Below are 110,942 nucleotides of genomic sequence, written 5' to 3'. Positions count from 1 at the left end.
ACCACCGAGAACGCGATCATCGGCCCCGCGGTGGCGCGGGCGGCGGCGAGCGGCACCGCGATGGCGATGTTCTTCGGCACCAGCTCGCCGTAGATCATGGAGAGCGAGGTGGCCAGGACGAGGGCGAGCGCGAGCGCGATGCCTGCCGCGGCGGCCTCGGAGGCGCCGACCGCGGTGAAGAGCGGGTGCAGCAGCCGGGCCAGCACAGGCTCGGCGATGTAGCCGGTGATCAGCGTGGTGATGGTGATGCCGAGCTGGGCGCCGGAGAGCTGGAAGGACAGCGTGCGGTGCGCGTTGCGCACCATCCGGGAGCGGCGGTCGCCGGTGCGCGCGTGCGCCTCGACGGTGCTGCGCTCCAGCGCGGTGAGCGAGAACTCGGCGGCGACGAAGAGCGCGGTGCCCGCGGTCAGCGCGACGAAGCCGAGCAGGCTGAGCACGGTGAGCAGAATGCCGGGCACGGTCACCACCGCCCGGGGGCGGGGGCGAACGGGAAGCCGGGGATATCACCCGGCTCGGTAGAGGAGCCCTCCTGAGTGGCGCCCTCGGACGCGGGTGACAAGCGGATCCTTTCGGGAGCGGGTGGCGCGTTCTTCGGCGAACCGGCGCTCCGGCCGCGTCGCCGGAAACGGCCGGGGTTGGCATCGGCGCCGGACAGAGCGTGGCCGACGCGGGCCATGTTACCGGGCGCGCGACCTCGCGTCCGGCGCCGCCCCCGGCCGTGTCACCAGCCGCTCGGCAGCGGGCGGCCCTCCGCGAAACCGGCCGCCGACTGCACGCCGAGCACCGCGCGCTCGTGCAACTCGGCGAGCGAGCGGGCGCCCGCGTAGGTACAGGCGCTGCGCACGCCGGAGCAGATGTGGTCGATCAGGTCCTCGACGCCGGGGCGCTCGGGGTCGAGCCGCATCCGGGAGCTGGAGATGCCCTCCTCGAAGAGCCCCTTGCGGGCCCGGTCGAAGGCGCTGTCCGCGGCGGTGCGGGCGGCGACGGCGCGCTTGGAGGCCATGCCGAAGCTCTCCTTGTAGGCATTGCCGTCGCGGTCGACCCGCAGGTCGCCGGGGGATTCGTAGGTGCCGGCGAACCAGGAGCCGATCATCACGTTGGCGGCGCCCGCGGCCAGCGCCAGCGCGACGTCGCGCGGGTGCCGCACGCCGCCGTCGGCCCACACGTGCACGCCCGCCTCCCGTGCGGCGGCGGCGCACTCGGCCACCGCGGAGAACTGCGGGCGGCCGACGCCGGTCATCATCCGGGTGGTGCACATGGCGCCGGGGCCGACCCCGACCTTGACGATGTCGGCGCCGGCCGCGGCCAGATCCCTGGTCCCCTCGGCGGAGACCACATTGCCCGCCACCAGCGGCACCCCGAGGCCGAGATCGGCGACGGCGCGCAGGGTCTCCAGCATCTTGGCCTGGTGACCGTGCGCGGTGTCGATGACCAGCAGGTCGGCGCCGGCGTCGACCAGCGCTTTTGCCTTGGCCGCGACGTCGCCGTTGATGCCGACGGCGGCGGCTACCCGGAGCGCGCCGCGGGCGTCCACCGCGGGCTGGTAGATCCCGGCCCTGACCGCGCCGGTGCGGGTCAGGATGCCCGCGAGCGTGCCGTCCGGCGCGGTGAGCACGGCGAGCTCGGCGTGCGCGGCCTCCAGCGCGTCGAAGACGGCGCGCGGCGAGGTCTCGACCGGGGCCTGCACGAAATCGGTGGCGGCGACCTCGCGCAGCCGGGCGAAGCGGTCGACGTCGGCGCAGGCCGCCTCGGTGACGACGCCGACCGGGCGGCCGCCGTCCACCACCACGACGGCGCCGTGCGCGCGCTTGTGGATGAGCGCGATCGCCTCGGAGACCGAGTGGTCGGGGTCGAGGCTGACCGGGGTGTCGGCGGTGAGCGAGCGGCTCTTGACGAAGGCGATGGTGTCGGCGGCCGCGGTGAGCGGCAGATCCTGCGGCAGCACCACGATGCCGCCGCGGCGCGCGACCGTCTCGGCCATCCGGCGCCCGGCCACCGCGGTCATGTTCGCCACGACGAGCGGGATGGTGGTGCCCGAGCCGTCGGCCGTCGCGAGGTCGACGTCGAACCGGGACGCCACGTCGGTGTGGTTCGGGACCAGGAAGACGTCGTCGTAGGTCAGGTCGTAGGGCGGCTTCTGCCCGGGGAGGAACTGCACTCGTCCGATGCTACCGAGTTCAGGCCGGGTCCGGGACGGCCTGCGCCTGCGAGCGGGAGAGAATGAGCGTGGTCACCAGCATGACGACGACCGCGATCGCGCACACCCCGAGCGCGACGGGCCCCGCGCGCAGCCGCTCGCCGAGCACGGTGAGGCTGAAAACCACCGCGACCAGCGGTTCGGCAATGGTGAGGGCGGGCAGCGACGCCGCGAGCGGTCCCGCCTGGAAGGCGCGCTGCTGCAGGTAGACGCCGACCAGCCCGGCGGCGATCAGGGCGTAGAGCTGCCAGCTCGTGAGCAGGTGCGGGATGCCGTGGCGCAGCCCGGCCATGGTCGAATCGGTGAGTGCGACGGCGAAGCCGTAGAGCGAGCCCGCGGCGGTGCCGAGCAGCAGCGCGCGGGCCGCGGGGGTGGTGTCGGCGGCCAGCGCGGAGAGCACGGCGAGCGCGATGAGCGCCAGCAGGACGATGCTGGGGAGCACCCAGTGCCTGGTCGGGGCGATGTCGTCGGCGTCGGTCGGCTTGCCGATGATCAGGAAGCCGGCCAGTGCGATGGTGAGCGCGGCGGCCGCGACCATCGATCCGGTGTCGATCCGGCGGCGGTCAAGCCGGGCGGCCAGGGGGAGCGCGAAGATCAGGGCGCTCACCAGGATCGGCTGCACCAGGAGCACGGCGCCGAGGGTGAGCGCGACGACCTGGAGGGCGTAGCCGCCCGCGTCGCCGAAGGTGGCGGCCAGCCAGCGCGGGTTGCGCAGCAGGCTGGAGACCAGCGGCCGGCCCGCCGGGACGGCGGCGGCCGTGCGCTGCTGCGTCACCGCCGCCACCGCGAACAGCAGGGCGGCGAGGAGGGCGCAGGCGACGGCGGCCGCCGGATGTCCGGTCATCCGCTCAGTTTGCCCGGTGATTGCGGTCGGTCGCGCGGGTGTGCGGAGAACCGCCGCGGTGCCCGGACCTTTCCGGCGTGTCGGAAGGGTCCGGGCGTGTCGCTCAGCGGGCGTGCGGCGCGCACGCGCGTGCCACGCGGACGCCGAACGCTGGCGCCGGACGCCGGGCGCCGGGCGCCGAACGCGGGCGCCGGACGCTGGACGCGGGAGCCGAACGCGGGCGCCGGGCACCGGACGCGGGCGCCGGGCACCGGACGCGGGAGCCGGACGCCGGACGCGGGTCCCGCGCGCTGGACGCGGGTCCCGCGCGCTGGACGCGTGCCCCTGGCTGTGCGCCTACGGTGCGCCGACGCTCCGGCTGGCGCGGCGGCGGCCGCGGGGGGCGCCGTGGTCCGCCGCGCGCGGAGTCGAGCGGGCGTCGCCGCCGCGCGAGCCACCGGCGTGCGTGCGGGCGCCCGCGGACCGGCTGCCGCCGGAACGGGCGCCGGACTCGGCCTGCGCGGCGGGGCGCCTGCCCTGCCTGGCACCGCCCGTGCTCGGCCCGGCGGCCTGCTCGCCACCGGCGGCCCGCTCGCGGCGGGGTGCGCCGGAACGCTGGCCGCCCGCGGCCGCACCCTGCCGGGCGCCGCCACTGCCGGCACCGCGATTGCGCCGCCGCGGCGCCTTCGCGGGCTCGGCCGAGACCTGCTGCTGCGCGGGCGCTCCCGGCGTCGGCAGCGGAATGCCGCTCGGGGTGCGGGCATCGGTGATCCGGACCAGCGTCGCGTCGCCCGGCCGCACCGGAACCGGCTTCAGGTCGAGCCCGGCCTTGCGGGTCATGGCGAGCGTGTCGGAGCGCTCCTCCTCCATGGCGATCGTGACGACGACGCCCACCTCACCGGCGCGCGCGGTGCGCCCGGCGCGGTGCAGGTACGCCTTGTGCTCGATGGGCGGGTCGGCGTGCACGACGAGCGAGATGCCGTCCACGTGGATGCCGCGGGCCGCCAGATCGGTGGTGACCAGCACCGGGACCGACCCGTCGGCGAAGGCGGCCAGCGTGCGGACCCGGTTGTTCTGTGCCTTGCCACCGTGCAGCGCACCGGCGGCCACGCCGGAGGCGCGCAGCTGCTTGGCCAGCCGGTCGGCGCCGTGCTTGGTGCGCACGAAGAGGATGGTGAGCCCCTCGCGGGCGGCGATCTCGGCGAGCACCTGCCGCTTGTCCGCCTTGCTGGTGACCAGCAGGTGGTGCGACATGGTGGAGACGGCGGCCTCGGCGGGCGCGGTGGAGTGCGTGACCGGGTCGGTCAGGTAGCGCTGCACCAGCTTGTCCACGCCGCGGTCGAGCGTGGCGGAGAAGAGCAGCCGCTGCCCGTCCTTCGGGGTCTTGTCCAGCAGCTTGGTGACCTGCGGCAGGAAGCCGAGGTCGGCCATGTGGTCGGCCTCGTCCAGGGTGGTCACGGCGACGTCGGCGAGGCTGGCAGCGCCCTGGTTGATCAGGTCGGCGAGCCGGCCGGGGGTGGCGACCAGCAGGTCGACGCCGCGGGCGAGCCGGGCGGACTGCCGCCCGATCGGCGCGCCGCCGACCACGGAGGCGACCCGCAGCCCGAGGGCGCGCGCGGGCTCCTCCAGCGAACGCTCGATCTGCGCGGCCAGCTCCCGGGTGGGGGCGAGGACGAGGCCGCGCGGGCGGCCGGGCTTGGCGGGAGATCCGCTGAGCCGCACCAGCATCGGCAGCCCGAAGGCGAGGGTTTTGCCGGAGCCGGTCGGCCCGCGGCCGAGCACGTCCCGGCCGGCCAGCACATCCGGGATGGCGGCGGCCTGGATCGGGAACGGGGAGTCGAAACCCGCGCGCCGCAACGCCTGCACGAGCACGGCGGGGAGGCCGAGCTCGGCGAAGGTGGGCACGGCAGGGGAAACGGAGGTCACGAAGAACCTTTCACGAAAGAGCACGCGGCGGTGTCGTCGCGTGATGCGGGGGGTGCTGCTGCGCACCCCGTCGGGCCGGCGCGAGATATCGCGGAATGGTCCGCCCGCAGGGAATGCCGCCGCTCGGCGGCCCTGGCCCGGCTCGCTCGCGCATCCGGGCCGATCGCGGAAGTGCATCGCGGCCGGACCCGGCGACAGGCCGGAACCCCCAGGATAGGCGATCATGGTCGGAAAGCCGAACCGAGTGGTACGAGTCTCGTTCAGCTCCGGAAGAGCCGGCTCAGCTCCACCAGCCACGGCACCGCTACGGCCAGCGTGGGGACGACCAGGATCGCGGCCGAGCCGAGGTAGGCGGCGAGCGCGATCCGCGGATCGCCGCCCGGCCCAGCGAGCCGCTGGATCCGGATCAGCGTGGTGGGGCCGCCCGCGGCGAGCGCGCCCTGCGGCGCGGTGGATTTGGCGCAGGCCACCAGGGCCCTGGCCAGCGGGGTCGGGCCGGTGACCTTGACCGCGGAGTCGTCGGCGAGCAGCTCGATGAGCAGCTTCACCGAGCCGAGCGCGGCCTTGCTGCGCACCACTCGGGGGAACGCCTCGTGCACGGCGGTGAACGCCTCCAGCACCAGGTCGTGCCTGGCCCGCAGGTGCGAGCGCTCGTGGCTGACGATGGCGGTGATCTCCGGGTCGTCCAGGTTGGTGAGCGTGCCCTCGCTGAGCACCACTCGCTGCCGCAGCCCGGGCAGGCAGTAGGCGATGGGCTCGGTGGCGGCGAGTACCCGGATGTCGGCGGCCCTGCGGGTGTCGCCGCTCTGGTCGAGCAGGTCGACCAGCATGCGGTGCCTGGACCGTCTGCGCCGGGTGTGCACCCCCACCCGGACGATCGCGTAGATGAGCCGCGCCCCGACCAGCAGGGTGAGCGCGAAGACGGTGACGTAGGCGACCCACAGCGGGAACCCGAGCGCGTCGATCTCCCGGGTGGGGGAGGTGGTCGGCCTGCCGTCGGGCCCAGGAACGAGCAGCTCGCTCGCGATGGCGAGCCCGGAGCCGAAGGCGCTGAGCACCGCGGCGAGCGCGATCGCCTGCCAGAGCACGAGGGCGGCGCGCGGCGCGCGGTAGGGCCAGTGCGCCCGGCTGAGCAGGGCGGGGGCCGGTCCGGCGAGAAGCAAGGCGAGACCGGCGAAGACCGGCGCGGTTGCGTTCATCGACTCAGCTCACTGCGTTGTGGGACCAGGACGCTCACGGCATTGTGAGGCCGGTGTCGAGCCTACTGCGGCGGCGGCCCGCTGTCGTTCCCGGATTCCTGCTGCGGCGGGTCGACGGCCTCGAGCTTGGCGAGCGCCTCGCGCAGCGCGTCCGCTTCGTCCTTGCCGACCTGCTCGACGAAGTGCACGAGCGCGGCGGCGCGGCTGCCCGCGGCGTCGGCCTGCTGCAACGCGTCGACCATGAGGCTGGCCACGAGTTCGTCCCTGGTGTGCACCGGGGCGTACCGGTGCGCCCGGTCGTCCCGGCGCTGCACGACGAGGTTCTTCTTCGCCAGCCGCTGCAGCACCGTCATGACGGTGGTGTAGGCGAGCTCGCGGCGCGCGGCCAAGGCCTCGTGCACCTGCCGTACCGTCTGCGGTTCGTCGGCCGACCACAACTGGTCCATGACCGCTTTCTCGAGTTCACCCAGACCTGCCATCCCTCGATTCTAGGGACTCAACGACACGAAGGCGTACTACAGGGTGTCGTAACCAAGGAATAACTGGTGTGGGATCGATCACCCGGGGTACGCGTCGGTCTTCGCCGGGATGTCGGCGCCCGGCTTGCCGTGCACGTGCCTGGTGCCGATCGGCACCACGAGCGGCCGGCCGGACATCGGGTCGTCCAGCACCGTGGCCTCCAGCCGGAAGACCTCGCGCAGCAGCTCGGGGGTGACGATCTCGGCGGGGGCGCCCTGCGCCACGATCCGGCCCGCGGCCATCACCACCAGCCGATCGCTGTAGCGGATCGCGAGGTTCAGGTCGTGCAGCACCATGACCACGGTGCGGCCGAAGTCGTCGTGCAGCCGGTCCACCAGGTCGAGCACCTCGAGCGAGTGCGCGAGGTCGAGGTAGGTGGTCGGCTCGTCGAGCAGCAGGATGTCGGTGCCCTGGGCCAGCGCCATGGAGATCCAGGCGCGCTGGCGCTGGCCGCCGGAGAGCTCGTCGAGCGGGCGGTCGGCGAGGTCGGCGATGCCGGTCTGGGCGAGCGCGACGGCGACCGCGTCCTCGTCGCCTGCCGACCACTGCTGGATCCAGGACTGGTGCGGGTGCCGCCCGCGCGCCACCAGGTCGGCGACGGTGAGCCCCTCCGGGGCGATCGGGGTCTGCGGCAGCATGCCGACGATCCGCGCGACGTCCTTCGTGCGCATGGCCGAGATGGCCTTGCCGTCCAGCACCACCTGCCCGGCGCTCGGCCGCAGCAGCCGCCCCAGCGAGCGCAGCAGCGTCGACTTGCCGCAGCCGTTCGGCCCGATCACGGTGGTGACGACACCGGGCGCGATCTCCAGGCTCAGCCCGTCGACGATCACCCGATCGCCGTACCCGAGGGTGACCGCCTCGGCGGTGAGGTGGTGTTCAGCGCTGGTCATGAGACGGTGGCCTTCCGATTCATCCGCACGAGCAACAACAGCAGGAACGGCCCGCCCAGCGCCGCCGTCACGATGCCGACCGGCAGGTCGACCGGGACCAGGGTGCGGGCCACGATGTCCGAGCCGACCACCAGGATCGCGCCGGCCAGCGCCGAGGCGAGCACCGGCTCGCCGGGGGTGCGCAGCAGCCTGCGGGCCAGCTGCGGCGCGGCCAGCGCGACGAAGCCGATCGGCCCGGCGACGGCGGTGGCCATCGCCGCCGCCAGCACCGCGACGCCGATCAGCAGCGCCTGCTGCGCCTGGATCCGGACGCCGAGGCCGCGGGTGGTCTCGGCGTCCATCCGCAGCACCGCGAGGGTGCGCGCGGAGCCGGCGGCGACGACCAGCAGCACGCCGGTGACGATCGCGACCGGGACCAGCTTGCCGGTGTCGGTATTGCTCACCGAGCCGGTGAGCCAGAGCTGCGCCCGCGTCGCCACCTCCAGGTCGGCGCGGGTCAGCATGAAGCTGATCGCCGAGAGCAGGAAGGCATTGACGCCGATGCCGATGAGCACCAGCCGCAGCCCGGTGGCGCCGCGCTCGCCCGCGGCGCTGCGCCCCCAGGCGAGCAGGTAGATGGCGACGGCGGTGAGCAGCCCGCCCGCCAGCGCCGCCAGCGGCGTGCCGAGCGTGGCGAGCAGCCCGGTGGCGCCGCCGGTGCCGACCACGACCGCCACCGCCCCGAGCCCCGCACCCGAGGTGATGCCGAGGATGTCCGGGCTGGCCAGCGGGTTGTGCAGGATCGACTGGGAGAGCGCGCCCGCAAGCCCGAGCGCCGCGCCGACCACCACCGCGGTGAGCGCGCGCGGCAGCCGGGAGTCGAGAACGATGAAGCGCTGCGAGCGGGTGCCGCCCCCGGACAGCACGTCGAGCACCCGGCCCAGCGGCAGCGTGGTCTCGCCGACCGCGATGTCCAGGCAGAACAGCACCAGCAGCAGCACGCTCAGCGCCAAGACGGTGAGCAGCAGCGCGGGCCGGACGACCGTGGAGAAGCGCCTGGCACGCAGCGGCCTGCGCACCGCGCGCAGGTTCCGCTTCGCCAGCTTCGGGTCGTGCGGTGCGGAGATGCTCACAGGCTCACCAGCTTCCGGCGCCGGACCAGCAGGACGAAGAAGGGCGCGCCGACCGCCGCCAGCATCACGCCGACCTGGAGCTCGCCGGGCCGGGCCACCACCCGGCCCAGGATATCGGCGGTGAGCAGCACCAGCGCGCCGAGCAGCCCGGACCAGGGCAGCAGCAGCCGGTAGTCCGGCCCGGTGAAGACCCGCGCCAGATGCGGCACCACCAGGCCGAGGAAGGAGATCGGCCCGACCGCCGCGGTGGCCGCGCCGCAGAGCACCACCACCGCGGCGAAGCCGAGCGCGCGGTTGCGGGTGACGTCGACGCCGAGCCCGCGCGCGACGTCGTCGCCCAGGCTCAGCAGGTTCAGCCCCGGCGCGGCGATCGCGGCCAGCACCAGCCCGGCCAGCAGGAAGGGGGCGACCTGCCAGAAGACCTCGGCGTCCCGGCCCGCCACGGTGCCGACCACCCAGAAGCGGTAGGTGTCGAGCGCGGTGGCGTCCAGGAGGACCACGGCATTCGTCATGGCCTGCAGGAAGGCGGTCATGGCCGCCCCGGCCAGCACCAGGGTGAGCGGGCTCGCGCCGCCCGCCGAGGAGGCGGCGAAGACCGCGAGCCCGGCCAGCAGCGCACCCGCGAAGGCGAACCAGATGTACTGCTCCGGCGCGGTGAAGGCGAAGAGGTAGACGGCGAGCGCGGCCAGGAAGGCGGCGCCCGCGTTCAGTCCGAGCAGCCCGGCGTCGGCCAGCGGATTGCGGGTGTAGCCCTGCACCAGCGCGCCCGCGACGCCGAGCGCGCAGCCGGCGAAGAGCGCGAGCACCGTGCGCGGGAAGCGCAGCCCGCGCACGATCTCGGCCTCGGTGGAGCCCGCCGGGCAGCTGAACGGGCCGCCGGGGCAGGTGAGTGCGTCCCGGACCGCGCGATACACCGTGAGCGGGTCGAGGAAGCGGGTGCCGACCGCGATGCCTGCGACGGCGGCGACCGCGAGCAGGGCGAGCAGGACCAGGAGGCCGGTGCGGCGGCGCCGTGCGAGGGAGGGGAGTCCGGTCACGGCGAAAATTCTCTCCTGCTTCAACGGTGGTGCAAGTACCGACAAGTCTGGTAAGCCTAACCTATCTTTGAGATACGCCCAGTTTCCGGAGCCCGCTTGTCGCCGGGTTCGCGCCGAGGAGGTCCGATGACCGAGATCATGTCCGACCGCTGCCTGTCCGACGGTCTTCGGAGTGCGGGGCTGCGGCGCAGGGAGATCGGCTTCGAGCAGTGGACGCCCGGTAGCCCGCGGCGGCCGGAGCAGGCGTTCGCGCGGGTCGGGAACCGGCTGCGCGCACTGCAACCCGAACACCCGCGGGTCTACGCCGTCGCCGCCATGGCCGATCAGGGCAAGCGGCGGTGGTGGCGGCTGGCCGACGGGCTCCGGGAGGGGCGGATCGAGGTCATGTACCGGCGGCACGCCGCGGAGATGGTGAGCAGCGAGGTCGCGGCCGAGGTGGTGGCGACGGCGCTGATCCACGCGGTGGTGGGGCGGGTGACCGCGGCGCTGGTCGCCGATGAGCGGGCCTGGGATCCCGGGCTGGAGAACCTGTGGATCCACACCGACAACGACGGCGGGATCGACTGGGCCGGGCTCTCCGACACCACGATCCGGGTGCTGGACGGGGATCGGATCGCCCGGGAGTCCGGCGCGATCGCGCTGCCCTGCGAGGAGGCCATGTTCCTGTGGCTGGCGCATCGCTGCGAGCCCGCGCTGGAGCTGGTGCTGGATGCGCTGAGCACCTGCGCCGGGCTGACCCCGCGCCGGTTCTGGGCGCTGGTCGGCGAATCGATCGCGGGGGCGGCGACCTACGTCCCCGCGCTGGCCGGGACCGATCCCGCGCTCGGTGCTCGCCGCGGCCACGGTTTCCTGCACGCCCTCGAAGGTCGCGGCCTTCCGCTGCGCCGCAGCATCGGCTGCCTGGTGCGCTGACCGGCCGGAGCCGACTTCCCTCCCGTCCGGCCGGGTCACGGGTGTTCGTCGTGCGCGAGAGAAGGTCGTTCGATCGGTGGGCGCACGGGGAGCGTGCTACCGGATCGGCTTCTTGGCGCATTGTGCCACTAACGACAGAACCCGGTGACCCGACCCGGGCGACCTTCGCGCTCACCGAACTCGCCCCTCGAGGCCGAGCCCGGTCGCTACGGCGTCGCGCCCTTTCCGCCCGAGGGCTCGGCTCGAACCACGGGGTTTGACGCACTATGACACGTGAGACATAGTGGGCCATATCTCCCGGATGACCGGCAATCGGAGTCCTTCCGGGGCCGATCCCGATACCAGGAGCAGAGAACTCGTGAGCCGAAAGATTGTCCTGATCACCGGAGGCAGCGACGGCATCGGCGCCGCCGCGGCTCGCCACGCCGTCGGCCAGGGCCACCAGGTCGTGATCACCGGTCACCAAGCCGCCAAGGCGAAGGAGATCGGGGAGGAACTCGGCATCGATTATCACGTCGCGGACTATTCGGAACTCGACCAGGTCCGCGCACTCGGAGAGACGCTACTGTCCAGGTACCCGCGCATCGACGTGCTGGCCAACAACGCCGGTGGACTTATGGGCCCGCGCGAACTCACCGTCGACGGCAACGAGCGGACCTTCCAGGTCAACCACCTCGGTTCGTTCCTGCTCACCACGATCCTGCTGCCCACCCTGACCGCGAGCTCGGCGAAGGTGATCCAGACCGCGAGCGTCGGTGCGAAGGCGTTCGGCCATATCGACCTCGACGATCTGCAGAACGCTCGCAAGTACTCTCCGATGAAGGCGTACGGCAATTCCAAGCTCGCCAATATCCTGTTCACCCGCGAACTCGATCGCCGCTACCGCGCCGCCGGAATCTCCGCGGCCGCATTCCACCCCGGCAACGTGTCCAGCAGCTTCGGCAGCTACTCCAAGAGCCCCATCGGTTTCATCTACCGAGCCCTCAAGTGGTCGTTGATCTCTCCGGAAAAGGGAGCCGACACCCTCAACTGGCTCATCGCCGAAGAGCCCGGCGCCACCTGGGAACCCGGGCAGTACTACACCAAGCGCAAGCCCGCCGACACCAACCCCCAGGCCGACGACGCGCGACTCGCGAGCCAGCTGTGGGATCGCAGCGCGGAGCTGGTCTCCTGATACCGCGCGGTCTCGAGTCGGATCCGGGGCGGCACGTGCTCGCGTGCCGCCCCGTGCGGATGTCGATTCGAGAAGCGCAGTCGCTCAGATCAGCCGCTCGCTGAGTTCCCACAGGCGCAGCGCCGATTCGGGATCGACGGCATAACCGGCGACGTTGGTGTACGCGCCGGTCGGTTCGTCGCCGTCACCGATCGGGGTCGCGTCCGGCTCCACCGGCGCGATATCGTTGTCGGCCAGGTAGACACCGCCGATTCCGTCCAGTAGCGGGGTGGTGGCCGCGAAGATCTGCGTGGCGGCGCCCTGTGCGGGTGTCTTCAGGTCTCGGCTCGGATCGATGACGAGTTCGTCGTTCTCATCGACCATCTTCATCGCCCGCCGTTCGTCGAGAGTCATCGCGGAACCCAGCGATGTCGAGATGATGTGGCCCGGATGTACGGCGTACCCGCGGATACCGTCGCCGGACCACCTCCGATCGAGTTCGACGGCGAACAGCGCGATGGCTGTCTTGGACTGACCGTAGGCTGCTCGCTCGTCGTATTCGGTCTCGAAATGCGGGTCGTGCCACCGGATGTCGGACAGGTGATGTCCCCAGGCCGATACCCCGACCACGCGCGCACCCTCAGCGGCGAGCAGCGCGGGCAGCAACTCGTTGGTCAGCTGGAAGTGCCCCAGGTGATTGGTGGCGAACTGAGCCTCGTATCCGCGGGCGTCGCGAATGTGCTTCCCGCCGCCGATGCCGGCGTTGTTGATCAGCATGTGCAGGGGACGCCCGGAACGGCGATAGCGGTCGGCGAACCGCCGGACGGAGCCGGGGTCCATGAGGTCGAGAGCCCACGCCTTCACGCGGTCCAGGCCAGCATATGAGGACGAGGCCGCCGCGGGATCGCGGCACGCGACCACGACCTCGGCGCCCGCGAGGGCCAGGGCGCGGGTGGTTTCGAGCCCCAGCCCCTTGTGGCCGCCGGTGACGACGGCGGTGCGCCCGTTCAAGTCGATACCGGCCAGAACGTCGGCGGCGGTGGACGCCGCGCCGAAACCCGACCCGATCGGACGTTGTCTGTCGATGACGTTCATTGGCCCGCCTGAATGGTCTGTCTGCGTTCGTCGAAAGGCGTTACGGTCAACGGTGCGCCGGACTCTCCAGCGGAATCCAGACGCGGCGGCCGTCCGCGCGGCGAGTGACACGCCCACCGCGCCCGCCGGGGAAATGAGCACCCCAACCCACCGCGCCCGTGCGTTCCATCTCCTCGGCGACCGAGTGGCGAGCGCGAGTGGCTTCCCCGTGGTCCTCGTCCGCCTTGTCCGTCCAGCCGTCCTCGACCAGCAGCACCGGATGGTGCGCGGTGTCGCCCAGCAACAGCACGGGGCCGTCGTCGGTGTCGACATCGACGATGCAGTTGCCCGGGGTATGCCCGGGCAGGAGCCGCAGTGCGATCGCGTCCGCGATCTCGCACCGGTCGCCATCGTTGACGTTCAACAGGTCCGATACCGCTCGGACCGTGTTCTCGACCCCGGCCGTCGCCGGGCCGGAACCGCCGCCACCACCCAGGATCCAGTCGAGGTCCGCGCGGTGGCAATGGTGGGCGGCCGCGGGGAACAGGGGAACGCCCTGCGGCGCGACCCACCCGACGTGATCGCTGTGCAGGTGGGTCAGCACCACGTCCGTCACGTCTTCGGGCGCCAGGCCGAATCGGCTCAGCGATCCGAGCAGACGACCGGTGTGCAGGTTCCGCACCGGAGCATCGGACTGCTCGCCGAGATCGTCCGGGATGCCGGGGCCGAGGCCGGCGTCGACGATGATTCGACGCTGCCCGGTGCACAGGAGGAAGCCGCCGAGGGGCATCGCCCACCCGGTCTCGTCGAACCACGGCGGGGCAGCGGCCCACCCCGGCGCGGCCCCCGCCGGCGGTTCCAGTAACAGACTCGGCTCGATCGCGACCAGCGCGTCATCGAGGTAGTCGATTTTATCGATCGTCACGGATGTCCTCAGGATGGCCGGGTCGGGGTTCAGCTCGGCAGGCCGACGAGCTCGGCGCTGCGCTCCCACAGGGTGCGGGCCACCGCGGGGTCCCAGGCCTGAGAATTGGTCTTCGCGCCCTTGCGCTTGACGTAGTACTTGCCCGTCTCCCAGTCCGTGCGCGGCGTGGAGTCGATCAACCAGTTGAGCGTGTCGGCGCCCTTCTCCGAGGAGATGAGTGTGGGCCGGGCCAGTTTGTAGATGGCCGTGATCAACGCACTGCCGGTGCCGTTGCCGAAATTGCTGGCCACGTTGCCGGGATGGAATGCGGCGGCCGATATGCCCTGGTCGCGGTACCGCCGATCGAGTTCGGCGGTGAACAGGATGTTCTCCAGCTTCGAGGTGCCGTAGGCGGTCAGCGCCGTGTACCTGCGTTCGTTCTGCAGGTCGTCGAAGTTCACCTTGCCGACCCGCGCGCCGACGCTCGCGGTCTGGATGACCGAGGCGGAGCTCTCGATCAGAGTGGGCAGCAGGATATTGGTGAGCAGGAAACCGCCGAGGTGGTTGACCTGGAATGTCTTCTCGTAGCCGTCCGCGGTCACGATGCGATCCCCGAGGATCCCACCCGCGTTGTTGGCAAGAACATCGATTCTCGGATACGTGGCGCGCAGGGTCTCGCCGAGTGCGCGTACCTGGTCGAGTTCGGCGTAGTCGGCGATGTGGTGGTCGATGTCGAGTTCGGAGGCCACCGACCTGGTCTTGACCGGGTCGCGCCCCACGATCACCACCTGATGCCCCTGCGCGACCGCGTGCCGCGCCGCGGCGGCGCCGATGCCGTCGCTCCCGCCGGTGATCAACACGGTCTTGTTACCCATGATTCAGCTCCACATCGTCGTTTGGGCCGTGACTCACTGTGCCATGCATGGCACAGCATACCAAATATGGCATCGAGGGGCGCTGGAGCGTGCGGGCCGGATAATGCAAACCGCCGCGCATCGGCGTCGTACGCCACATCTGACGTAGTCCGAAGCCGGAAGGCTGCCACCGAAATACCCGTTCTCGGCGATTTATCCGGCCGCGGCGGGTCGGCGATCGATCAATGGCGAGCACGCCGGATCCCGAGGGCGCGCAGCTTCGCCGGGGGTGCGGGGCACCGGCTGGTGGTCGGCGAGCCGGAGCAGGTGGCAGCCGGGATCGCGGAGGGGTCGAGTTCGGTGCCGCTGAACGAAAAGGGGCGGCGGGCTCCGTCGAAACGGAACCCGCCGCACCGGGATCGGGGTCACCGCAGCCCTCGGGACTCACTCGATCCTTCTGCACTCGATCCGAGCGCTGTTATGACTATAGGGCAGGCTTACCTAAGTACGCAATCCCCCCGTCGAGAATAGGCCGGGCGTGGTGTAAACGTGGAGGTCATGAGCGCACCCGGATTCTCCCTGGCCGACCTGACCCCGGAATTCATGAACGAGGCCAGCAAGGGCTACTTCACCGACTTCATCGGGCTGCGCTTCACCGAGATCTCGCCGGACCGGGTGCGCGCCGAGTGGAGCGTCACGCCGAGCCTGCACCAGCCCGCCGGGATCCAGAACGGCGGCGTCTACTGCACCGTGGTGGAGACGCTGGCCAGCGTGGGCGGCGGGGTCTGGCTGGCCGAGCGCGGCACCGTCGTCGGGGTGAACAACAACACCGACTTCCTGCGCGCGGTGCGCGAGGGGCTGCTGCGCGGCGAGGCGACGCCGGTGCACCGGGGGCGGTCGCAGCAGCTGTGGGTGGTGGTGATCACCGACGAGCAGGAGCGGGTGGTGGCGCGCGGGCAGGTCAGGCTGCAGAACCTGGCGGGGTGATCCCGCGCGCGGCACCGTGTGCTGCCGCGGAGCAGCGCCGAGTTCCGGCCGGGCATTAGGCGTGGTCTCGTGTGAGAATGGCCGTTCGTTCATCCCGCGACCGGTCAGGAGTCACCATGCGCCTCTCGCCGCACGAGCAGGAGCGGCTGCTGCTGAGCTACGCGGCCGAGCTGGCCCGCCGCAGGCAGGCCCGCGGGTTGCGGCTCAACCACCCGGAGGCGATCGCGCTGATCACCGACCACGTGCTGGAGGGCGCCCGCGACGGCCGCACCGTCGCCGAGCTCATGACCTCCGGGCGCACCGTGCTCACCCGCGCCGACGTCATGGACGGCGTGCCGGAGATGATCCACGACGTCCAGGTGGAGGCCACCTTCCCGGACGGCACCAAGCTGGTCACCGTGCACCGGCCGATCGGATGAGCGGCGTGATTCCCGGCGAGTACCTCTGTGCCGACGGCGATATCGAGCTGAACGCGGGCGCGGTCCGCATCGAGCTCACCGTGCTGAACACCGGCGACCGCCCGGTGCAGGTCGGCAGCCACGTGCACTTCCCGCAGGCCAATGCCGCGCTGGAGTTCGACCGCGGCGCCGCGCACGGCCACCGCCTCGACATTCCGGCCGGCACCGCCGTGCGCTTCGAACCCGGGCTGCCGCAGGACGTCTCGCTGGTTCCGCTCGGCGGCACCCGCGAGGTGCACGGCATCAGCCTCGATCCCCCCGGACACCTGGACGGCCCCCGATGAGCGAACTGAGCCGTGAGCGCTACGCGCAGCTCTTCGGCCCCACCACCGGCGACCGCATCCGGCTCGCCGACACCGACCTGCTGATCGAGATCACCGACGACCTGAGCGGCGGCCCCGGCCGCGCCGGGGACGAGGCGGTCTTCGGCGGCGGCAAGGTGCTGCGCGAGTCCATGGGGCAGTCCCGCGCCACCCGCGCCGACGGGGCGCCGGACACCGTGATCACCGGGGTCGTCGTGGTCGACCACTGGGGGATCGTCAAGGCCGACGTGGGGATCAGGGACGGCCGGATCGTCGCGCTCGGCAAGGCGGGCAACCCCGACACCATGAGCGGCGTGCACCCCGACCTGGTGGTCGGGCCGAGCACCGAGATCATCGCGGGCAACGGTCGCATCCTCACCGCGGGCGCCATCGACTGCCACGTGCACCTCATCTGCCCGCAGCTGCTTCCCGAGGCGCTCGGCGGCGGCATCACCACGCTGATCGGCGGCGGCACCGGCCCGGCCGAGGGCAGCAAGGCCACCACCGTCACGCCCGGCGCCTGGCACCTGGCCCGGATGCTGGAGGCCACCGATTCCTGGCCGGTGAACGTGGTGCTGCTCGGCAAGGGCAATACCGTGAACCCCGAGGCCATGTGGGAGCAGCTGCGCGCCGGGGCGGCTGGCTTCAAGCTGCACGAGGACTGGGGCTCCACCCCGGCCGCCATCGATGCCTGCCTGCGCGTCGCCGATGCCTCCGGCGCCCAGGTCGCGCTGCACTCGGACACCCTGAACGAGGCCGGGTTCGTCGAGGACACGCTCGCCGCCATCGCCGGGCGCGGCATCCACGCCTACCACACCGAGGGCGCGGGCGGCGGGCACGCGCCGGACATCATCACCGTCGCCTCGCACCCCAACGTGCTGCCCAGCTCCACCAACCCCACCCGCCCGCACACCGTCAACACCCTGGACGAGCACCTGGACATGCTCATGGTGTGCCACCACCTGAGCCCGTCCATCCCGGAGGACCTGGCCTTTGCGGAGAGCCGGATCCGGCCCTCCACCATCGCCGCCGAGGACCTGCTGCACGATCTCGGCGCCATCTCCATGATCGGCAGCGATTCGCAGGCCATGGGGCGGATCGGCGAGGTGGTCATGCGCACCTGGCAGACCGCGCACGTCATGAAGCGGCGCCGCGGCGCGCTGCCCGGCGACGGGGCCGCCGACAACCTGCGGGTGCGGCGCTACATCGCCAAGTACACGATCTGCCCGGCCGTCGCGCACGGCCTGGATCACGAGATCGGCTCGGTCGAGGTGGGCAAGCTGGCCGACCTGGTGCTCTGGGAGCCCGCCTTCTTCGGGGTGCGGCCGCACGCCGTGCTCAAGGGCGGCGCCATCGCCTGGGCCGCCATGGGCGATGCCAATGCCTCCATCCCGACCCCGCAGCCGGTGCTGCCGCGCCCCATGTTCGGCGCCGCCCCTCCGGTCGCCGCCGCCACCTCGCTGCACTTCGTCAGCGAGCACGCCATCACGGCCGGGCTCGCCTCGAAGATCGACGTGCGGCGGCGGCTCGTCCCCACCGCCGACGTGCGGCGCCGCGGCAAGTCGGACATGCCGCTCAACGACGCCATGCCGCACATCGAGGTCGAGCCGGACACCTTCACCGTGCGGATCGACGGCGAGGTCTGGGCCGAGGAACCCGCCACCGAACTGCCCATGGCGCAGCGTTACTTCCTGTTCTGAGCCGCGGTGGCAGACTGAGCCCATGACGTCGTCGCAATGGGCCGAGGTGGACCGCTACATCGTGGACAACCTGGTGACGGACGAGGTGGGGGCGGCGGCGCTCGGCGCCAATGCCGACGCCGGGCTGCCCGCCATCGATGTGTCGCCGCCGCAGGCCAAGTTCCTGCACCTGCTCGCCCGGACCGCAGGGGCTCGGCGGGTGCTGGAGATCGGGACGCTCGGCGGGTACAGCACGCTGTGGCTGGCGCGGGCCGTCGGGCCGTCCGGGCGGGTGGTCACCTTCGAGTTCTCGCCGGAGCATGCCGCGGTGGCGCGGGAGAACCTGGCGCGGGCCGGGGTCGCCGATCGGGTCGATATCCGAGTCGGGGCGGCGCTGGACAATCTGCCCGGGTTGGCCGACGAGGACGCGGAGCCGTTCGACTTCGTCTTCATCGACGCCGACAAGGTGAACAACTCGAACTACGTGCTCTGGGCGCTGCGGTTGACCCGGCCGGGGTCGGCCATCGTGGTCGACAATGTGGTGCGCAACGGCGGGCTGGCCGACGAGCACTCCGACGATCCCGCCGTGCAGGCGGGGCGGGAGCTGGTCGAGCTGCTCGCCGCCGAGCCGTCGCTGGAGGCGACCATCGTGCAGACGGTGGGGGCGAAGGGGTGGGACGGGTTCGCGTACGCCGTCGTGAACGGGGGCTGATCAGGGGATCAGCACGACCTTGCCGGCGGTGCCGCGCGTCTCCAGTGCTTTGTGCGCCTGTGCCGCCTCGGCGAGCGGGAAGCGGTGGGTGACCGGCCTCCAGCGGTCTTCCCGCCAGGCGGCAAGGGCTCGGGTCTCCAGGACGCGGATGGCGCGTACGGGCGGAACTCCTGTCGTCGAACGGCTTCCGCCCCACCCTGCAACCTCGAGCGAGGTCGAGGTCAAGCCCGCGCGTGCAGTGCGGCGAAACCGTCGCAGAGCGCGTCCAGCCCGCTGCGCAGCACCAGGTCGTTGTCGAGGGCGCCGAGCCCGCGGCCCGCGAGATCGGTCAGCGCGTCCGGCATGTCGGCGACCGGCTCCCCGGTGAGCAGCGCGCGGAGCCGGTCGCGCGGCCCGTCCCGCTCCTCGGTCCGGCGCACCAGCAGCTCGCTGACCAGCGGCAAGGTGCAGCCGGAGATGTAGTTCCAGACCGCGAAGGCCATCCTGGTCGCCTCCGCGGTGTCCACCTCGAGTTCCCCGAACCCCTCCACCAGCCAGGCCAGGCAGCGCAGGCTGTACGGCCCGAAGCTGTAGCGCGGCATGGCGAAGGCCAGCAGCACCCACGGATGGCGCTGGTACAGATCGCGATCCACATCCGCGGCGATGTGCACTCGCTCCCGCCAGCTCCAGCGCGCACCCGCCGGGGGTGCGGGGTAGGGGTTGCGCCGCGACACCTCGTCGGTCATCGCGGCGAGCAGCTCGTCCTTGTTCGCCACGTGCCGGTACAGCGACATGGCACCGACGCCGAGCCGCTCGGCGATCCGCCGCATGGAGAGCGCGTCCAGCCCCTCGGTATCCGCGACGGTGATGGCGGTATCCACGATCGAGGCCCTGGACAACTTGGTTTCGGCCATGCGTACACTGTACCCGGAATGCGTACGGCGTACGCGCGGTTACATCGGCAGACGACGAGCACGAGGAGGCGAGCGGCGATGACGTCCGTGGACGATGCGGTAACGGCGACAGCGACCGGACCGGGGCCGCGCCGCGCCTGGCTCGGCATGGCGGTGCTGCTGCTGCCGGTGCTGCTGGTCTCGATGGACATCTCGGTCCTCTTCCTCGCCATGCCCACGCTCTCCGCCGACCTCGCGCCGTCGGCAGCCCAGCAGCTGTGGATCCTGGACATCTACGGCTTCCTGCTGGCCGGGCTGCTCATCACCATGGGCAACCTGGGCGACCGCATCGGCAGGCGGAACATCCTGCTGGCCGGGTCGGCCGTCTTCGGCATCGGCTCGGTGCTGGCCGCCTTCGCCACCGGCCCGGAGATGCTCATCGCGGCCCGCGCCCTCATGGGCGTCGGCGGCGCGACCCTGCTCCCCTCCAGCCTGGCGCTCATCTCCGCGCTCTTCCCCGACGCCAGGCGCCGCGGCATCGCCATCGGGGTCTGGACAGCGTTCTTCGCGGGCGGCTCCGCGGTGGGCCCCGTGGTCGGCGGCTTCCTGCTGCACCACTTCTGGTGGGGCTCGGTCTTCCTGGTCAACACCCCCGTGCTGCTGGTCCTGCTGGTGGCGGGGCCGTTCCTGCTGCCCGAGCACCGCGCTACCGAGCGCGGGCCGCTCGACCTGCGCAGCGTCGCGCTCTCCATCGGCGGCATCCTGCCGGTCGTGTACGGCGTGAAGCACGCCGCCGCCGAGGGTGTCGACGCCGAGGCCCTGGTCACCGTCATCATCGGCGCGATCCTGCTGGTCCTGTTCGTCCGCAGGCAGCGCCTCCTCGACGATCCCCTGCTCGACCTCCGCCTCTTCGCCAACAAGACCTTCTCGCTCGCCATCGGCGCCAGCCTCACCGGCATGATGTCGCTGGCCGCGCTGAGCTACCTCGCCAGCATCTACCTGCAATCCATCACCGGCCGCGACCCGCTCGCCGCCGCCTGGCTCGGCATCCCCATGGCCGTCGCCGTCTTCGTCTTCTCCATCGGTGGCTCCGGAATCGGCCGTGTGCTCGGCACCCGGGTGGCCTTCGTGCTGGCCCTGCTCGCCTCCGCGGTGGGCAATCTGATGCTGCTCGGCGTCGGCGTGGACGGCGGGGTCTGGTGGTACGTCGCCGGTTCCGCCCTGGCCGGCGTCGGCTACGGCATCGCCTTCACGCTGGTCTCCGACGTGTCGGTCTCCTCGGTCCCGCCCGAGCGCGCGGGTTCGGCCGCGGCCACCTCCGAAACCAGCTTCGAACTGGGGAATGCCTTGGGGCTGGCCTTGCTGGGCTCGCTCGCCACCGCCGTCTTCCGGTCGTCCAGCGGAACGTCGGGCACGCTCGGCGACGAACTCCGCGATGCCGGTTCGGACGCGAGCCGGGTAGCTGTGGTCCAGGACTCCTTCGTCACCGGCATGCACACCGCCACCACTGTCGGCGGTCTGCTCCTCGTGGTGATGGCGGCAGCCACCTGGTTCTTCGCCCCCCGCAAGCAGGTTGTCGCCCCGTAGTCGCCCCTACGCCCGGTCACTACCTGATGGACCACTCCGCTGTTCCGTCCAGGCGGGTGCCGTTGTCGAATCCGGATGTCAGCGAGTCCGGCCACTTGCCGTCCACCCACACGGAGTTGTCGGTCGCGGCCGTTTCGAGAGCGGCGAAGGTCGCGGCTTGGGCACTGAGCAGCGCGGTGAGCGCCGTGATCGCGGCGACGATCGAGGCCGAGTCGCTCGCGGCCTCGCCGGCGATCAGTGCCGCGCCCGCCCAGGAGAAGACACCCGAGGCGATGCCGCCGAGTCCCGTCGTGACGACGATCGTGGCCTTGACGAGGATGCCGAGCAGAGCGCCATAGAACACCAGCCCCGCCCCGGCGGACGCGATCAGAGCTGTAGCCGAATCCTTGGCGACGTCGCCGATGCGCTTGGCGGCCGCGTTGTGTGCGGTGGCCCTGGCTCGATAGGCGAACTGCGCGGAGCCCTGCCATTCCGCCGTCGACCGCAGAACATTGGGATCGACATTGCCGGCAACCTGCGACGCGGCGCCGCGTATGTCGAACCAGTCCTTGGCGCAGACTGCCATGTACACCGGTGCAGCGGCCCCTTCGAGCAGGTCGCGCACGGTGCGCAGGAGCCACTGACAGAATTCGTAGATCTTGTCTCCTGTCCAGCGAATAACATCTGCCATCGCGTCGGACACCCACCAATGACTCGTGCCGGTCCCGACGAAAGTCGGCACCGAGTTCATCGTGGATTCGAGTCCGTCGAGCTTGTTCTCGATCTGAGATATAATCTCTTCGAACTCTGCAATGCTGAAGTCCATTATCTTCCCCCGAATGTCACTGTCGACTACCAGATGTTGTTCAGCCGGTCGGCTTGCGTCCGCTCTTCCTCGTCGTAGATATCGGCAACCTTCCGCAGAATGAGGCCGGTTTCTGTGAAAGCCGCCGCACCCTCTCTGCACCTGGCCGATGCCGACTCCACGACCTTCGAGTGAGCCGACACAATGATCTGGAATATTCCGGCCTCGGTCCGGTTGAACTTCAGCTCGCCGATCGAATCGGATACCGAGGCGAGCGTATCGGACTCTCGTATCCACACTCCCGCCTCGTTGCGCAGGCTGTCGGTGGCCACTCGGATGTGGTCCGCGCTCGGACGTGGAGCCATGGTGAACGTGTCCCCCATCTATCGGGCATTGTTGTCGAGAAAAGCTATCGCCTCTGCTATGAGCCTGTTCGCGCGCTCGAGCGGGTTCGTGGCGTCTGTTCGTGCGGTGCTTTCCCTCGCTGCGGCACGTATTGCTTCGTTCACTGCCGCCGCGATCGTCCCGCCGCTCTGCCCGGCGGCCCACAGAGCGTCGATCGCGCAGTCCGCGAGGGCTCCGTGAGGAGTCAGGGTAACGCTGCCCCGGCCGTGGGCTTGCGCGCTGTCACCGACGATATCCTGGCCGACGGCCGGTGAATCGGAGATACTTCGAGCCAGATCCAAGATCGAGTTCCGCCATCGACCGCCAGCGGCGGCGGAGGTGTCCGCCGGGGCAAGTGTGCTGGCGATCGGCGTAGCCGGAAAGTCGTCCGGTGCGAGGCCACGCAACCGCGCCAGGATCTCCGTATGATTGTCAGTGCTGGAAGCTGCGGCGGCGCGTACCCGCGCGGCGTCGTTCGCTGCTTCGATGACTGCGTGCCGCAATTGCGATGGATCCAGGCGGGTCTGCCACCTGCTGTCGATGTAGATTTCGATGAATTCGGTATTCACGCCCAGGCTCACCGTGACCGATGTCGTCCGGTCGGAGCCGGTCACCGTCCGAGGCTCGGGTTCTGCCATCAGGTTCAGCAGTCGTCGGGTCTCTCGCATGTAGGCATGAAATCGCAGTGCGTCCGCGACCGTATCTCCGCCTGCTCCCGCTCCCGCAACGTCGTTCTCCGTGCTTCCGATATCTCGAGATTTGAAATCGGACACTGGCGTGTTATTCGACGGTGCCGTGTTGCGCATCGGCAGCGGCGCTCGCGAGGCCGAGTTCGATGCCGGTTCGAGCGGTGCTTCGTCCCAGAACTCGTCGGGATCGTCGTAATGGTTGAAGTAGCCGCCGTTCGTCATGAACTTCTCCCGTGGCGATCGCTTCGGCGCATGGCCTCGGTCAAATCGTGTACCCCCTGCACGCGAACGCCGCACCGCGGTCGGTCGGCGGTTCTCACCCTGGCCGATACCGATTACTGTGTCAACCGGTCGCCGGCATCACCGGCGAACGCGGCTGAGGGCGGCGGAGGCCACATCGGCGATCGCCTCTCGAACCCGGTCGATGGAGCCGGGGCCGGCGACGTAATCGATCCAGTACAGGTCCGCGCCGTCGCGAATGACGGCGGAGCCGGAGCCGATGTCGGCAGCGGTGTCTTCCTGGTAGGCGACGCAGGCCGGGCGGCCGAGGCTTTCGGTCTCGCGCAGCGGCCCGCTGGCCGTGGTCGCCTCGCACGCGGCCGCGAGGGCGCGGGAGGCGCGGTCGGCTCCCGAACGCCAAGCGAATCGGCCGTGCGCGAGGAGGCGCACGTGCAGCGATCCGGAGGCGGTGTTCGAGCGCGGGTCGGATCGGTAGTCGCAGGCCGCATCAGGGCCCGAGGAGTAGGTCGCCTCCGGGACGGGGAGGGCCGCGGGCACCCAACGCTCGAATACCGTGACGCCGATCGCCGCGCACAGGTCCGGTGGCGCTGCGGCGGGTTCATCGTCGTCGGCGACCGCATCGAGCACGGTCGGGACCAGCGCAGCTACCACGATGAGCAGGATCGCGACGATCGCGGCGAGAAGACGCCCTCGGGTCCCGAGTTTCGACGGCGACAAAGCTGACTCCTCCGGCTGTCCCCCGCAGTCTGATCGGGCGTCGTCTCCGCTGATCAAGCCTCCGGCCTTCGTGCCATCCTGCACCGTCGGCGGCGACTTCACCAAGTAGTGGTGGGTGCGGCCCGCGCGCGGCAAAGATCCAGCGCCCCTAGGATCAGAAAATGCTCTCGACCCTGCTCGCGCTCGCCGACTCCCGGCTGCCGATCGGCGGGCACGTGCACTCCGGCGGGGTCGAGGAGGCCGTTGCGTCCGGATTGCTCCGTGACGCGGGCACGGTCGAGCGGTACCTGGCCCGGCGCATTCGCACGACCGGCCTGGTCGCCGCCTCGCTGGCGGCCGCGGTCTGCGCCGGAACCCTGACCCCGGCGCGGGCCGAGCTGGAGGCCGACGCCAGGACGCCGTCACCCGCGGCCAGGGATGCGTCGCGAGCCCAGGGCCGCGGCCTGCTCCGGCTCGCGAGCAGACTGCGCCCCGGCCCGGTGTGGGCGGAACTGCCCCCGCGCCCACACCTGTCGACCGTCTTCGGCCTGGTCGGCCGCGAGTACGGCACCACGCCGCGCGAGATCGCGGATGTCGTCGTCTACACGACGCTGACCGGTGCCGCGACCGCCGCGCAGCGCCTGCTCGCGCTGGACCCCGCCGCCGTCGCGGCCACCACCTTCCGCCTCACGGAACTCTGCGACGCGACGGCCGAGGCAGCCGCGCAAGACCTGGCCGCACTCTCCGACCCCCTGCAGGACGTGCTCGCGGAACGTCATCCGCGCCGCGAAATGCCCCTGTTCGCCAGCTGAAAGGACCCCCGGAATGCCCCCGCACCTCATCGACGGTGAACCGCACGACCACACCCACGACCGCCCGAAGCGCGACCGCGTCCCCGGCGAGGCGCTGCGGGTGGGGATCGGCGGGCCGGTGGGGTCGGGGAAGACGGCGCTGGTGGCGGCGCTGTGCAGGCAGCTGAGGGACGAGCTGTCGCTGGCGGTGCTGACGAACGACATCTACACCACCGAGGACGCCGACTTCCTGCGCAGGCACGCGGTGCTGCCGGACGAGCGGATCAACGCGGTGCAGACCGGCGGCTGCCCGCACACCGCCATCCGCGACGACATCACCGCCAATCTCGACGCCATCGACGACCTGGTGGCCGCGAACCCGCCGCTGGATCTGATCCTGGTGGAGTCCGGTGGCGACAACCTCACCGCCACCTTCTCGTCCGGGCTGATCGACGTGCAGATCTTCGTGGTGGACGTCGCGGGCGGCGACAAGGTGCCGCGCAAGGGCGGGCCCGGCGTCACCTTCTCGGATCTGCTGGTGGTGAACAAGACCGACCTGGCCCCGCTGGTCGGCGCCGACCTCGGCGTCATGGAGCGGGACGCCGCCAAGGTGCGGGAGGGGCGGCCGACGGCGCTGATCTCGCTCACCGCGGATCCGGCGGCGACGCCGGTGCTGGCCTGGGTGCGCGAGCAGCTGCGCGCGGTGGCCGAGCGGGACGCCGCCGGGTCGGCGGCGCACTGACGTGCGGACCGTCCTGCGCGTGCTCGCCGCGCCGGGAGTGTCGCCGCGGATCGAGGCGGTGGGCGGGATCGCGGGGCGGCAGACCGGGCCGGACACGGTGCACCTCATCGGCACCGCCGCCACGCCGCTCGGCGGTGACCACCTGGAGCTGAGCGTCGAGGTGCTGCCCGGCGCGCGGCTGCTGCTGCGCTCGGTAGCGGCCATGATCGCGCTGCCGGCGCGCGGGACGCCCGATTCCAGCGCGCACTGGCGGCTCACGGTGGGCGCCGGGGCCGAGCTGGACCTGGATACCGAGCCGACCATCGTGGCGGGCGGTGCGCGGCACCGCGTGGTCACCGAGCTGCGGCTGGCCCCGGACGCCGTCGTGCGGGTCAGGGAGCGGGTGCGGATCGGCAGGGCCGGTGAGGACCACGGCCACTGGACCGGCGGTCTGATCGCGGATATCGAAGGCGCGGAATCGATTCCGCTGCTGCGGCACCGGCTGGAACTGGGGTCGGGGAGCGGCGCCGACGATGCGCTGAGCGCACCGCGCACGCTGGAGAGCGTCCTGCGCTACCCGGACGATCGCCCCGCCGAGACCATCGGGCTCACCGCCGCCCGGCTCCCGCTCGCGGCGGGCGGCAGCCTCTGGACCGAGGTCGGGAAGGTCCGGTCGAGCCGGACGGAAGAATCGCGTCCCGGCGCGGCAGCCGTGGCCGGCGCCTGAGCCGGGCGCGCAGCGCACCCGACGCCTGCGAGGCAGGCAGCCGCGCGCCATCCGCCACGACCATGCCCGAAACGCACGATGCGGCGGCGACCGGAACGAACCCGGCCCCCGCCGCGACGCGCGGTGCACCGAGAACTCCCGGCGCGCCGCCCAGAGCGACTACGCCGGAGCGGGCTCCCCGTACCCCGGCGTCCCGTACCCGATCCCCGCACCGACGGCGGCACCGATCGCCCCGCCGAGCGCGGCGGCGGGCACCGCGATGACGGCCCCGCCGATGGCCCCACCGAGAATCGGCCCGATGAGCAGCCCGATCGGCAGGAACGGCACCCCGGCCAGCAGTCCGGCACCCGCGCCGACCATCACCGAGGCCGAGGTGAGCGGCATCGACAGGTTGGTGGCGACGGTCGCCCCGATGGCGGCCGAGCTGAGCGTCTGCGCCGCCATCTTGTCCGACCGGCTCCGCTCCATCCCGACCGAGTCGTAGAACGTCGCCAGCTGCGCCTCCGCCTGCGCGGCCCCGTCGTTGATCGCGAAGACCTGGTCCGGCGCGAGGAAGCCGGGCGCGTCGACGATGATGTCGCCGATCCGGATCTTCCCCTCCGGCGGCGCGATCGGCGCCACCGCCTCGACCGGGATCGGGCCGTGCGGCGCCCCGGCGGGCGCCAGGTAGCCCTGGTCCGGCAGCGCCCGGTAGAGCGGCGCGTCCACCGGCGCCGCGAAGGGTACGGCGACCGGCGCGGCCCCGCCGGTCAGCTCGCGCAGCGGAGCGGGGAGCTCGGGCAGCGCGATCTGGGCGGGCTGCCCGGCGAAGAGCGCGGCCAGCGGATCGGCCGCGGTGCGCTGCTCGGGCTGGGTCACCGGGTCGGGCGTGCCGGGGTCGGCGTTCGCGGTTCCGGCGCCGACGAGCGCCACGACCAGCGGTAACGCGCCCAGCGCGACCATCGATCCGATCTTCTGCCGCTGTGCGTTGGGCGCCCGGTGCTTCCCCGGTTGTGCCCCCACGATGGCCATACGTCACCTTTCATCCGGCTGGAACGACAAGTCCCGACGTTCCTATTCGGATCCGGACGCGGCGTCGGATGGGTCACACAGCGGGGTGGCTGCTCTCCTGTTTTCCTGGGCGTTCGCCCCCGGCCGGCGCGGTGGCGGAGCCGTCCGCGATGTCCTCGGTGGTGGTGGATTCGGCGAGCGCCGCGTCCAGCGGGACCTGGCTGCCGACGTGGCCGTGGCGCTCGCCGGGCGGGGCGCCGAGCGCGGCGGCGAGCTCGTCCGCCTCCTCCTCGTCGGCGTTCACCGCCTCCAGCGCGAGCCGCGCCATCACCCACTGCTCGGTCGCGGCCATCTGCCCGCGGCTGCGGCCGGAGAAGGTGACGAACCACTGGATCACCGTGACGATCCGGCTGCGGTACCCGATCAGGTAGTAGAGGTGCAGCGCCAGCCAGGCCAGCCAGGCGATGAAGCCGCCGAACTCCAGCTTGCCGACCTGGCACACCGCGCTGAACCGCGAGACGGTGGCCATACTGCCCTTGTTGAGGTACTTGAAGGGCTTGCGCTCGGCGGGCTGCTGCCCGTTCAGCCCGGCCTTGATCTGCTTGGCGGCGTAGGTCGCGCCCTGGATGGCGCCCTGCGCCTGGCCCGGCACGTTCGGCACCGACATCAGGTCGCCGACCACGAAGACGTTCGGGTGGCCCTTGATGGTGAGGTCCGGCTCGACCACCACCCGGCCGGCCCGGTCGGTCTCGGTGCCGTCGGAGCGCTCGGCCAGCATCTTGCCGAGCGGGCTGGCCTGCACGCCCGCCGACCAGACCTTGCAGGACGATTCGATCCGGCGGACCGTGCCGTCCTTGTCCTTCACCGTGACGCCGTTCGCGTCGATATCGGTGACCATGGCGTTGAGCTGCACCTCGACGCCCATGTTCTCCAGCCGGCGGCGGGCCTTGTTGCCCAGCTTCTCGCCCATCGGGCCGAGCACCGCGCCCGCGCCCTCCAGCAGGATGACCCTGGCATCGCGCGGGTCGATGTTCTTGAAGGTGCCCTCCAGCGTGCGGTCGGCCAGCTCGGCGATCTGCCCGGCCAGCTCGACGCCGGTCGGGCCCGCGCCGACCACCACGAAGGTGAGCAGCCGGTCCCGCATCTCCTGCGAGGTGGCCAGTTCGGCGCTCTCGAAGGCGCCGAGGATGCGGCCGCGTAGCTCGAGCGCGTCGTCGATGGTCTTCATGCCGGGCGCGTAGGTGGCGAAGCGATCGTTGCCGAAGTATGACTGCTGCGCGCCGGTGGCGACGATCAGGCTGTCGAACGGGGTCCGGGTGGTCTGGTTGAGCAGCCGCGAGCTGACGGTGTTGTGCTCCAGGTCGATATCGGTGACATCGCCGAGCAGCACCTGCACGTTCTTCTGCTTGCGCAGCACCAGCCGGGTGGCCGGGGCGATCTCGCCGACCGAGAGGATACCGGTCGCCACCTGGTAGAGCAGCGGCTGGAAGAGGTGGGTCGAGGTCTTGGAGATCAGGGTGACGTCCACGTCGGCGCGCTTGAGGTGCTTGGTGCCGAACAGGCCGCCGAACCCGGATCCGATCACGACCACCCGGTGACGAGGGGTCTCCACGGGCTGAGTGCTCATCGTCGTGCTCCTCGGCAGACGGGGGCGCGTGCCCCGGTGTTGCGGACACGCCTACCGTAGTCCGCCGGTGCTGGGCCGTCACGGCGAGCGGCGGCGTGCCCGCGGAACGCCCGTGCCGCGGCACCGATCGGTGCCGCGGCACGGGTAGGTGCGCCGGGAGAGGCCGCGGACTTATCGTCCGGCGAGCAGGATCTTCGCGACCTCGGTGTCGGTGGCGGCGCCGTCGGTGTAACCGCCCTCCTCACCCATGGCGGTCATGATCGCCAGGGTGTAGCGCTCGCCCGGCCCGGCGAAGCCGACCGAGTTGACGACCCAGCCGCCCTGCTCGGCGGACCAGCCGTTCTTCAGGCCGGGGCGCATCCTGTCGCCCGCGCCCCAGACGCCCCAGTGCTGGTTGGAGTCGACCGAGCGCATCCGGTCGAACAGGTAGGCCCGGTCGTCCGGGTGCATCTGGGTGACGATGTTGTCCATCAGCCGATCGAGGTCGGCGGCGGTGCACTTCTGGAACGACCAGTCCGGGAAGAGCGCGGTCTCGGTGGGCTGCGGCACCAGGGTGCTCATGCCGTTGGCCCGGAAGGCGTTGTTGAAGGCCATCCGGTCGAGCCCGGCGTACTTGGTCCACAGCACGTCGGCGGCGTGGTCGTTGGAGGTGGCGAGCATCGACTCCAGCAGCCCGCGGTCCTCCGGCGGCAGCTGGATGGCGCCGACCCTGGCGCGGTTCAGCAGGTCGGCCGCGATGGCCAGCTTGATGGTGGAGGCGGTCCAGACCGACGCTTCGGCGTTCTCGTTGGCGTAGACGCCGCCGGTCACCCGGTCCCGCACCACGTACCCGGTGGTGCCGGGGCGTCCGGCCAGGTAGGCGTTGGCCTTGGCGATCCGGCTGCTCAGATCGGAGTCGAAACCGGCGAGGTTGGCCTGTTCCAGCATCGGGACGGCGGGCGCGGCATGCGCGGCGGAGAGGGAAACCGTACCGCTGGAGACGATGATCGCCGCGGCGGCGAGGGCACAGGCGGATGCGGCCACGCGGGGGACAGACCGGGTGGCGGCCAACTGATGACGCACGGTTGCCCACGATGGCACATCGTCGTCGCGAATGCACGTCCCGCTCCGGCTACCGGTCGGTATGTGCGCGTAACCCGTTGCGGCGCTGCGGTTTCAACGGAAGGCGGCGCGCAGTTCCTCGACGGTTCGCCCGTTCAGCCGGTAGCAGTGCTCGAAAGCCTCGCCGTGCCGATCCCGCGGCCACGCGTGCAGCACGACGCCGCGCCCGAAATGCCGTGAGTTCACCAACTCCCACCGCTCGCCGACGCGGCGGACGGTGAAGCCGCCTTTCGGAAGCAGGGGAACCACCAGCGCAACCATGAGCGCGAGACCAGCCTTTCGAGATACAAGCCCTGTGCATCCCCCCGGACGGTGCCGCTCCTCCCTCGACGCAGCACTGTGGCACAGGGGGCCACCCCGGCCGCGCGACACCTCGACCGACGCGCCGGATTGTGGTGCAGATCACGTGGTGTGGGTGGTTATGGGTGATCCCAGCGGGTCGCCGGGGCCACCGGCAACCGCCGGGCGTATAACCGTTGCGGAACGCACGATCGTCGAAGGGGTGGCATGCCGCTGCACATCCATCGTGCCGAGCGCGCCGACACCCTGGCGGACGCGCTGGCGCGGCAGCTGGCCACCCCGCCCGCCGACCCGTTCGCCGCCGAGGTGGTGGCGGTGCCCGCCAAGGGAATCGAGCGCTGGCTGACCCAGCGGCTGGCCGGGGTGCTCGGCACCTCGGGGCCGGGCGCCGCGGACGGGATCGCCGCCGCGGTGCGCTTTCCCTCGCCCGCCGCGCTGGTCGCGGAGTGCCTGGCGGCGGGGGACGACCCGTGGGAGCGGGACCGGGTGGTCTGGGCGCTGCTCCGGGTGCTCGACGGGGTGCTCGGCGAGCCCTGGGCCACCGTGCTGACCAGGCATCTCGGCGCGGAGGAGCGGGCAGGGCGGCGCTACGCCACCGCCGTCCGGCTGGCGGCGCTCTTCGAGAGTTACGCGGCGCAGCGGCCGGAGCTGATCCTGGCCTGGGCGGCGGGCGCGGATACCGACGGCGCCGGGCGCCCGCTCCCCGCCGACCTGGGCTGGCAGCCCGCGCTCTGGCGCGAGCTGCGCGCCGCCATCGGGGTGCCGGGGCCTGCCGAGCGGCTGGCCGACGCCTGCGCCCGGCTGCGCGCCGACCCGGCGAGCACCGCACTGCCGCAACGCCTCTCGCTCTTCGGCCCGACCCGCCTCCCCGCCGACCAGCGCGCCGTCCTCTCCGCCCTCGCCGCCCACCGCGACCTGCACCTCTGGCTCACCCACCCCAGCCCCGCGCTCTGGGACCGCCTCGCCACGCACCCACCCACCCTGCTCCGCAGCGCCGACACCACCGTCCGTCTCGTCCGCAACCCGCTGCTCGCCGGCCTCGGGCGCGACATCCGCGAACTCCAGCAGCGGCTGGCCGGCTGCGAAGCGGAGGTGATCGATGAGCACCACGAATCCGGAGCCATCGCCCCGCGAACCCTGCTCGCCACCCTCCAGCAGGCCGTCCGCGAGGACACCTGGCCCCCGGCCCCCGACCCGGCCCTCGCGGACGACGGCAGCGTCCGCATCCACCTCTGCCACGGCCGCCCCCGCCAGGTCGAGGTCCTCCGCGACGCACTGCTCACCCTCTTCGCCGCCGACCCCACCCTGGAACCGCGGGACGTCCTGGTCATGTGCCCGGACGTGGAGACCTTCGCCCCGCTGATCCGCGCCGCCTTCGGCTCCCGCGGCAGCGCCGACGCGCCGGACGAGCACGCGCACCCCGGCCACCGGCTCCGGGTCCGGCTCGCCGACCGCGGCCGCGCCGTCACCAACCCGCTGCTCACCGTGGTCGCCACCCTGCTCGAGCTGGCCGACGGCCGGGTCACGGTCACCCAGGTGCTCGACCTGGCGGCGGCCGAGACCGTCCGCCGCCGCTGCGGTTTCGACGACGACGAACTGGAGCGGCTGCGCGGCTGGGCCGCCGACTCCGGCGCCCGCTGGGGCATCGGGCAGCGCCAGCGCCAGGCCTACGGCCTCGCCGATTTTGCGCAGAACACACTGAACAGCGCGGTGGATCGGATCCTGCTCGGCGTCACCGCCGCCGAGACCGACGGCGACTGGCTGGATCTCGCGCTCCCGCTGGACGACGTCGACAGCAACGACGTCGACCTGGCCGGCCGCTTCGCCGAGTTCGTCGACCGCCTCGCCGTCTGCCTGCGCGAACTGCGCGGCCCGCGCCCGGCCCCGGAGTGGAGCGCGGTGCTGATCCGCGCGCTCGACCTGCTCTGCGACGTCCCCGAGCACCTGGCCTGGCAGCGCACCGAGGCGCGCACCGAGCTCGCCGCCGCCACCGAGCACGCGGGCGCGGTCGCGCTGCGGCTCGCGGATGTGGTGACGGTGCTCGCCGGACGGCTCGGCACCGCCCCGACCAGGGCCAACTTCCGCACCGGCGAGCTCACCGTCTGCACCCTGGTGCCCATGCGCTCGGTGCCGCACCGGGTGGTGGTGCTGCTCGGCCTGGACGACGAGGTCTTCCCGCGCGCGGGCGGCACCGACGGCGACGACGTGCTCGCCCGCGATCCGCAGGTGGGCGAGCGGGAGCCGCGCGGCGAGGACCGCCAGCTGCTGCTGGACGCGGTGCTCGCCGCGGGCGAGCGGCTGCTGGTCTGCTACACCGGTGCCGACCCGGTGACCGGCGCGCACCGCCCGCCCGCCGTCCCGGTCGCCGAGCTGCTCGACGCCCTGCGCGCGCACGCGGGCACGGACCGGTTCGTCGTCCGGCACCCGCTGCAGAACTTCGACCGCAGGAACTTCGCACCGGAGAACCCCTTCGGCTTCGACCCGGTCGCGCTGGCGGGTGCGCGGGCGGCCGCCGAGCCCCCGCGCCCGCGCCCGGCCTTCCTGGGCGAGCCGTTGCCCCGGCCGGAGCCCGGTGACGTCGAACTCGCCGACCTCGTCGCCTTCGTCGAGCACCCGGTGCGCGCCTTCCTCGGCCAGCGGCTCGGGCTGCGCGTCCCCGATCACGAGGAGGAGATCGACGACCGGCTCCCGGTGGAGCTGGACGGCCTCGCCAAGTGGGACCTCGGCGAGCGGCTGCTCGCCGCCCGGCTCACCGGCGCCGACCCGGAGACCCTGCGCGCCGCCGAGTGGCGCCGCGGCGGGCTGCCGCCCTTCGCCTTCGGCGCCGCCGTGCTCGACGAGGTGGAACGCACCGTCGAGACCCTGGTCCGCACCGCGCAGCCGCACTACGAGATCCCCGGCCGCGCGGTGGATATCGCGCTCGACCTGGGCAATGGCCGCAGGCTCACCGGCACCGTGCCGGAGGTGCACGGCGACCGGCTGGTGCGCACCACCTTCTCCCGGGTCGCGGCCAAGCACCGGATCGCGGCCTGGGTCGCGCTGCTCGCGCTCACCTGCACCGAGGACCGCTCCTGGCAGGCGCTCACCATCGGGCGCGGGAAATTCCGCATCCCGGCCTGGCGCAGTGAGCTCACCGCGCCGGAACCGCCCGCCGCGCTCGCCGCGCTGCGCACCCTGGTCGCCATGCGGGACGCCGGGCTCTGCGAGCCGCTCCCCGTCGCCCCCACCGCCACCGCCGCCTACGCGCAGAGCCGCATGCTCGGAAACCGCAGGGAGGACGCGGAATACGCGGCCCTGCAGGATTTCGACGGGGACTACGGCGACAACAGGGACCGGTACCTGCGGTACGTCTGGGGTGAGCAGGTCACCCTCGCGGCACTGCTCGCCACCCCCGCGCCGCAGGGCGGCGCGGGCGAGCCGACCCGCTTCGGTGCGCTGGCCAGGCGGCTCTGGGAACCGCTGCTCCGGGCCGAGCAGCAGGGGCGGCCGTGAGCGGGGCCGGAGCCGGGGCGCCCGGCGACGTCGCGACCGTCGCGCCTCCGGCCCCCGCGGCCTTCGACCCCGCGGGCCCGCTGCCCACCGGCACCACGGTGCTGGAGGCGAGCGCGGGCACCGGCAAGACGCACGCCATCGTCGGGCTCGCGGTGCGCTACGTCGCCGAGGCCGGGATCGCCGTCTCCGACCTGCTGCTCGTCACCTTCAGCCGGGCCGCAACCCAGGAGCTGCGCGAACGCACCCGGGAGCGTTTCGTCGCGGTCGCCGCCGCGCTGGCCGAGCCGGAGCGCGCGGCCGCGCACGACGACGAGCTGGTGCGCGCGCTCGCAGGCACCGAGCCCGCGCTGCGCAGGCAGCGGCTGCTCGCCGCGCTCGCCGAGTTCGACGCGGGCACCATCGCCACCACGCACAGCTTCTGCCAGCGCATGCTGGACGAACTCGGCCTGGCCGGGGACGACGATCCGGGCACCAGGCTGGTGGAGAACGTGGACGACGTGGTGCAGACCGTCGCCGACGACCTCTACCTCGCCCGCTACGCCCGCACCGAGCCGCCCTTCCCGCCGAAGGCCGCCCGCGCGCTGGCCCTTGCCGCGGTGCACGACCGGCACGCCACCCTCGCCCCCGACCAGGACGGCGAGGGTGGCGAGCGGGTCGCCTTCGCCACCGCCGTGCGCGCCGAGACCGAGCGCCGCAAGCGGCTGCTCGGCCTGCGCGACTTCGACGACCTGCTCGTGGTGCTGCACGACGTGCTCGCCGACCCGGTGCACGGCCCGGGTGCGCGGGCCAGGGTGCGCGAGCGCTTCCCGGTGGCGCTGGTGGACGAGTTCCAGGACACCGACCCGCTGCAGTGGGAGATCCTGCGGCTCGCCTTCCACGGCGCATCGACGCTGGTGCTGGTCGGCGACCCCAAGCAGGCCATCTACGCCTTCCGCGGCGCCGAGGTGCTCAGCTACCTGGACGCCGTCGCGGTCGCCGACGCCAGGCACGAGCTCACGCACAACCGGCGCAGCGACGCCGGGCTGCTGCGCGCGCTCGCGCACCTGCAGGGCGGCGCCGCGCTCGGCCATCCGGCGATCACCGTCGCCGGGGTCGAGCCGACCAGGGAGTGGAGCAGGCTCACCGGGCCGGACGAGCGGATCGTGCCGCTGCGGCTGCGCTGCCTGCCGCGCACCGGCGCCGGGCCGCTCGGCTCGTCGGGGTTCCCGCAGATCGGCCGGGTGCGCGAGCGGGCCGCGGCGGACCTGGCCGACGACGTGGTCGGGCTGCTGGAGTCCGGGGTCCGGCTGCGGGACCGGGCCGGGGCGCCGCGCGATCTCGGCCCCGGCGATATCGCGGTGCTGGTGCGCACCAGGTCGCAGCTCGAGGTGGTGCGCGCCGCGCTGGACCGGGTCGGGGTGGCGGCGGTACTGGCAGGCGGCACCAGCGTCTTCGGCACCCCGTCGGCCACGCACTGGCTCTGGGTGCTGCGCGCGCTGGAGCAGCCGCACCGCTCCGACCGGGTGCGGCTGGCCGCCTGCACCCCGCTGCTCGGGGTGGACGCCGCCGAACTCGACCGCGGCGGCGCCGAGCTCACCGGCCGGATCAGCACGCTGCTGCGCGAATCGGCGCGGCTCTTCGGCCGGGCCGGGTTCGCGGCGGTCTTCGAGCGGCTCGCCGCCGCGACCGAGCTGGCGCCCCGCCTGCTCGGGCTGCGCAACGGCGAGCGCGAGCTCACCGACCTGCGCCACCTCGCCCAGCTGCTGGACCAGGTGGCGCTCACCGACGGCCTCGGGCTCACCGCGCTCACCCGCTGGCTCGGCGACCGGGTGCGCGACCCGGCCTCCGGCAGCGTCGCCGACCGCAGCCGCAGGCTGGATCGTGACTCCGCCGCCGTGCAGATCGCCACCGTGCACGCCAGCAAGGGGCTGGAGTTCCCGATCGTCTACCTGCCCTTCGCCTGGGACAGCGCGCGCAACCCCAAGCCGGCCACCCAGCTCTACCACGACGGCCGGACCCGGGTGCTCGACGTCGGCGGCCCCGACATCCCCGGCGCCGCCGAGACCAGGCGCAGGGCCGAGGCCGAGGAGGCGGGGGAGGAGCTGCGGCTGCTCTACGTCGCGCTGACCCGCGCCATGTGCCAGGTCGTCGCCTGGTGGGCCCCGGCGTGGGGCACCGAGAGCGCCCCGCTGCACCGGATGACGCTCGGCCGCCCCGACCGCGGCCCCGAGGTGCCCGCCCGCGCCCCCGTCCCGGCCGACGCCGCCGCGCTGGCCGCGCTCACCGCGTGGGCCGCCCCCGCCGACGGCGCCATCGCGGTCTCCGCCCCGGACGGCGCCGCCCCCGCCGAGCCGCACCGCCTGCACGTCGAGCCGCAGACCGGCCCGCTGGCCGCCGCGACCTTCCGGCGCGCGCTCGACCACCAGTGGCGCCGCACCTCGTACTCCGCGCTCACCGCGGGGGCGCACGAGGCCGCTGCCGAGACCGAGCCGGAGAACGACCGCGCCCGCCCGGACGAGCCGGTCGGCATCCAGGTCCTCGACCCGGCGGAGCCGCCCGCCCCGGCCGCCCCGCCCTCGCTCATGAACGCGCTGCCCTACGGCGCCGAGTTCGGCACCCTGGTGCACGGCGTGCTCGAGCTGGTCGACACCGACGCCGCCGATCTCGCCGCCGAGGTGCGCGCCCGCTGCCGCGACGCCGTGCACGCCGCCGCCTCCGCCGCCGACCCCGAGGTGCTGGCGGCGGCGCTGCTCGCGGTGCTGCACACCCCGCTCGGGCTCGGCCGCACCCTGGCCGAGATCCCGTCCCCGGATCGGTTGAGCGAGCTGGACTTCGAGCTGCCGCTGGCAGGCGGCGAGCGCCCGGCGACCGCCGCCGCCTCGCTGCCCGCCATCGCCGCGCTGCTCGAGCGGCACCTCCCGGCCGACGACGCGCTGGCCGGATACCCCGCGCAGCTGGCGCACCTGGACGGCGGCGCGCTGCGCGGCTACCTGACCGGCAGCATCGACGCCGTGCTGCGGCTGCCCGGCCCGCGCTTCGTCGTCGTCGACTACAAGACCAACCGGCTCGGGCTCGGCGACCTCACCGTCGCGCACTACACCCCGGAGCGGATGGCCGCCGAGATGATCCGCTCGCACTACCCGCTGCAGGCCGTGCTCTACGCCGTCGCGCTACACCGCTTCCTGCGCTGGCGGCTGCCCGGGTACGACCCGGAGCGGCACCTCGGCGGGGTCAGGTACCTGTTCGTGCGCGGCATGATCGGGCCGGAGACCCCCGGCGGTGCGGGCATCTTCGCCTGGACGCCGCCCGCCGCGCTGGTCACCGAGCTCTCCGACCTGCTGGCGGGGCAGCGGTGACCGCCATCCAGATCGCGCAGCGCGGCACCGGGCTGCTCCGGCTCTTCAACGAGGCCGGGGTGCTGGCCGCCGCCGACGTGCACGTGGCCACCCGGCTGGCCCGGCTCGGCCGGGAGGACCGCGAGGAGGTGCTGCTCGCCGCCGCGCTCGCGGTGCGCGCGGTGCGCTCCGGCTCGGTCTGCCTGGAGCTGGACCGGATCGCGGAGATCGGCGTCGACGCCGACGAGACCCGCGAGCCCGCCCCCGGCCTCGACCCCGCCCGGCTGCCGTGGCCCGAGCCGGCGGCGCTGGTCGCCGCGCTGCGCTCCAGCCCGCTGGTCCGCGGCGGCGACGCCGGGCCACTGCGCCCGCTCTACCTGCTCGAGGGCGGCCCCGATGGCGGCCCGCTGCTCTACCTGGACCGGTATCACAAGCAGGAGCAGATCATCCGGCGCGTGCTCACCGAGCGCGCCGCGGGTCACCCTCCGGTCGACGCCGCGCTGGTGCGCCGGGAACTCGACCGCCTCTTCGGCGCCGGGATCGCGGGCACCACGGATCGGCAGCGGCTCGCCGCCGCGGTCGCCGCCACCCGCTGGACCACCGTGGTCGCGGGCGGGCCGGGCACCGGCAAGACGCACACCATCGCCCGCATCCTCGCCCTGCTGGTGGCGCAGCGCGCCGCGCGGCCCAAGCTGCCCGCGCTGCGGATCGCGCTGGCCGCGCCCACCGGCAAGGCGGCGGCCCGGCTGCAGGAGGCGGTGCGCGAGCAGGCCGCCGAGATCGGGCTCCCCGAGCTCACCGCCGCCACCCTGCACCGGCTGCTCGGCTGGCAGCGCGGGCGGGCCACCCGCTTCAAGCACCACGAGTTCAACCGGCTGCCCTACGACGTGATCGTGGTGGACGAGACCTCGATGGTCTCCTCCACGCTCATGAGCAGCCTGCTCGCCGCGCTGCGCCCGGACACCAGGCTGGTCCTGGTCGGCGACCCGGACCAGCTCGCCTCGGTGGACGCCGGGGCCGTCCTCGCCGACCTGGTCGCGGGGCCGATCCGCGGCGCCGGAAACCCGGTCCTCGCCGAGCTCACCGGCACCGCGATTCTCGCCGGGGGCCCCGGTGCCGCCGCGACAACCGCCGGGCCGGCGCCCGACCAGCCGCACTCGGCCGCGAACGCCACCGGCGCTGAGCACCCGGCGCCGGACGCCACCGGCGCTGAGCACCCGGCGCCGGACGCCACCGGCGCTGAGCACCCGGCCCCGGGTCCACCGGTCGCGGACGCGGCCGTGTCATCCACCGAGGCGCTCACCCCGCGCGAACTCGACCGCCTCGACGGCGGCATCGTCCGCCTCACCAGGGGCAGGCGCTTCGGCGGCACCATCGCCGAACTCGCGGTCGCGGTGCGCGCGGGCGACGCCGACCAGGCCCTCCGCCTCCTCACCTCCGGCGCCGACGACGTCGAGCTGCGCGCCCCCGACGACGTCGCCGCCGTCCGCGCCGACGTGGTCACCGCCGCCCGCGCCGTCACCGCCGCGGCCGTCGACGGCGACGCCGAGCTGGCCCTCGCCGCCCTGGAATCGCACCGTCTGCTCTGCGCGCACCGCCAGGGCCCGTTCGGCGTCGAGCGCTGGGACCGCCTCGCCGCCGAGTGGGCCGCCGCCGGCGGCGCGGGCGCCGACCCGCAGCAGAATCTCTGGTACCCCGGCCAGCCCCTGCTGGTCACCGCCAACGACCACGAGGCCAGGATCTACAACGGCGACACCGGCGTCATCGTCCGGCTGCCGGACGGCACCCTGCGCGCCGCGCTGCACCGCGGCAGCACCCCGTACCTGGTGCACCCGACCCGCTTCTCCGCGGTCGTCTCGGTCTTCGCCATGACCATCCACCGCAGCCAGGGCAGCCAGTACGGCACCGTCTCCGTGGTGCTCCCCGAACCCGAATCCACCCTGCTCACCAGGGAACTCCTCTACACCGCCATCACCAGGGCGCGCGGCCGCGTCCGGGTCATCGGCACCGAGGCCGCCATCCGGGCCGGCATCGACCGCCGCGTGCTCCGCGCCAGCGGCCTCTCCCGCCCCGGCTAATCGCGCAGCAGCCCGGGAATCGTCAGCGCGTACTCGATGTCGGAGCGGGTGCCGAGCGTGGTGAGCAGCACCCGGATCATGGTCAGCCGGGCCTCGTCCACCACGGCGGGCTCCGGCTCGGAGCCGGGCGCGGCGGCCGCGGAGACCCGGTAGACCACGTACTCGCAGTGGTGCAGCGCGGCATCGAGGTCCAGCGGGGCGGGCACCCGGCGGCCGAGCACGCGGAAGGTCTCCCTGATGATGCCGCGAATGTCCTCCAGCGCCTCCTCCCGATACGCCGAGACCGGCGAGCCCGGGTCGTGCAGCTCGGCGAAGAGCGGGCGCAGCATGGTGCCGTGGCCGCGCGCCCAGGCCAGGTAGGCGTCGATCAGCCGGATGCCGAGCTCGACGCCCTGCAGCGGCCCGGTGGCGGTGCCGAGCGCGCTGCGGATGCCGCCGACCAGGTCGCGGTTGGAGACGGTGAGCAGCGCGTGCAGCGGCTCGGCGGCGTTGGCGAAATAGCGGTAGAAGGTCGGGCGCGCCAGCCCGGCCTGGTCGATGATCTGCGCGACACTGAGCCCGCGCGAACCGGTGCGGGTGAACACGTCGGCGGTGGCCGCCACGATCCGGGCGCGCACCTCGTCGGCCTGCTCCCGGGTCTGCGGCGGGCGGCCGCGGCGGGCCGGGCGCTCGGTGTTGTGAGCGGTCACAGTTTTCGGCCATCGCCGCATGTGGCACGGGACGTGACGCTTGACACCGGGGGTCGCACGGCCATTACTCTAACATCGGTGTTCATTTTAATGAGCGCCCCTCGACCGTCACCCGAAGCACCAGGAAGAGCCGCCCCATGACGACAGCCGCCCTCCCCGCCGACCTGGTCAAGCCACTGCTGGAACGGGCGACCGCGGGCGGCGCGCCGTCGGTCGAGGTGTTCGCCCCCGCCACCGGCGCCAAGATCGCCGACCTGCCGCAGTCCGCCACCGAGGACATCGAGCGCGCCTTCGGCACCGCCAGGGTCGCGCAGGCGGCATGGGCCGCGCGGCCGGTGCGGGAGCGGGTGGCCGTGCTGCGCAGGCTGCACGACATCGTGCTCGCCGAGCAGGAGACCATTCTCGACATCGTGCAGACCGAGACCGGCAAGGCCCGCGCGCACGCCTTCGACGAGGTCGGCGATGTCGCGGTGAACGCCAGGTACTACGCCTCGGTGGCGAGCAAGCTGCTCGCCACCCGGCGCCCGCGCGGCGTACTGCCGGTGCTCACCCGGGTCGACGTCCGGCAGCGGCCCAAGGGCGTCGTCGCGGTGATCTCGCCGTGGAACTACCCGCTCGCGCTCGCCGTCTCGGACGCGCTGCCCGCGCTGGTCGCAGGCAATGCCGTGGTCGCGCGGCCGGACAACCAGACCGCGCTCACCGCGCTCTGGGCCATCGACGCCGCCGAGCGCGCCGGGCTCCCGCGTGGGCTGTGGCAGGCGGTGCTCGGCCGCGGCCGGGATATCGGCGGTGAGGTGATCGCCCGTGCCGACTACGTGGATTACACCGGCTCCAGCGCCACCGGCCGCACCATCGCGCAGCAGGCGGGCGAGCGGCTGATCGGCTACTCGCTGGAGCTCGGCGGCAAGAACCCGCTGCTGGTGCTGGCCGACGCCGACATCACGCGGGCCGCCAAGATCGCCATCCGCGCCTGCTTCGCCTCGGCGGGCCAGCTCTGCGAGTCCATGGAGCGGATCTACGTGCACGACAGCGTGTACGACAGCTTCGTCGCCGAGTTCACCGGGCACGTGAAGAACATCGAGCTCGGCGGCGCGCTCGACTACAGCGCGGGCATGGGCTCGCTCACCTTCCAGCGCCAGCTCGACACCGTCAAGCAGCATGTGGACGACGCCGTCGCCAAGGGCGCGACCGTGCTCGCGGGCGGCAAGCACCGCCCCGACCTGGGCCCCTACTTCTACGAGCCGACCGTGCTCGCCGACGTCACCGCGGAGATGACGGTCTACCGCGAGGAGACCTTCGGGCCGGTGGTCTCGGTCTACCGGGTGGCCTCCGACGACGCCGCGGTCGCCGCCGCCAACGACACCGCCTACGGCCTGAACGCCAGCGTCTGGACCAAGGACGCGGCCCGCGGCCGGGCCGTCGCGGCCCGGATCAACGCGGGTTCGGTGAACGTCAACGAGGGCTTCATCGCCGCGTGGGGCAGCTCGGACGCCCCCTCCGGCGGGCTCGGCATCTCCGGCACCGGCCGCAGGCACGGCCCCGAGGGGCTGCTCAAGTACCTGGACACCCAGACCATCGCGCAGCAGCGTGTGCTGCCGATCGCCCCGCTGCCCGGCATGTCCGAGGAGCTGTGGGCCAAGACCATGACGCTCTACTTCGGCGTCATGAAGACCCTGCGACAGAAGTGAGGAACGCAGCGATGAAGCTGGAATCGGTCGCCGGGCGTACGGTGCTGGTCACCGGCGCCGCCATGGGGCTCGGCAAGCTCTTCGCCACCACCGCGGTGCGCGAGCGCGCCGCGGCCGTGGTGCTCTGGGACATCAACGAGGCCGCGCTGAAGGAAACCGCGGCCGAGCTGACCGAGCTCGGCGGCACCGTGCACCACAACGTGGTCGACGTCTCCTCGCAGGAGGCGATCGCCGAGGCCGCGGCAGCGGTGCGCACCGAGGTCGGCGATATCGACATCCTGGTGAACAACGCCGGGATCGTGCGCGGCAACCAGTACTTCTGGGAGACCACGAACCGCGCCGACATCGAGAAGACCATGGCGATCAACTCGCTGGCGCCCATGTGGATCACGCTGGAGTTCCTGCCCGCCATGGTGGCGTCGAAGTCGCCCTCGCGGGTGCTGAACATCGCCTCCTCGGCCGGGCTGGTCTCCAACCCGCGGATGAGCGTCTACGCCGCCTCCAAGTGGGCGGCGCTGGGCTGGTCCGACTCGGTGCGGATCGAGCTGGAGCAGGCCGGGCACCAGCACGTGAAGGTCACCACGGTCTGCCCGACCTACATCGACACCGGCATGTTCGACGGCGCCAAGGGCTTCTGGTTCACCCCGATCCTCGAGCAGGACGAGGTGGTCGCGACGTCGTGGACCCAGATGAAGGCCGGGACGCCGCTGCTGGTGCTGCCCTGGACCTCTCGGTTCAACAAGGCGCTCTCCGGGCTGCTGCCGATCCGGGCCCGCGATTTCTTCCTGAGAACCGTCGGCGTGTACCGCTCGATGGATCACTTCACCGGGCGCAGGGAGAGCTGAGCGTCCCGATCAGCACGGTGGTGCCGTGCTCGCCGGATCCGGCGAGCCGGCCGGCCAGGTTGTTCGCTGCCAGCGCTTCGAGTGCCGAATCGGCCTGTGCGGCACTGGTTTCCATGAGGACGTGACCGCCGGGGGCGAGCCACTCCGCCGCGCCCGCCGCCACCGGGCGGAGGATGTCGAGCCCGTCGGCGCCGCCGTCGAGGGCGCGGCGCGGTTCGTGGTCGCGGGCCTCCGGCGGGAGGGTGGCGACGGCGTCGCTCGGCACGTACGGCACGTTCGCCAGCAGCACCTCGACCAGGCCGCGCAGCGCGCCAGGCAGCGCGTCGAACAGATCGCCCTCGTACACCGTCGCGCCACGCACCCCGGCGGACACCAGGTTGCGCCGCGCGCAGGCGACCGCGGCGGGGTCGATATCCGCCGCCACCAACGTCACCCCGACCTCCCGCGCGCAGGCCAGCCCGAGCGCGCCGGTGCCGCAGCACAGGTCGACCAGCACCGGCTCGCGCGAGTTCCCGGCGATCGGGGCGCCCTGCGCAGGTCGGGCGCCCGCCGCCCGCAGCAGCGGAAGCGCGGCGTCGACCAGCTCGGCGGTCCGCGCCCGCGGCACGAAGACCCCCGGCCCCACCCCCACCCGCAGCCCGCGGAACTCGGCCCACCCGAGAATCTGCTCCAGCGGCTCCCCGCCGACCCGCCGCGCCAGCAGCGCCTCCAGCTCGCCGCCCGCGGCGATGAGCAGCCGCGCCTCGTCCTCGGCGAAGACGCACCCCGCCGCCCGTAATCGAGCCACCACGCCCCCGGCATCGGCACGATCCGGGGCGGAGCGGGGGAGCGCGGACACCCAGTCATCCTGCGCGGTACGCGCGCCCGGCGTCCACCCCGGTCAGCGGCTGGCGGCCAGCCGGAAGGTACGGGTGGCGTCCAGGTAGATCCCACGCTGCCCGGCCCGGCTCGGCGGCGGCAGATTCGACACCAGCTGCTCCAGCGAGACCATCGCCCCGACCACCGCCGTCCCGGCGACGATGAAATCCGCCACCGCCCGGCGGATGTGGTTCGGCGAGGTCACCACGACGGCGCTGGTCAGCCCGGCATCGCGCAGCAGGTCGGTGCTGAAGAGCGCGTTCTGCACCGTCGAGCCTGCCCGGTTCTCCACGATGATCCGGCTCGCCGGAATCCCGCGCCCGATCAGGAAGCCCGCCATGGCATCGGCCTCCGCGACGCCGTTCTGCGGATTGCCGCCGGTGAGCACCACCCGGGAGAACGGCGCGGCCACCGCCTGCACCCAGGCCGCGTTCAGCCGGTGCACCAGCTCCGGGCGCAGCGCGCCGTCCGGCAGCAGGCCGTAGCCGAGCACGACGATGGCGGTCTGCGGCCCGATCAGCGCGGGCAGCGGATTGGGCAGCGTGCCGACGGCGGCGCCGATGGCGTCCATCACCCGGCGGGTGCCATGGGCGCGCGCCGGGTCCAGCCCGGCCAGCCTGCGCATGGCGTCGTCCACCGCGGGCCGGTCGCCCGCGTAGTGCGACCACAGCGCCTGCAGCGCGATCGCCTCCGCGTCGTCCGGCGCGGCGCCGATGAGCGCGCGCAGATCGGCGCGGCCCGCAGCGTCGTCACCGGCGGCGAAGTGCCGCTGCGCGGAGTTGTAGAGGTCGTCCGGATCGGGGCCGGCCACCGCGGGCGCGGCGACCGCTCCGGACAGGGCGAGCGCGGTCAGCACCGCGAGCAGAATTGTTCGGATTCGACGAGTCACCACAGGTCACACCTTTCGCGGACGGCGGCCAGCTGTGCTGTAGAGCAGCGCCCACGATACGACTGAGGCTGATGTTACGGGTGTGAACCCGCCGTAAGTCGGCGATCGGGGCCGGAAGGGCGACACCGCAGCGATGGGCCGACATCGCCCCGATAGGGTTGACGCGTGGAGACCGCATCGCTGACCGGCAAGGAAGCCGCCGCCGCCCTGAACGCCGAGACCACCGAGCGCGCCGCCGCGCTCGCCGCGCGCGGCCGGGCCCCGCGCCTCGCGCTGGTGGTGGCGAACGCCGACCCGGCCAGCGCCTGGTACGTGAACTCGCTGCGCAAGTCCGCCACCAACCGCGGCATCGAGTGCGACACCGTCGACCTCGGCGTCGACGCCGCGGCCGGCACCCTGCGCGCCGAACTCGCCGCCCGCACCGCCGACCCCGCCGTCGACGCCATCATGCTGCAGACCCCGCTGCCCGCCGGGGTCCGGCTGGAGGACGTCGCCGCCGCCATCGGCGCGGAGAAGGACGTGGACGGCGTCGCTCCGCTCTCGCTCGGCCTGCTCGCCGCCAACACCCCCGTCTTCGCCCCCGCCACCGCCGAGGCGGTCGTCGTCCTGCTGAAGCGGCACGGGATCGAGCTGACCGGGAAGCACGTCGCGGTGGTCGGCCGCTCCAACGTGGTCGGCAAGCCGCTGGCCCAGCTGCTGCTCGCGGAGAACGCCACCGTCACCGTCGCGCACTCGCGCACCGCCGACCTCGCCGCCGTCACCGCGACCGCCGACATCGTGGTCGCCGCCGCGGGCCGGGCCGGGCTGATCCGCGCCGAGCACGTACGCGAAGGCGCCGTCGTCATCGACGTCGGCACCAACGAGGGGCCGGACGGCAGCATCGTCGGCGACGTGGACACAGATTCCGTGCGCGGCCGCGCCGCCGGGCTCAGCCCCGTTCCCGGCGGCGTCGGCCCGGTCACCACCGCGCTCCTCATGCGCCACGTGGTCGAGGCCGCCGAGCGCGCCGCCGAGGGCTGAGCGTTCCCGGGCGCCACCGGTCAACGCCGACCGGGCGCCCCCGCTCACTCCGGAACGCGCTCCGACGCCCGCGGCCTTCCCCGCAACAACCGCATGACCGGCTCGACAACCCGCGCCGCCACCGGCCCGATAATCGCCATGAGCAGCACATAGGTGGTGGCGAGCGCGGTGAACGAGTCGGGCAGCGCGCCCGCCGCCACCGCGAGCCCGGCGATCACGATGGAGAACTCACCGCGCGCCACCAGCGCGACCCCGGCACGCGCCCGCCCCATCTCCCCGGCCCCGGCGCGTCCGGCCGCCCACCACCCGGTGACGATCTTGGTCGCCGTCGTCACCACCGCGAGCAGCAGCGCCCAGGCCAGCACCGGCGGAATGCTGCGCGGATCGGTGTTCAACCCGAAGAGCACGAAGAACATGGCGGCGAAGAGGTCGCGCAGCGGCTCCAGGATCTTGGTCGCGGTGTGCGCGGTGGAGTCCGAGATGGCGATCCCGAGCAGGAACGCCCCCACCGCCGCCGACACCTGCACCGCCGAGGCCAGCCCGGCCACCAGCAGCGCCGCGCCCAGCACCTTGAGCAGGAAGATCTCCCGATCATCGCTGGCCACCAGCGCGGAGACGTAGCGCCCGTAGCGCAGCGCCACCACCAGCACCACCGTCACCGCGGAGAGCGCGATCCCGAGCGTCCACAGCCCGGCGATCAGCCCGACCCCGGCCAGCACCGCGGTGAGCACCGGCAGGTACGCCGCCATGGCCAGATCCTCGAACACCAGGATCGACAGGATCGTCGGCGTCTCCCGGTTGCCGAGCCTGCCGAGATCGCCGAGCACTTTGGCCACGATCCCGGAGGAGGAGATGTAGGTGACGCCCGCCATGGCGATCGCCCCGACCGGCCCGAGCCCGAGCAGCAGCGCGACGATCACGCCCGGCGTCGCGTTCAGCGCCAGGTCGAGCAGCCCGGCGGGCCAGGATTTGCGCATCCCGGTGACCAGCTCGGCGGCGGTGTACTCCAGCCCGAGCAGCAGCAGGAGCAGGATGACGCCGATCTCACTGGCGAGGTGGATGAACTCGTCGACCTCGTGCAGCTGCACCAGCCCGCCGGAGCCGAACACCAGCCCGCCGAGTAGGTACAGCGGGATCGGCGACATCCCGATCCGCGCCGCCACCCTGCCGAGCACACCGAGACCGAAGAACACCGCTCCGAGCTGGATCAAGGCCAGCGCGGTCTCCTCGATAACCACCGGTCAGCCGTCCCACCCCGTATCGCGCCTCATTACCTGCACTTTACTCGAGTGGGTTGCGCCAAGATCGCCCGGCCCCGGAAATCAGTGGCGGGCGGCTGCTTTCAGGCCCCGAGCGCGCGCAGCGGGCCGTCGAGTTCACTCGCGTAGAAGTCGAGGAAGCCGTCCGGGTCGGGGCCCGCGTTCAGCAGCACCAGGTGGTCGAAGCCCGCGTCGGCGAAGGGCCTGGCCGCCTCGACGATGCGCTCCGGGTCGCTGCCGCAGGCGAAGTTCTCGGTGATGTCCGCCGGCCGGACGGTCTCGGTGGCGGCGGCGAAGTTCACCGGGTTGGGCAGCTCGCTCATGACCTTCCAGCCGGTCACCGCCCAGCGCGAGGTCTCCAGCGCTGCCCGCACGGCGGTGTCCTCGTCGGGCGCCCAGGCCAGCGGCACCTCGGCGTAGTGCGGACCGGAGCCGCCCGCGGCGGCGAAGGCGCTGACCAGTTCGGGGTCGGGATCGGTGGCGAAGAGGCCGTCGCCGAGCTCGCCGGCCAGCCGCGCCGCCTCCGGCCCGCCCGCCGCGACCACCAGCGGCGGCAGCTCGTCCGGCAGGTCGAAGATCCGCGCGTCGGAGAGCTGCAGGTACTTGCCCTCGTAGCTCCGGTACCCGCCCTGCCAGAGCAGCCGGATGATCTCCAGCGCCTCCCGGAACATGGCCTGCCGGATGTGCACCGGCGGGAACTCGCGGCCGACCACGTGCTCGTTCAGCCGCTCGCCGGAGCCGACGCCGAAGGTGAAGCGGCCGTCGCTGACCAGCGCCAGCGTCGCCGCCGCCTGCGCCACGATTGCCGGGTGGTAGCGCAGGATCGGGCAGGTGACCCCGGTGACCAGCCCGGCGCGCTCGGTGCGCGCGGCGATGGCGCCGAGCACCGTCCAGGCGAAGGGGGAGTGGCCCTGGTTGTCCAGCCACGGGTGGTAGTGGTCGCTGATCTCGACGAAGTCGAAACCGGCGCGCTCGGCCGCGACCGCCTGCCGGATCAGCTCCTTCGGTCCGTACGCCTCCGCGGCCAGCTTGTACCCGATCCGCATATCGCCTCCGCCCGCTCGGGCGGCCGGGCGAGCCCCGGCCGTCGAGCGCCGCGTACCCGGGCCGCGGCGGCGAAAACTACCAGTGCAGCTGCACCGGGTCGCCGATCCCGGCGTTCTCGTAGAACCAGGCGGCGTCGTCCGGGGCCAGGTTCACGCAGCCGTGGCTCACGTTCGCCGACCCCTGCGACTCCACCGACCACGGCGCCGAGTGCACGAAGACCCCGCCCCAGGTGAGCCGCTCCGCGTACTCGCCCTGGATGAGGTAGCCCTCCGGCGAGCTGAGCGGAATGCCGATGGTGCGCGAGTCGAAGGTCACCCGGCGGAACTTCTCCAGGATCGGGAAGGTGCCCGCCGGGGTCTCCCAGCCCGGCTTGCCGTACGAGGCGGGCATGGTGCGCACCGGGACGCCGCCGATGCTCACTGTGAAGGTGTGCGCCGAGATGTCACCGACCGCGCTGAACCCGGCATTGGTCTCGAACTCGGTGCGCCAGCCCGCCGCGAACACCTGCACCTTCGTGCGGGCGGGCAGGTACGCCTCGGGCAGCCAGGTCATCTCGGTGGCGCTGTTCCAGGTCACGTGGCCGGGCACCGCTTCCGGCGCGCGCACGGTCAGCGCCCGCTCGGCCGCCGCCCGGTCGGTCACCGGCGCCTCGTAGCGCACCGTGACCGGGGGATAGATCCCGACCGTTCGCCCGTCCGACGGGGTGATCGCGACGACCGCGGGGATATCCGGAGCGGCCGCGATACCGCCGAACGCGGCGCCGACGCCGGACACCGCCAGCGCGACCACCGCGGCGAGCAGGAAAAGAGGCCGACACGCGCTCCTCATGACAACCACCTTCGAACCGGGTGTGGTAAGTAGGTAGTAAGCCTAGGCCGTCATGATCATCGCGGTCCAGCCGAGCGCGCGCCCTGCTACCGGGGTAACCCGGTTGAGACACGGTCGGTTTCAGCCGCGAACCGCGCGTACGACCTCCGTGTGCAGGGCATCCGCCCGCGCGGTGATCTCCTCGATGCGGGCCAGCGCGGCGGCGAAGTCTGCCAGATCGTTATCCGCGACAGCGCCGCGCAGCGACACCAGGTTGATCTCGATGTTCAGCCGCGAGCTCGTGGCGGCGGCCCTGGCGGCGTCCGCGGCGGCGCCGATATCGGTGACCACGTTCGGATTGCCGATGGGGAGCAGGTCGGCCGCGAGCGCGAGCACCTCGTCGGCCGCGTCCACCACATCGGCGGGCACCCTGGCCGCGCCGATCAGCGCGTCGGTGATCGCTCGCTGCCTGGTCTCGGACTCCTTCGGCAGCTTGTAGGCGGCGCCCACCGCGGTGAAGGCGGCGGCATCGGCGTCGGCGAGCGCCAGCGCGCGCTCCCGCGCGGCGTCCGCGGCGGCGATGACCCGGTCGACCTCCGGGCGGTGCTCGGCATCCTTGGCCCTGGTGGTGTAGCGCGCGACCATGGCGACCAGCGCCGCGCCCTGCGCCGCGTGCAGCGCCGCCACCGCGCCGCCGCCGGGCGCGGGCACCTTGGCGCCCAGCTGCTCCAGGTACGCGCCGACGGTGAGGGCGCCGAAGCCGGCTTCGGTTGCTGCCTGCGGGCTCGGCGCGGATGACTGCGACACGGACGGCACCTTTCGTGGTCGGGAGCTGGCCGCTACACGCTATCCGGCCGCGCCGGCCGCACCGGTGCTCGGCCCGGCCGTAGCCGGGGATATGTTGACCCCATGCGGATCGGATTGGGGATCAACTACTCGGGTGGCTTCAAGGAGGTGGCCGCCGAGGTGGCCGACCTCGAGCGCGCCGGGCTGGACATCGTGTTCGTACCCGAGGCGTACTCCTTCGACGCGGTGAGCGCGCTCGGCTTCCTGGCCGCCCGCACCGAGCGGGTGCAGCTCGCCTCCGGCATCCTGCAGCTCTACACCCGCACCCCCAGCCTCACCGCCATGACCGCGGCCGGGCTCGACTTCGTCTCCGACGGCCGCTTCGTGCTCGGCCTCGGCGCCTCCGGCCCCCAGGTCATCGAGGGTTTCCACGGCGTGCCCTACGACGCGCCGATCGGGCGCACCAGGGAAACCATCGAGATCTGCCGCACGGTGTGGCGCCGCGAGCGGCTGGAGTACGACGGGAAGTACTACCGCATCCCGCTGCCCGCGGGCGAGGGCACCGGCTTCGGCAAGCCGCTCAAGCTCGTCAACCACCCCGTGCGCGAGCGCATCCCGGTGCTGCTCGCCGCGCTCGGTCCGAAGAACGTCGAGCTCGCCGCCGAGCTCGCCGAGGGCTGGCAGCCCGCCTTCTTCCTGCCGGAGCGGGCCAAGGACGTCTGGGGCGAGGCGCTCGACGCCGGCCGCGCCAAGCGCGACCCCGCGCTCGGCGACCTCGAGGTCTACGCGGGCCCCCCGCTCGCCATCGGCGAGAACGTGACCCCGCTGCTGGAGTTCGTGAAACCGCACCTCGCGCTCTACATCGGCGGCATGGGCGCGCGCGCCAAGAACTTCTACCACACTCTCGCCACCCGCTACGGCTACGGCGCCGCGGCCGACCGCATCCAGGAGCTGTACCTGGCGGGGAAGAAGGAGGAGGCGACCAGGGCCGTCCCCGACGACCTGGTGCGCGACGTCTCCCTGATCGGCCCCGCCGGTTTCGTGAAGGAGCGCGTCGCCGCCTTCCGCGAGGCGGGCGCCACCGTGCTCAATGTCGTCCCGCTCGCGGGCACCACGGCCGAGCGCGTGCAGCTCATCGAACAGCTCCGCGACATCGTCTGAACGCGGATCGGCCCCGCCCGTCGCCGGGCGGGGCCGATGCCGTTCGCCCTCAGCCGCGCCCGGCCACCGCCTCGTCCAGCGTGGCGTACAGCTCGAACACCTGATCCAGGCTCGTCATCTTGAGCTGCCTGCTGGTCGCCGGCCCGTCCGCCACCACCGCGATGGCCGTCGACTCCCCGGCCCGCTGATGCGCGGCCACCAGCGTCGCCATTCCCGCCGAGGCCAGGAAGCTGACCGCGGTCAGGTCGATGATCAGCGACGCGGGCCGCTCGCCGAGAATCGCGTCGATCGCGTTCTCCAGCGCGGGCGCCGTCGCCAGATCCACCTCGCCCGCCACCGACAGCACCGTCGCGCCCGCGCGCGCGGAGACCGTGGTGGTCATCGTGTCCGTCAGGGGGTACGCGTCTCCCGATGTGTTGGTCACGATCCCACGACACACTTTGCGGCGGAGATATGCAACCCGACGGTGTTCATACGGCGACACATTACACGGTCCCCGGTGCCGATTCGGCCGGTGAGACGCCGTATCGGCGCTCCGCGGCAGGCGTCACGCCGGGGTGCCGAGCGGGGGATGATCCAGGACGCGGGGCTTGTACTCGACCAGTTGGATGCCGCGGTCGAAGGTGCGGTGCTCGATCATCTCGAGGGCGACATCGGGGTAGCCGTCGTAGATCCGCTCCGCCCCGGTGGCGCCGGTGATGACGGGGAACATCACGACCCGGAATCGGTCGACGAGCCCGGCCCGCAGCAGGGACCGGGACAGGCTCAGGCTGCCGATCGTGGTGAGCAGCCCCGAACCGCTCGCCTTCATGGCGCGGACCGCCTCGACGGCGTCGTCCCGGACGAGCGTGCAGTTGGCCCAGGTCAGAGGTTGTTCGAGGGAGGAGGAGAAGACGACCTTCGGCGCCGCGGTGAGCCCGTCGACGGACTCCTGCTCCTCCGGCCGGAACTCGTCCTGGCCATCGGGGACGGCGCCGCCGGCGAAGCCCGACATCAGGCGGTAGGTGTTGGCGCCCATCAGGTGGGTGGCCTGCGGCTGGGCGCCGAGCCAGGCGAGGTACTCCGGCCCCTCCAGGCCCCAGAACCCGGGCCATCCCGCTCCCGATGCGTAACCGTCGAGCGAGGTGATGAAGTCGACGAGAAGCTCCGGCATGGCGATCTCCTTTTCTGTGGTGTCCTGAGCTTCGACCGCCCGGGAGCGGGGAATTCATCGCTCCGGTGCGGGAATCCCGTGCGCGCTGCCACGCCGGATCGCCGCATGCGTCCTCGGCTCAGACGGCGTGCAGGCGCCTGCTGCGGCTGTTCCGCGAGGGGTTCGCCACCGCGAGGTAGGCGCGCAGGATGCCGCGGATCTCGTGCTTGTTGCGGGCATTGAGGTCGAGGAGCAACTCCGGGGTGTCGCGACCGAACACCTCCGCGAGGCGGCGGTCGTGCCCGTAGGCGATACCGCGCAACCACAGCGCCTGCGCGAGCACGAAGCTGACCGGGAACAGCACGATGAGCCCGAGGACGACCAGCCATTTCGGGTCGGCGACGACCAGGCCCGCCGCACCGGCGGCGACGGTGACCACCCCGGCCGCGATCAGCGGCGTGCGCTTCCCGCGCCGGAACAGCTCCGCGATCACCAGCGCGCTCGCCAGCCCGGCCTCCTGCTCGGCCGGGGTGAGCTCGCCGAAGGCGGGGCCGACCACGAGCACCGTCCGCTCGGGCTGGGGCAGTGCGCGCACGCCCTCGGCCACCCAGGCCGCAACCGGTCCCTCCTGGAGCTGCGGCGGCGCTGTGCCCAGCCGGGTCGCCAGCTCGCGGGCTCGGGCGTCGATGTCATCCGATGTCACCGCCACATCATCCACGGGGTGGTGGCGCCGCTCAACCGACCTGCTCGCGCCGCACCGCTCGCTGTACTGTCCGCCGGTGAGCACCCACCGATCGGTCCGCGCCGCCACGCCCGCCGACGCCGAGGCCATGGCGGCACTGCGCGCGGCGGTAGCGGCGGAGGGCCGCTGGATCGGCGCCGAGCCGCCGGTGGACGAGGTCGCGGCGGCCGCGACGATCCGGGCGGCCATCGCGGAGGGCAGGGGCGTCTTCGTCGCCGAGGTGGACGGCGTCCTCGCGGGCACGGCCGTGACGTACTTCGACACCACCGGCGTCACCACCTTCGGCATGCAGGTCGCCGCGGGCCATCGCGGGCAGGGCATCGGCACCGCACTGCTCGACGCGGTCGTCGCATGGGCTCGCGAGCGCGGAGCGCACAAGGTGACCCTGCAGGTGTGGCCGCACAACGAACCGGCGATCGCGCTCTACCGGCGCGCCGGATTCGAGGTCGAGGGCAGGCTGCGCCGCCACTACCGCCGCCGCAGCGGCGAGCTCTGGGACGCCGTTCTCATGGGCCTGCACCTCCCGAAGCCGCGGGGGTGACCCAGAGCGGGCGGCGGCACCGCTTCGCGGGCGCCGCCGAAGATCTTTTACGATTTCACATCAATCAAGCGACCGATCGGCAACAGGGGGAGCGGGCCGCGCATGGCATCGGCTGCGTGGCTACCATTCGGAAACATTCTGTGGTCGTGGGTTCGCGCCGACGGGTGAGCGAATAATGGGCTATTCCGCAGCCATCGCTTCGCCATGAACTTCGAGAACCACTGTGGCACAATGCTTCATGTGTCCCGGTATTGCAAAGTGAGCTCTGCATTACCGGTGACTCCCCAGGTCGGCGCGTTCGAGTGTGAAACGAGCGCGGCGCCGGAGGCCCGAATCGATGGGGAAGGGGCCGACGTGGGCCCGGCTCGTCGAGCGTGGTCCGGGGAATTTACTGCTACACGTCCGCGACTCTTCGTGATGCGCGCGGGCGGGCCCGGGGGGAGGGTGCGTGGTCCCGCGAATTCCGGCGGGAGAACCACCTTTCGCTCCTTCGGTGCGCTGATGCGGCACCGGTCGGCATCGTCGAGCCGGAAGGCGGCGGCGATGGCCTGAACGTCACCCCGGCGGTGGGGCCGGGGGTCGGAAAAGGTAGGAGCAGTGCAATGGTCGAGCAGGGGTCCAATGAGCGTGAATCGCTGGCCGATTTCCTCCGGCACGGAAGCCGGGAGTTCCATCGGCGGTTACAGGAGATTCTGAGTAATCCGGACTATCTGGTCACGGAGAAGCAGAGCCAGGAGCAGCGGCGCGAGAACGCGTACGCCCAGCTGCGGTACCTGGTGAAGGAGATCGGCAGCACCAGGGCGGTGGCGACCGAGTTGCCCGAGCTGTTCGCGGTGTTCGATTGGGCGGCGGTGCTGGCGACCGATCTGATCCCGCTGATCTCGGGGCACTACAACCTGGCCTCGGGCAGCCTGGCCACGTTGACCGATGCCGAGGCGGCGGAGCCGTACCTGCACGATCTCGACGATGCCTCGGCCATCGGCGTCATGCTGCTGACCGAGTACGGCTGCGGCTCGAACATCGGGTTCATGCAGACCACCGCCACCTGGGACGGCGACGGGTTCGTCATCGACACGCCGAACCCGCGGGCGCGGAAGTTCATGCCGAGCGTTGGCATTCCGGTTTCCCGGGTCTGCGTGGTCGGCGCGCGGTTCATCGACGGGGCCGGCGTCGACCAGGGCGTGCACCTGTTCACCGCGCGGCTCAGGGACGCGAGCGGCGAGGCGGCGCCGGGCGTCACGATCACCCAGCTGGACCACCAGCCCCTGGTGATCATGGACAACTCGGTGATCAGCTTCGACGGCCTCCGGGTCGACAAGAGCGCCTGGCTGAGCAACGACCTCGCCACGATCGACGACGAGGGCGTGCTCACCTGGCGGGACGAGACCAGCCGGAAGCGCGGCTTCCCCTCCGCCATCAGCCAGCTGACGGTGGGCAGGCTGGCGCTCTCGTCCTGCCTGAACGCCTCGGCCCGCTCGGCGCTCTACATCGCGCTGACCTACGCGGGCAAGCGGCCGGTGCCGCTCACCCCGCTGGACACCCCGCTGATGATCGATATCCCGCACGTGCGGGACACGCTGCTCACCGATCTGGCAGGCACCGTGGTCCGGACCATCTACGGCAACGCGGTCAAGACCTCGCTCGCCGGCAGCGATCTCACGCACCGGGACACCGTCGTCTCGGTCATGCTGGCCAAGCCGTTCATCCAGCTGCACGCGCTGGAGACGGTGACGCACGCGCGGATCAAGATGGGCGCGCAGGGCATGTTCAGCGCCAACCGGGTCGCCGACTACCTCGGCGTCTGCCACGCGGCCATCACCGGCGAGGGCGACTGCGCGGTGCTCGGCTCGGTGGCTGGGCGGGTGCTGGCCAGGCAGCTGGCCGGGAAGACGCCGCCGGACCCGGTGCGCTACGACCCGGCGGACGCCGCCGACCGGGAGCGGGCGCTGAACGCCAGGACCCTGACCATCGTGCAGGAGGCGCAGGAGCACCTGGCCACCCCGGCGCTGGCCGATCGGCTCGCGGTCATCCCGCAGGCGCTCGAGCTCGCCGAGGCGTACTGCGCGGAGGAGGCGCTCGGGCTGCTGCACGGGCACGCCGCGCACCCGGAGATCGTGGCGGTGCGGGACGTCTTCGCGCTGGACTACCTGGACCGGCACGCCGCCTGGTACCTCACCCGCGGGCTGCTGGACGGCGCCGGCGCGGCGGCGGTCAAGCGCGAGCTGGCCAGGGCCGTCGACGAACTCGCCGGCCACCTGCCCGCGCTGCTCGACGCCTTCGGCTTCGACGACGCGATCCTCGGTGCTCCGGTACTCTCCGATGATCTGCCCGCCGCCTGGGAGGGCCGCATCAACGATCCGAACCGGGGATGATTCCCCCGGCCCGGGTGCCGTAGGGCGCCCGGGCGGGGCGCTCCCGGGTGCGACACCCGTGGCGCCGGACGGATACGGTCCAGCCCGCCGGGGGATTCCGCGTACCGTCGCGGCATCCCCCGGTGCGGCCGCCGTTTACAGTGTGCTGCGCAAAAATCAACGCGCACTGAGAGTCTGGGCTATGCCGTGCACAGGATCGCGGCGCCGAACGGCGCCGCCGGTGCTACCCTGTCGCAACCCGAGATCGAGGAGATTACGTGCATCCGCATCACCCGCTCCAGGGTGCTACCGCTACCACCATCAGCCCCAAGCGGTCGATCGAGTCCATCGGCCCCCGGATCCCGATCTACACCCAGGAATTCGCGTCCGACCCCCATGAGGCGTATCGCGAGATGCGCAGAAACAATTATGGACCACTGGTGCCGGTCGAGATGTGGCCCGGCGTGCCCGCCACCCTGGTGATCAAGTATAGCACCGCGGTGCGTATTCTCGGTGACGCACACCATTTTCCGGCCGACCCCAGCGTCTGGCAGAAGACCGCGCCACAGGACATCCCGATCATGCCGATGATCGAGTACCGGCCGAACGCCATCCGCACCAGCGGCGCCGAGCACGCCCGCTACCGCGATGCCATCAACGTCGCGCTGGCCGGGATCGACCTGAACTCGCTGCGCTCGATCGTGGAGACCTCGGCGGTCCCGATCATCAACACCTTCTGCAAGGAGGGCAGCGCCGACCTGCTGAACCAGTACGCGCTGCCGCTGGTCTTCTCGGTGCTGTGCCAGATGCTCGGCTGCCCGCCGGAGATCGGTGAGCAGGTGGCGAGCGCCAGCGCCGCCATGTTCGACGGCGTCGACACCGAGACGGTCAACGCCATCATGGGCAATGCGCTGCTGGATCTGACCGCGCTCAAGCGCGCGCACCCCGGCGACGACATCACCACCCGGCTGCTGCAGCACCCCGCCGCGCTCACCGACGAGGAGATGGTGCACCAGCTGGTGCTGTTCTTCGCCGCCGGCGTGGAGCCGCCGGTGAACCTGATCGCCAACACCCTGCTGCTCATGCTCACCGACCCCCGGTTCACCAGTGCCGACGGCCGGGTTCCGCTCTCCACCAGGGCCGCGCTCGAGGAGCGGCTGGCCACCGACCCGCCGATGGCGAACTACTGCATCACCTACCCGCGCCAGCCGATCCAGGTCGAGGGGGTGTGGCTGCAGGCCAACGAGCCGGTGATCATCAGCATGGCGGCCTGCAACACCGACCCGGAGATGAACACCGGCGAGTTCGAGGGCAACGGCTGGAACCTGGCCTTCAGCAGCGGCGACCACGCGTGCCCCGCGCAGGCGCGGCCGTACGGGCTGCTGCTCGCCCAGGACGTCATCGACCAGCTGCTGGACACGCTGCCGGAGGTGGAGCTCGCGGTGCCGCCGAACGAGCTGGTCTGGCGGCCGGGCCCGTTCCATCGCGCGCTGGGCGCGCTGCCGGTGGTCTTCCCGCCCTCGCATCCGCTGCCGGTGCTCTAGCAGCGCCTACGGTGGAGGTCGTGACTACCGAGCTGACCGCCCGCGTCGCCGAGCTGATGACGCGGGCCCGCGACGACCTGGCCGAGCTCGTGGCGCACCGGTCGGTGCACCTCGAGCCGGGCAGCCGGGCGGCGTGCCGGGCCGCCGCCGAGTGGACCGCGAAGGCCTGCGCCGAGCTCGGCTTCGAGGTCGAGGTGATCGAGACCTCGGACGGCAGCCCGGCCGTGGTCGGGTACCGCCCCGGCGCCACCCCCGACGCCCGCACGGTGCTGCTCTACAGCCACCACGACGTGCAGCCCGCCGGGCCGGTGGAGCAGTGGAGCTCGCCGCCGTTCGAGCTCACCGCGCGGGCCGGGCGCTGGTACGGCCGCGGCGCGGCCGATTGCAAGGGCAACCTGGTCGCGCACCTGACGGCGCTGCGCGCGGCCGGGCCGACCGGGTGCGCGGTGCGCGTGGTCGTGGAGGGGTCGGAGGAGGCGGGCGGCGCCGGGCTCGACGATCTCGCGCGGCGGCGCCCCGAGCTCTTCGACGCCGACATGATCGTCATCGGCGACACCGGCAATGTCGCCGCGGGCACCCCGACGCTCACCACCGGCCTGCGCGGGGTGGTGAACGCGAAGGTCACCGTGCGGGCGCTCGGCTCGGCGGTGCACTCCGGGCAGTTCGGCGGCGCCGCACCGGACGCCATGGCCGCGCTGCTGCACGGGCTGGCCTCGCTGCGCGACGCCGCGGGCGACACCGTCATCGACGGCGTCCCCACCGGCCAGCGCTGGACCGGCGCGCCCTACCCGCCCGAGGTGTTCCGCGCCGACGCCACCGCGCTGCCCGGCACCGAGCTGCTCGGCACCGGCACCCCCGCCGACATGGTGTGGGCGCGGCCCGCGGTCACCGTCATCGGCATCGACGCCCCCGGCACCGCCGACGCCGTGGCCGCGATCGTCCCGGCGGCGGCCGCGCTGCTGAACCTGCGGGTGCCGCCCGGGATGGACCCGCGCGCCACCTACGACGCGCTCGCCGCCCACCTGCGCGCACACATCCCCTGGGGCGTCGAGGTGGAGGTGGCGGCGCAGGCGATCGGGGCGCCGTTCGCCGCCGCCACCGACGGCCCCGGCTACGCCGCGCTCACCGCGGCGCTGCGCACCGCCTACGGCGCCGAGGTGGTGCACTCCGGGCAGGGCGGCTCGATCCCGCTCTGCACGGTGCTGGCCGAGGTGGTGCCGCGCGCCGAGATCGCGCTGCTCGGCGTGGAGGAGCCGCTGTGCCGGATCCACGCGGTGGACGAGAGCGTCGATCCGGAGGAACTGCGGCGCACGGCGCTCGCCGAGGCGCTGTTCCTGACCGGCTTCGCCTGAGCGCGAAGCGGTCCGGGATTCGTGGGAGAATTTCGCCCATGCCCACGCAGGCTTTCACCAAGCAGAGCTTCGAGCGGACGGTGTCCGGCGGGGGAATCGTCCTCGTCGACTACTGGGCGTCCTGGTGCGGCTGGTGCACCCGGTTCGCGCCGGTCTTCGAGGAGTCGTCGAACCTGCACCGGGATATCGTGCACGCCACCGTCGACACCGAGGCGGAGTCCGGGCTGGCCGCGGCCGCGAAGGTGACCGGGCTGCCGACGCTGCACGCGTACCGGGAGGGGCTGCTGGTGTACGCGAACGCGGGGTTCCACACCGCCGCCCAGCTCGAGGACGTGGTGCAGCAGGTCATGTGGCTGGACATGGACGCCGTCCGGCGCCAAAAGGGGGTGGCCGCACCGGATCGCTCGGTCGCGACCCCCGCCGCGCCGTTCGAGGCGACCAGGCTCGCCGGGCTCGCCGCGGGGCCGACCCCCTACGGCTGGCCCGGGCTGCGCGCCAGGTAGCGCGCGGGTGAGCGTCCTGGCGTCGCTACGCCGGGCAGCCTACTGCTCGGCGCGGGAGCCGGGGCCGCGGCGGCTGAACGCCTCGCGCAGAGCAACTCGCCGGGATCGCCTTCGCGGCCGCCTGGCTTTCCGCGGCCGGGCGGAGCAGGGTGGAGGGTGCTCGACTCCGCGTGAAAGGATCCACCGTGTCCGGCCGAATCGAATCCCGCTCCTTCCTCGCCCGCCTCGCGGTCGCAGGCGCCTGCGCCGCGGCCCCGCTCCTCGCCCTCGCCCTCGCCCTCGCCGCGCCCGCGGCCGCCGCCGATCAGCCGGTCGCGGCCGGCGCCCCCTTCGACTGCCACGCCTGGGACGGCCCGACGCTGCCGGGGGAGCGGTGCTACCCGCACGAGCCGCGGCACCGGCCGCAGGAGCCGCCGCGGCACGAGCCGGACCGGCCGACTCCGAGCGACTACTTCGGCCCCGGCTGGTTCGGCAGCAGCTAGGCCCGATCCCATCGAGCGCTCCGCGGCCGGCCGCGCTCGCCGCGCCGGACCGCATCGTGACTCCGTTCGGCATGCGCGCCACCGCCGCGGCGGCCAGGTCGGAGGTGCGCGCGGTAACGATGCCGGGCGGTGATCCGACGCACTCGGCGACACCCGTCGCATCGTCGTTCGGAGGGAGCTCGGTATGAAACGTCCCATTCTCGCCACCCTGGTCGCCACCGCGGGCATCGCGTGTGCCGGAGCATTGGCGGCGCCAGCGGCATCGGCCTACCCGGTCGGCCCGTGGAATATCGAGGGGCCGTGCGCGGGAAAGGCGCCGCAGGAGTGCCCGATGAGCCCGTCCGCGGACGGCCTCACCTGGGGCTGGCACGGCGACGCCTGGAACTACGACAAGACCGGCGCCTTCGTCTGCATGTCCTCCAGCTTCTGGTGCGGGCCGCTCATGGGCGTGGTGCGCGCGCTGCCGCCGACCCCCATCGGCGCCTGGCTGCACCCCTCCTGATCAGCAATTCCGCGGGTATTCCGCGCAGCGGGTGCCGAACCGGTGTGGGTTCGCATCGCCGGAGAATTCTGCCCGGCGTGGTCGTGGCATCGTTTGTCGGTCCCGCTGGGTAGGTTCTGGGGCGTGGAAGCCGGGGAACGTATCCGAGAACTCGCTGATCGCATCGTGGCACTGCGCGATGCCTACTATCAGGGCTCGCCGCTGGTCGCCGATGCCGAGTACGACGTCGTCGAGGACGAACTGCGGGCCCTGCTCGCCGAGCACCCGCAGCTGACGCCGGAGCCGAACCCGCTGGAGCAGGTCGGGGCGCCCGCGGTGCTGCACGCCCCGGTGCGGCATTCGCGGCCCATGCTCTCGCTGGAGAAGGCGACCAAGCCGGAGCAGGTAGCGGCGTTCTTCGACCGGTTCCCCGGGCAGCCGGTGGCGGTGATGCCCAAGCTGGACGGGCTCTCGCTGACGCTGGTGTACGAGGACGGCGCCCTGCTGCGCGCGGTGACCCGGGGTGACGGGACCACCGGAGACGATGTGACGCCGCTGGTCAAGGCGCTGGTGGACGGGGTGCCGGAGGTGATCGGGGTGCCGGGGCGGGTGGAGGTGCGCGGCGAGGCGGTCATGCTGCGCTCGACATTCCTGGCCTACAACACCGCGCACCCGGACAAGCCGCTGATCAACCCGCGCAATGCCGCGGCGGGCACGCTGCGGGCCAAGGACCCGGCCACGGTGGCCGAGCGCCGGTTGCAGTTCTTCGGGTTCGACCTCGACACCTCCGACGGCGGTGCCGCCTCGGACCTGGGTGAGGGGCTGGCCGCGATCGGGGTGGCGGGCGCGGCCATGCAGGTCTGCGCGGATGCTTCCACAGCGCAGCAGGCGATCACCGCGATCGAGCGGGGCCGCAACGACCTCGACTACGACCTCGACGGCGCGGTGCTGCGGCTGGCCGACCGCAGCGCCTACGCCGCGGCCGGAACCCGGTCGAACTCCCCGCGCGGGGCCCTGGCGTTCAAGTTCGCCGCCGAGGAGAAGACGACGCTGCTCAACGCGGTGATCTGGGATGTCGGCAAGACCGGCAAGATCGTCCCGGTGGCGTGGCTGGAGCCGGTCTTCGTGGGCGGGACCACGGTCACCAGGGCGACGCTGGCCAATCAGGAGGTCATCCGGGCCCGGGATATCAAGGTCGGCGACACCGTGCTCGTGCGGCGCGCCGGAGACGTCATCCCCTTCGTGGCCGGGGTGCTGGACGCATCCAAGCGCACCGGCGAGGAAAAGGACATCGAGGTCCCCACCGCCTGTCCCTCGTGCGAGCAGCCGGTGCTCGAGCAGGGCAACAGCCGGGAACTGTTCTGCACCAATGCCGCCTGCCCGGCCCAGACCGTGCGCCGGTTGATCCACTGGGCCTCGCGCGCCGCGGCCGACATCGACGCCATCGGGCAGAAGTGGATCGAGCGCCTGGCCGAGGCGGGAATCCTGGAGCACCCGTCCGACTTCTACACCCTGACCAGGGAGCGGCTGCTCGAATTCGACCGCGTCGGTGAGGTCTCCGCGACCCGGATGATCGAGTCGATCGACCGCAGCAGGCAGGTCGGGCTGCGGCGCGCGCTGATCGGGCTGGCCATCCCCATGGCCTCCGACGGCACCGCCGCCCGGCTGGCCCGCTCCGGTTTCGGCTCGCTGGAGGAGGTCGCCGACGCCGGCGAGGAGCGCCTGGTCGCGGTGGAGGACATCGGCCCCAAGGTCGCCGCCTCGCTGGTCGAGCACCTCACCCGGCTGCGCCCGGAACTCCAGCGGCTCCGCGAGCGCGGGGTGAATCTCGATGTGCGGCAGGAGGATCTGCCCCCGGTGGTCGCCGCGGGCGCGCCGCTGGAGGGCAAGACCGTCGTCATCACCGGCGCCATCGCCGATCCCCGCTCGGGCGAGAAGGTGGCCCGCCCGACCTTCCAGCGGCTCTGCGAGCGGGCCGGGGCCACCGCCGCCTCCTCGGTCTCGGCCAGCACCGACATGCTGATCACCGGCGCCGGCGTCGGCGACAGCAAGCTGGCCAAGGCCGAGAAGCTCGGCGTCGAGGTGGTCGATCAGGGCGTGATCTGGGAACTGCTGATCGCCGCCAAGGTGGTCTGATCAGCTCGGCCACGGCGCCGCCCGACGTTGCCGCCGCCGAGCACGATCAGGTTCTCCGCGTTGCGGCGCTCCGGATGCCCCGCGGCGACCCGGGTGCGCGCCCGCCCGCTCCGGCGGTAGGTTCGGCACAGCCCGCGTCGGGCGGAACCGGAGGAGACCCGTTGTGCTGCACCTGCGCATCATCAGCCCGCCCGGCTCGACCCCCGACGTGCTGGCGACGCTCCGGGCCGACGCGGGCGTGACCCACCTGTCGCTGCTGCCCGGCGCCGCGCTGGCCCCCGAGGGCGATCTGGTGCAGGCCGACGTGGCCCGCGAGGCGGCCAATACCGTGCTCGCCGAGCTGGAGCGGCTCGGGCTGGCCGAGACCGGCGCCATCACCCTGGAGCCGATCGAGACGGTGCTCTCCGCGGCCGCCGAGCGCGCGGCGGAGGCGGCGCCCGGGGAGCCGGCCGACGCGGTGGTGTGGGAGGAGCTGCTGGCCCGCACGCACGAGGAATCCACGCTGAGCGCCTCGTTCGTCGCCTTCCTCACCATCGCCTGCCTGCTGGCCGCGGTCGGGGTGGCGACCGACTCGGCGGTCACCATCGTCGGCGCCATGGTGGTCGGCCCCGAGTTCGGCCCGCTCGCCGCCTTCGCGGTGGGCGTGGTGCGCCGGGACCGGGCGCTGGTGCGGCGCTCGGCGCTGGCGCTGGCGGCCGGTTTCCCGGCGGCCATGGCGATCACGCTGGCGGCGACGCTGTGCTGGGAGCAGTTCGGCTGGATCACGCTGACCGGGTTCGAGGCGGCGCGCAACGTCGACTTCATCTACCGGGTGGGGCCGTTCTCGCTGGTGGTCGCGGTGCTGGCGGGCGCGGCGGGGATGCTGGCGCTCTGCACCGCGAAGTCGGCGGCGCTGGTCGGGGTGTTCATCTCGGTGACGACGGTGCCCGCGGCCGGGTTCGCGGTGGTCGCGAGCACGATCGGCGAGTGGCACGTGGCGATCATGTCGATCGGGCAGCTGGCGGTGAACCTGGCGGGCATCGTGGTGGCCGGGGTCCTGGTGCTCTACCTGGGGCCGCACGAGGGTGGCGGGCGCTGGCGGCTCTCCCGGCTCGTGCGCCGCCTGCGCTGAATCACCGCTGGTACATGTCCGGGATGCCGTCGTGGTCGGCGTCGCGCCGCTCGCGCTCGGCGATCCGCTGGCGGCGCGGTCAGAGTTCGGTCGCCGCTCCCTTGGAGAGCGCCCGCCCGAGCGCGAGCGCGGTGGTGCGGACGGCGGGCGCGAGCAGCTCCGGCGCGAAGCTCGCGGTCGGCACCGAGACCGAGAGCGCCGCGACCGGGCTCCCGCCCTGCAGTACCGGCGCGGCCAGGCAGCAGCAGCCGAGCGCGGACTCCTCGCGCTCGACCGCGACACCGGTGCGCCGCACCGCCTCCAGCTCCCTGCTCAGCCGCTTCGGGTCGGTGATCGAGTTGCCGGTGTAGCTGCGCAGCGGCGCGGCCAGCGCGGCGGCCCGCACCTCCGGCTGCTCCGGCGCCAGCAGCGCCTTCCCGACCGCCGTGCAGGTGAGCGGCAACCGGCCGCCGATCTGCGAGGGCAGCGGCAGCGCGGCGTGGCCGTGGATCTTCTCCACGTACACCGCGTCCAGCCCGTCCCGGATGGCCAGGTGCACGGTCTGCCCGGTCACCGCGTACAGATCCTGCATGAAGGGCAGCGCCGCCGAGCGCAGCCGATACTTGAGCCCGACCCGCTCGCCCAGCTCGAAGAGCCCGAGCCCCAGCTCGAAGCCGCCGCCGGTGCGGGCCACCCAGCCCAGCTCCACCAGCCCGGTCAGCACCCGGTGTGTGGTCGAGCGGGGCAGCCCGGTGCGCGCCGCGACCTCGGCCAGCGAGAGCGCGGTTCCGCCGGGGAAGGCGTCGAGTACGAGCGCGGAGCGCTGTAGCAGCGACAGGTTGTCCCGTTTCATGGGACAGATCCTATTCACGGCCGGCGGGCGGGCCTACCGTTCGAACCATGACAACGGTGGAACCCCAGACGATCGAGGCGGCCGCCGCGCGGCTCGCCGCGGCCGCCGCGACCGGCATTCCCTGCGCCCCCATCCGCGATCTCATCGCCCCGGACGACCTGGCCTCGGCCTACGCCATCCAGCAGCGCAACCTCGCCGCGCTGCTGGCAGGCGGCCGCACCGTGGTCGGCCGCAAGATCGGGCTGACCTCGCCTGCGGTGCAGCGCCAGCTCGGCGTCGAGCAGCCCGACTTCGGCGTGCTGCTCGACGACTTCGACTGCACCGGCGATCCCGCCGTCGACATCAACCGGCTGCTGCAGCCGCGGATCGAGGCCGAGATCGCCTTCACCCTGGCCGCCGACATCACCGGGCCGATCACCGCCGCCGATGCGCCCGGCTACGTGCGGACCGTGCACGCCGCGCTGGAGATCGTGGACAGCCGGGTCGCGAACTGGGACATCGCCTTCGCCGACACCGTCGCCGACAACGCCTCCTCCGGGCTCTACGTGCTCGGCGACTCGCTCCCCGTCGCCGACGCCCCCGACCTGGACCAGGTCACCATGGTGCTCACCTCCGGCGGCGAGCGGATCTCCGCGGGCCGCGGCACCGACTGCCTCGGCAGCCCGTGGGCGGCGCTGGCCTGGCTGGCGAACACCGCCCGCGAGTTCGGCGCCCCGCTGCGCGCGGGCGAGATCGTGCTCTCCGGCGCGCTCGGCCCGCTGGCCCCGGTCGAGCCGGGCGCCACCTACACCGCCGAGCTCACCGGAATCGGCAGTGTCACCGCAGTTTTCACCGCTCGGGAAGGCAGGAAAGCATGAGCCGGATCAAAGCCGCGGTCATCGGGTCGGGCAATATCGGCACCGACCTGATGATCAAACTCCTCCGGGTCGCCGAGCACGTCGAGATCGCCGTGCTGGTGGGCATCGATCCGGCGTCCGACGGCCTGGCCCGCGCCCGCAGGCTCGGCGTCGCCACCGTCGACAACGGCGTCGACGGGTTGATCGCGCACCCGCTCTTCGACGAGATCCAGATCGTCTTCGACTCCACCTCGGCCAAGGCGCACCTGGCCAATGTCGAGGCGCTGCGCCCGCACGGCAAGCGGATCATCGACCTCACCCCCGCCGCGGTCGGCCCGTTCGTGGTGCCGACGGTGAACCTGGACGAGCACATCGGCGAGCCGATCGTGAACATGGTGACCTGCGGCGGCCAGGCCACCATCCCGATCGTGGCGGCGGTGGCCGCGGTGACCGAGGTGCACTACGCCGAGATCGTGGCCTCCATCGCCTCCAGGTCGGCCGGGCCGGGCACCCGCGCCAATATCGACGAGTTCACCGAGACCACCTCCGAGGCCATCGTGAAGGTGGGCGGCGCCGCGCACGGCAAGGCCATCATCGTGCTCAACCCCGCCGAGCCGCCGCTCATCATGCGCGACACCGTGCTCACCCTGGTGAACGACCCGGACCAGGAGGCGATCCGGGAGTCCGTGCGCGACACCGTCGCCGCCGTCGCGAAGTACGTGCCGGGCTACCGGCTCAAGCAGGAGGTGCAGTTCACCAAGCTGGACGACGCCGAGCCGGTCACCACCCTCACCGGCGGCGTGGACAGGGGGCCGGGGCTGTGGAAGGTCGCGGTCTTCCTCGAGGTCGAGGGCGCCGCGCACTACCTCCCCGCCTACGCGGGCAACCTCGACATCATGACCTCCGCCGCCCTGCAGGTCGCGGAGCAGATCGCCGAAACCGTGCTCGCGGAGGCAGTTCGATGACCGAGACCACCCGTCCCAGCGCCACCGACGGCGCCGCGCTCTACATCCAGGATGTCACGCTGCGCGACGGCATGCACGCCATGCGGCACCGGATCAGCCCGGAGAACGTCGCCCGCGTCGCCGCCGCGCTGGACGCGGCGGGCGTCGACGCCATCGAGGTCACGCACGGCGACGGCCTGGCCGGGCACAGCCTCACCTACGGCCCCGGCAGCAATACCGACTGGGAGTGGATCGAGGCCGCCGCCGCGGTGGTGCACCGCGCCAGGCTGACCACCCTGCTGCTGCCCGGCGTCGGCACCGTGGTGGAGCTGAAGCGCGCCTTCGCGATGGGCGTCACCTCGGTGCGGGTCGCCACGCACTGCACCGAGGCCGATGTCGCCGCCCAGCACATCGGCACCGCCCGCGAGCTCGGCATGGACGTCAGCGGGTTCCTCATGATGTCGCACCTGGCCGAGCCGGCCGCGCTGGCGCAGCAGGCCAAGCTCATGGAGTCCTACGGCGCGCACTGCGTGTACGTCACCGACTCCGGCGGGCGGCTCACCATGAACGGAGTCCGCGACCGGGTGCGCGCCTACCGCGACATCCTCGACCCCGGCACCCAGATCGGCATCCACGCGCACCAGAACCTCTCGCTCTCGGTGGCGAACTCGGTGGTCGCGGTCGAGGAGGGCGTCATCCGGGTGGACGCCTCACTGGCCGGGCACGGCGCGGGGGCGGGCAACTGCCCGATCGAGCCCTTCGTCGCGGTCGCCGACCACTCCGGCTGGAAGCACGGCTGCGACCTGTTCGCGCTGCAGGACGCCGCCGACGACATCGTGCGCCCGCTGCAGGACCGCCCGGTCCAGGTCGACCGGGAGACGCTGACGCTCGGCTACGCCGGGGTCTACTCCAGCTTCCTGCGGCACGCCGAGGCCGCCGCGAAGCAGTACGGCCTCGATACCCGCCAGATCCTGCTCGCCGTCGGCGAGCGGCGCCTGGTCGGCGGGCAGGAGGACTTGATCACCGATATCGCGCTGGACCTTCTTGCCAATGAAAATCAGCGTCGATAGTTTAGGCGGGCTCGTCTCGCCGCTGAGTTTCCGGCTGGACGATTTCGAGGCGCCGTGCCCCCGGGCGTCCGGCACCCGCGCCGCTCAGCGCGGCGGGAAGGCTTCCGCCGGAGTGCGGCCCGCGGCGGTGAGCACCCGCTCGGCGAGGTGCAGGCAGTCCACCGGCGTGCGGGTGTCGACCAGGACGGTCGGGGTGAGCGCGAGGGGCGCGGCGTGCGCGGCCCAGCTGTCCCAGTGCTCGGCGAGCCGCCGTTCGTCCTGGTAGAAAGCGGGACGGCGGCGGGTGGCGGCACGGTGGCGCGCCGTCTCGGCGGGCACGTCGCACCAGACCTCGACGGCCCGGGCGGCCGCGCAGCGGTCCAGCCCGGCGCGGGCGACGTGCAGGTCGCGCGGGCGGAACCACCACGAGTCGACCACGACGGCCCCGGGTACGGCCCTGGCCAGCGCCCACACCGCGTCCATCGCGACCCCGCCGAGCGCGGCGACCCCGGCGGCGTCATCGACGCAGTCGGCCAGCGCCTCCTGCACGACGTCGGTGGCGAGGAACTGCGCGCCGAGCGCCGCGGCCAGCGGCCGCCCGACAGTCGACTTCCCCGACCCGGGAAGGCCGTTCACCAGCACCAACAGCTCCGTCATACGGTCATCATGCCCCCGGCGCACCCTGATGCCGGGGAGGCGGCGCGGAGTTGTCGCTACCGGACGCCGGGAACGGGAACAGGGCGTCCCGGTTACGGCAGGCGATTGCCGGGGCGAATTCCGGGAATTCGATCACGACGCGCGGCCGGACGCATCGAGGAGGTACCGCAGTGACCGTCGACCGGCTCGACGAGGAGACGACGCGGACGGCGACCGGGCGGTACGCGCTCCGCAGTGCCGTCGCCCTGCCCGCGGTCGCGGCGGCGGGAGCGGGCTTCGCGGTGCTCACCACGCTGGTCGGCGCCCGGTGGGAGCCGCTGCTCGCGGCCGACCGGAGCGTGAGCGACGCCGTGGTGGCGCGGGTGGCCGAGCACCGGATCCTGTACGACGTGCTCAGCACCGTCACCGACCTGGGCGCCACCGTCACGCTGGTGACCGTGCTCGCCGTCGGCGTGCTCTGGCTGCTGCTGCGCGGGCAGCCGCGGCTCGCCGCCTTCGCCGCGGTCACCGGTGCGGGCGGGCTGATCCTCAACCCGGTGGTGAAGGCGCTGGTCGGCCGGGTGCGGCCGGTGGTGGAGACGCCGGTCTACCGCACCGACGGCTGGAGCTTCCCCAGTGGCCACGCCATGAGCACGACGGTCTGCCTCGGGGTGCTGCTGCTGGTCTTCGCCCCCGCGCTCGCCCCGCCCGCCCGCCGCGCCTCGACCGCGCTGGTGCTGACCGCGGTGGTGGCGGTGGGGCTGACCAGGATCGGGCTCGGCGTGCACTACCTGACCGACGTGCTCGCGGGCTGGCTGCTCGGCGTGCTGTGGCTGACCGCCGCCGCGCTCGCCTTCCACCGCTGGCGGGTGGAGTCCGGCGAGCGGGACCCCGGCAGGCTCCCCGGCGACGTCCCGCCCGGCGACGCCGACGACCTGCGCCCGGTCCCGGCCCACCACGCCCCGACGCTGCCGCACCCGTGGCGCGGGGCAGGCGAGCTCGCGGTGGCCTGGGTGCTGCTGCTCGGCCCGCTGATCGGGCTCGGGCTGCTGGTGCGCGCGCTCGGCGCGGACAGCACCGGCGAGCACGGCGTCGTCGCGCTGCTGGCCGAGAATCGGACGCGGCCCGTCACCACCGTGCTCGACGTCTTCGGTGCGGTGGGCAATACGCTCGCGATCATCGCGGTGGCGCTGGTCGCCGCGGTGCTCGCGGTCGCCGTCGCCCGCAGCTGGCGGCCCGCGCTGTTCCTCACGGTCGCGCTGCTCGGCGAGATCACGCTCTTCCTCACCACCGCCGCGGTGGTCGACCGCCCGCGCCCCGAGGTCGAGCACCTGAACCCGGACCTGCCGCCCACCGCGAGCTTCCCCTCCGGCCACGTCGCCGCCGCGCTCACCCTCTACGGCGGGATCGCGCTGCTGGTCTGGGCCTCGACCCGGGCGCGCCGCTACCGCCTGCTCGGCGGGGCGCTGCTGCTGATCCCGCTGCTGGTCGCCGCGCAGCGGCTCTACGCGGGCGCGCACCACCCCGCCGACCTCCTCGGCTCGGTGCTGCTGGCCACGGTGTGGCTCGGCGTCGCGTGGTGGGTGGTCCGGCCGGTCTCCGCTACGCCCGCACCGGTTCAGCGGCCGCCGCGACGACCGCCTCGTCGACCGCGCGGGTGACGCAGGGGGAGAGCGGTTCCCGGCGCCAGAAGTAGTCGTCCAGCCCTTTGGCGAACCAGGAGGCGGAGAAGATCATCACCCCGGCGACCTCGACCACCCAGGTCGGGCCGAAGCCGCCGGGCAGTTCGTCGATTCCGGCGATCGCGGTGAACGCGAAGAACAGGATGGCGACGATGATGAGCGCCCCGCACCCCAGGTGGAACTTCCACCCGATCCGGTTGTCGATCGCCGCGAAGATCCCCTCCAGCCGCCGCCACTGCGGCCGCGCCCGCACCTCCGCGGGCCGGAGCATGGGATAGCGCCAGTCCCGGTAGGCGGTGTAGAGGCAGATGGCGGTGAAGGCGAGGAACGCGGCGGCGGCGCACCCGTTGTGCCACCCGGCCACCACGTCCTCGCCGAACCGCTGCTGCAGCGGGGTGAGCGCCGCTTCGCCGACCCCGCTGCCGCACTCGCCGGGCGGGACCGGTCCGGGCCGCGCGGTCGGCAGCGTCGCCACCCCGATGATGGCCAACCCGGCGACCAGGCTGAACACATTCCCCGGCGTCGCCCTGGTGATCTTGTAGGCGGCGAGCAGGAACCCGACGATGCCGAGCCCGATCACGAAGATGTCCCGCGCCCCCGAGTGGTAGTAGGCGCTCAGCGACCCGCGCACCCGCACGCAGCTCTGACCGAGGAAGACGTAGTCGACCCCGATCAGCGCCAGCGGCAGCAGGACCCCGACCAGCCCGGCCACGAACCGGATGATCACCAGCGACCGGACCGATTTCCCCTGCTCGAACGCGGCGGCGTCGTCCGGCGCCAGCTCCCCGGGGGCGACCACCTCCGTGCCGCCCGTCGGAACCCGCACCGTCACCGGCGTACTCATGGCAGACCTCCCCTTTCGCTCCCGAGCCCCCGCTCCGGATAGGGGCGAATCGTAGCCGCGGCGAACCCCCGGCGAGCCGGATTCGCCTGCGCCACGCGGACATGTCGGCCGGACGGCGGACACCGCCCGGCCGTGCCGGGGTCAGTCCGCGGCCCGCGCCGCGGACTCGGGCGCCTCGACCCCCTCGGCCCGCTCCGGCCCGCGGTCCGCGTGCCCCGGCCACCATGCCGCGTGCCCGATCAGCGCGGTGAGCGCGGGGGTGAAGAACATCGCCATGACGAAGGCCGCGATGCCGATCCCGACCGAGATGGCGAACCCCATCTGGGAGAGCACGGTGTTGCCCGCCAGCATCATGGAGGCGAAGGTGCCTGCCAGGATCACCCCGGCCGCCGCGATGGTCGGCCCGGTGTGCCGGACCGCGAGCGCAGCGGCCTCCCTCGGCTCGACCCCGGCCCGCGCCTCCTCGCGCAACCGCGCCACCATGAGGATGTTGTAATCGGTACCGAGCGCGACCACGAACAGGTACATGATCACCGGCAGCGTGAAGATCAGCCCGGACTCCCCGCGCGCGTGCTGGAAGACCAGCACCGTGGCGCCGAGCGTCGCCGCGAAGCCGAGGAATACCGAGACCATGAGGTACCACGGCGCCACCAGGCTGCGCAGCAGCAGCCCGAGCACGATCATGATGAGCACCGCCGCCACCGGGAAGACGATCGAGTAGTCCCGCGCCATGGCGTCCTGGAAGTCGACGAAGATCGAGGTCAACCCGCCCACCGCGGCGGTGGCGCCGGCCGGCGCGGCGCCGTGCGCGGTCGCCCGCAGCGGCCCCTCGACGGTGGCGAGCGCGGCATCGGATTCCGGTGCGTCGGAGAGCGTGACCGAGAAATCGGCGATCGACCGGTCGGCGGAGAGCTTCGGCTCCGCCACCTGCCCGACGCCGGGCACCCCGGCCAGCGCGCTGCGGTAGGCGCCGAGCTGCTCGGCGGTGAGCGCACCCCCGCCGGAGCGCAGCAGCACGTCCGAGGGCTGGGTGGTGCCCGCGGGCATCCCCTTCACCAGTTCCCTGCTGTAGACGACGGATTCGGACTCCGCCGAGGTGGAGCCGGAGCTGAGGTCGAAGGTCGGGTGGAAGCCGAGCGCGAACACGCCGAGCACCAGCAGCACCCCGCCGGAGACCGCGGCGAAGAGCGCGGGCCTGGCGCCGAGCGCGGTACCGGCGGCCCGGAACCGGGTCCCGGTCGGCTCGTGCCGCCAGTTCTTCGACGGCCAGAACACCTTCGTTCCGAGCAGCGACACCACCGCGGGCACCAGCGTCAGCCCCGCGGCCAGCGCCACCGCGACGGCGATCGCCAGCGCGGGCCCCATCGCCCGGAACATGCCGAGCGTGGAGAGCAGCAGCGCGAGGAAGGCGATGATCACCGCGCCCGCGGCCGAGGTGATCGCCTCGCCGACCCGGGCGACGGCATGCACCATGGCGGTCTTCGGGTCGTCGCCCGCACGCAGCTGCTCGCGGTAGCGGAACATGAGGAACAGGATGTAGTCGGTGCCGACGCCGAAGAGGACGACCAGCAGGATGGCGCTGATCGAGGCGTCGATCTGCAGGTCGAAGGCCTTCGACACCGCGCCGATCAGCCCGTTCACCATGCTGGAGACCGCGCCGATGACGATGACCGGGAGCAGCGCGATCACCGGGCTGCGGAAGATCACCAGCAGCAGCACCAGAATCAGCACGATGGTGGCGACGCCGACGATGGCAAGCCCCTTCTCGCTGGATTCCTGCTGGTCCAGCACCTGCGCGGCCTGGCCGGTGATGCCGGCGCGCAGCTCGGTGCCGCTCACCCGCTCGCTCAGTTCCGCGCGCAGCGCCACCACCGCGTCGGTCTGCGCCGGATCGCTCGGGTCGGTCACCGTGGTCATCTGCACCGCGATGATCTGGATCAGCCGGTTCTCCGATGGCGGCACCGGCGTGAGCCCGGTGACGTCGGCGATCGTCGCCTCCCGCAGCTCGGTGCCGATGCGGAGCACCGCGGCGGTGTCCTGGTCGGTGAGCGGCGCGCCGTCGGCCCTGGCGAAGACGATGATCGCCGCGGGCGCCGAGCTCTCCGGGAACGCCTCCTGCTGGATCTCCATCGCCTGGATGGACTCGTAATGCGCGGGCAGGAAGGCGGATTGATCGGTGGTCGATTCCAGCGCGGGAGCCGCAGTCACGACCGCGACCGCCAGCAGCAGCCACAGCCCGATCACCTCGAGCGGATGATGGACGACTATCGCGCCCAGCCGTGCGAACATGGGCCTCGAACCCCTTTCGGAAACCGGAAATAGCTGAGCGGGAGCGCGATTCGCACGAGCGGAGCGCGCGGACGTGGCAACTCTACGACGCCGCGGCAGCGGCGGCGATGCCATGCTCGCAGAGCCGGGCGTGCCGCGCGAGCCGTTATCCGGACGGCCGAGCCCCGGGCGCGGGCGCCCGCCCCGGCGTCACACGACGAAAGTATCGTTTCCGTAAATTGAGAGTGATATTCTCCTGGGGTCGCGCAGAACCAGCATCGCGGAGGGTGAGCAACTGTGAGCAGCACCGCCGACGTCGAACCCGGGGTCGAGAACGCGGGGATCATCCCGGTCTACAACCCGTCCACCGAGCAGCGGATCGGCGAGGTCGCCGACTCGGACCAGCAGGCCGTCGACGCGGCGGTGGCGCGGGCGCGGGAGACCTTCGAGTCCGGCGTCTGGCGCAAGCTGCCCGCCGCGCACCGCGCCGACGTGCTGTTCCGCGCCGCGGAGATCATCAAGGCCCGCACCGACGAGCTCGCCGAGCTGGAGGCGCAGGACAACGGCATGAACGCCACCGCGGCGCGGCACATCATCAAGGTCTCGCAGGAGATGCTGGTGTACTACGCGGGCTGGGTCGGCAAGATCCACGGCGAGTCGGCCAACCTGGTCTCCGACGGCCTGCTCGGCACCTTCGAGAACTACCACACCTTCACCCAGCTGGAGCCGGTCGGCGTGGTCGGGCTCATCATCCCGTGGAACGGCCCGTTCTTCATCGCCATGCTGAAGGTGGCGCCCGCGCTGGCCGCCGGGTGCAGCGCCGTGCTCAAACCCGCCGAGGAGACCCCGCTCAGTGCGCTGAAGCTGGAGGAGATCTTCCGCGCGGCCGGGCTGCCGGACGGCGTGCTCACCGTGATCACCGGCTACGGCGAGACCACCGGCGCCGCGCTCACCGCGCACCCGGATGTGGACAAGATCGCCTTCACCGGCTCGACCGAGGTCGGCAAGCTGATCGTCAAGGCGGCGGCGGGCAACCTCAAGCGGCTCACCCTCGAGCTCGGCGGCAAGTCGCCGCTGATCATGTTCGACGACGCCGACCTGAGCAGGGCGATCATGGGCGCGGGCATGGGGCTGCTGGCCGGCTCCGGCCAGAACTGCTCCTGCACCTCGCGCATGTACGTGCAGCGCGGCATCTACGAGCAGGTGGTCGAGGGGCTCGCGGGCTTCGCCCGGATGCTCCCGATGGGCGGCAGCGAGGATCCGAACTCCGTGCTCGGCCCGCTGATCAGCCAGAAGCAGCGCGAGCGGGTCGACGGCATCGTGCGGGAGGGGGTGTCGAAGGGAGCGGAGATCATCACCGGCGGCAAGCCGCTCGACCGCCCCGGCTACTTCTACGAGGCCACCATCGTCACCGGCACCACCCCGGACATGCGGCTCATCCGCGAGGAGATCTTCGGCCCGGTCGGCTCGGTCATCCCGTTCGACGACGAGGACGAGGTGATCGCCGCCGCCAACGACACCCACTACGGCCTCGCCGGCTCCATCTGGACCGAGAACCTGGGCCGCGCGCACCGCGTGCTGAACGAGCTGCGCGCGGGCCAGGTCTGGGTGAACTCGGCGCTCGCCTCCGACCCGTCCATGCCGATCTGCGGGCACAAGCAGTCCGGCTGGGGCGGGGAGCGCGGCAAGAAGGGGCTGGAGTCCTACTTCAACACCAAGTCGGTCTACATCGGCCACTGAGCGCGGGCCCGCCCCGGCTCCGGCCGCTCAGGCCCGCCACTCCGCGGTCCGCTCGGCGCTCGCCTCCGCGAGCGCCGCCTTCGTGCGCGCGGCGTCGAAGTCCTTGCCGTACACCGGGGTTCCCGGGTGCCGGCGCCAGGATTCGGCGAGCGTGCCCGCGTCCACCGGGTCGAAGCCGAGCTCGTCCACGAGCGCGCTCACGACGCGCTTGGCCGCCGCGTCGTCCCCGGCGATCGGCAGCGCGATCCGGCCGGGCGCCCCCGCGGACAGGCCGTTCTCCAGCAGCCGCTTCCACCAAATTCGACATCCGTTGGCGTCGACCAGCCGATCTCCGGGCGGAGCAGGGAATTCTCGGCCTTGCTGCCGCGCGTCCGGTACGCCACGGCCCCGAACGCACGAACCGGTTTCGCGGCCGCCGGAGGGCCGCCTACCGTGCAGGGATGACGTCCTCCGACGAGCTGGCCCGGCGCCTCGACGATCTCGACCGGATCGAGGCGATCAAGCAGCTCAAATACCGGTACCTGCGGGCCTGCGACGCCAAGGACGCCACCGCCTTCCGCGCCTGCTTCGTGCGCTCCGGCGCGCGCATCGACTACGGCCCGCTCGGCGTGTACGACGACGCCGAGCCGATGGCGGCGCTCTTCGGCCGGGTGGCCCGGCACCGGGTGGACGGCGAGTTCGTGATCTTCGACATGCACCACGCCGTGCACCCGGAGATCACCCTGACCTCGGCCGCCACCGCCACCGGCGCGTGGACGCTGAAGTTCCGCCAGGTGAACCTGCTCGACCGCACCGAGACGCTGATGACCGGCGAGTACCGCGACGAGTACGTGCTGGAGGACGGCGCCTGGCTGATGGCGGCGAGCACGCTCACCGAGCGCTGGCGGCTGCGCCGCCCGCTCGGCCCGGACGCCGCGCTCACCCCGGGGACCTTCCCATGAGCCGGGAGGTCGAGCACACCCCCGACGGGCGGTACATCGTGGTCGACGGCCGCCGCTGGCGCGCCACCGACCCGCTCATTCCGGAGGAGCGCCGCGCCGAGTTGCAATCCATCCTCATGGCGTGGCGGCGTGAGGTGCGGCGCACCGAGGGCGCCCGCGCGGCGCGGGACGGCGTGCAGGCGGTGAAGGTGGCGCTCGGTGAGCGCGGCACCCCGTGGTGGGAGCAGTCCGAGGCCGAGCGCCGGGCCCGCTGGGAGGCGGAGGTGGTGGGGCCGTGAGCACGGTGCGGCCCCCCGGGCGCGCGGGGTGGTGGCGCCCGTGAGCACGGTGCGGGTCGGTGCCGAGGTGCTCGGGTGGACGGCCGTGCTGGCCGGGGCGGCCGGGGTGGCGCTGCACTACAGCCCGTTCGACGCGCGGCTGCCGGTGCTGGCGGCCGCGCTGGCGCCGTACCTCATGCTCGGCGCCGTGCTCGCCGCGCTGCTCTTCGCCGGGGTGCGGAGCTGGGCCGGTGCGCTGGTCGCCGTCCTCGTGGCGGGGGTGGCGGCCTGGACCCAGGCGCCGCTGTTCACCGGCGGCGCCGTTACGGGCTCCGGCCCTGAGTTCACCGTCGCCCAGGCCAACCTGCTCTTCGACGGCGCCGACCCCGCCGCCTTCGTCGGCGCGGTGCGCGAGCGCGAGGTCGACCTGCTCACCGTGAACGAACTCACCCCCGCCGCGCTGGACGGCCTGGCCGCCGCCGGGCTGGACGCCCTGCTCCCGCACCGCTACGTCTCGCCGGGCCGCACCGCGTCGGGCACCGGCATCTGGAGCCGTTTCCCGCTCACCGGCACCGTCGAGTTCGACGGCTTCGTGCTCAACCAGCTCGGCGCCACCGCCGAGATCCCCGGCGCGGGCCCGGTGGCGGTCTTCGCCCTGCACCCGGTGCCGCCGGTCTATGGCATCGACGTCTGGGCGGGGGAGCTGGAGCGACTGCGCGCCCTGGTCGAGCGCGCGCCCGCCGACCGCCCGGTGGTGGTCGGCGGCGACTTCAACGCCACCCACGACCACGCGCAGTTCCGGCGCTGGCTCACCGGCCGCCTCCGGGACGCCGCCGAGCAGTCCGGCGCCGGGCTGCTGCGCACCTACCCGGCCGACAAGCGGTACCCGCCGCTGGTCGGCATCGACCACATCCTCCTCGCGGGCGGCCGGGCGCACGGCGTGGAGACGGTGGCGCTGCCCGGCGCCGACCACCGCGCGCTGGTCGCGCGGGTGCGGCTGGACTCCTGAAACGACCGCATTTCGAACTCGGTTCTGTTAGCTTCTCGGTGGCTGCCGAGAACGGCGTGCCGAACGGACGAGGAAGAAGCCGGACAGTGTTGAATCTCCTTCTCGCGACGCTCAATATCGTGCTGAGCAGTCTCAGCGCGGCGTAGCGCGCCCGGACGGCGCCCCGGCCGGTGCGGGCGGGGCGCCGTTCTGGTCAGGAGACGAGGCCGTCGTAGGCGGCGAACACGACCTCGAGCCCGCGGCCGTAGCCGTCCTGCCAGAGCACCTGGTTCATGGTGTAAGCCACCGCCATCCGCTGCTCGGCATCGGCCAGCACCACCGAGCCGCCCCAGCCGCCCCACGAGCAGGTGCGGTTCTCCAGCCGGTAGCCGAGACCCCAGCGGATGGGCTGCCCGAGCACCAGGTCGGTCCCGGCGAACTGCTCGTCGAAGACCCGCTCCGCGCCCGCCGCGGAGAGCAGCCGCTTGCCGCCCACGCTGCCGCCGCAGGCGAGCACCGACTGCACCAGCGCGACCGAGCGGGCATTGCCGTGGCCGTTGATCGCCGGGATCTCCGCGCGCCGCCAGGCCGCGGTGTTGGCGTCGGAGACGCCGACCGGGAAGCCGTCCGGGCTGTCCCCGGTCGGGTCGGGGACGAGTTCGGCGACCCGGTGGTCGTGCTCGGCCGCCAGCCCGATGTGGAAGTCGGCGCCGAGCGGCGCGGCGACCTCGTCGGCGAAGAACCGCCCCACGCTGCGGCCGCTGACCCGCGCGATCACCTCGCCGAGCAGGAAGCCGAAGGTGACGGCGTGGTATCCGGCCACCGTCCCCGGCTCCCAGGCGGGCGCCGGCGCCGCGAGCGCCGCGGTGACCGCGGGGCCGTCGTAGAGCTCGGCGGCGGTGATCGGTCTGCCCCAGTCCGGCAGCCCCGCGGTGTGGCCGAGCAGGTGCCGCACCCGGACCTCGCCCTTGCCCGCCGCGGCGAACTCCGGCCAGTACCCGGCAACCGGGGCATCCAGCTCCAGCTCGCCGCGGTCGGCGAGGAGCAGCGCGCAGAGCGCGACCATGGTCTTGGTGGTGGACCAGACGTTCACGATGGTGTCGCGCTCCCATGGCAACGTGCGCGCCGCGTCCCGGAAACCGCCCCAGGCATCCAGCACCGGATCCCCGTCGGCACCGAGTCCCGCCGCCACCTCGCCCGGCCGGCGGCGGGCGCCGCGTACCCTGCCCCCATGCCCGAGCCCCCACCCTTCAGCCCCACCATCGCCCTCCTGACGGTGGCCAGGGTGTGGGACGCGGCCTACGCCGACGCGCTGAAACCGCTCGGGCTGACGACGCGCAAGTACGGGCTGCTCGGGCATGTGCGCGGCACCCCGGGGATCTCGTTCAGCGAGCTGGCGCGGCGCTCGCGCATCACCGTGCAGAGCGCGCACACGGCGGTCAGCGGGTTCGTCGCGGCGGGGCTGGTGGACGACGGGACGGCGCAGCCGGGGGCGGCGTCGACGCTGCGGGTGACGGCGGTGGGGGAGCAGCTGCTCGCGCGGGCTGCGGCGGTCGTGGCCGGGCTGGATGCCGAATTCGCGGCGCGGCACCCGGAGCTGACCGAGGGGTTGCGCGCCGAGCTGCGCCGGATGACCTTCAGCTAGACTGAAGGAATGAGTACGAAGCTCCGGCACTACCTGCGCAGACCACCGGCGGTGAGTGCCCCCGAGGCGCTGCGGCTGGTGGCCGACGGCGCGCTGATCGTCGATGTCAGGCGCGAGTTCGAGTGGAACCGCACGCACATCCCCAGGTCGGTGCACCTGCCGCTGGAGGTGCTGCTCGACCGCTGCCCCGAACTGCCGGAGGATCGGCTGCTCATCGCCTTCTGCACCGGCGGGCTGCGCTCGGCGGGCGCGGCCAACCTACTGGTGGAGAACGGCTTCGACGCGGTGAACATGAGCGGCGGGCTGATCCAGTGGCGGGCGGCGGGCGGCGCGCTGACCGGCCGTGGCCGGGAATCGGTGGAGTAAACCCGCGCCGCTGCCCACGGTTCGGTGCGGGCTCCCGGCGGTAATCCCTCTGACCTGTAACTTTCCTCGATTCGGGTGACCAAGCCCCATTAACGTCGCTGGGGCGTCGGGGAAGGCCCCCGGTCGCGTTCGAGAAAGAACGGGGAGAACGATCATGGGTCTTGTGGAACTGCTGCTCGAGCTGCTCGGCGGCCTCGGTGACCTGCTCTTCGGTGAGACCGGCTCCTCCTGAGCGCTCGACCACGTACCACCCGCCCCCGTCCGGATACTCCGGGCGGGGGCGGTGCCATTTCCGCGGTAACCGGCCGCGCGCGGCCGCGGTTCCGTATTGTTGCGGCATATTTGCCGTATGCGCAGGAGGGAGGCGAGCATGGGATCGGAATGCGCCGATGTGGTCGACGGTGAGCTGGTGCGGGCCTCCGCGCGGCTGGCCGAGCTGGCCGGCTGCCGGGTGCACCTCGTTCGCACCGGCCCCGCGAATGGGAGCGGCGCCGTCGACACCATGACCGTGCGCTGGTGGGACGGCCTCACCACGGCTGGAATGCGCGAGCTGCTAACAGATTTCGAGCCGCTCCGGCCGGACTCGCGGAGCGTCCCGCTCTGCTTCGAGCACCGCCTCACCTCCTGGGGCCGGGCGGTCGGCGCGCTGCGCTGGCTGGACGAGGACCCGCGCCGGGCCGGGCTGCACGAGGCCGTCGTCGCGCAGATGGCGGCCGAGCAGGTCGCCTACCCGGACCACGGCGCGCCGCACTGGCAGCAGCGTGCGAGCGGGTTGCTGTCGCTCGGTCCGCGGGAACGCCAGTTCACCCTCTCCGCGCTGCGGCTGCTGCTGCAGTGCGCCCGCGCCGACGGCTGGGACGGCGCGCAGGAGTGGCTCGACAGCCTGGCCGGCGGGACCCGGGCCTGCCTGCGCCTGGTGCGCTGAGGACCGCACCGGCACCGCGACGAGCCGCGCCACCCCCATCGGCGAAGTCGATCTCGTCGCGCGGCGGCGCGGAGCCCGGCCGCATCGCGACGCCGTCGCTCGACCTGACCGGCGCGGCCCCGCTCACCCCGCGAGCACCAGCGGCATGACCCGCCGCACCTGCTCCCGCAGCGCCTCCAGCGCCTCCGCCCGCCCGCTCAGATACCCGAGCAGCGCCTGCTGGAACAACCCGTCGAGCATGCCGTACGCGGTATTCGGCGACATTCCGGGCGCCACCCCGGAGAGCGCGGCGTACCGGGTGACGACGTGCCAGATCATCTCCTCCAGCAGCCGGTCGATCTGCCCGACCGCCTCGCGCAGGCTCTCCTCGAACATGCTCTGCGAGCGCAGGTCGTACCAGAGCCGGTGCATGGGCGCCTCGTCCACGATGGTCTCCACCAGTTTGTCGGCGAAGGCGGCGACCAGCCCGCCGGGGGTGGTGGCGTCGGCGATCACGCCGTCGTAGCGGGTGACGCAGGTCTGCTTGTACTGCATGACGCAGTAGACAATGAGCTGCAGCTTGTCCTGGAAGTAGTAGTGCACCACGCCGTGCGAGAACTCCGAGTTGTTCGCGATCTCGCGCAGTGACGACCGGGCGTAGCCGAGCTCGCCGAGCGTGCGCAGCGCGGAGTCCGCGAGCGCGCGGCGGCGCAGGTCGTGCTTGTCGATCGGGTTGGCGCGGGGCATGGCCCGAGTTTAACCGGTTGTCTTGACGATTGACCAGCAGAATCTTGACGCTTGACCGAGAAAGTCTTGACAACTGTCATAAAATGATGGAAATGTGTGACCCGCATCACCTCGTAGAAGGAGCGCAGATGACCCACATGGACCTGACCGGCCGTTCCGCCCTCGTCACCGGCGGCGCGCAAGGACTCGGCGAAGGGATGGCGCACGCGCTGGCCAGGGCCGGGGCGAGCGTCGTGATCGCCGATATCCAGGACGATCGCGGCGCCAAGCTCGCCGAGACCCTCGGCGCAGGGCACGGTTTCGTGCATCTGGACGTCACCGACGATGCCTCCTGGGAGGCCGCGACGGCGTCTGCGGTGGAGCAGCTGGGCGGGCTGGATATCGTGGTCAACAACGCGGGTGTGGAGATCACCAGCCTGCTCGCCGACCTGGACCCGGCCGGGGTGCGGACGATGCTGGACGTCAATGTGCTCGGCACCGCGCTCGGCATCAAGCACGCCTTCCGCACCATGCGCCCCGGCGGAGCGGCGGGCAGGGGCGGGTCGGTCGTCAATATCGCCTCGGTGGCGGCGACCATCGCCTTCCCGGCGATCGCGGTCTACTCCGCCACCAAGTCGGCGGTGGACCGGCTCACCAGGGTCGCGGCCATGGAGAGCGGCAAGCTCGGCTACGGGGTCCGGGTGAACTGTCTGTACCCGGGGCTGGTGCCGAACGAGATGGGCGCCGGGCTGGCCGACGATGTGGCGAGGCTGGGGCTCTTCGGCTCGCCGGAGGAGGCGGTCGGCGCGGTCGTCGAGCTCACCCCGTCCGGGCGCTTGGCCGCCACCGAGGACATCGCGAACGCGGTGGTCTTCCTCGCCTCCGACGCCGCCGCCTTCGTCAACGGCGCCGGCCTGCCGGTCGACGGCGGCATGGGTATGTGACCCCTCCGACCAGGAAGCGAGACCATCATGACCAGCAGCAAGCCCGTCGTCGTCTACGGCGCCTCCGGCTACACCGGCCGCCTCGTCTGTGAGTACCTGCGCGAGTACGGGATTCCGTTCCTGGCGGCGGGCCGGGACAGCGGCAAGCTGAAGAGCTCGATGGAGACCAATGTCGCGGGCATCGAGACCGCCGACTACGAGATCGCCGAGGTCGGCCACGAGGTCGCCGCGCTCACCGAGCTTTTCCGCGGCGCCTCGGTGGTGTGCAATACCGTCGGTCCGTTCAGCTCGTTCGGCCCCGAGGTGGTAGAGGCGTGCCTGGGCGCGGGTGCCAACTACCTGGACACCACCGGCGAGCAGGACTGGCTCATCACCTGCGACGAGAAGTACGGCGCCGATTTCGCCGCCGCCGGGCTGCTGCTCGCACCCGGACTGGCGCACATGTACACCACCGGCGAGATCGCGGCCGAATTGTGTTTGGCGAAGCCCGGTCTCGACTCGCTCGATATCGCGGTGTTCTGGGGCGGCTCCCCGACGATCGCCTCCACCCGCACCATTCTGGTGAACGCCGCCACCTCGCGGGCGCATTATCTGCAACAGAACGGCTACGTGGAGTTCGATCCGAACCAGGGGCTGGTGCCGCTGGTGGTGCCGGGGCAGCACGAGCTGGCCATGTCGCTGCCGTGGGGCGGCACCTCGCACCCGGTCTGGTACAAACGCGACCCGCGGGTGGCGAATTGCAAGGCGCAGGGCGGCGTCTTCAACGCGGCGCTGATGAACGGCGTGCCCCAGATCGTCGCGCAGGCGCTGGAGGCCACCAAGGACATGGACCCCGAGGAGCGGGACGAGGCGCTCACCGCGACCGCCGCCCAGGTGATGAATGTGATGCCGCCGCGGGAGAACCCGCGGCTGAACAAGTCGCTGGACTCGGTGCACGCGTCCGGTCCGCTCGGCCGCGCGCACTGCGTCATCCACGGCAACCAGAACTACAAGCAGACCGGGCTCCTGCAGGCCTTCGCCGCGTCCTACCTGCTGCAGCAGCCGCCGAGGCGCACCGGGTTCGCCTCCGGCTGCCAGGCGTTCGGGCACCGCGAGCTGCTCGGCCAGCTGCGCGCCTTCGGCCTGGTGGCCGAGCCGGTGCTGACCCACCAGGCGAACTGATGCGGCTCGCCGACTTCCTGGACAAGGGGGCGTCGCTCGACCCGGGCGCCCCCTGTCTGGTCTGCGACGACGTCACCGCGAGTTACGCCGAGGTGCTCGAGCTCAGCGGCCGGGTAGCGGCGGCGCTGGTGGCGCGCGGGGTTGCGCCCGGAGACAAGGTCGCCATCCTCTCCGCCAATGACCCCACCGCCTTCACCTGCGTCTTCGGCATCAGCAGGGCCGGCGCCGTGTGGTGCCCGATCAACCCGCGCAACGCCGCCGCGGAGAACCGGGACTTCCTGCAGCTCACCGACTGCTCGGTGCTGATCTTCCAGGGCTCCTTCGCCCCGCTGGTCGCCGAGATCAGGGCGGCGCTGCCCGCCCTGCACACCCTGGTGTGCCTGGACGACACGGCCCCGGAGACGCTCGGCTGGGACGAATTCCTCGGTGCTGCGGGCGAACCCGTCGACCGCCACGCCCCCGACGACATCGCCATGATCGCGGGCACCGGCGGCACCACCGGCAGGCCGAAGGGGGTGCTGCTCACCGGCGCCAACCTGGAGGCCATGACCGCGATCACGCTCATGAGTTACCCGTGGCCGGAGGACGGCACCCGCCCCCGCTACCTGGCACTGACCCCGCTCACGCACGCCGCCGGGGTGCTCTGCTTCCCGGTGCTCTGCCTCGGCGGCTCGATCGTGGTCATGCGCGCGCCGGACGTCACCGGCTTCCTCGACCACATCGAGCGGCACCGCATCACGCACACCTTCCTTCCGCCGACGCTCATCTATCCGGTCCTCGACGATCCGTCGCTGGTGAGCCGCGATCTCACCGCGCTCCAGTGCTTCTGGTACGGCGCCGCCCCCATGTCGGCGGCGCGGCTGGAGGAGGCGCTGCGCCGCATCGGCCCGGTCATGGCGCAGCTCTTCGGCCAGACCGAGGCGCCCATGATGGTCTCCACCATGGCCCCGCGGGACCACTTCGACGACAGCGGCTCCATCGCCCGCGCCCGGCTCGCCTCCGCCGGACGCCCGTCCCCGCTGGTCACCGTCGCCATCATGGGCGAGGGCGGCAGGCTGCTCCCGGGCGGCGAGCGCGGCGAGATCGTGGTGCGCGGCTCGCTCGTCATGCGCGGCTACTACAAGAACCCCGAGGCCACCGCCGAGGCGTCGGCGCACGGCTGGCACCACACCGGCGATATCGGCTACCTCGACGCCGACGGGTTCCTCTACATCGTGGACCGGGCCAAGGACATGGTCATCACCGGCGGCTTCAATGTCTACTCCGCCGAGGTGGAGCAGGCGCTCATGGCGCACCCCGCGGTCGCCGACTGCGCGGTGGTCGGGCTGCCGGACGACAGGTGGGGTGAGCGGGTCACCGCCGTGCTCACCCTCCGGCCGGGCAGCACGGTCGACTCCGCGGAGCTGACCGCGTTCGTCAAGGAGCGGATCGGGAGTGTGAAGGCGCCCAAGCAGGTGGAGGTGTGGGCGGATCTGCCGCGGTCCACGGTCGGGAAGGTGTTGAAGACCGAGATCAAGCAGCAGTTGCTGGCCGGCGCCTAGCGCGGGACCACGCCGCCGATCGGGCTGCCGCCGATACAGACGGTGGTGCCGGGGGTGCGGGAGCGGGCCTCGAGTCCGTCGCCGCCGCCCGGCACGCGGGCGTAGACCGTGCCCGGGCCCTTCAGCACCGGGACCCGGATGGCGGGGCCGCCGGGGAAGCGGAGGTCGAGCTCGCCGGGGGCGGAGGCGACGTAGTTGAGCTGGACGGTCCATTCGGCGGGGAGGAGCGGGCCGTCGGCGGGAATCGGGGTGATGCGGCCGGTGACGAGGGTGCCGCAGCCGGGGACCGGGCCGGGGAGGGCGTAGCGGACCGCGAACAGGTCGGCCGGGATGAGATGGCCGCTGTCGTCGAGGATTGTCAGTTCGGTCGTGGTGGCGCCGATTTCGGTGCGGTCGGGGAGCGCCGCGAAGACGTGGCCGGTCAGGTTGTTGGGGTAGGCCACCGGGAGCAGGACCCAGACCGAGACGGCCTGGTCGAGCAGGGGGACCGCCGGGCGGGCGGTGAGGGCGGCTTCGGCCTGGGTGAGGTAGGCGCGGGTGGGGTTGTCGGTCCAGGCCGTGGTGAAGGTCGCGGTGGACCAGAGCGATCCGGCGATGAAGAGCGCGGCGGCGGGGGCGGCGAGCAGTCGGTGCCTGGAGGTCGTTCCGGTCCCGAGGCTCGCTGCGGTGTGGCCGGGCGAGCTGCGCTGGGCAGCGGCGGCCGCACGCGGGTGCGGCGCGGGGGAGTCCGGCGGAATGGGTGCCGCGCGCCGGCGAGTCCGGCGTGGCGCGGCCGGCACGAGGGCGGCGGCGAGCGCGATCACCACCGCGGAATCGGTGTGGTACCGCAGCGTGCGGGCGAGTTCGTAGGCCGTCTCGTCCCCGGACCGGGTGACGATCATGGCCGCCGTCGACACCGCGACGTACCCGGCCGCCGCCGCCCACACCCAGCCCGTCCGGTGCCGTGTGCGAACGGACCACACCAGCGCGGCCGCCGGTACCAGCCACGCGATGATCACCAGGGCGAGCGGCGGATCGGCCCACGGCGGACTCGGATTCCACCGCTCCCATCCCCACGGCCCACCGAGCAGTGTGGGAAGCACACCCCACGACACCCCGTGATTCGCCAGCTCCACGACCATGTCCGCCCGTGGCATCGTGAACCGATCACGCACCAGCACCACGTACCCGACGGCCCACACCGCGAGCACCGCCGCCGCCCCCCGCCACAGCGGCGCCGCGCGCCGCCACGCGGTCCGGCCCTCGGCGGCCAGCACCACCGCCAGCGCCACGAACGGCACCAGCACCGCCTTCTCGAAGAACAGCAGCGCGACAGCGGTCACCGCGACCCCGGAGACCGCGTACCGCCGCTCCCCGGTGCGCACGAGCCGCAGGGCGTCCCCCGCCACCCAGGCCAGCGCCGCCTGCATCGGCAGCGAGTTCAACCCCGCCGCCCACCAGGCGAAGGCGGGCAGCGTGAGCGGCGTGAACAGGTAGAAGACGAGCGGCCCGAGCAGTGCCCACCGCGGCAGCAGCAGCCACAGCACCCGCACGACAGCCAGCGATGCCACCGCCTGCCCGACCACCAGGGACAGCGCCGCCGGCCACCACTGCAGCGGAAACAGATCGGTGAGCAGATGCGCGACGGCGAAGGCCCCCGGCATGAGATGCCCGTCGTGGTCGTACCCGAGGAACTCCGCCGAGAACAGCGGATACTTGCCCGACCGCCCGATCAGGATCAGATCGTCCCAGTAGAAGTACCCGCGCGCGACCACAGCGGCCCGCACGGCCACCTGCACCGCGACCAGCAGCAACGCCACCATCAGCACCGGCCGGAGCCGCGACCGCCCGGTGCCGCGGGCGACCGGCGCCGGAGCGGCAGCGATCACAGCCATGGAGCGGGACCTGACGCGGGCGGCAGCACGGCTCCGATGGTGGCACGGCGGTGCCCCCGCGGCCGATCCGCCCCCGGATGATCGGCCGGAACGGTGATTAAGCTGGGCCGGGTGACTGCCGCGCTGATCCGGGTGACCGGAGATCTCGACTCGGTGACCACCGTCGGCCCCGAGGACGATCCGGCCGACGCCGGGCTGACCCGCGCCGATATCGCCGCCGTCTGGGAGTCGGTGCGCGACTGGTACCGCCTCGGCACCACCCCCGCCATTCAGCTCTGCCTGCGCCGCAACGGCCGGGTGGTGCTGAACCGCGGCATCGGCCACGGCTGGGGCAATGCCCCGGGGGACGCCCCCGACGCGGAACGCGTGCTGCTCACCACCGCCACCCCGTTCTGCGGTTTCTCCACCGCCAAGGGCGTCGCCGCCGCCGTCACCGCCCTGCTGATGGAGCAGGGCGCCTTCGCCGCCGACGACCCGGTCGCCGACTACCTGCCCGGCTTCGCCGCCAACGGCAAGGGCGCGATCACCATCGGCGACGTCCTGACCCACTCCGCCGGAATCCCGTTCATCACCCCGCCCTACCGCGGCTCCGAGCTGATCGTGGACGAGGAGCTGGCGCTGCGCGCGCTGGCCGACCTGAAACCGGCGTGGCCGCGCCGCCGCTTCCGCGTGTACCACGCGCTGACCAGCGGGTTGATCCAGCGCGCCGTGGTGCGCGCCGCGACCGGCAAGCGGATCCGCGACCACCTGGCGGAACAGATATTGACCCCGCTCGGTTTCCGCTGGACCAATTTCGGCGTCCCGGCGGAACAGGTCGACGCGGTGGTACCGAGCGTGAAGACCGGCCCGCCGGCATCGAAGGCCTCGGCCTACCTGGCCCGCAAGGCGCTGGGCGGGGGAATGAGCGGCGCCATCTCGGCGGACGCCGTGCGCGGCTTCCTCACCGCGGAACTGCCGTCCGGAAACCTGGTGACCACCGCCGAGGAACTCTCGCGATTCTACGAAATCCTCACGCGCGGCGGCGAATCGGACGGTGTGCGGATCATGGAGCCGGATACCGTGCGGGCGGCGGTCGCGCCGGCGCCGTGGCTGCCCGGCGCGGCCGGGCGGGTGAGCCGGGCCGGGTTCGAGCTGGGGGCGCGCCGCTCCAAGTTCGGCAGGCATACCGAGGCGCACTTCGGGCGCAGCGGGCTCACCACCCAGTACGGCTGGGGCGACCCCGCCCGCGGACTGTCCGGTGCGGTCCTGACCAATGGCAAGGCCACGACCGACACGGACCGTCCGTGGCGGCTGGTCGCGCGGATCTCCGCGCGCTTCGCCCCGCTGCCCGCCGGGGAGCGGACCTTCGACCCCTGAGGTCTACAGGCAGATATTGATGCTGACCGGCGGCGGCACCGGGATATTGATGCAGACGGAGACCGAGCCGGCGACCGGCGCGGCGGCCGGGGTGTCCGCGAGCGCGGCCGGTGCGGCGAGCGCCCCGGCGGCCAGTGCGATCGCGGTGACGGCGGATGCCCTGCTGACGGTTCTGAGCATGATCGTTCCTCGATGGTGGTGCGGACGGTTGACCGTCCGATCATGCGCCGCCGCCGCGCGGCGGGGCAAGGGGGTTGCGGGCGCGGGCCAGCCGGCAGTCCGCTTCGCGCCGCTGGTCACGCACTACGTTCGGCGAGTCCGGACGCAGGTCGGAGGGGCGGCCGCGGTGGTAACGCGCCGAAAATCGGGAAGTGTGGGGAACTACCGTTCGCGATACGGCTGTCCGAGGTGATCGGTCACCGGCATGCGCGAGCGACGGGCGAGTGCGAAGAGACTACGAGCCATGGGGGATCACCTCGAATCGGAATCGGCGCGTGCGGCGCGCATGGCGAAGGAACGTCGGAAGCGGGGAAGCGGGGAGTGGAAATCCGGTGCCGCACCCACGGGCGGCGCATGACGGAGTCAGGGCGCTCACCCGAGGGCGGCGGCGACCGCCTTCCCGGTGTTCGTGATCATGGGAACAAGGGTGACACGGGATCGCGCTCGGGCGCAATCCATTTCCGCGCGGCCTACCCGGAGCCGGGTACGCCGAGGTTGCGGATCCAGTTGTCGTCGTCGAACAGGATCGCCTCGGTCAGCGCCTCGATATTGTCGTCGGCGCCGAGCGGCGCGAAGAGTTCGGGTTCGTTGGGGTCGTCGAAAGGATTCGTCATACCGGTCGGAATCCCGCTCGGGCCGACGGGCAAACCCGATCCCGGGCAGGAACCGGGTCAGCCCCCTTGATGGCCGGAGCGTCAGCGCCGCCCGGTTGGCGGGGCGAATCCGGGGTAACGCTCCGGCTAGCCGGGCAGCCGGTGCGTGCGTGAAGGAGTGATCTGCGGTGTTCGTCGTTCGTGGAAGCCGTGGAGTCGTCTCCGACACCGAGCAATTGGTGATCGACTGGCTGCAAGCCGGGGAGTTGCCCGGGATCGCCGTCTCCGGGTGCCGGTTACCCGCGCTGGGCGGGCTTCGGAAGGTGCTGCGTACGGGGCTGGACACGGATCTGCTGGTGTTCACGCCGCGTTCGTGCGTGGTGATCGATATCGAGATGCCCGCCGAGCCGATGACGGGGGAGATGCAGTGCCCCGCCGAGGAGCCGTGGCGGATGGCGGGGGTCGCCGGGGATCCGATCGCCGTGCGGTTGCGGGATACCAATCCGCTGGATCGGCTGACCGAGACGGTCGAGGCGGTGAAAGCTGTTCTCGACACCGGGGATTCGGCTGCCGAAGTGCTCGGGTTGCTCGTTGTGGTGCCGTTCGCGGGGGTGCCGATCACCATGAACGTGGATCGGGAGGGGTTGCCCGCGGGTACCGATGTCTTGCTCGCGGAGGATCCGCATCAGCTGTACGAGCGGCTGGCGGCGGTGGATCAGGTGCGGGCGGTTTCGTGGACGGCGGAGGGGGTCGGGGGGGCGTTGGATGTGCTGGTGGGGGAGCAGCACGGGCTCACCGACGAGCAGCTCGTCGCCGTGGGGTTTCCCGCGGCCGGCTCGTCCGCGCCCGTTGCCGCTTCGGCGGTGGCCGGTCCGGCCGGCATGCCGGCGGCCGCGGCAGCCACCGCGCCCACAGCGGGAGCCGTTGCCCCTCCGGCGCCGGCGGCAGCGGAGCCTCCTGCGGGAGCGAGCGGGGTGCGGCCGGCCGCAGGGCCGGAGGTATCGGGGGCCGCGACCGGTTCGCCAGTGCCGCAGCCGGCCGCCGGAACCGTTCCCGCGCCGCCTGACCCGGCGTCCGGCACCACCGGACCGGGGCCGGCCGACCCTGCTCCGCCCGCGGGAACTGCCCCGATCCCGGCCGAGCCGCCGGCCGGAGCGACCACCGAGGGTCCGCATGCGGACCCGAGCTCCCCTCTGCATTCCGTTGCCCGCGAACGCAGCCCCCTCACCTCCATCCTGCTGGCCCTGCTCGGCCTGACCGCCTTCGGCACCGCCCTCTGGCTGTTCAGCCAGTGCGCCGCCGCGGACGACGCCGCTCCGGGGGAGAGCACGCCGCTCCCGGTCCAGACCGTCGCGGACCGCCCCGAACCGGTCCCCGCACCCCCGCCTGCCTCGCGAACCGTGACCTGCTACCCGTTCCAGCCGGGTTGCTGACCGGTCGCACTCCCTCCGCGGCGTCGGCGTCGGCCCGCGCCACCGCGGCACGGGCGTCGCGGAGAACGGCACCGGCGGCGGCCATTTCGTGCCGCCGCGACCTCACCCGGCTGTGACCCGCTCGGAATCCAGCGCCGCCATGTGCTCGGCCGGATACCGATCCCCGGCCACCTCCCCGGCCGGCATCGCCGCCTCGACCGCGGCCAGCTGATCGGCGCCGAGCTCCAGCTCCGCCGCCCCCAGCGCCTCCGCGAGCCGCGCCCTGGTGCGAGCGCCGATCAGCGGCACGATGTCCCCGCCCCGCGCCGCGACCCACGCGATGGCCACCTGCGCGACGGTGGCGCCGAGCCCCTCCGCGACCGTCCGCAGCGCCTCCACCAGCGCGAGATTGTGCGCCAGGTGCTCGGCGCCGAAGCGCGGGCTGTGCGGGCGGAAATCCCCGTTCCCGCCGGACCCCGGCCGCCAGTGCCCGCCGATCAGCCCGCGGGCCAGCACGCCGTACGCGGTGATGCCGATCCCGAGCTGCCGGCAGGTGGCCAGGATGTCGCGCTCGACCCCCCGGGTCGCCAGCGAGTACTCGATCTGCAGATCCGCGATCGGCCGCACCGCCGCCGCCCGCCGAATCGTCGCCGACCCGACCTCGGAGAGCCCGATGTGCCGCACGTACCCGGCGTCGGCCAGCTCCCCGATGGCGCCGATGGTCTCCTCGATCGGCACGGCCGGATCGAGCCGCGCCGGGCGGTACACGTCGATGTGGTCGGTCCCGAGCCGCTGCAGCGAATACGCGACCGCCGCCTTGACCGCCTTCGGCCGCGCGTCGATTCCGAGGAAGGCGCCGTCCGGCCCGACCTGCGGGCCGAACTTCACGCTCAGCTGGTACCGCTCGCGCGGCACCCCGCGCAGCGCCTCGGCGAGCAGCAGTTCATTGTGGCCGGTGCCGTAGAAGTCGCCGGTGTCGAGCAGGGTGATGCCCGCGTCCAGGGCGGCGTGCACGGTGGCGATGCTCTCGCCGCGGTCGGCCGCGCCGTAGACGCCGGACATGCCCATGCAGCCGAGGCCGAAGGCGGAGGTGGTCGCTTTCCCGAGGTTCTTGGTGTCCATGCGGCCAGTTTCCGCTCGGCGTCGCGGTGCGGGCAGGACGCGGGCAACCAGGGACTCGCGATCCCTTCCAGCGCGGGCCGCGCTGCGCCAGACTGGCGAGATGGACCGTGATGCGCTGGCCCAGTTCCTGCGCCGCCGCCGGGATGCCATCCGGCCGGAGGAGGTCGGGCTTCCGCCGGGGGTGCGGCGGCGGACCAGTGGGTTGCGGCGCGAAGAGGTGGCGCAGCTGACCGGCATGTCGGTCGACTACTACGGGCGCCTGGAGCAGGCGCGCGGGCCGCAGCCGTCGACGCAGATGGTGCGGGCGCTGGCCAGGGCGCTGCGGCTCACCCAGGACGAGACCGATCACCTGTACCGGCTGGCGGGGCACGCTGTGCCGGATCGCGGCGGGGTGGCCACGCATGTGCGGCCCGCGCTGCTGTATGTACTGGACCGATTGCAGGACGCGCCGGCGTTCGTCTGCACCGATACCGAGGTGGTGCTGGCGCGCAATCACCTGGCGCGGCTGCTCATGGGCGATATCGATGGGTTGACCGGGCTGCCCGCCAGCGCGATCTGGCGGTGGTTCACCGACCCGCGCTCGCGCGAGCTGGTGCCGCCGGACGAACGCGAGGAGCACAGCCGGGTCCGGGTGGCGGATCTGCGGGCCGCCTGGGCGCGTCGGCGCTCCGATGCCGATATGCGGGAGCTGGTGGACGGGTTGCTGGCGTGCAGCCCGGAGTTCGCGGCGCTGTGGGCGCGGCACGAGGTGGCGGCCCGGCGAATGCAGCGCAAGACCTTCGCGACCCGGGTCGGGGCGATCACGCTGGACTGCGAGGTGCTGGCGGCGGCGGACGGGCAGCATCTGGTGGTGCTGACACCGCCGGCCGGGTCGGCGGCGCTGGAGCAGTTGCGGCTGCTCGCGGTGGTGGGTGCGCACGTGGTGGGCTGACCAGCCGGAGGACATCGCGGTTCGCCCCCGATACTCACCGGACTCGCCGCAGCTCGAAAATCCGGAACCGCCGCCCGGCCGCCATCTTCTCCTCCACCCGATACCCGGGCCAGAACTCCACCGCCGCCGCCCAAGCGGCCTCCCGCGCGGATCCCGCCAGTTCGGACACCGTCACCGTGAACACCTCGTCGCGCAGCCGCACCCGAGCCGACGACGCCGCTCGCAGATTCGCCGACCACACCGGATGCTCCGCGTTCCCCCAATTCGACCCGACGAGCAGGAAATCCGCCCCGTACGGCACGTACAGCAGCGACGTCTCCCGCGGCACCCCGGTCTTCCGCCCGGCCACCGTGAGCCGCAGCGTCGGCAACCCGGCGATATCGAGCACGCCGAGCCGGTTCCCGCTCACCCCGCGCAGCACCCGCTCGGTGGCCAGGACGAGCGGGGCGGTGCGCATGACCCATGGCTGACGGCCGAGCCAGCGGGCCAGAGACGGGAGCGGATCGACGGGCACATTCCGGTTTTCCCACCGGCGGCGGCGCGAAACGGCCCGCCCGTAGAGTCGGGTGCGAACGGGAAGGAGGACGGATGAGCCGGGTTCTGGTCGTCGGCGCGGGAGTCGGCGGGCTCGCGGCGGCGCTGCGGCTGCGGGCGCTCGGGCACGAGGTCACCGTGCTGGAGCAGGCGGCGGAGGTCGGCGGCAAGCTCGGGGTGCTCGAACTCGACGGGTTCCGCTTCGACACCGGGCCCTCGCTGCTGACCCTGCCGCACGTGCTGGCGGAGACCTTCACCGCCGCGGGCACCGCGCTGCACGACGTGCTGGAGCTGCGACGGCTGCCGATCGCGGCGCGCTACCGCTTCCCGGACGGCACCGAGCTGGACATGCCGGGCACGCTCGCCGAGATCCCGGCCGCCCTCGACGCCGCGCTCGGCCCCGGCCGCGGCGCCCAGTGGTCGGCACTGCTGCGTCGCGCGGAGCAGATCTGGGACGTCACGCGCGAGCCGTTCCTGGAATCCCCGATGGGGCTGCGCACCATGATCGGCGGCATCGCCACCCCGCGCCAGGTGCGCACCGTCGCCCCCTGGCAGACGCTGCGCGGCCTCGGAAACCGCTACCTCGACGACCCCCGCCTCCGCCTCCTCCTCGACCGCTACGCCACCTACACCGGCTCCGACCCGCGCCGCGCCCCCGCCGCGCTGGCCTCGGTGCCCTGGAGCGAGCAGGCCTTCGGATCCTGGTATGTGGCAGGCGGATTGGGCCGGATCGCCACGGCGCTGCGGGATCGCCTGCTCGAACTCGGCGGCGTGCTGGAGACGGAGGCCGAGGTGGTGCGGCTGGTCACCGACGGCGGCCGGGTCGCCGGCGCCGTACTCGCCGACGGCACCCGGCGCGCGGCCGACCTGGTGGTCGCCAATGCCGACGCCGGGCAGGTCTACGGAAAGCTGCTCCGAACGGGCGCCGCCCGGCGCGCCGCCGCCCGCCTGCGCCGCGCGACCCCGTCGCTCTCCGGCTTCGCCCTGCTCCTCGCCCTGGACGACCCGCCACCGCTGCCGCACCACTGCGTCCTCTTCGCCGAGGACTACGACGACGAATTCGACTCGGTCTTCGGCAGGCGCGGCCCGCTGCGCCCGGTCCGGCGCCCCACCGTCTATATCAGCGCCCCCGACGACCCGGCCATCGTGCCGGGGCCGGGCACCGGCGCCTGGTTCGTGCTGGCGAACGCGCCCCGGCACGCTCCCGAGCACGACATGGACTGGGAAACACCGGGACTCGCCGACCGCTACGCGGACCGGCTGCTCGACCTCATGGCCGAGCGCGGCGTCGATGTGCGCGAGCGGATCCGGCACCGGGCGATCGTGCACCCGGCCGAGCTGGAGCGGCGCACCGCCACACCGGGCGGCTGCATCTACGGCTCCTCCTCCAACGGGCCGCGCGCGGCCTTCCTGCGCCCGGCCAATACCGCGCCGGTGCCGGGGTTGTACCTGGTCGGCGGCTCGGCGCACCCGGGCGGCGGGCTGCCGCTCGTGCTGCTCTCCGCGCGGATCGTGGCGGGGCTGGTCGGCCCGGCGCGGGACACCGATTGCGGATAGGGTTTCGCTGCCGCCCGAACGGGCATTCGCGGCGGCGAGCACAGGGAGCGTGATGGCGTGAGTTTCGAATGGGCACAGCTGCTCGGCCGGATCGTGGACTGGCTACGGGCCGGGTACCCGGAGGGCATCCCCGAGCAGGATCGGGTGCCGCTGCTCGCGCTGCTCGGCCGCCGGTTGAGCGACGACGAGGTGGAGCAGGTGGTGGCCGGGCTGGTCGCGCAGGGCACGCTGCCCGCCGATCGGGTCGAGGCGGGCGTCGCCATCACCCGGCTCACCCAGGAGCTGCCGCGCGATGCCGACCTCGCCCGGGTCAGGGAGCGGCTGAACGCGGTGCGCTGGCCGGTCGAGGAGACCTGGCGGCCGCCGGTGCTGCCGGACGGCCCGTCCGAGCACCATGCCCGCGTCGGTTACCACGACGACCTGCGCGGGCTGGCCGAGCTGCTGCACACCCTGTGCCTGCGCGCGGGCGCGGTCGTCGCGCTGGCCACCACCGCGCTGGTGCAGGCCGAGCTGAGCAGCGCCGAGACCGCCATCGACCTCGCCGCCGAGGCCGGGGCGCTGCGCGCGGAGATCGAGCGCGAGGCCGCCCGGCTGCTCGCGCTGCAATCGCCGGTCGCGGGCGAGCTGCGGCAGGTGGTCACCGCCATCCAGCTCGGCACCCACCTGCGCCGGATGGCCGCGCTCGCCGCGCACATCGCCGCGGCGGCCAGGCGCAGGCACCCGGAGCACGTCGTCCCGGAGCCGGTGCGCCCGCTCGTCGCCCGCATGGGGGCGGCCGCCGAGGAGATCGCCGCCGCCGCCGCCGAGGTGCTGGAATCCGGCGACGCCGAGGCCGCGGCCGGGCTCGCCGATCGGGACGAGACCATGAACGACCTGCACGAGGAGCTGCTGGCCACGGTGCTCGGCCCGCTCTGGGACCACGGCGTCGCCGCCGCCGTCGACCTCACGCTCATCGGCCGGTACTACGAGCGCTTCGCCGACAATGCCGTCGAGGTCGGCAGGCGCACCGTCTTCACGGTGACCGGTGTGCCGGTCGGTCCGCGCCAAGGCGAACTCTCGCGCTGACCCCGGAGGCGCGGCCGGGTGCTGAGCGCCGTCAGCTCACGGACTCGGCGGGCAGGTCGGTGAGGCTGTGTACCCAGGTGCGCGGGCCGATCCCGGCGATCATCCAGCGCACCCGGACCCCGGCCGGGCCGGAGCCGGTGCGGCGGGTGACCCGCCGCTCGAAGTACTCGCCCGGCGCGCGCCCCTCCGATACGAAGCTCGTGTAGGGGTCGCCGGGGTCGACCGGCCCGAGCTGAACGTCGCCGACCGGCTCGACGGCGATCATGGCGGCCCGGGAATGGGTGGCGTTGGTGAAGCGAAGCACACCGTCGGATGGACTCGTCACAGCCCACGGATCCACGAGATTCTCCCCTAACGAAGACGCGTCAACCAATGCAGTCACGCTCTCAATCGTGACCTCTCGGTGGCGTGTTACGTCAATGCGCCGCGCCGGAGACGGTGATCTGGCGGTAACCGGACCATGAACGGCAGCGAAATGCCAGGTGATCGCAGGCGCGTCCGCGGCGGGGCGGGGCGGCCGGGGCGCCGGTGGGGTGACCGGGCTCACTGCCTCGGGTGGCGGCGCGGGCCGCTCGGTCACCGCGGGTACGCTGGGTGGCGCCCCGGCCGTAGGGCCCCTGCCGGCGCGGGTGGAACGGAACGGTGTGTCGTGTCGAGTCGCTCGGCCCGGTCCGCGGTGGTATCGCCCCGGCAGGGGGTCTGGTGTCGACGAGGATGTAGCCACCGGTCGCGTGGGTAAACGTGGCCGGGTTCGGAGGAGGTAGCGCGGGTAGCGCTCTGGCGACACCGATGTGGCTGGAGGGGCAGGTGGGATCCATGACGACGACGATCGAGGCCGATAGCGTGGAAGCGGAGAACCTGCCGGAGCGAGCCTTCGGCCGCCCGGCCGACTGGCACCCCGGCTCGCCCTGGTGGGACGCGGGCACCGTACTGGTCACGCACGAGGTGCTGCCCGGGCGCCGGGAGACGCGCAAGCGGCTGGTGGTGCCCGCCGGGGACGGCCGGTTGGCGTTCCGGGTGTCGTCCTGGTCGCCGGAGGTCGAGCAGCTGGTGCGGGATCCGCGGGTGATCGTGCAGGCGGGCGACTGGCGCGGGGCGCGGGCGCTCGGCTCGCGGGAGCAGCAGGGCGAGGCGCTCATCTTCGGCGAGGGCTCGGTGCTGAACACCGTGCGCGAGGGGATCCGGATCAAGTACGGGGTGCGCGGCTCGCTGGCCCGCTGGGGGCATCGCGTCACCCGCGGCTCCGCGCCGTTCGCGGACCTCGCGGTGGTGGTCTCGGTGCGGGAGAACGACTTCCCGATCATTCACTGACGCCGGTATTGTTTCCGGTCGGAAAGACAGGGTCGTCGCGCGGATCGCCCCCCGATCGAAACCTTCGTTTTCCGGATAGCCCCCATCGCCGACGGCGAGCCGGTGAACCCCCGATGATCTGCGGTTGTTCCGCCGGGCGTGCGCTCGCGTGCCCCAGACTCGACCCCGGCCGCGCCACCGGGCGCGGTCGAAGAGCGACGTGAGGGAGCTGGAATGAGCGAACCGAACGAACGTGATGTCGCCGCGGCGCTGCGGGCAGCGCCTCCCATCCTGCTCGGCTCGGGGCCGGTCGTGGCCCCCGCCGTCGAGCCGCCCGACCCGGACGAGACCTGGGAACTGCCCAACGGCATGGCCTGGGTCTACTACGGCAACCACGGCCACCAGGGGCTGAACCGGCCGGTTATCCTGGCCGACGGCTTCAACAGCGGGCCGAGCACGCTGAAGTTCTCCTACACCGGGCTGGAGAACGGCGAGTACCCGCTGATCTCCGAGCTGCGCAGGCGGGGCCGGGACGTGATCCTGCTCGGCTTCCTGGAGCGCAGCGCCTCCATCCTGGACAACAGCCACGCCGCGCGGGCCGCGATCATGCGCGCCATCGCCCAGCGGCTCGGCAGCGAACCGCTGGTGGTCGGTGGCTTCAGCATGGGCGGGCTGGTCACCAGGCACGCGCTCGCCGCGCTGGAGACCCAGGGCATCGACCACCAGACCGCCACCTACTTCTCCTACGACAGCCCGCACCGGGGCGCCAATATCCCGATCTCGCTGCAGAGCTTCGCGCACTACATCCGGGATCTGGACAGCCGCTTCTCCGACCAGATGAACAGCCCGGCGGCGCAGCAGCTGCTCTGGCGGCACATCGCGGACTGGTCGGACAAGCCGGTCGTGAGCGAGCTGCGCGTGCAGTTCCTGGAGGAGCTGCGCCGGGTCGGCGACTGGCCGCGGCGGCCGCGGCTGCTCGGCCTCGCCAACGGCCCCGGCACCGGCCGCGGCAACGGCATCGGCGCCGGGCAGACGGCGCTGCGCGGCAAGGGCATCGGGATCTTCGGCACCGACCTGCGCACCACGCCGACCGGCGGCGACGACCTCGCCGCGATGCTGCGGGTGATCACCGTGCCGAAGAACGAGGTGCACACCCCCGACCTGCCGGATATCGACGGCGCGCCCGGCGGCACCCTGGCCGGGTTCGAAATTCTCGCCGAGGGGCTGAACAAGATCTTCGGCCTCGGGGTGCAGAACCCGATCCCGGAGCACTGCTTCGTCCCGGCGGTGAGCGCCGTCGACGTGCGGAACCTGGACTCGCACGCCGAGCTCTACACCCCGATCGACGAGCTGGTGCCGGAGGAGAGCGGCTTCGACGACTTCGTGCTCGCCTCGGCCAGCGAGCCGCACACGAAGATCACCGAGGAGCTGTGCGGCTGGTTGCTCGACCGGATCTGATCGCGGTACCGGCCACCCGCCGCAGCCGGCGCGGCGGGTGGCCCTCCGCAAGAATTCGATGGATTCCGACCGGCGGCCTGCTCATGGACGGAGCGACTGCCGCTGCTGGGCGGGTAGCGGTCAGACCCGGCCGAAGCGCTCGCCCCAGGCGCGCAGCCGGTCGCGCAGCTCCGCGGGCTCGATCACCGTGAAGTCGGCCTCCAGCGAGCCGAGCCCCATGATCGGCCACTCCAGCGAGTCGGCGGTCATCCGCACCAGGCAGCTGTGCGCGTCGATCTCCTCGGCGGTGCACCAGCGGCCGATCCTGGCCCTGACCACGTCGGCCGAGGTCTGCACGACCGCCTCGATGCGGTAGGGCCGCGGCACCTGCTCGACGGCGGTGCGGACGAAGGCGGCGGCGTCGGCGGCGGGCAGCTCGCGCGGGCGGAAGCGGGTGCCGTCGCCGCGCGGTTCGGTGAGGCGGTCCACCCGGAAGCTGCGCCAATCGTGCCGGTGCAGGTCGTAGGCGACCAGGTACCAGCGCCTGCCCAGCGCGACCAGGCGGTGCGGCTCGGTGTGCCGGTCGGCGCTGCGGCCGTCGGCCGCGGTGTAGCCGAAGCGCAGCCGCTCGGTGTCGCGGCAGGCGGCGGCGAGCGCGGTGAGCACGGTGGGGTCGGGGCCGGTGCCGGTCGCGCCCCAGGTGGCGGGGACGGTCATGGCGCGCAGCGCGTCGACCCGCTTGCGCAGCCGCGGCGGGAGCACCTGGACGACCTTGGCCAGCGCGCGGATCGAGGGCTCGGCGACCCCGGCCACCCCGCCGTGCACGGCCGTCTGCAACCCGATGACCAGGGCGACGGCTTCTTCGTCGTCGATCATGAGCGGGGGCAGCGCGGCGCCGGGGGCGAGCTGGTAGCCGCCGTCGACGCCGCGGTTCGCCTGCACCGGGTAGCCGAGCTCGCGCAGCCGCTCGACGTCGCGGCGCAGGGTGCGGGGGGAGACGCCGAGCCGGTCGGCGAGCTCGCCGCCCGGCCAGTAGCGATGGGTCTGCAGAAGCGACAGCAGCCGCAGTGTCCGGGTGCTGGTATTGGCCATGTTCTCGATTCTGCGCGCTATTGCGGCCGGAAAATGGCCGCAATGGGCTTTAGCGTAGTTCTCGAAGCCGGAACAACTCGACCGAAAGGCCAGCCATGACCACCTCCGCCGCCGCCCCCGCCGTGCTCGACGCCGAGCGCCAAGACCTGCTCGCCATGCTCGCCAAGGCCCGCTTCTTCCTGCGGTTCACCGTGCAGAACCTCACCGACGAGCAGGCCGGGCAGCGCTCGACCGCCAGCGAGCTCACGCTCGGCGGGCTGATCAAGCACGTCGCCGCCACCGAGCGCGGCTGGGCCGACTTCCTCGCCGACCCGTCCTCCATGAAGGACATGGACGCCATGACCGAGGCCGACTTCGCCCAGCGCGGCCTCGACTTCCAGCTCCTCCCGGGCGAGACGCTCGCCGGTGTGCTGGCGACCTACCAGCAGGTCGCCGACCGCACCGACGCTCTCGTCGCCACCGTCGACCTCAACGCCGCGCTCACCCTCCCCGCCGCGCCCTGGTTCCAGGAGTCCGCCTGGTCCGGGCGCCGGGTGCTCATGCACATCGTCGCCGAGACCACGCAGCACGCCGGGCACGCCGACATCATCCGGGAGTCGCTGGACGGTCAGAAGACCATGGGCTGAGCGCGGGGCGCGCCTGCTCCGAGGCGTACGTGGAGCTCATGGCCACCGCCAGGGCCGACGGGGTCGCCATCGGACGCTACGACGGCTACATCGCCGCGACGGCGAAGGCGGCGGGGATGAGCGTGGCGACGCGGGATTCGGCATTTCGGGCCACCGGTGTGCCGGTGATCAATCCCTGGGAGTAGCGCTCTCCAGTGCGCCGAGGTAGGTGGCGACCGGGCCCGCGGTGATCAGACCACCTGCGGGCGGCGAGGGCGCGCCGGCCTTCGGGCGGCGCCGCATGCGCTGGCGGGCAATAGTGCGGCAAACCTCGCTCTTCGCTCGTCGGGCATCATCTGTCGCCCGGACGGGCTACGGTGGAGGGGATGAACCCCACCCATCCCGGCCCCGCGCTCGGCGACCTGCCGATCAAGTACGTGGTCGCGCCGATGCAGTGGCAGCACCCCTGGCACCGCTGGCACGACCTGGACGGTCACTGCCCGCACGGCCGCACGCACCGCCAGCTCGACAGCCTGCTGCGCGCGGTGGCCTGCGAGAGCCGCCGCCGCACCCTGCGCGACGCGGACACCGAGGAGCAGCGCCGCGACACCGCCTACCTGCGCCGGGCGCAGGCCCAGCTCAACTGAGCGCGCTCCGGTTGCCCTCGATCTCCGCGAGATGCTCGGCCGGTCGGTGCCGAGGCCGGGCGCACCGCCGGGAGCGAGTTCGGCCCCCGACGCCTGATCAATCCCGCAGCGCGCGATCGCGCAGCGTGGCCAGGGTGCGGGCGAGGATCCGGGAGATGTGCATCTGCGAGACGCCCAGCTCGGTTGCGATCTGCGACTGCGTGTAGTTCTCGAAGAAACGCAGGTGCAGGATGCGCCGGTCGCGCTCGGAGAGGTCGCGCAGCAGCGGCGCGACGGCCAGCGCGTCGTCGGTGATGTCGTAGGCGGGATCGATATCGCCGAGCGTCTCGGTGACCTGCGCGGCGACCGAGTTCTCGTCGTCGTCGGCGGTGGCGTCGAGCGAGTTGGTGCGGTAGGCATTGCCGGCCAGCAGCGCCTGGGTGACCTCGAGCAGGTCGATGTCCATCGCCATGGCGATCTCGATGGCGGTCGGCATCCGGCCGTACTGCTGGCAGAGCCGCTCGATGGTGGGGCCGATGGCGAGCTGGGTCTCCTTCACCCGGCGCGGCACCCGGACGGCCCAGGTGTGGTCGCGGAAGTGCCTGCGCACCTCGCCCATGATGGTCGGCACGGCGAAGGCGAGGAAGCTGGCGCCGCGCGCGGGGTCGTAGCGGTCGACCGCGAGGACCAGCCCGAGCGAGGCGCTCTGGTGCAGGTCGTCGTAGGTCTCGCCGCGGCCGGTGAAGCGGCGCGCGATGTGGTCGGCCAGGGGCAGGCAGCGGCGCAGGATCTGCTCGCGCAGCGGGCGGCGGCCCGGATCGTCGCCCGCCATGGCGGCGAGCCGCTCGAGCAGCGGCTCGATCCCGTCGTAGCTGTCGGTGCCCCGCTGCGTGCGGCGCGCGGTGGTGCTGTCGTGAACTGCGACGAGTGTCATCGAGATCCTCGCTTCCGGCGGTTGCCTCCGCTCGGCGGGCTCGCGAGCAGAGAAGGGCGACAACCCGTCGGCTACCGCCGGGCCGGGTGGTCAACCGGCACCGCACCCCGGTTTTCGCTTCCGGGATCGTGCTGTGCGCGGTGTTTCGCTCAACGGATAGGGACGGGACGGCCGCTCCGGTCGGCAGCCGGTCGACAAGCGCGGCCCGGCCGCCGAGAATGCCAGGACGCCCCGGTGCGGGCGGCGGACACGAGGAGGTGACCGCGGTGGCCGATCGGGTGCCGAGATCCCGGCTTGGCCGGGGCGGCAGGCTGGGCCGGCTGGCCGCCGGGCAGGCGGTGCGCGGCGCCGGGGTGCGGCTGGCCATGATCGGCCGCACCGAGGAGGCGAAGCGGGTGCTCGCCGAGCGCTCCGCGCTGGCTACCGCGCAGCAGCTGGTGACGGTGCTCGGCGGCATGAAGGGCGCGGCCATGAAGCTGGGCCAGATGCTCTCGGTGCTCGACCTGGAGCTGGTGCCGGAGTCGCACCGCGAGCTCTTCCGGGCCAAGCTGGCCGAGCTGCGCGACCGGGTACCCGCGGTGCCCTTCGCCGGCATGCGGCAGGTGCTGGAGGAGGAGCTGGGGCCGCTCGCGCTGGTCTTCGCCGAGTTCGACGCGGAGCCGATCGCCGCGGCCTCGATCGGCCAGGTGTACCGGGCCCGGCTGCTCGACGGCCGCGCGGTCGCGGTGAAGGTGCAGTACCCCGGGGTCGAGGACGCGATCCGGGCCGACCTGCGCAACCTCGAGGTGTTCTCCGCGCTCTGGCGCTCGGCGCTGCCGAGCGCCGCCGACAGCGACGTGCTCGCCGAGGTCGCCCGCAGCATCGGCAACGAACTCGACTACCCGCGCGAGGCGCGCACCCAGCACCGGGTGGCCTCCCGCTACCGGGGCCACCCGTACGTCTTCGTGCCGGACGCGCTGCTCGAGTACTGCACCGCCCGGGTGCTGGTCACCGAACTCGTCGACGGCCACTCCTTCGAGCACCTGCGCACGCTGCCCGCGGCCGAGCGGAACCGGTACGGCGAGCTGATCTACCGCTTCTACATCAGCACGCTCTTCCAGGACTTCGAGTTCTGCGGCGACCCGCACCCGGGCAATGTGCTGCTGGCGAACGACGGCAGGCTGGCCTTCGTCGACTTCGGGCTCTACGACCGGATGGACCCCGTGCACGTGGACTTCGAGCGCTGCTGCCTACGCGCGGCCGGGGAGCAGCGCGCCGCCGACCTCTACGCCGCCTGGGTCGGGCGCGGCATCATCGACCCGGCGGCCGGGGTCACCGAGACCGAGTGCCTGGAGTACGTGTGGGCCGCGGCGGGCTGGCACCTGGTCGACGAGCCGATCACCATCACCCCGGAGGTGGCGACCGGCGCGGTGGTGCTCGCCATCGACCCGCGCGCGGCCGAGTTCCGCGGCATGCGGCACCAGCTGCTCCCCCCGGAGCACGTCTTCTCCCGGCGCGCCGACCTCTTCACCTTCGCGCTGCTCGGCCAGCTCGAGGTCACCGCCAACTGGCACACGCTGGCCAGGGAGTGGCTCTACGACGAGCCGCCCGGCACCGAGATCGGGGCCGAGATCGCGCGCTGGCGGGCGGCCGCGGCCGGCCTGTGACCGCCGGGCAGACCACGAGCGCCGAGCGCAGGTACCAGAGTTCCCTCCGCCCGCCCGACCTGTCGCGATGCTCGAGTGCGCGGCCGGAAGTGCGGTAGTGCTCACTATTGCGCTCAGTGCGCGGTGCCCGCCCCCTCGGCGGCCAGGAACGCGCCGATCATCCGGCCGGTCATCTCGATCGCCTCGCGCCGGGCGGTGCCGTCCACCTCCGCCGCCGAGCTGCGCAGCGCGGCGGCGAAACCGGTGTTGATCAGCACGAAGGTCATGACGTCGTAGCGGTGATCGTCGCCGGGGCCGAGCAGCTGGATGATCAGCACCTTCACCAGCAGCCGCAGCCGGGGCTCGAACTCCGGGATGCCGCTGCTGTAGAACTGCACCCCCGCCACCAGGGCCCGGACCAGCGCGGCATGGGCCACCAGCTCGTCGGTGACGACGGTGAGGATGTCCACCCAGACATCGGGGGCGTCCTTGCCGGAGAGGTCGAACATGCGCTGGGTGAACCGCTTCTCCACCGATTCCAGCAGCCGCGCCAGCAACTCCTCGACCAGCACCGAGCGGTCGGCGAAGTACCGGTAGACGGTGCCGATGCTGACCCCGGCCTCGGCCGCGATCCGGTTCGTCGACGTCCCCGCGATGCCGCGCTCGCCGAAGAGCCGCGCGGCGGTGTCCAGGATGTGCTCCCTGGTGGCCTTGGCCCGATCCTGGGTCGGCCGACGTCGCGGTGCGGTGGTCTTCGTCGGCATCACGTCTCCCGCCTGCGCCTGCCCCGAAAATGAGCGGCGCTCACCTTACCGGCCGCGCGGCCGGCCGCGGTCTTTCTGGCCGGTTCGGCCCACGGGCGTTCGGTCGCCGGGTAAATCCCTTGGCCCGGCCCGGCCGCGCGGGTAATGTGCCCTCTTCGTGTCCGGGTGGGGGAGGGGTGGGGCGATGCCGGTGTTCGTGCTGTCCGGTCGCGGCGCGGCCGCGGTCTACTGGCGGCTCGCGGGGGCGGGGTTCCGCAGGCAGTGGCAGTACAAGCTGGCGCTCTTCGCCGGGATGTTCACCAACAGCGTGTTCGGGCTGCTGCGCGGCGCGGTCATGCTGGCGGCGATCGGCTCGGCGGGCTCGTTCGGCGGCTACGACGCGGGCAGTATCGCTGCCTACGTGTGGCTTTCGCAGGCGCTGCTCGGCGCGGTGCTCTTCTCCGACAGCGGCGTGGAGCTGGGGGAGCGGGTGCGCAGCGGCGATATCGCGGTCGACTTCCTGCGCCCGGTCGACCTCCAGCTGGCCACCGTCGCCGGCGATCTGGGCCGGGCCACCTGCACCCTGCTGCCGCGCGGGCTGCCCACCCTCGCGGTCGGGGCACTGGTCTACGGCGGGCTCGCCCTGCCGGACGACCCGGTCGCCTACCTGCTCGGTCTGCCGAGTGTGCTGCTCGGCACGGCCATTTCGTCGCTGACGCTGTTCTGCGCCGCCCTCGCCGGCTTCTGGGTGGTGGAGACGCGCGGCATCCGGACGCTGCACCAGGTGCTCGGCTCGTTCCTCGCCGGGCTCTTCGTCCCGGTGCACCTCTTCCCCGGCTGGCTCGGCGCGATCGCCGCAGCCACCCCGTTCCCCTCGGTGCTGCAGGCGCCGGTCGACGTGCTCTCCGGCCGGGTCACCGGCGCCGCGGCGCTCGGGGTGGTGGGGGTGCAGGTGTTCTGGCTGCTGGTGACGGCGGCGCTCGGGCAGGCGCTGCTCGGGGCGGGCAGGCGCAAGCTGGAGGTGCAGGGTGGCTGACCTCGCCCCCGCGGGCCACTGGACCAGACCGTATGTGACGGTACTGAGTTCGCGGCTGCGCGCGCAGCGCTCGTACCGGCTCTCCTTCGCCAGCGAGCTGTTCGGCTCGCTGGTGGTGGGGCTGGCCGAGTTCGCCGAGGTATGGGTGGTCTTCCACACCGTCCGGGTGCTCGGCGGGCTCGACCTCGATGCCGCGCTGCTGCTGTTCGGGCTGAGCAATACCGCCTTCGCGCTCTCCCAGGTGCTCTTCGGGCACCTGGACACGCTGCCGACGCTGATCCGGCTCGGCCGGCTCGACATCTACCACCTGCGCCCGCAGCCGCTGCTGCTGCAGCTGATCACCAGCGATATCTCGCTGCGCCGCTTCGCCAGGGCGAGCGTCGCGCTCACCGTGCTCGCGATCGGGCTGGCGCGCAACGACATCGACTGGTCGGCGGGCGCGGTCGCGCTGCTGCTGCTCACCGTGGTCTCGGGGACCGCGCTGTTCGCCGGGCTCTTCGTCGCCGCCGCGGGCTGCCAGTTCTTCCTGATCGACGGCGCCGAGCTGACCAACAGCTTCACCTACGGCGGCTCCTACGCCGCCACGCTGCCCGCGTCGATCTTCCCGACCGGGCTGAAACTGCTCTTCGGCTTCGCCATCCCGGTGGCGTTCACCGCGTACCTGCCCACCCTCGGGCTGCTCGGGCTGCCCGGCCCCCCGCTGCTGCCGTCCTGGCTGGCCTGGCTGACTCCGGTGGCCGCGCTCTGGGCCTGGCTGCTCGGACTCGCGCTGTGGCGCACCGGAACTCGGCACTACCAGGGAGGCGGCGGCTGATGGACGAGCCGATCATCGAGGCCCGTGATCTGACCAGGCAGTTCGTGCTGCGGCGCGGGAAGCTGCGCGGGCGCGAGACGCTGACCGCCGTGGACGCCATGAGCTTCCGGGTGGAGCGCGGCGCCGCGGTGGGCTACATCGGCGCCAACGGCGCGGGCAAGTCGACCACCATCAAGATGCTCACCGGCATCCTGGTGCCGACCTCCGGCACGGTGCGCACCTGCGGGCTGGAGCCGGTGCGGCGCAGGCGGCAGCTGGCGAGCCGGATCGGGGTGGTGTTCGGGCAGCGCTCCCAGCTCTGGTGGGATCTGCCGCTGCGCGAATCCTTCTCGATCCTGGCCGCGGTGCACCGGCTGGACCCGGACGCCGCGCGCAAGCGCACGCACGCGCTGGTCGAGCAGCTGGAGATGGCGGAGACGCTGGCGACGCCGGTGCGCCAGCTCTCGCTGGGCGAGCGGATGCGCGCGGAGGTGGCGGCCGCGCTGCTGCACTCGCCGGAGCTGATCATCCTGGACGAGCCGACCATCGGGCTCGACGTGCTCTCCAAGCAGCGGCTGCGCGAGTTCCTGCGCGCCGAGCGGGCCGAGCGCGGCACCACGCTGCTGCTCACCACGCACGACATGGGCGATATCGAGCGGCTCTGCGACCGGGTGCTCGTCGTCGACCACGGCACGCTGGCCTACGACGGCTCGCTCGCCGGGCTGGCCGCGACGGTCGGCGCGCGCCGGGTGCTGGTGGTGGATCTCACCGCGCCCGCCCCCGACCTCACCGGCATCCCGGACGCAACGCTGCTCGCCAGCGAGGCGGGCGGCATGCGCCAGCGGCTCGCCTTCGACGCCGAGCGGACCACCGCCGCGCAGCTGCTCACGGCGGTATCCGCGCGCGCCGAGGTGCGCGACCTGACCATCGAGGAGCCGGAGATCGAGGACGTGGTGCGGCGGCTCTACCGCTCCGCGCGCTGAGCACTGTGGTCATCGACACCGCAACATGTCGGTGCCCTGCCCGATAGTGAAAACACGATGACCAACACCCCGATGGCGGCGGTGAGCCGAAGGCGAGCCGCCGCATGACGCGTCCCGATGCCCCCCGAGCCCTGCGCTTCGGCCCCCGCTCCGGCGGCTGCCCGAGCCCCGATGCCGTGCACCCCGACGACCGGCCCGCGCTGGCCGCCGCGCTGCGCAGCGGCCGCCGCTTCTGCCTGCGGCCGCGGCTGCCCGATGGCGACCGCACCGTCGTCGTGGTCGGCGATGCCGTCCGCGCTGCCGACGGCGCCGTGCTCGGCGCCGACGGCTTCACCGTCGATCTCACCGCGGTGCTCGCGGCCGAGCAGCGCGCGGCGGTCGACGAGGCGCTGCCCGCCTATGCCCGCGAGCGCGGTGTGCGCGAGCAGGCGGCGGGCATGCTCATGCTGATCTACCGGATCGATGCGGGCCGGGCGGCCGAGATCCTGGCGTGGCGGGCCGCCGAGACCGGGCTCACGGTCACCGAGGTGGCGCGCCGGCTCTGCGCCGCCGCCACCGCAGGCTTCGAGGTCGGGGTACCGCTGCGCCGCTACCTGGACGATCTGCTGCTCGGTGCGGCGCCACGGCCCGATCGGACCGGCCCGGTGTAGCCGCACGACCGCGGAGCGGCGGGACCGACCGGGCGCGGCCACGTCAAGGTTTCGCTCAGCCTGCGTCAATGGGTTCAAACCCCGCCCGAACCTCGGGAGACTGCGAAGGACCGCAACGGCCTGGCTACCCGAGGGAGTGGACGATGAGCGCGGATACCGTCCTCGACAATGTCGACATCGAGACCGTCGGCGTTCTCGTACGGGCGATCGAGGAGAACCCGGAGAAGGCGCGGACGACCTGGGCCGCGCACGTGGCCCGGAAGGGCGCGCTCGCCTCGGAGTCGACGGTGCGGCTTGGCTGAGCAGAGCGCCGCGGGGGCCGACGGCCGCTCCAGGATCGTGGCACATGGCTGATCGGGAATACGGGTTCCGGACCAGGGCGATTCACGCGGGGAACATCCCGGACGCGGTGAGCGGTTCGCGGGCGCTGCCGATCTACCAGTCGGCGGCGTTCGTCTTCGACGACACCGCCGACGCGGCCGCCCGGTTCGCCCTGCAGAAGTACGGCAATGTCTACTCCCGGCTGGCGAACCCGACGGTGGCCAGCTTCGAAGAGCGGATCGCCAGCCTGGAGGGCGGGCTCGGCGCCGTCGCCACCGCGAGCGGAATGGGCGCGGAGTTCATCACCTTCGCCGCGCTGGCGGGCGCGGGCGACCACATCGTGGCGGGCGCGCAGCTCTACGGCGGCACCCTCACCCAGCTGGACAACACGCTGCGCCGCTTCGGCGTCGAGACCACCTTCGTCGCCTCGGACGATCCGGCGGCCTACGCCGCCGCCATCACCGGCCGCACCACGCTGGTCTTCGCCGAGACGGTGGCGAACCCGTCCGGTGGCATCGCCGATATCGAGGGGCTGGCCGACGTGGCGCACGCGGCCGGGGTGCCGCTCGTCGTCGACTCGACCATTCCCACCCCGTACCTGAACCGGCCGCTGGAGTGGGGCGCGGACATCGTGATCCACTCGGCCACCAAGTTCCTCGGCGGGCACGGCACCACGCTGGGCGGGGTGGTGGTGGAGTCCGGCCGGTTCGACTGGCACAATCCGCGCTTCCCGCTCTTCGACGAGGTGGTGCCGCACTACGGCGGGCTCACCTGGAACGGCAACTTCGGCGAGTACGCCTTCCTGACCCGGCTGCGCGCCGAGCAACTGCGCGATATCGGGCCCGCGCTGGCCCCGCAGGCGGCCTGGCAGCTCGCGCTCGGGGTGGAGACGCTGCCGCTGCGCATGCAGAACCACGTGGACAATGCCCGCGCGGTGGCCGAGTGGCTGGATGCCGACCCGCGCGTCGACTTCGTGAACTGGGCCGGGCTGCCCGCGCATCCGCACCACGAGCGCGCCGCCAAGTACCTGCCGCTCGGGCCGGGCAGCGTCTTCGGCTTCGGCGTCGAGGGGGGCAGGGAGGCGGGCCGGGCGTTCATCGAATCGCTGGATCTGGCAAGCCATCTGGCCAATATCGGCGACACCAAGACGCTGGTGATCCACCCCGCCTCGACCACGCACGCGCAGCTCACCGAGCAGCAGCTGGTCGAAGCCGGGGTCGCGCCGGGGCTGGTCCGGATCAGTGTCGGGCTGGAGGATGTGGACGACATCCTGCACGACCTGGACCAGGCGCTGCATGCCGCGTCGAAGGAGGTTGCGGCATGAGCGAGTCAGGCCCGGAGGCGGAAGCGGAGCGTGACCACGCAGGGCCCTCGCTCGTGCCGAGAGGAGACGGCATGAGCGAGTCAGGCCCGGAGGCGGAAGCGGAGCGTGACCACGCAGGGCCCTCGCTCGTGCCGAGAGGAGACGGCATGAGCGAGTCAGGCCCGGAGGCGGAAGCGGAGCGTGACCACGCAGGGCCCTCGCTCGTGCCGAGAGGAGACAGCATGAGCGACTCAGGCCCGGAGGCGGAAGCGGAGCGTGACCACGCAGGGCCCTCGCTCGTGCCGAGAGGAGACAGCATGAGCCAGAACGTGGAGACCCACCTGGTCAACGGCCTGACTCTCGCGCTGCCCGCGGATTCGCCACGCGCCAGGCAACTGCACAGCGAGCGCGGCTGGCTGGGGCCGTCGGCCAAGGAGCGGCTGAAGATTCTGCGCCGGGCGAAGTCGGTCGCGGTGGTCGGCTTCTCCACGAACCCGGCGCGGGCCAGCTACTTCGTCGGCACCTACCTGGTGCAGTCCACCGATTACACGGTGCACTTCATCAACCCGAACGCGGCCGGGCGCAGCGTGCTCGGCCACGAGATCTTCGGCTCGCTCGCCGACCTGCCGCACACCCCGGATGTCGTCTGCGTTTTCCGGAAGGCGAGCGATATACCGTCCGTGGTCGACGAGGTCGCCGCGCTCACCCCGGCCCCGGTGCTCTGGGTGCAGCTCGGCATCTGGAACGAGGAGGCCGCCGGGGACGCGGAGTCCCGCGGCCTGACCGTCGTGATGGACCGCTGCCTGAAGATCGAGCACGCCCGCTTCCACGGCGGGCTGCACCTGCTCGGCTTCGACACCGGCCAGATCACCGCCCGCAAGACCGTTCGCTAGTCCGCACGATTCAGGAGGTATCGTCCATGACCGGAACCGCCCCCGCCGTCGACAACGGCGTGAATGTCGAGCACCTGCTCGGCGCCCGCGCCGCGCTGGCCGACTCCCCGGAGATCGCCCGGTTCGAGTGGCGCTCGACCGTGAGCTGGGTGCGCGGCACGCACAGCCGGACCGAGGTGGAGACCTTCTACGGCCTCGGCGGCGAGCAGGCGCACACCAAGAAGTTCACCTTCGACGCCGACCACCCGCCGCAGTTCGCGGCCGAGGACAACGGCATCACCCCGGCCGAGTACGTGCTGGTGGCGCTGGGCTCCTGCCTGACCGCAGGCATCGCCTCGGTCGCGCAGCAGCGCCAGATCAAGCTGAACTCGGTGGTCGCCACCGTGCGCGCCGACTTCGACCTGCACGGCATTCTCGGCGCCGACCCCGAGGTGCGCAACGGCTTCTCCAATATCGCCGTCGCCTACGACATCGACGCCGACGCCTCGCCCGCCGATATCGAGGCGCTGGTGGCGCAGTCGCAGAAGCGCTCCGCGGTCTACGACGCGCTGACCAACCCCACCAACGTCGAGGTCGAGGTCAACGCGTCCTGATGCCGGCCACGACCACCGTCGTGGTCGGAGCCGGGCACAACGGCCTGGCGATCAGCCGCCACCTGGCCGCCCGCTCGATCGACCACGTGGTCCTCGAGCGCGGCCGGGTGGCGCACTCCTGGCGCACCCAGCGCTGGGATTCGCTGCGTCTGCTCACGCCCAACTGGATGACCCGGCTGCCCGGCCACGCCTACGACGGCGACGACCCCGACGGCTACCTGACGGCCGCCGCGGTGGCGGAGTTCGTCAGCGAGTACGCCGCCGCCTCCGCCGCCCCGGTGCGCACCGAGACGACGGTGACCGCGGTGCGCGCCACCGACGCCGGCTTCACCGTCGCCACCGACCGGGGCGACTGGTCGGCGCGCAGCGTGGTGCTGGCCGCAGGCGCCACCGTCTCGCCACTGCCCGCGCTCGCCGCCGCGTTGCCGGACGGCATCGAATCGCTCGCCGCACTCGACTACCGGAACCCCGCGCAGCTGCCCGACGGCGGGGTGCTCGTGGTCGGCGGCGCGGCCGGCGGCGTGCAGATCGCCGAGGAGCTCCACCGCTCCGGCCGCCCGGTCACGCTCGCCACCGGCGAGCACGTCCGGGTGCCGCGGCGCTACCGGGACCGCGACATCCTGTGGTGGCTGGACGAGATCGGGCTGCTCGACGAGCGCTTCGACCGGATCGACGACCTCGTGCGCGCCCGCAACCTGGCCTCCTTCCAGCTGGTCGGCGGCGACCGCACGGTCGACTTCAACGCGCTGCAGGAGCAGGGCATCCGGTTGGTCGGCAAGCTGGCCGGGATCCGGGACGGGAAGGCGCAGTTCTCCGGCTCGCTGCGCAATGTGGTGACGCTGGCCGACCTCAAGCTCAACCGCCTGCTGGACGGCATCGACGCGCACGCGGGCGGCACCGGGGAGCGCCCCGACCCCACCCGGGTGCCGGACTCGCCGCTGCTGCTCGACCTGACCAGCGGCGAGATCCGCTCGGTGGTGTGGGCGACCGGCATCAAGCCGGACCACTCCTGGCTGCAGGTGCCTGCCTTCGACCCGCGCGGGCGGCTGCGCCACCACGGCGGCGTGGTGGACTGGCCCGGGCTCTACGTCACCGGGCTGCCGGTGCTGCGGCGCAGGCGCTCCACCTACATCGACGGCTCGGGGGCCGATGCCGCCGAGCTCACCGCGCACCTCGCGGAGCACCTGGGCGGCGCGGACCCGCACCCGCGGCCGATCGAGGCCTGCTAGCGCTTGGGGCTGACCAGCCTGGTGCCCGACCAGTCCGGCGCGACCGTCGCGGAGCTGGTCCGAGCCAGCCCCGCGGTCATCGCGGCATCCGCGATATCGCTCGGCTCGACATAGCCGGCGCGCCCGGTCTTGGGGGTGAACAACCACAGCGTGCCGGCGCCCGCCAGGAAGCCGATGGCGTCGACCAGGAGGTCGGTGAGGTCGCCATCGTCGTCGCGGTACCAGAGCACGACGGCGTCGGCGTCGTCCTCGTAGTCTTCGTCGACCAGCTCGGAGCCGGTCTTGGCCTCGATCGCGGCGCGCAGGGCGTCGTCGACGTCCTCGTCGTACCCGATCTCCAGGACGACCTGTCCGGCGGCGAACCCGAGCCGGTCCGCCGGGCTGGTGGAAACCTCCGCCACGTGATTGGTTCCTTTCATTCCGGAGTCGATCCGAACCGTAGACCGTCGATCGGTGAACCTGCTCGATTCCGGTCCCGCCGGAGTGTCGGGCGCCTTCGAGACGCCAGTTCGGCTGCCGCCCTTGGCGGTACGCCGCGACCCCGCGGACGGATCACGCGCGGCGCGAACACCTCGGCGAGCGCGGCGCGTGCCGGTCCGGAGCGGAACCGGCCGGCGTCCGGTACGGCCCCGCGTGCTGTCCATTTCGAGTTCGGGGTTGGCTACTGATATATCAGATGTTAGATTCGGGGCTATGCAGCAGCAGTTCCGTGCCCCGGCCGACGCCGCCGGATTGCGCCGCGCCTTCGGCGCCTTCCCCAGCGGCGTGGTCGCGGTCTGCGCCGAGATCGACGGCGTGCCGGCGGGTTTGGCGGTGAGCAGTTTCGTCCCGGTCTCGCTGGATCCGCCGCTGGTTTCCTTCTGCGTCCAGCTCGGCTCGGCCACCTGGCCGGTGCTGCGGCGCTCCGGCAAGCTCGGGCTCAGCCTGCTCGGCACCGGGCAGCGCGCGGCCGCCCGCAGCCTCGGCACCCGCGCCGGCGACCGCTTCCAGGGCGTTTCGGTGCACCGGGGCGAGGAGGGCGCGGTCTTCGTCGAGGGCTCGGCCGCCTGGATCGAGGGCACGCTGGAGACGGTCGTGCCCGCGGGCGACCACGAGGTGGCGCTGGTGCGGATCGAGCGGATCGCCACCGAGGACGGCGCCGAGCCGCTCATCTTCCACGGCAGCCGATTCCGGCAGTTGCTGAGCGAGCCCGCATAGCGCTCGGGTCCGGCCGGGCCGGCGCGGCCGTCAGTTCGACTCGGCGCCCTCCCGTGGCCGCATGGAGGCG

At 72.7% G+C, this 110,942-nt stretch carries 110 protein-coding genes and 1 pseudogene (1 of these 111 running past the window's edge); 62 read left to right on the top strand and 49 right to left on the bottom strand.

The window, feature by feature from the left end:
* The 9 genes from NH2_RS25455 to NH2_RS25415 all read right to left on the bottom strand — a co-directional run.
* Positions 1 to 467: the 5' end (the start) of a hemolysin family protein gene (locus NH2_RS25455; protein WP_084505876.1), read on the bottom strand. Its footprint begins 919 nt before the window's first position; the window shows 467 of its 1,386 coding nt (coding positions 1-467); the start codon lies at positions 465 to 467; its stop codon lies off the left edge, out of view.
* A gap of 254 nt (positions 468 to 721) precedes the next feature.
* Positions 722 to 2,158, bottom strand: a complete 1,437-nt coding sequence (locus tag NH2_RS25450; protein WP_067659574.1) for a GuaB1 family IMP dehydrogenase-related protein — start codon at positions 2,156 to 2,158, stop codon at positions 722 to 724.
* 19 nt (positions 2,159 to 2,177) lie between these two features.
* The gene (locus NH2_RS25445) at positions 2,178 to 3,041 is read right to left on the bottom strand and encodes a DMT family transporter (RefSeq protein ID WP_067659571.1); all 864 of its coding nucleotides are present in this window, start codon (positions 3,039 to 3,041) and stop codon (positions 2,178 to 2,180) included.
* Between the two features lie 336 nt (positions 3,042 to 3,377).
* A complete protein-coding gene (locus NH2_RS25440) occupies positions 3,378 to 4,946 on the bottom strand; it encodes a DEAD/DEAH box helicase (protein ID WP_067659568.1) in 1,569 nt (522 codons plus the stop codon).
* Positions 4,947 to 5,206: 260 nt separating this feature from the next.
* Entirely contained in the window at positions 5,207 to 6,145 is a 939-nt protein-coding gene (locus tag NH2_RS25435; RefSeq protein ID WP_067659565.1) for a M56 family metallopeptidase, read from the bottom strand.
* A gap of 62 nt (positions 6,146 to 6,207) precedes the next feature.
* Positions 6,208 to 6,624, bottom strand: coding sequence for a BlaI/MecI/CopY family transcriptional regulator (locus NH2_RS25430; protein ID WP_067659561.1), 417 nt, complete (start codon positions 6,622 to 6,624; stop codon positions 6,208 to 6,210).
* 78 nt (positions 6,625 to 6,702) lie between these two features.
* On the bottom strand, positions 6,703 to 7,554 hold the full coding sequence (locus tag NH2_RS25425) for an ABC transporter ATP-binding protein (protein WP_067659558.1): 852 nt from the start codon (positions 7,552 to 7,554) through the stop codon (positions 6,703 to 6,705).
* Positions 7,551 to 8,666: a FecCD family ABC transporter permease gene (locus NH2_RS25420; protein WP_067659555.1), complete on the bottom strand. Its 1,116-nt coding sequence runs from the start codon at positions 8,664 to 8,666 to the stop codon at positions 7,551 to 7,553. The genes NH2_RS25425 and NH2_RS25420 overlap by 4 nt, the downstream gene beginning before the upstream one ends.
* Complete coding sequence (locus NH2_RS25415; RefSeq protein WP_067659553.1) at positions 8,663 to 9,703, bottom strand: FecCD family ABC transporter permease; 1,041 nt, start codon at positions 9,701 to 9,703, stop codon at positions 8,663 to 8,665. Before NH2_RS25415 ends, NH2_RS25420 begins: the two co-directional genes overlap by 4 nt.
* Positions 9,704 to 9,829: 126 nt before the next feature.
* Here NH2_RS25415 and NH2_RS25410 point away from each other — a divergent pair, with 126 nt between their 5' ends.
* Positions 9,830 to 10,615 carry a hypothetical protein gene (locus NH2_RS25410; RefSeq protein WP_245650757.1) on the top strand — a complete coding sequence of 262 codons (786 nt, stop codon included), beginning with the start codon at positions 9,830 to 9,832 and terminating at the stop codon, positions 10,613 to 10,615.
* A 301-nt stretch (positions 10,616 to 10,916) separates the two neighbouring features.
* On the top strand, positions 10,917 to 11,789 hold the full coding sequence (locus tag NH2_RS25405; protein ID WP_245650756.1) for an SDR family NAD(P)-dependent oxidoreductase: 873 nt from the start codon (positions 10,917 to 10,919) through the stop codon (positions 11,787 to 11,789).
* Between the two features lie 84 nt (positions 11,790 to 11,873).
* Here the strand turns inward: NH2_RS25405 and NH2_RS25400 are convergent, their stop codons facing one another.
* From NH2_RS25400 to NH2_RS25390, 3 genes are read right to left on the bottom strand one after another with little or no spacing between them, the layout of a single operon-like run.
* Positions 11,874 to 12,863, bottom strand: a complete 990-nt coding sequence (locus NH2_RS25400) for an SDR family NAD(P)-dependent oxidoreductase (protein ID WP_067659547.1) — start codon at positions 12,861 to 12,863, stop codon at positions 11,874 to 11,876.
* Between the two features lie 46 nt (positions 12,864 to 12,909).
* Positions 12,910 to 13,767, bottom strand: a complete 858-nt coding sequence (locus tag NH2_RS25395; RefSeq protein WP_067659544.1) for an MBL fold metallo-hydrolase — start codon at positions 13,765 to 13,767, stop codon at positions 12,910 to 12,912.
* 29 nt (positions 13,768 to 13,796) lie between these two features.
* A complete protein-coding gene (locus tag NH2_RS25390) occupies positions 13,797 to 14,621 on the bottom strand; it encodes an SDR family NAD(P)-dependent oxidoreductase (protein ID WP_067659541.1) in 825 nt (274 codons plus the stop codon).
* Between the two features lie 582 nt (positions 14,622 to 15,203).
* Between NH2_RS25390 and NH2_RS25385 the strand changes: the two genes are divergently transcribed.
* The 5 genes from NH2_RS25385 (at position 15,204) to NH2_RS25365 (ending at position 18,738) form a co-directional block, all read left to right on the top strand.
* Positions 15,204 to 15,587 carry a PaaI family thioesterase gene (locus tag NH2_RS25385; protein ID WP_067659654.1) on the top strand — a complete coding sequence of 128 codons (384 nt, stop codon included), beginning with the start codon at positions 15,204 to 15,206 and terminating at the stop codon, positions 15,585 to 15,587.
* 116 nt (positions 15,588 to 15,703) lie between these two features.
* Positions 15,704 to 16,006 carry an urease subunit gamma gene (locus NH2_RS25380; RefSeq protein WP_067659538.1) on the top strand — a complete coding sequence of 101 codons (303 nt, stop codon included), beginning with the start codon at positions 15,704 to 15,706 and terminating at the stop codon, positions 16,004 to 16,006.
* Positions 16,003 to 16,329, top strand: a complete 327-nt coding sequence (locus NH2_RS25375; protein ID WP_157103968.1) for an urease subunit beta — start codon at positions 16,003 to 16,005, stop codon at positions 16,327 to 16,329. The genes NH2_RS25380 and NH2_RS25375 overlap by 4 nt, the downstream gene beginning before the upstream one ends.
* Complete coding sequence (locus tag NH2_RS25370; protein ID WP_067659535.1) at positions 16,326 to 18,047, top strand: urease subunit alpha; 1,722 nt, start codon at positions 16,326 to 16,328, stop codon at positions 18,045 to 18,047. The genes NH2_RS25375 and NH2_RS25370 overlap by 4 nt, the downstream gene beginning before the upstream one ends.
* A gap of 22 nt (positions 18,048 to 18,069) precedes the next feature.
* A complete protein-coding gene (locus NH2_RS25365; RefSeq protein ID WP_067659532.1) occupies positions 18,070 to 18,738 on the top strand; it encodes an O-methyltransferase in 669 nt (222 codons plus the stop codon).
* On the opposite strand, the gene NH2_RS29565 is transcribed toward NH2_RS25365, so the two are convergent.
* Entirely contained in the window at positions 18,739 to 18,963 is a 225-nt protein-coding gene (locus NH2_RS29565; RefSeq protein WP_245650755.1) for a zinc-binding dehydrogenase, read from the bottom strand. It lies immediately after the preceding gene.
* The gene (locus tag NH2_RS25360; RefSeq protein WP_067659530.1) at positions 18,960 to 19,631 is read right to left on the bottom strand and encodes a TetR/AcrR family transcriptional regulator; all 672 of its coding nucleotides are present in this window, start codon (positions 19,629 to 19,631) and stop codon (positions 18,960 to 18,962) included. Before NH2_RS25360 ends, NH2_RS29565 begins: the two co-directional genes overlap by 4 nt.
* A gap of 78 nt (positions 19,632 to 19,709) precedes the next feature.
* Here NH2_RS25360 and NH2_RS25355 point away from each other — a divergent pair, with 78 nt between their 5' ends.
* Entirely contained in the window at positions 19,710 to 21,197 is a 1,488-nt protein-coding gene (locus tag NH2_RS25355) for an MFS transporter (RefSeq protein ID WP_067659527.1), read from the top strand.
* 19 nt (positions 21,198 to 21,216) lie between these two features.
* On the opposite strand, the gene NH2_RS25350 is transcribed toward NH2_RS25355, so the two are convergent.
* The 4 genes from NH2_RS25350 to NH2_RS25340 form a co-directional block, all read right to left on the bottom strand.
* A complete protein-coding gene (locus NH2_RS25350; protein ID WP_067659524.1) occupies positions 21,217 to 22,002 on the bottom strand; it encodes a hypothetical protein in 786 nt (261 codons plus the stop codon).
* A 26-nt stretch (positions 22,003 to 22,028) separates the two neighbouring features.
* Positions 22,029 to 22,313 (bottom strand): hypothetical protein, encoded by a 285-nt coding sequence (locus NH2_RS25345; RefSeq protein WP_157103967.1) that lies wholly within the window; start codon positions 22,311 to 22,313, stop codon positions 22,029 to 22,031.
* A gap of 51 nt (positions 22,314 to 22,364) precedes the next feature.
* The gene (locus NH2_RS29055) at positions 22,365 to 23,276 is read right to left on the bottom strand and encodes a YbaB/EbfC family nucleoid-associated protein (RefSeq protein WP_157103966.1); all 912 of its coding nucleotides are present in this window, start codon (positions 23,274 to 23,276) and stop codon (positions 22,365 to 22,367) included.
* Positions 23,277 to 23,414: 138 nt separating this feature from the next.
* Complete coding sequence (locus NH2_RS25340) at positions 23,415 to 24,011, bottom strand: hypothetical protein (RefSeq protein WP_067659510.1); 597 nt, start codon at positions 24,009 to 24,011, stop codon at positions 23,415 to 23,417.
* 161 nt (positions 24,012 to 24,172) lie between these two features.
* Here NH2_RS25340 and NH2_RS25335 point away from each other — a divergent pair, with 161 nt between their 5' ends.
* From NH2_RS25335 to NH2_RS25325, 3 genes are read left to right on the top strand one after another with little or no spacing between them, the layout of a single operon-like run.
* Positions 24,173 to 24,802 (top strand): urease accessory protein UreF, encoded by a 630-nt coding sequence (locus NH2_RS25335; RefSeq protein ID WP_067659508.1) that lies wholly within the window; start codon positions 24,173 to 24,175, stop codon positions 24,800 to 24,802.
* A gap of 13 nt (positions 24,803 to 24,815) precedes the next feature.
* A complete protein-coding gene (gene ureG, locus NH2_RS25330; RefSeq protein ID WP_067659505.1) occupies positions 24,816 to 25,523 on the top strand; it encodes an urease accessory protein UreG in 708 nt (235 codons plus the stop codon).
* Position 25,524: 1 nt separating this feature from the next.
* Positions 25,525 to 26,229: an urease accessory protein UreD gene (locus NH2_RS25325; protein WP_067659502.1), complete on the top strand. Its 705-nt coding sequence runs from the start codon at positions 25,525 to 25,527 to the stop codon at positions 26,227 to 26,229.
* A 159-nt stretch (positions 26,230 to 26,388) separates the two neighbouring features.
* Here the strand turns inward: NH2_RS25325 and NH2_RS25320 are convergent, their stop codons facing one another.
* The 4 genes from NH2_RS25320 to NH2_RS25305 all read right to left on the bottom strand — a co-directional run bounded on the left by NH2_RS25320 (position 26,389) and on the right by NH2_RS25305 (position 30,208).
* Positions 26,389 to 27,171: a hypothetical protein gene (locus tag NH2_RS25320; RefSeq protein WP_084505884.1), complete on the bottom strand. Its 783-nt coding sequence runs from the start codon at positions 27,169 to 27,171 to the stop codon at positions 26,389 to 26,391.
* Positions 27,172 to 27,313: 142 nt separating this feature from the next.
* A complete protein-coding gene (locus NH2_RS25315; protein WP_084505875.1) occupies positions 27,314 to 28,846 on the bottom strand; it encodes an NAD(P)/FAD-dependent oxidoreductase in 1,533 nt (510 codons plus the stop codon).
* A 171-nt stretch (positions 28,847 to 29,017) separates the two neighbouring features.
* Positions 29,018 to 29,773, bottom strand: a complete 756-nt coding sequence (locus tag NH2_RS25310; RefSeq protein ID WP_439951785.1) for a serine hydrolase — start codon at positions 29,771 to 29,773, stop codon at positions 29,018 to 29,020.
* Between the two features lie 228 nt (positions 29,774 to 30,001).
* Entirely contained in the window at positions 30,002 to 30,208 is a 207-nt protein-coding gene (locus NH2_RS25305) for a hypothetical protein (protein ID WP_067659493.1), read from the bottom strand.
* Positions 30,209 to 30,454: 246 nt separating this feature from the next.
* Here NH2_RS25305 and recC point away from each other — a divergent pair, with 246 nt between their 5' ends.
* The 3 genes from recC to NH2_RS25290 are packed head-to-tail and all read left to right on the top strand — an operon-like array spanning position 30,455 to position 39,131.
* The gene (gene recC, locus NH2_RS25300; RefSeq protein WP_067659490.1) at positions 30,455 to 33,739 is read left to right on the top strand and encodes an exodeoxyribonuclease V subunit gamma; all 3,285 of its coding nucleotides are present in this window, start codon (positions 30,455 to 30,457) and stop codon (positions 33,737 to 33,739) included.
* Positions 33,736 to 37,074 carry a UvrD-helicase domain-containing protein gene (locus tag NH2_RS25295; protein WP_439951784.1) on the top strand — a complete coding sequence of 1,113 codons (3,339 nt, stop codon included), beginning with the start codon at positions 33,736 to 33,738 and terminating at the stop codon, positions 37,072 to 37,074. Before recC ends, NH2_RS25295 begins: the two co-directional genes overlap by 4 nt.
* Positions 37,071 to 39,131: an AAA family ATPase gene (locus tag NH2_RS25290; RefSeq protein WP_067659487.1), complete on the top strand. Its 2,061-nt coding sequence runs from the start codon at positions 37,071 to 37,073 to the stop codon at positions 39,129 to 39,131. Before NH2_RS25295 ends, NH2_RS25290 begins: the two co-directional genes overlap by 4 nt.
* Here NH2_RS25290 and NH2_RS25285 read toward each other — a convergent pair.
* Positions 39,128 to 39,820 carry a TetR/AcrR family transcriptional regulator gene (locus tag NH2_RS25285; RefSeq protein ID WP_245650754.1) on the bottom strand — a complete coding sequence of 231 codons (693 nt, stop codon included), beginning with the start codon at positions 39,818 to 39,820 and terminating at the stop codon, positions 39,128 to 39,130. The genes NH2_RS25290 and NH2_RS25285 overlap by 4 nt on opposite strands.
* A gap of 137 nt (positions 39,821 to 39,957) precedes the next feature.
* On the opposite strand from NH2_RS25285, the gene NH2_RS25280 reads away from it, so the two are divergent.
* Positions 39,958 to 41,508 (top strand): succinic semialdehyde dehydrogenase, encoded by a 1,551-nt coding sequence (locus NH2_RS25280; RefSeq protein ID WP_067659481.1) that lies wholly within the window; start codon positions 39,958 to 39,960, stop codon positions 41,506 to 41,508.
* 11 nt (positions 41,509 to 41,519) lie between these two features.
* The gene (locus NH2_RS25275) at positions 41,520 to 42,353 is read left to right on the top strand and encodes an SDR family NAD(P)-dependent oxidoreductase (RefSeq protein ID WP_067659478.1); all 834 of its coding nucleotides are present in this window, start codon (positions 41,520 to 41,522) and stop codon (positions 42,351 to 42,353) included.
* On the opposite strand, the gene NH2_RS25270 is transcribed toward NH2_RS25275, so the two are convergent.
* Together NH2_RS25270 and NH2_RS25265 are read right to left on the bottom strand one after the other, a co-directional pair.
* Positions 42,331 to 43,191, bottom strand: a complete 861-nt coding sequence (locus NH2_RS25270) for a putative protein N(5)-glutamine methyltransferase (RefSeq protein WP_067659475.1) — start codon at positions 43,189 to 43,191, stop codon at positions 42,331 to 42,333. The genes NH2_RS25275 and NH2_RS25270 overlap by 23 nt on opposite strands.
* Before the next feature lie 42 nt (positions 43,192 to 43,233).
* Positions 43,234 to 44,103, bottom strand: a complete 870-nt coding sequence (locus tag NH2_RS25265) for a YdcF family protein (RefSeq protein WP_245650753.1) — start codon at positions 44,101 to 44,103, stop codon at positions 43,234 to 43,236.
* A 162-nt stretch (positions 44,104 to 44,265) separates the two neighbouring features.
* Here NH2_RS25265 and NH2_RS25260 point away from each other — a divergent pair, with 162 nt between their 5' ends.
* Positions 44,266 to 45,120, top strand: a complete 855-nt coding sequence (locus NH2_RS25260; protein WP_067659469.1) for a bifunctional 5,10-methylenetetrahydrofolate dehydrogenase/5,10-methenyltetrahydrofolate cyclohydrolase — start codon at positions 44,266 to 44,268, stop codon at positions 45,118 to 45,120.
* Positions 45,121 to 45,164: 44 nt separating this feature from the next.
* Here NH2_RS25260 and NH2_RS25255 read toward each other — a convergent pair whose 3' ends face one another.
* From NH2_RS25255 to NH2_RS25240, 4 genes are all read right to left on the bottom strand, one after another.
* The gene (locus tag NH2_RS25255; protein ID WP_067659645.1) at positions 45,165 to 46,352 is read right to left on the bottom strand and encodes a cation:proton antiporter; all 1,188 of its coding nucleotides are present in this window, start codon (positions 46,350 to 46,352) and stop codon (positions 45,165 to 45,167) included.
* 110 nt (positions 46,353 to 46,462) lie between these two features.
* The gene (locus NH2_RS25250) at positions 46,463 to 47,425 is read right to left on the bottom strand and encodes a TIGR03557 family F420-dependent LLM class oxidoreductase (protein WP_067659467.1); all 963 of its coding nucleotides are present in this window, start codon (positions 47,423 to 47,425) and stop codon (positions 46,463 to 46,465) included.
* A gap of 76 nt (positions 47,426 to 47,501) precedes the next feature.
* Positions 47,502 to 48,254: a L,D-transpeptidase gene (locus NH2_RS25245; RefSeq protein ID WP_067659464.1), complete on the bottom strand. Its 753-nt coding sequence runs from the start codon at positions 48,252 to 48,254 to the stop codon at positions 47,502 to 47,504.
* A 120-nt stretch (positions 48,255 to 48,374) separates the two neighbouring features.
* Positions 48,375 to 49,040, bottom strand: a complete 666-nt coding sequence (locus tag NH2_RS25240; RefSeq protein WP_084505873.1) for a cyclodeaminase/cyclohydrolase family protein — start codon at positions 49,038 to 49,040, stop codon at positions 48,375 to 48,377.
* On the opposite strand from NH2_RS25240, the gene NH2_RS25235 reads away from it, so the two are divergent.
* Complete coding sequence (locus NH2_RS25235; protein ID WP_281202065.1) at positions 49,032 to 50,180, top strand: LLM class F420-dependent oxidoreductase; 1,149 nt, start codon at positions 49,032 to 49,034, stop codon at positions 50,178 to 50,180. The genes NH2_RS25240 and NH2_RS25235 overlap by 9 nt on opposite strands.
* A gap of 49 nt (positions 50,181 to 50,229) precedes the next feature.
* On the opposite strand, the gene NH2_RS25230 is transcribed toward NH2_RS25235, so the two are convergent.
* From NH2_RS25230 to NH2_RS29330, 3 genes are all read right to left on the bottom strand, one after another.
* Positions 50,230 to 50,562, bottom strand: a complete 333-nt coding sequence (locus NH2_RS25230) for an STAS domain-containing protein (protein WP_067659458.1) — start codon at positions 50,560 to 50,562, stop codon at positions 50,230 to 50,232.
* 165 nt (positions 50,563 to 50,727) lie between these two features.
* Positions 50,728 to 51,333, bottom strand: coding sequence for a dihydrofolate reductase family protein (locus NH2_RS25225; protein WP_067659455.1), 606 nt, complete (start codon positions 51,331 to 51,333; stop codon positions 50,728 to 50,730).
* 118 nt (positions 51,334 to 51,451) lie between these two features.
* Complete coding sequence (locus NH2_RS29330; protein ID WP_169811534.1) at positions 51,452 to 52,015, bottom strand: hypothetical protein; 564 nt, start codon at positions 52,013 to 52,015, stop codon at positions 51,452 to 51,454.
* Between NH2_RS29330 and NH2_RS29325 the strand changes: the two genes are divergently transcribed.
* From NH2_RS29325 to NH2_RS25175, 9 genes are all read left to right on the top strand, one after another.
* Positions 51,999 to 52,595 carry a GNAT family N-acetyltransferase gene (locus tag NH2_RS29325; protein WP_084505871.1) on the top strand — a complete coding sequence of 199 codons (597 nt, stop codon included), beginning with the start codon at positions 51,999 to 52,001 and terminating at the stop codon, positions 52,593 to 52,595. The genes NH2_RS29330 and NH2_RS29325 overlap by 17 nt on opposite strands.
* A gap of 602 nt (positions 52,596 to 53,197) precedes the next feature.
* Positions 53,198 to 54,967, top strand: coding sequence for an acyl-CoA dehydrogenase (locus tag NH2_RS25210; protein ID WP_067659446.1), 1,770 nt, complete (start codon positions 53,198 to 53,200; stop codon positions 54,965 to 54,967).
* Positions 54,968 to 55,383: 416 nt separating this feature from the next.
* Positions 55,384 to 56,490: a cytochrome P450 family protein gene (locus NH2_RS25205; protein WP_245650759.1), complete on the top strand. Its 1,107-nt coding sequence runs from the start codon at positions 55,384 to 55,386 to the stop codon at positions 56,488 to 56,490.
* A gap of 11 nt (positions 56,491 to 56,501) precedes the next feature.
* Complete coding sequence (locus tag NH2_RS25200; protein WP_439951783.1) at positions 56,502 to 57,842, top strand: dipeptidase; 1,341 nt, start codon at positions 56,502 to 56,504, stop codon at positions 57,840 to 57,842.
* Positions 57,843 to 57,880: 38 nt separating this feature from the next.
* A complete protein-coding gene (locus NH2_RS25195) occupies positions 57,881 to 58,345 on the top strand; it encodes a thioredoxin family protein (protein WP_067659440.1) in 465 nt (154 codons plus the stop codon).
* A 185-nt stretch (positions 58,346 to 58,530) separates the two neighbouring features.
* Positions 58,531 to 58,827, top strand: a complete 297-nt coding sequence (locus NH2_RS25190) for a hypothetical protein (protein WP_067659437.1) — start codon at positions 58,531 to 58,533, stop codon at positions 58,825 to 58,827.
* A 184-nt stretch (positions 58,828 to 59,011) separates the two neighbouring features.
* Complete coding sequence (locus NH2_RS25185) at positions 59,012 to 59,329, top strand: hypothetical protein (protein WP_067659434.1); 318 nt, start codon at positions 59,012 to 59,014, stop codon at positions 59,327 to 59,329.
* 123 nt (positions 59,330 to 59,452) lie between these two features.
* On the top strand, positions 59,453 to 61,444 hold the full coding sequence (gene ligA, locus NH2_RS25180; protein WP_067659431.1) for an NAD-dependent DNA ligase LigA: 1,992 nt from the start codon (positions 59,453 to 59,455) through the stop codon (positions 61,442 to 61,444).
* A gap of 163 nt (positions 61,445 to 61,607) precedes the next feature.
* Positions 61,608 to 62,555, top strand: coding sequence for a DUF389 domain-containing protein (locus NH2_RS25175; RefSeq protein ID WP_067659428.1), 948 nt, complete (start codon positions 61,608 to 61,610; stop codon positions 62,553 to 62,555).
* Positions 62,556 to 62,634: 79 nt separating this feature from the next.
* On the opposite strand, the gene NH2_RS25170 is transcribed toward NH2_RS25175, so the two are convergent.
* Positions 62,635 to 63,387 carry an IclR family transcriptional regulator gene (locus tag NH2_RS25170; RefSeq protein WP_084505870.1) on the bottom strand — a complete coding sequence of 251 codons (753 nt, stop codon included), beginning with the start codon at positions 63,385 to 63,387 and terminating at the stop codon, positions 62,635 to 62,637.
* A gap of 47 nt (positions 63,388 to 63,434) precedes the next feature.
* Between NH2_RS25170 and NH2_RS25165 the strand changes: the two genes are divergently transcribed.
* The 3 genes from NH2_RS25165 to dmpG are packed head-to-tail and all read left to right on the top strand — an operon-like array spanning position 63,435 to position 66,237.
* The gene (locus NH2_RS25165; RefSeq protein WP_067659425.1) at positions 63,435 to 64,244 is read left to right on the top strand and encodes a 2-keto-4-pentenoate hydratase; all 810 of its coding nucleotides are present in this window, start codon (positions 63,435 to 63,437) and stop codon (positions 64,242 to 64,244) included.
* Positions 64,241 to 65,188 (top strand): acetaldehyde dehydrogenase (acetylating), encoded by a 948-nt coding sequence (locus tag NH2_RS25160; protein ID WP_067659422.1) that lies wholly within the window; start codon positions 64,241 to 64,243, stop codon positions 65,186 to 65,188. The genes NH2_RS25165 and NH2_RS25160 overlap by 4 nt, the downstream gene beginning before the upstream one ends.
* Positions 65,185 to 66,237: a 4-hydroxy-2-oxovalerate aldolase gene (gene dmpG, locus NH2_RS25155; protein ID WP_067659419.1), complete on the top strand. Its 1,053-nt coding sequence runs from the start codon at positions 65,185 to 65,187 to the stop codon at positions 66,235 to 66,237. The genes NH2_RS25160 and dmpG overlap by 4 nt, the downstream gene beginning before the upstream one ends.
* Positions 66,238 to 66,321: 84 nt before the next feature.
* Here dmpG and NH2_RS25150 read toward each other — a convergent pair whose 3' ends face one another.
* The gene (locus NH2_RS25150; protein ID WP_067659417.1) at positions 66,322 to 66,873 is read right to left on the bottom strand and encodes a P-loop nucleotide/nucleoside kinase family protein; all 552 of its coding nucleotides are present in this window, start codon (positions 66,871 to 66,873) and stop codon (positions 66,322 to 66,324) included.
* Between the two features lie 170 nt (positions 66,874 to 67,043).
* Between NH2_RS25150 and NH2_RS25145 the strand changes: the two genes are divergently transcribed.
* On the top strand, positions 67,044 to 68,513 hold the full coding sequence (locus tag NH2_RS25145) for a phosphatase PAP2 family protein (RefSeq protein WP_084505869.1): 1,470 nt from the start codon (positions 67,044 to 67,046) through the stop codon (positions 68,511 to 68,513).
* Here the strand turns inward: NH2_RS25145 and NH2_RS25140 are convergent.
* Together NH2_RS25140 and NH2_RS25135 are read right to left on the bottom strand one after the other, a co-directional pair.
* A complete protein-coding gene (locus NH2_RS25140) occupies positions 68,455 to 69,378 on the bottom strand; it encodes a hypothetical protein (RefSeq protein ID WP_157103962.1) in 924 nt (307 codons plus the stop codon). The genes NH2_RS25145 and NH2_RS25140 overlap by 59 nt on opposite strands.
* A 141-nt stretch (positions 69,379 to 69,519) precedes the next feature.
* Positions 69,520 to 71,667, bottom strand: a complete 2,148-nt coding sequence (locus NH2_RS25135; protein ID WP_067659411.1) for an MMPL family transporter — start codon at positions 71,665 to 71,667, stop codon at positions 69,520 to 69,522.
* A gap of 276 nt (positions 71,668 to 71,943) precedes the next feature.
* Between NH2_RS25135 and NH2_RS25130 the strand changes: the two genes are divergently transcribed.
* On the top strand, positions 71,944 to 73,386 hold the full coding sequence (locus tag NH2_RS25130; protein WP_067659409.1) for an aldehyde dehydrogenase family protein: 1,443 nt from the start codon (positions 71,944 to 71,946) through the stop codon (positions 73,384 to 73,386).
* Positions 73,387 to 73,413: 27 nt separating this feature from the next.
* Here the strand turns inward: NH2_RS25130 and NH2_RS25125 are convergent.
* A pseudogene (locus NH2_RS25125) lies at positions 73,414 to 73,686 on the bottom strand (NAD(P)-binding domain-containing protein); the annotation flags it as partial.
* A gap of 140 nt (positions 73,687 to 73,826) precedes the next feature.
* Here NH2_RS25125 and NH2_RS25120 point away from each other — a divergent pair.
* From NH2_RS25120 to NH2_RS25110, 3 genes are read left to right on the top strand one after another with little or no spacing between them, the layout of a single operon-like run.
* The gene (locus NH2_RS25120; protein WP_067659406.1) at positions 73,827 to 74,327 is read left to right on the top strand and encodes a nuclear transport factor 2 family protein; all 501 of its coding nucleotides are present in this window, start codon (positions 73,827 to 73,829) and stop codon (positions 74,325 to 74,327) included.
* Positions 74,324 to 74,605, top strand: coding sequence for a hypothetical protein (locus tag NH2_RS25115; RefSeq protein WP_067659401.1), 282 nt, complete (start codon positions 74,324 to 74,326; stop codon positions 74,603 to 74,605). The genes NH2_RS25120 and NH2_RS25115 overlap by 4 nt, the downstream gene beginning before the upstream one ends.
* Before the next feature lie 40 nt (positions 74,606 to 74,645).
* Positions 74,646 to 75,593 carry an endonuclease/exonuclease/phosphatase family protein gene (locus NH2_RS25110; RefSeq protein WP_369690065.1) on the top strand — a complete coding sequence of 316 codons (948 nt, stop codon included), beginning with the start codon at positions 74,646 to 74,648 and terminating at the stop codon, positions 75,591 to 75,593.
* Between the two features lie 193 nt (positions 75,594 to 75,786).
* Here NH2_RS25110 and NH2_RS25105 read toward each other — a convergent pair whose 3' ends face one another.
* A complete protein-coding gene (locus tag NH2_RS25105; protein ID WP_281202062.1) occupies positions 75,787 to 76,932 on the bottom strand; it encodes a serine hydrolase domain-containing protein in 1,146 nt (381 codons plus the stop codon).
* Here NH2_RS25105 and NH2_RS25100 point away from each other — a divergent pair.
* The 3 genes from NH2_RS25100 to NH2_RS25090 all read left to right on the top strand — a co-directional run bounded on the left by NH2_RS25100 (position 76,885) and on the right by NH2_RS25090 (position 78,508).
* On the top strand, positions 76,885 to 77,217 hold the full coding sequence (locus tag NH2_RS25100; RefSeq protein WP_281202064.1) for a MarR family transcriptional regulator: 333 nt from the start codon (positions 76,885 to 76,887) through the stop codon (positions 77,215 to 77,217). The two genes, NH2_RS25105 and NH2_RS25100, sit on opposite strands and share 48 nt — an antisense overlap.
* A 9-nt stretch (positions 77,218 to 77,226) precedes the next feature.
* The gene (locus NH2_RS25095) at positions 77,227 to 77,583 is read left to right on the top strand and encodes a rhodanese-like domain-containing protein (protein ID WP_067659393.1); all 357 of its coding nucleotides are present in this window, start codon (positions 77,227 to 77,229) and stop codon (positions 77,581 to 77,583) included.
* 370 nt (positions 77,584 to 77,953) lie between these two features.
* A complete protein-coding gene (locus NH2_RS25090; RefSeq protein ID WP_067659390.1) occupies positions 77,954 to 78,508 on the top strand; it encodes a hypothetical protein in 555 nt (184 codons plus the stop codon).
* A gap of 123 nt (positions 78,509 to 78,631) precedes the next feature.
* On the opposite strand, the gene NH2_RS25085 is transcribed toward NH2_RS25090, so the two are convergent.
* A complete protein-coding gene (locus NH2_RS25085) occupies positions 78,632 to 79,234 on the bottom strand; it encodes a TetR/AcrR family transcriptional regulator (protein ID WP_067659387.1) in 603 nt (200 codons plus the stop codon).
* Between the two features lie 128 nt (positions 79,235 to 79,362).
* Between NH2_RS25085 and NH2_RS25080 the strand changes: the two genes are divergently transcribed.
* Genes NH2_RS25080 through NH2_RS25070 form a run of 3 tightly spaced genes read left to right on the top strand, consistent with a single transcriptional unit; the run spans position 79,363 to position 82,859 of the window.
* On the top strand, positions 79,363 to 80,157 hold the full coding sequence (locus tag NH2_RS25080; protein ID WP_067659384.1) for an SDR family NAD(P)-dependent oxidoreductase: 795 nt from the start codon (positions 79,363 to 79,365) through the stop codon (positions 80,155 to 80,157).
* 27 nt (positions 80,158 to 80,184) lie between these two features.
* Positions 80,185 to 81,318: a DUF5938 domain-containing protein gene (locus tag NH2_RS25075; RefSeq protein WP_067659381.1), complete on the top strand. Its 1,134-nt coding sequence runs from the start codon at positions 80,185 to 80,187 to the stop codon at positions 81,316 to 81,318.
* On the top strand, positions 81,318 to 82,859 hold the full coding sequence (locus tag NH2_RS25070) for an acyl-CoA synthetase (RefSeq protein WP_067659378.1): 1,542 nt from the start codon (positions 81,318 to 81,320) through the stop codon (positions 82,857 to 82,859). The genes NH2_RS25075 and NH2_RS25070 overlap by 1 nt, the downstream gene beginning before the upstream one ends.
* On the opposite strand, the gene NH2_RS25065 is transcribed toward NH2_RS25070, so the two are convergent.
* The gene (locus NH2_RS25065; protein WP_067659375.1) at positions 82,856 to 84,733 is read right to left on the bottom strand and encodes a hypothetical protein; all 1,878 of its coding nucleotides are present in this window, start codon (positions 84,731 to 84,733) and stop codon (positions 82,856 to 82,858) included. The two genes, NH2_RS25070 and NH2_RS25065, sit on opposite strands and share 4 nt — an antisense overlap.
* A 111-nt stretch (positions 84,734 to 84,844) precedes the next feature.
* On the opposite strand from NH2_RS25065, the gene NH2_RS25060 reads away from it, so the two are divergent.
* Positions 84,845 to 86,089, top strand: a complete 1,245-nt coding sequence (locus tag NH2_RS25060; RefSeq protein ID WP_245650751.1) for a serine hydrolase — start codon at positions 84,845 to 84,847, stop codon at positions 86,087 to 86,089.
* A gap of 3 nt (positions 86,090 to 86,092) precedes the next feature.
* Here the strand turns inward: NH2_RS25060 and NH2_RS29320 are convergent, their stop codons facing one another.
* Both NH2_RS29320 and NH2_RS29045 read right to left on the bottom strand, forming a co-directional pair.
* A complete protein-coding gene (locus tag NH2_RS29320) occupies positions 86,093 to 86,269 on the bottom strand; it encodes a hypothetical protein (RefSeq protein ID WP_169811533.1) in 177 nt (58 codons plus the stop codon).
* A 509-nt stretch (positions 86,270 to 86,778) separates the two neighbouring features.
* The gene (locus NH2_RS29045) at positions 86,779 to 86,922 is read right to left on the bottom strand and encodes a hypothetical protein (RefSeq protein WP_157103961.1); all 144 of its coding nucleotides are present in this window, start codon (positions 86,920 to 86,922) and stop codon (positions 86,779 to 86,781) included.
* A 218-nt stretch (positions 86,923 to 87,140) separates the two neighbouring features.
* On the opposite strand from NH2_RS29045, the gene NH2_RS25055 reads away from it, so the two are divergent.
* Positions 87,141 to 88,334, top strand: coding sequence for a hypothetical protein (locus NH2_RS25055; RefSeq protein ID WP_157103960.1), 1,194 nt, complete (start codon positions 87,141 to 87,143; stop codon positions 88,332 to 88,334).
* Between the two features lie 102 nt (positions 88,335 to 88,436).
* On the opposite strand, the gene NH2_RS25050 is transcribed toward NH2_RS25055, so the two are convergent.
* Complete coding sequence (locus NH2_RS25050; protein ID WP_067659369.1) at positions 88,437 to 89,435, bottom strand: aldo/keto reductase; 999 nt, start codon at positions 89,433 to 89,435, stop codon at positions 88,437 to 88,439.
* 100 nt (positions 89,436 to 89,535) lie between these two features.
* Here NH2_RS25050 and NH2_RS25045 point away from each other — a divergent pair, with 100 nt between their 5' ends.
* On the top strand, positions 89,536 to 90,366 hold the full coding sequence (locus tag NH2_RS25045; RefSeq protein WP_067659366.1) for a helix-turn-helix transcriptional regulator: 831 nt from the start codon (positions 89,536 to 89,538) through the stop codon (positions 90,364 to 90,366).
* Positions 90,367 to 90,400: 34 nt separating this feature from the next.
* On the opposite strand, the gene NH2_RS25040 is transcribed toward NH2_RS25045, so the two are convergent.
* Positions 90,401 to 90,823, bottom strand: coding sequence for a nitroreductase family deazaflavin-dependent oxidoreductase (locus tag NH2_RS25040; RefSeq protein WP_067659363.1), 423 nt, complete (start codon positions 90,821 to 90,823; stop codon positions 90,401 to 90,403).
* Positions 90,824 to 90,954: 131 nt separating this feature from the next.
* On the opposite strand from NH2_RS25040, the gene NH2_RS25035 reads away from it, so the two are divergent.
* Both NH2_RS25035 and NH2_RS25030 read left to right on the top strand, forming a co-directional pair.
* A complete protein-coding gene (locus tag NH2_RS25035) occupies positions 90,955 to 92,457 on the top strand; it encodes a phytoene desaturase family protein (RefSeq protein WP_067659359.1) in 1,503 nt (500 codons plus the stop codon).
* 57 nt (positions 92,458 to 92,514) lie between these two features.
* A complete protein-coding gene (locus NH2_RS25030; protein ID WP_084505867.1) occupies positions 92,515 to 93,522 on the top strand; it encodes a DUF3349 domain-containing protein in 1,008 nt (335 codons plus the stop codon).
* Positions 93,523 to 93,553: 31 nt separating this feature from the next.
* Here the strand turns inward: NH2_RS25030 and NH2_RS25025 are convergent, their stop codons facing one another.
* A complete protein-coding gene (locus NH2_RS25025; RefSeq protein WP_157103959.1) occupies positions 93,554 to 93,847 on the bottom strand; it encodes a hypothetical protein in 294 nt (97 codons plus the stop codon).
* Between the two features lie 491 nt (positions 93,848 to 94,338).
* On the opposite strand from NH2_RS25025, the gene NH2_RS25020 reads away from it, so the two are divergent.
* A complete protein-coding gene (locus NH2_RS25020; protein WP_157103958.1) occupies positions 94,339 to 94,833 on the top strand; it encodes a hypothetical protein in 495 nt (164 codons plus the stop codon).
* A 213-nt stretch (positions 94,834 to 95,046) separates the two neighbouring features.
* Entirely contained in the window at positions 95,047 to 96,270 is a 1,224-nt protein-coding gene (locus NH2_RS25015) for a lipase family protein (RefSeq protein ID WP_067659350.1), read from the top strand.
* A 120-nt stretch (positions 96,271 to 96,390) separates the two neighbouring features.
* On the opposite strand, the gene NH2_RS25010 is transcribed toward NH2_RS25015, so the two are convergent.
* Positions 96,391 to 97,341 (bottom strand): helix-turn-helix transcriptional regulator, encoded by a 951-nt coding sequence (locus NH2_RS25010; RefSeq protein ID WP_067659347.1) that lies wholly within the window; start codon positions 97,339 to 97,341, stop codon positions 96,391 to 96,393.
* A gap of 95 nt (positions 97,342 to 97,436) precedes the next feature.
* Here NH2_RS25010 and NH2_RS25005 point away from each other — a divergent pair, with 95 nt between their 5' ends.
* From NH2_RS25005 to NH2_RS24995, 3 genes are all read left to right on the top strand, one after another.
* Entirely contained in the window at positions 97,437 to 97,967 is a 531-nt protein-coding gene (locus NH2_RS25005) for a DinB family protein (RefSeq protein WP_067659344.1), read from the top strand.
* 38 nt (positions 97,968 to 98,005) lie between these two features.
* Positions 98,006 to 98,152 (top strand): PIN domain-containing protein, encoded by a 147-nt coding sequence (locus NH2_RS25000; RefSeq protein WP_174552876.1) that lies wholly within the window; start codon positions 98,006 to 98,008, stop codon positions 98,150 to 98,152.
* 180 nt (positions 98,153 to 98,332) lie between these two features.
* On the top strand, positions 98,333 to 98,593 hold the full coding sequence (locus NH2_RS24995; RefSeq protein WP_067659341.1) for a hypothetical protein: 261 nt from the start codon (positions 98,333 to 98,335) through the stop codon (positions 98,591 to 98,593).
* A 97-nt stretch (positions 98,594 to 98,690) separates the two neighbouring features.
* On the opposite strand, the gene NH2_RS24990 is transcribed toward NH2_RS24995, so the two are convergent.
* A complete protein-coding gene (locus tag NH2_RS24990) occupies positions 98,691 to 99,506 on the bottom strand; it encodes a SigB/SigF/SigG family RNA polymerase sigma factor (RefSeq protein WP_067659338.1) in 816 nt (271 codons plus the stop codon).
* A gap of 266 nt (positions 99,507 to 99,772) precedes the next feature.
* Between NH2_RS24990 and NH2_RS24985 the strand changes: the two genes are divergently transcribed.
* The gene (locus NH2_RS24985) at positions 99,773 to 101,152 is read left to right on the top strand and encodes an ABC1 kinase family protein (RefSeq protein ID WP_067659625.1); all 1,380 of its coding nucleotides are present in this window, start codon (positions 99,773 to 99,775) and stop codon (positions 101,150 to 101,152) included.
* 113 nt (positions 101,153 to 101,265) lie between these two features.
* On the opposite strand, the gene NH2_RS24980 is transcribed toward NH2_RS24985, so the two are convergent.
* Entirely contained in the window at positions 101,266 to 101,895 is a 630-nt protein-coding gene (locus NH2_RS24980; RefSeq protein WP_067659335.1) for a TetR/AcrR family transcriptional regulator, read from the bottom strand.
* Between the two features lie 184 nt (positions 101,896 to 102,079).
* Here NH2_RS24980 and NH2_RS24975 point away from each other — a divergent pair, with 184 nt between their 5' ends.
* From NH2_RS24975 to NH2_RS24940, 9 genes are all read left to right on the top strand, one after another.
* A complete protein-coding gene (locus tag NH2_RS24975; protein WP_067659333.1) occupies positions 102,080 to 102,910 on the top strand; it encodes an ABC transporter permease in 831 nt (276 codons plus the stop codon).
* The gene (locus NH2_RS24970) at positions 102,903 to 103,724 is read left to right on the top strand and encodes an ABC transporter permease (protein WP_067659331.1); all 822 of its coding nucleotides are present in this window, start codon (positions 102,903 to 102,905) and stop codon (positions 103,722 to 103,724) included. The genes NH2_RS24975 and NH2_RS24970 overlap by 8 nt, the downstream gene beginning before the upstream one ends.
* Positions 103,724 to 104,686: an ABC transporter ATP-binding protein gene (locus tag NH2_RS24965; protein ID WP_067659328.1), complete on the top strand. Its 963-nt coding sequence runs from the start codon at positions 103,724 to 103,726 to the stop codon at positions 104,684 to 104,686. The genes NH2_RS24970 and NH2_RS24965 overlap by 1 nt, the downstream gene beginning before the upstream one ends.
* 104 nt (positions 104,687 to 104,790) lie before the next feature.
* Positions 104,791 to 105,336: an ANTAR domain-containing protein gene (locus NH2_RS24960; RefSeq protein ID WP_157103956.1), complete on the top strand. Its 546-nt coding sequence runs from the start codon at positions 104,791 to 104,793 to the stop codon at positions 105,334 to 105,336.
* A gap of 143 nt (positions 105,337 to 105,479) precedes the next feature.
* The gene (locus tag NH2_RS29040) at positions 105,480 to 105,638 is read left to right on the top strand and encodes a hypothetical protein (protein WP_174552875.1); all 159 of its coding nucleotides are present in this window, start codon (positions 105,480 to 105,482) and stop codon (positions 105,636 to 105,638) included.
* Between the two features lie 44 nt (positions 105,639 to 105,682).
* Positions 105,683 to 106,981: an O-acetylhomoserine aminocarboxypropyltransferase/cysteine synthase family protein gene (locus NH2_RS24955; protein WP_067659322.1), complete on the top strand. Its 1,299-nt coding sequence runs from the start codon at positions 105,683 to 105,685 to the stop codon at positions 106,979 to 106,981.
* 296 nt (positions 106,982 to 107,277) lie between these two features.
* On the top strand, positions 107,278 to 107,853 hold the full coding sequence (locus NH2_RS24950; protein ID WP_067659319.1) for a CoA-binding protein: 576 nt from the start codon (positions 107,278 to 107,280) through the stop codon (positions 107,851 to 107,853).
* Positions 107,854 to 107,879: 26 nt separating this feature from the next.
* The gene (locus tag NH2_RS24945) at positions 107,880 to 108,446 is read left to right on the top strand and encodes an OsmC family protein (RefSeq protein WP_067659316.1); all 567 of its coding nucleotides are present in this window, start codon (positions 107,880 to 107,882) and stop codon (positions 108,444 to 108,446) included.
* Positions 108,446 to 109,675 (top strand): NAD(P)-binding domain-containing protein, encoded by a 1,230-nt coding sequence (locus NH2_RS24940; RefSeq protein ID WP_067659312.1) that lies wholly within the window; start codon positions 108,446 to 108,448, stop codon positions 109,673 to 109,675. Before NH2_RS24945 ends, NH2_RS24940 begins: the two co-directional genes overlap by 1 nt.
* On the opposite strand, the gene NH2_RS24935 is transcribed toward NH2_RS24940, so the two are convergent.
* A complete protein-coding gene (locus NH2_RS24935) occupies positions 109,672 to 110,076 on the bottom strand; it encodes a DUF3052 domain-containing protein (protein WP_245650750.1) in 405 nt (134 codons plus the stop codon). The two genes, NH2_RS24940 and NH2_RS24935, sit on opposite strands and share 4 nt — an antisense overlap.
* Positions 110,077 to 110,368: 292 nt before the next feature.
* Between NH2_RS24935 and NH2_RS24930 the strand changes: the two genes are divergently transcribed.
* The gene (locus tag NH2_RS24930) at positions 110,369 to 110,872 is read left to right on the top strand and encodes a flavin reductase family protein (RefSeq protein WP_067659308.1); all 504 of its coding nucleotides are present in this window, start codon (positions 110,369 to 110,371) and stop codon (positions 110,870 to 110,872) included.
* Positions 110,873 to 110,942 lie beyond the last annotated feature (70 nt).

It is taken from the genome of Nocardia harenae NBRC 108248 (assembly GCF_001612885.1).
In the GTDB taxonomy this organism is placed as follows: domain Bacteria; phylum Actinomycetota; class Actinomycetes; order Mycobacteriales; family Mycobacteriaceae; genus Nocardia; species Nocardia harenae.
Note: the sequence above shows the minus strand (reverse complement) of the source record. Positions and strands in the feature narration are given on the sequence as shown.

What these genes read in the sequence shown, in the direction of transcription:
- NH2_RS25445 (WP_067659571.1), bottom strand. Translation starts at nt 3,041, where the DNA reads ATGACCGGACATCCGGCGGCCGCCGTCGCCTGCGCCCTCCTCGCCGCC.
- NH2_RS25435 (WP_067659565.1), bottom strand. Translation starts at nt 6,145, where the DNA reads ATGAACGCAACCGCGCCGGTCTTCGCCGGTCTCGCCTTGCTTCTCGCC.
- NH2_RS25430 (WP_067659561.1), bottom strand. Translation starts at nt 6,624, where the DNA reads ATGGCAGGTCTGGGTGAACTCGAGAAAGCGGTCATGGACCAGTTGTGG.
- NH2_RS25425 (WP_067659558.1), bottom strand. Translation starts at nt 7,554, where the DNA reads ATGACCAGCGCTGAACACCACCTCACCGCCGAGGCGGTCACCCTCGGG.
- NH2_RS25410 (WP_245650757.1), top strand. Translation starts at nt 9,830, where the DNA reads ATGACCGAGATCATGTCCGACCGCTGCCTGTCCGACGGTCTTCGGAGT.
- NH2_RS25405 (WP_245650756.1), top strand. Translation starts at nt 10,917, where the DNA reads ATGACCGGCAATCGGAGTCCTTCCGGGGCCGATCCCGATACCAGGAGC.
- NH2_RS25400 (WP_067659547.1), bottom strand. Translation starts at nt 12,863, where the DNA reads ATGAACGTCATCGACAGACAACGTCCGATCGGGTCGGGTTTCGGCGCG.
- NH2_RS25390 (WP_067659541.1), bottom strand. Translation starts at nt 14,621, where the DNA reads ATGGGTAACAAGACCGTGTTGATCACCGGCGGGAGCGACGGCATCGGC.
- NH2_RS25385 (WP_067659654.1), top strand. Translation starts at nt 15,204, where the DNA reads ATGAACGAGGCCAGCAAGGGCTACTTCACCGACTTCATCGGGCTGCGC.
- NH2_RS25380 (WP_067659538.1), top strand. Translation starts at nt 15,704, where the DNA reads ATGCGCCTCTCGCCGCACGAGCAGGAGCGGCTGCTGCTGAGCTACGCG.
- NH2_RS25375 (WP_157103968.1), top strand. Translation starts at nt 16,003, where the DNA reads ATGAGCGGCGTGATTCCCGGCGAGTACCTCTGTGCCGACGGCGATATC.
- NH2_RS25370 (WP_067659535.1), top strand. Translation starts at nt 16,326, where the DNA reads ATGAGCGAACTGAGCCGTGAGCGCTACGCGCAGCTCTTCGGCCCCACC.
- NH2_RS25365 (WP_067659532.1), top strand. Translation starts at nt 18,070, where the DNA reads ATGACGTCGTCGCAATGGGCCGAGGTGGACCGCTACATCGTGGACAAC.
- NH2_RS25360 (WP_067659530.1), bottom strand. Translation starts at nt 19,631, where the DNA reads ATGGCCGAAACCAAGTTGTCCAGGGCCTCGATCGTGGATACCGCCATC.
- NH2_RS25355 (WP_067659527.1), top strand. Translation starts at nt 19,710, where the DNA reads ATGACGTCCGTGGACGATGCGGTAACGGCGACAGCGACCGGACCGGGG.
- NH2_RS25350 (WP_067659524.1), bottom strand. Translation starts at nt 22,002, where the DNA reads ATGGACTTCAGCATTGCAGAGTTCGAAGAGATTATATCTCAGATCGAG.
- NH2_RS29055 (WP_157103966.1), bottom strand. Translation starts at nt 23,276, where the DNA reads ATGACGAACGGCGGCTACTTCAACCATTACGACGATCCCGACGAGTTC.
- NH2_RS25335 (WP_067659508.1), top strand. Translation starts at nt 24,173, where the DNA reads ATGCTCTCGACCCTGCTCGCGCTCGCCGACTCCCGGCTGCCGATCGGC.
- ureG (WP_067659505.1), top strand. Translation starts at nt 24,816, where the DNA reads ATGCCCCCGCACCTCATCGACGGTGAACCGCACGACCACACCCACGAC.
- NH2_RS25320 (WP_084505884.1), bottom strand. Translation starts at nt 27,171, where the DNA reads ATGGTCGCGCTGGGCGCGTTACCGCTGGTCGTGGCGCTCGTCGGCGCC.
- NH2_RS25315 (WP_084505875.1), bottom strand. Translation starts at nt 28,846, where the DNA reads ATGAGCACTCAGCCCGTGGAGACCCCTCGTCACCGGGTGGTCGTGATC.
- NH2_RS25310 (WP_439951785.1), bottom strand. Translation starts at nt 29,773, where the DNA reads ATGCTGGAACAGGCCAACCTCGCCGGTTTCGACTCCGATCTGAGCAGC.
- NH2_RS25305 (WP_067659493.1), bottom strand. Translation starts at nt 30,208, where the DNA reads ATGGTTGCGCTGGTGGTTCCCCTGCTTCCGAAAGGCGGCTTCACCGTC.
- recC (WP_067659490.1), top strand. Translation starts at nt 30,455, where the DNA reads ATGCCGCTGCACATCCATCGTGCCGAGCGCGCCGACACCCTGGCGGAC.
- NH2_RS25280 (WP_067659481.1), top strand. Translation starts at nt 39,958, where the DNA reads ATGACGACAGCCGCCCTCCCCGCCGACCTGGTCAAGCCACTGCTGGAA.
- NH2_RS25275 (WP_067659478.1), top strand. Translation starts at nt 41,520, where the DNA reads ATGAAGCTGGAATCGGTCGCCGGGCGTACGGTGCTGGTCACCGGCGCC.
- NH2_RS25250 (WP_067659467.1), bottom strand. Translation starts at nt 47,425, where the DNA reads ATGCGGATCGGGTACAAGCTGGCCGCGGAGGCGTACGGACCGAAGGAG.
- NH2_RS25245 (WP_067659464.1), bottom strand. Translation starts at nt 48,254, where the DNA reads ATGAGGAGCGCGTGTCGGCCTCTTTTCCTGCTCGCCGCGGTGGTCGCG.
- NH2_RS25230 (WP_067659458.1), bottom strand. Translation starts at nt 50,562, where the DNA reads ATGACCACCACGGTCTCCGCGCGCGCGGGCGCGACGGTGCTGTCGGTG.
- NH2_RS25225 (WP_067659455.1), bottom strand. Translation starts at nt 51,333, where the DNA reads ATGCCGGAGCTTCTCGTCGACTTCATCACCTCGCTCGACGGTTACGCA.
- NH2_RS29325 (WP_084505871.1), top strand. Translation starts at nt 51,999, where the DNA reads ATGTCATCCGATGTCACCGCCACATCATCCACGGGGTGGTGGCGCCGC.
- NH2_RS25210 (WP_067659446.1), top strand. Translation starts at nt 53,198, where the DNA reads ATGGTCGAGCAGGGGTCCAATGAGCGTGAATCGCTGGCCGATTTCCTC.
- NH2_RS25195 (WP_067659440.1), top strand. Translation starts at nt 57,881, where the DNA reads ATGCCCACGCAGGCTTTCACCAAGCAGAGCTTCGAGCGGACGGTGTCC.
- NH2_RS25185 (WP_067659434.1), top strand. Translation starts at nt 59,012, where the DNA reads ATGAAACGTCCCATTCTCGCCACCCTGGTCGCCACCGCGGGCATCGCG.
- NH2_RS25170 (WP_084505870.1), bottom strand. Translation starts at nt 63,387, where the DNA reads ATGAAACGGGACAACCTGTCGCTGCTACAGCGCTCCGCGCTCGTACTC.
- NH2_RS25165 (WP_067659425.1), top strand. Translation starts at nt 63,435, where the DNA reads ATGACAACGGTGGAACCCCAGACGATCGAGGCGGCCGCCGCGCGGCTC.
- NH2_RS25160 (WP_067659422.1), top strand. Translation starts at nt 64,241, where the DNA reads ATGAGCCGGATCAAAGCCGCGGTCATCGGGTCGGGCAATATCGGCACC.
- dmpG (WP_067659419.1), top strand. Translation starts at nt 65,185, where the DNA reads ATGACCGAGACCACCCGTCCCAGCGCCACCGACGGCGCCGCGCTCTAC.
- NH2_RS25150 (WP_067659417.1), bottom strand. Translation starts at nt 66,873, where the DNA reads ATGACGGAGCTGTTGGTGCTGGTGAACGGCCTTCCCGGGTCGGGGAAG.
- NH2_RS25140 (WP_157103962.1), bottom strand. Translation starts at nt 69,378, where the DNA reads ATGAGTACGCCGGTGACGGTGCGGGTTCCGACGGGCGGCACGGAGGTG.
- NH2_RS25135 (WP_067659411.1), bottom strand. Translation starts at nt 71,667, where the DNA reads ATGTTCGCACGGCTGGGCGCGATAGTCGTCCATCATCCGCTCGAGGTG.
- NH2_RS25120 (WP_067659406.1), top strand. Translation starts at nt 73,827, where the DNA reads ATGACGTCCTCCGACGAGCTGGCCCGGCGCCTCGACGATCTCGACCGG.
- NH2_RS25115 (WP_067659401.1), top strand. Translation starts at nt 74,324, where the DNA reads ATGAGCCGGGAGGTCGAGCACACCCCCGACGGGCGGTACATCGTGGTC.
- NH2_RS25105 (WP_281202062.1), bottom strand. Translation starts at nt 76,932, where the DNA reads ATGCCCGAGCAGCCCGTACTTGCGCGTCGTCAGCCCGAGCGGTTTCAG.
- NH2_RS25095 (WP_067659393.1), top strand. Translation starts at nt 77,227, where the DNA reads ATGAGTACGAAGCTCCGGCACTACCTGCGCAGACCACCGGCGGTGAGT.
- NH2_RS25090 (WP_067659390.1), top strand. Translation starts at nt 77,954, where the DNA reads ATGGGATCGGAATGCGCCGATGTGGTCGACGGTGAGCTGGTGCGGGCC.
- NH2_RS25085 (WP_067659387.1), bottom strand. Translation starts at nt 79,234, where the DNA reads ATGCCCCGCGCCAACCCGATCGACAAGCACGACCTGCGCCGCCGCGCG.
- NH2_RS25080 (WP_067659384.1), top strand. Translation starts at nt 79,363, where the DNA reads ATGACCCACATGGACCTGACCGGCCGTTCCGCCCTCGTCACCGGCGGC.
- NH2_RS25075 (WP_067659381.1), top strand. Translation starts at nt 80,185, where the DNA reads ATGACCAGCAGCAAGCCCGTCGTCGTCTACGGCGCCTCCGGCTACACC.
- NH2_RS25070 (WP_067659378.1), top strand. Translation starts at nt 81,318, where the DNA reads ATGCGGCTCGCCGACTTCCTGGACAAGGGGGCGTCGCTCGACCCGGGC.
- NH2_RS25065 (WP_067659375.1), bottom strand. Translation starts at nt 84,733, where the DNA reads ATGGCTGTGATCGCTGCCGCTCCGGCGCCGGTCGCCCGCGGCACCGGG.
- NH2_RS29320 (WP_169811533.1), bottom strand. Translation starts at nt 86,269, where the DNA reads ATGCTCAGAACCGTCAGCAGGGCATCCGCCGTCACCGCGATCGCACTG.
- NH2_RS29045 (WP_157103961.1), bottom strand. Translation starts at nt 86,922, where the DNA reads ATGACGAATCCTTTCGACGACCCCAACGAACCCGAACTCTTCGCGCCG.
- NH2_RS25050 (WP_067659369.1), bottom strand. Translation starts at nt 89,435, where the DNA reads ATGGACACCAAGAACCTCGGGAAAGCGACCACCTCCGCCTTCGGCCTC.
- NH2_RS25045 (WP_067659366.1), top strand. Translation starts at nt 89,536, where the DNA reads ATGGACCGTGATGCGCTGGCCCAGTTCCTGCGCCGCCGCCGGGATGCC.
- NH2_RS25040 (WP_067659363.1), bottom strand. Translation starts at nt 90,823, where the DNA reads ATGCGCACCGCCCCGCTCGTCCTGGCCACCGAGCGGGTGCTGCGCGGG.
- NH2_RS25035 (WP_067659359.1), top strand. Translation starts at nt 90,955, where the DNA reads ATGAGCCGGGTTCTGGTCGTCGGCGCGGGAGTCGGCGGGCTCGCGGCG.
- NH2_RS25020 (WP_157103958.1), top strand. Translation starts at nt 94,339, where the DNA reads ATGACGACGACGATCGAGGCCGATAGCGTGGAAGCGGAGAACCTGCCG.
- NH2_RS25015 (WP_067659350.1), top strand. Translation starts at nt 95,047, where the DNA reads ATGAGCGAACCGAACGAACGTGATGTCGCCGCGGCGCTGCGGGCAGCG.
- NH2_RS25010 (WP_067659347.1), bottom strand. Translation starts at nt 97,341, where the DNA reads ATGGCCAATACCAGCACCCGGACACTGCGGCTGCTGTCGCTTCTGCAG.
- NH2_RS25005 (WP_067659344.1), top strand. Translation starts at nt 97,437, where the DNA reads ATGACCACCTCCGCCGCCGCCCCCGCCGTGCTCGACGCCGAGCGCCAA.
- NH2_RS25000 (WP_174552876.1), top strand. Translation starts at nt 98,006, where the DNA reads ATGGCCACCGCCAGGGCCGACGGGGTCGCCATCGGACGCTACGACGGC.
- NH2_RS24995 (WP_067659341.1), top strand. Translation starts at nt 98,333, where the DNA reads ATGAACCCCACCCATCCCGGCCCCGCGCTCGGCGACCTGCCGATCAAG.
- NH2_RS24990 (WP_067659338.1), bottom strand. Translation starts at nt 99,506, where the DNA reads ATGACACTCGTCGCAGTTCACGACAGCACCACCGCGCGCCGCACGCAG.
- NH2_RS24980 (WP_067659335.1), bottom strand. Translation starts at nt 101,895, where the DNA reads ATGCCGACGAAGACCACCGCACCGCGACGTCGGCCGACCCAGGATCGG.
- NH2_RS24975 (WP_067659333.1), top strand. Translation starts at nt 102,080, where the DNA reads ATGCCGGTGTTCGTGCTGTCCGGTCGCGGCGCGGCCGCGGTCTACTGG.
- NH2_RS24965 (WP_067659328.1), top strand. Translation starts at nt 103,724, where the DNA reads ATGGACGAGCCGATCATCGAGGCCCGTGATCTGACCAGGCAGTTCGTG.
- NH2_RS24960 (WP_157103956.1), top strand. Translation starts at nt 104,791, where the DNA reads ATGACGCGTCCCGATGCCCCCCGAGCCCTGCGCTTCGGCCCCCGCTCC.
- NH2_RS29040 (WP_174552875.1), top strand. Translation starts at nt 105,480, where the DNA reads ATGAGCGCGGATACCGTCCTCGACAATGTCGACATCGAGACCGTCGGC.
- NH2_RS24955 (WP_067659322.1), top strand. Translation starts at nt 105,683, where the DNA reads ATGGCTGATCGGGAATACGGGTTCCGGACCAGGGCGATTCACGCGGGG.
- NH2_RS24950 (WP_067659319.1), top strand. Translation starts at nt 107,278, where the DNA reads ATGAGCCAGAACGTGGAGACCCACCTGGTCAACGGCCTGACTCTCGCG.
- NH2_RS24945 (WP_067659316.1), top strand. Translation starts at nt 107,880, where the DNA reads ATGACCGGAACCGCCCCCGCCGTCGACAACGGCGTGAATGTCGAGCAC.
- NH2_RS24940 (WP_067659312.1), top strand. Translation starts at nt 108,446, where the DNA reads ATGCCGGCCACGACCACCGTCGTGGTCGGAGCCGGGCACAACGGCCTG.
- NH2_RS24930 (WP_067659308.1), top strand. Translation starts at nt 110,369, where the DNA reads ATGCAGCAGCAGTTCCGTGCCCCGGCCGACGCCGCCGGATTGCGCCGC.